Consider the following 115343-nt stretch of genomic DNA (forward strand, 5'->3'; position numbering starts at 1 on the left):
GGTGGGGCCCGCCCTTCGTCGGGCCGGAGGGGCAGCGGGAGTCGACGTACTTCCTCTCGACCAACCGCAACAAGGAGTCGATCACCCTCGACCTCAAGGACGAGGACGACCGTGACGTGCTGCTCGCCCTCGTCGACCGTGCCGACGTGCTCGTCGAGAACTTCCGCACCGGCGTGCTCGAGCGCCTCGGGCTCGGCATCGAGTCGCTCATGGAGCGCAACCCGCGCCTCGTGGTCCTGTCGATCACCGGCTTCGGCCACGACGGCCCCGAGGGCGGCCGCGCAGGCTACGACCAGATCGCCCAGGGCGAGGCGGGCCTGATGTCCCTGACCGGCTCGGGTCCCGAGGACCCCCAGCGAGTCGGGGTGCCGATCGCCGACCTGCTCTCGGGCATGTACGGCGCCTACGGCGTGGTGGCCGCGCTCAACGAGCGCCACCGGACCGGGGTCGGCACCGTGGTGCGCACCTCGCTGCTCGCCGCGGTCGTGGGGGTGCACGCCTTCCAGGGCACCCGGTGGACCGTCGCCGGTGAGGTGGGCCGGTCGGCCGGCAACCACCACCCCTCGATCGTCCCCTACGGCCTCTTCCACTGCCGCGACGGCTCGGTGCAGATCGCGGTCGGCAGCGAGGGCCTGTGGCTGCGGCTGTGCGCGGCGTTCGGGCTCGACCCGGCTGCCGAAGGCATGGCGACCAACGCCGAGCGCGTCGCCCACCGCGAGCGCGTCATCGCCGCCGTCGAGGCGGTCTTCGCCGAGTGGGACGCCGAGCCGCTGCTCACGCGCCTCGCGGAGGTCGGCATCCCGGCCGGCAAGGTGCGCACGCTCGACGAGGTGTACGCGTGGGACCAGACCGCGAGCCAGGGCCTGCTCGTGGACGTCGAGCACTCGACGCTCGGCCGCGTCACGCTGCCCGGGCCGCCGCTGCGCTTCTTCGCGGGCGACGGCACTGAGGTCACGCGCCGGGAGCACCAGGCGCCGCCGACCCTCGACGAGGACGGCGCAGCCATCCGGGCCTGGCTCAAGGAGCAGTGAGGCGGGGAGCTCATTCGCCGGCCACTACGTCAGTGAGTCAGATTGCGACTCACTGACGCAGTGGGCGGAAGCGGGCGGCGAACTCGCCGGGGGTCATCCCCGTCGCGGTGCGGAAGTCGCGGGTGAAGTGCGCCTGATCGGCATACCCGAGCTCGGCAGCGATGCCCGAGAGCGGGGTGCCCGCGTCACGCAGCCGGTCGGCGGCCTCCTGCAGCCGGCGACGGCGGATCAACCACTTCGGCCCGAGCCCGATCCGCTTGTGCAGCAGGCGTTGCAGGGTCCGCTCCGTCAGCCCGAACCGGGCGCACAGCTCGTCGACGCGCAGCAGGTCGGGGGAGCTCTCGACGTGCTCGACGATCGCGTTGACGAGCAGCCCCTCCTCGTCGGCCGGCAACAGCGCTCGCAGGGCGTCCTCGACCACCCCACGGGCCCGGGCCTGGGCGTGGGGTGAGTCCGGGTCGGGGGCCATCACGCGTCGGACCTGGTCCGTGACGGCAGACCCGTCCAGTGCGGGAAGGGCGGTCAGGTCGAGGTGGCGGTCGGTCATCCGGCGCACCGGCTGACCGGTCAGCAGGTGCCCCGCGGCGGGCTGGAACATCAGTCCCACGGCCCAACCGCGGCCGGTCAGCACGGTGTGCGAGAGCCCGGAGACCACGCCGTAGAAGCGGGCGTAGCTGTCGGAGACGACGAGCAGGCACACGGGGTACTGCAGAACCCGCTGCACCGAGTCGCGGCCCGGCGGCACGTCCCAGACGGGGATCCAGAATCGCCGCGCCAGGTCGGTGAGGTCGGGCGAGACCTGCGCACGGGCGATCGACCACGTGCGGTCGGTCGGGTCGAGCAGGTGCGCGCGCTCGATGTCGTCGCGCGCCGGCGCACGTCCCTGTCCCGGGAAGCTCGTCACCTGTCGGAAAGTATCAAGACCGGGTGACAGGGGCCTTCCTACCGTGAGGGCATGACCACCACCACGACCACAGACACCACCGACGTCCTCACCACCTACACCCGCCTCGCCGACGCGTTCGGCTCCGTCGTCGACCGCGTGCCGACCGACCGCTGGGCCGCGCCGAGCCCGTGCGAGGGCTGGAGCGCCCGCGACGTCGTGGCGCACGTCGTCTCGAGCCAGCGCACCTTCCTCGCCGACCACGGGATCGATGACACGACCGGGCACCACCTCGACGTCGACGACCCGGCCGTCGGCCCGGCGGACCCGACCACCGCCTGGCACGCCCACGACGAGCGGATGCGCGAGCTGCTCGCCGACCCGGCCGTCGCAGGCCTGGAGTACGACGGCGTCTTCGGCCGCACCACGGTGGGGCAGACCATCGTCGCGTTCCACGGCTTCGACCTCGTCGTGCACCGCTGGGACGTCGCCACCGCCGCCGGCCTCGACGAGCGCCTCACCGACGCGGAGCTCGAGACCCTCGAGCGCGCCGCCGACGGCTTCGGCGATCACCTCTACGACGACGGCGTCTGCACGGCGGCCCTCGCCGTCCCGGACGACGCCGACCGGCAGGCGCGCCTTCTCGCGCGTCTGGGCCGTCGCACCCCGTCGCGGGACTGAGTGCTCTCGGGGTGGGCGCTCACCGCACCCAGAGGTACTCGACCTCGGGACGCCCGGCGCCGGCATACCTCGAGCGCCGCTCGGCGAGCCGGGTCTCGCAGAGGTGCTCGGCGTAGCGCCGGGCCGTCACCCGACTGACGCCGAGGGCCTCGGCGAGCTCGGTCGCCGAGCGCCCGCCGTCGGCCTCACGCAGCAGCCGGGAGACCCGCGAGAGCAGCTCCTCACCCATGCCCTTGGGCAGCCGCGCCTCGACGGCGACCCGGGCGCCGGCGAAGACCTCGTCGACCTCGGCCTGCGTGCCCAGCTCGGTCCCGCCGCGAAGCTGGTCGCGGTACGCGCGGTAGGCGAGCAGCCGGTCGCGCAGGGTCGCGAAGACGAAGGGCTTGAGGAGGTACTGCACGATCCCGAGCGACACCGCGGCACGGACGATGTCGAGGTCGCGCGCCGACGTGACGGCGATGACGTCTGCCCGGTGACCGGCGGCCCGCATCGCCCGGACGACATCGAGCCCGTGCCGGTCGGGAAGGTTCATGTCGAGCAGGACGACGTCGATCTGCTTGTCCTGCAATGCCTTCAGGGCGGCTTGCGAGGTGCCGACCGTGGCCACCACCTCGAAGCCGTCGACGCGGCCGACGTATGCCGTGTGCGCCTCGGCCGCGACCGGCTCGTCCTCGACGACGAGGACCCGAAGCACCTCCGCGCCCGTCGGCTCAGCCACCGTGACCCACCTCGGCACTGCGGGGCACGGCGGGTCCGCGGCCGGCGCCGACGGGCAGCCGCACCGTGAAGGTGGCGCCCGGAGGCCCCGTCACCTCGAGGTCACCGCCGAGCCGCTCGACCGTCTGGGCGACGAGGGCCAGGCCGATGCCACGCCGTCCGGCGCTGCCCTGCTCCTTCGTCGACCAGCCCCGGCGGAAGGCGTCCTCGACCCCGCCCGGCGGCAGGCCGGGCCCGTCGTCGGAGACCTCGAGGACGGCATACGCCCCCTCGACGCGCGCGTCGAAGCTCACGTGCCGCTCGGGCCCGTGAGCCCCCGACGCCTCGCGTGCGCCGGCGACCGCGTCCAGGGCGTTGTCGATGAGGTTGCCGACGACGGTGACGAGGTCGCGGGTCGGGGCCACCCCACGGGGCCAGTGCGCGCCGGGCTCGATCTCGAAGGCGATGCCCCGCTCGTGCGCCTCGGCGGCCTTGCCGAGCAGCAGCGCGGTGAGGGCCGGCTCGTCGACCGCACCGACGACCCGGTCGGTGAGCAGCTGGGAGACCTGCAGCTCCTCCGTCGCGAAGTCGAGGGCCCGGTCGGTGTGGCCGAGCTCGATGAGGCTGACGATCGTGTGCAGGCGGTTGGCCGACTCGTGGGCCTGCGACCGCAGCGCCTCGGTGAGCCCTCGCGCCGAGTCGAGCTCACCGGTCAGGGCCTCGAGGTCGGTGCGGTCACGCAGCGTCGCCACGTGCCCGAGCAGCCGGCCCTCCCACCGGGCCGGGCCGCGGTTGAGCACGACGACGCGGGCGGACGTCACGTGCAGCTCGTCCTCGTGGACCGCGTCGTCGGTCAGCGCCGTCGCCAGGGCGGGGGAGAGGCCGAGGTCGGCGACGGGCCGCCCGACGGCGTCGGCAGGGAGCCCGAGCAGCCGGGTCGCCTCGTCGTTGGCGAGCCGCAGCCGGCCCTCGAGGTCGGTGATGACGAGCCCCTCGGACACGCCGTGGAGCACGGCGTCGTAGTACTCGTACATCTCGCGGAGCTGGCGCTCGCCGAGGCCGTGCGTCTGCCGGCGGATGCGCCGCGAGACCAGCGCCGTGCCGAGACCCGAGAGCAGGGCCGCGACGAGCCCGGCGAGCAGCAGCCCGGGCAGCTGCGCCTGCACCCGCTCGCCGACCGCCGCCTTGCGGATGCCGACGGAGACGAGCGCCACCACCGCGCCGCGGTCGGTGACCGGCACGACCACGCGTGAGGACGGCCCGAGCGTGCCGGTGTAGTCCTCCTCGACGACACCACCGGCCAGCGCAGCCTCGGTGTGCCCGATGAACCTCCTGCCGATCTGCGTCGGGTCGGGGTGGGTGTAGCGGATCGCCGAGCGGCTCATGACGACGACGAAGTCGGTGCCCGAGGCCTCACGCACCCGCTCCGCGTACGCCTGCAGCGCCCGCGACGGGTCGGGGCCCTCGACCGCGGCGACCACGCTCGGGGTCACGGCCACCGTCCGCGCCACGGCGAGCGCCCGCGCGATGGCCTGCTGGTCGCCGGCGCGCTGCGCCTGGCCGTAGGCGCCGACGAGGCCGGCCCCGACGACGAGCACGGCGACGATGACCTGCAGCGCGAACGTCTGGCCCGCGACGCTCCAGCGTCCCGGGGCGCCGAGCACCCGCCTCGCAGCCCCACGCGTACGGGAGAGGGAGCTCAACGGCACGGAACCGCCCGTGAGAACTCAATGAACACAAACGTGACCCTAGTCACCGTCGGCGGCAACCTCGTCACGTTCCCCGGTCCCGCGCTCCAGCGCTGTGGACCCAGCCAATGGAGGTCACCGTGAGTTCCACCGCCGACAGCGCCGTCGACGCCCAGCCGGGTGCGACGCCGAAGCGCGACCGCACCCATCTGCTCTACATCGCCGTCATCGTCGCGATGGTCGCCGGCATCCTCGTCGGCTGGGCCTTCCCCGACGTGGGCAAGAGCCTCAAGCCCCTCGGCACGGGCTTCGTCAACCTCATCAAGATGATGATCACGCCGATCATCTTCTGCACGATCGTGCTCGGCATCGGCTCGGTCCGTCGCGCCGCCCAGGTCGGCAAGGTCGGAGGCCTGGCCCTCGGCTACTTCATCGTCATGTCCACCGTGGCCCTCGGCGTCGGACTCGTCGTCGGCAACATCGTGCAGCCCGGCTCGGGTCTCAACCTCACCGACGCCGTCGCGAAGTCCGGACAGGCGCAGATCGGCGAGAAGTCCGAGGGGGCGGTCGACTTCGTCCTCGGCCTCATCCCCGACACCCTGGTGTCCTCCCTGACCTCCGGCTCGGTGCTCCAGGCGCTGCTCGTCGCGCTGCTCGTCGGCTTCGCGCTGCAGAAGATGGGCAAGGCCGGCGAGCCGATCCTCACCGGCATCAAGCACCTCGAGCGCCTCGTCTTCCGGCTCATGGCGATGATCATGTGGGTCGCGCCCATCGGCGCCTTCGGTGCGATGGCCGCCCTCGTCGGCGCGACCGGCATCGGCTCGCTCAAGAGCCTCGGCCTGCTCATGCTCGCCTTCTACCTGACCTGCGCGATCTTCGTCTTCGGCTTCCTCGGCGCCATCCTCAAGGTCGTCACCGGGATGAACGTCTTCTCGCTGCTGGGCTACCTCGGGCGTGAGTTCCTCCTCATCCTGTCGACGTCGTCGTCCGAGTCGGCCCTGCCGCGCCTCATCGCCAAGATGGAGCACCTCGGCGTCTCCCGCCCCGTGGTGGGTATCACCGTCCCGACCGGCTACTCGTTCAACCTCGACGGCACCGCCATCTACCTGACGATGGCGAGCCTGTTCATCGCCGAGGCCATGGACAAGCCCTTCAGCCTCGGCCAGCAGATCGGCCTGCTCGTCTTCATGGTCATCGCCAGCAAGGGCGCCGCCGGCGTCAGCGGCGCCGGCCTGGCGACCCTCGCCGGTGGCCTCCAGTCGCACCGCCCCGACCTGGTGCCCGGCGTCGGCTTCATCGTCGGCATCGACCGCCTGATGAGCGAGGCGCGTGCGCTGACGAACTTCGCCGGCAACGCGATCGCGACGGTCATCATCGGCACGTGGGTCGGCGAGATCGACCGCGACAAGGCTGCGCGGGTCCTCTCCGGCCAGGACCGCTTCGACGAGTCCAGCATGGTCGAGGCGGAGCACGGCGACCGGCCGGACGAGCTGCCGGTCGGCCCGACGAGCGGCGCCGCCGGCAACGACCCGGAGCTGGCCGGGGTGCGCTGACGCGCGCTGTCAGACCTACACCGCAGCTCTCGCGAAGGGCCACGAACCGCAACGGGGTTCGTGGCCCTTCGCCGTATGCCGTGCGCCCTTCCAGCAGGGACACAGCGCGCTCTCGTTTTGCGCTCGACTGCGTGTGTTCGGCACAGTGGATGTTTCCGCAACTTCTGAGTGACACGTAACGTGAGGAGACGGACGGCGCCTTCGTCGGGCGTCGTCCATGACGTATGAGTGAACTGACCAAGAGTCCCGACGACACGCTGCACCCGGCCCTCGAGCCACCACCGGTGAACCACGAGGACGCGCCGCCCTCCAGGGTCGACAAGGTCGTCTTCGGGGTCGCGGCCGCGGTGGCCATCGGCTTCGTCCTGTGGGGTGCGCTGAGCACCGACACCCTGAGCTCCAGCGCCTCGGCCGGCCTCGACTTCGTCGTGCACAACACCGGCTGGCTCTTCTCCCTCGCCGCGTCCGGCTTCGTCGTCTTCGTGGTCTGGCTGGCCGCCAGCAAGTACGGCAACATCCCGCTCGGCGGTGACGGCGAGACCCCTGAGTTCCGCACCTCGTCGTGGGTGGCGATGATGTTCTCCGCCGGCATGGGCATCGGCCTGATGTTCTACGGCGTCACCGAGCCGCTGACCCACTTCGTCAAGCCGCCGCCCGGCACAGGGGACCCGGGCAACGCCGCGGCCGTGCAGACCGCCATGGCGACCACGATGTTCCACTGGTCGCTGCACCCGTGGGCGATCTACGCCGTCGTCGGCCTCGCCGTCGCGTACGGCGTGTTCCGCAAGGGCCGCTCACTGCTCATCAGCTCCGCCTTCGCGCCGCTCTTCGGCGAGCGGCGCGCGAACGGCCCGGCCGGCCGGGTCATCGACATCTTCGCGATCTTCGCGACGCTCTTCGGCTCGGCGACCTCACTTGGCCTCGGCGCGCTGCAGATCGGGTCCGGCCTGCAGATCGTCACCGGCATCGGCAAGGTCGGCAACGCCGTCCTCATCGCGATCATCGTCGTGCTGACGATCTGCTTCATCCTCTCGGCCGTCTCCGGCGTCGCCAAGGGCATCCAGTGGCTCTCCAACATCAACATGGTGCTGGCGCTCGCCCTCGCCCTGTTCGTCTTCGTCGTGGGCCCGACCGTCTTCATCCTCAACCTCGTCCCGACGACGATCGGCTCCTACTTCAAGGACCTCGCGATGATGTCGGCCCGCACCGACGCCGCGGGCGGCGACGGCATGAAGGACTGGCTCGCCGGCTGGACGATCTTCTACTGGGCCTGGTGGGTCAGCTGGACGCCCTTCGTCGGCATGTTCATCGCCCGCATCTCGCGCGGCCGCACCATCCGCCAGTTCGTCTCCGGCGTGCTGCTCGTGCCGTCGGTCGTCTCGCTCATCTGGTTCGCGATCTTCGGCGGCGCCGGCATCTCGCAGCAGCAGGGCGGCACCGACCTCGCCGCCCAGTCGACCCCCGAGGGCTCGCTCTTCGCGATGCTCGGCAACCTGCCCTGGCCGACGGTGACGGCGGTCGTCGTCATGGTGCTCGTCGCGATCTTCTTCGTCTCGGGTGCCGACGCCGCGTCGGTCGTCATGGGCACGCTCTCGGAGAAGGGCACGCTCGAGCCGTCGCGCAAGACGGTGATCTTCTGGGGCGCCGCCACCGGCGCGGTCGCCGCGATCATGCTGCTCATCGGCGGTGAGGACGCCCTGTCGGGCCTACAGAACGTGACGATCGTCGCGGCCCTGCCCTTCCTGGTCATCATGATCGGCCTCGCCGTCGCGCTCGTGAAGGACCTCTCGCGCGACCCGCAGGTCGTCCGGAGGCAGTATGCCGTCGCGGCCGTCGAGCACGCCGTCGTCGCGGGCGTGAGCGAGCACGGCGACGACTTCTCGCTCACCGTCCAGGAGACCGCGCCGGGCGAAGGCGTCGGCGAGCTGGTCCCGACCGAGCCCGTCGAGGTGCGGGACGTCGAGTCGACGCACGAGAGCCCGAGCGTGGCCGACGTCGTCGACGAGGAGACCTCGAAGGTCGGCGGATCGATGCGACTCTGAGCGCACCCGGGCTGCAGTCGAGCGCCGCGTCATCCGCCCCGGCGGACGGCGCGGCGCTCGCTCGCTCTGGTGGGCCGGCAAGCGGCAGTGGACCCGATCCCGCTCCGGCCCGCCCACGAGGCAGGCTCGACTGGCCGACAAAGTTTTCAGGCTGGTGCGGCTACTCGCTGTAGACGACCCGGTAGGCGCGGCCGAGGTCGGCCTGCCCCATCAGCCCCTCGAGGCCGAACGGGCGTATGACTCCGCGAGGTCGAGCACCCGGCGGACGTACGTGTCAGAGGCGTTGTAGCCCAGCACGGCCTGCGTCCAGTCAGCGCCGTTGCGGAGGTCGCGTCCGCTCGAGCACAGGTGCCGTGCCGCACCCCATGCCGCATCGTCGATGTCGGACGGGTCTGCGACGCCGTCCGCGTCCGCGTCGGCGCCGAATAGTCGCCATGAGTCGGGAAGGAACTGCATCGGACCGGCGGCGTGCTCCCACGTGTCGTCACCGTGTACGCGTCGTCCGTCCGGGCTGGACGGGATCGCAGCCACCCCGCCTTCGCCGTCGAGCGCTGGGCCGACGATCGGGCGGGAGGTCCGCCCGTCCTTCAGCAGTCGAGTACCGGCGATCGTCCCGTGGGCGGACTCCACCTCACCGATGGCCGCCAGCGTCGCCCAGCCCACGTGGCACCGGGAGTGCTCTGAGGCTTCGAGGAGCGATGCCCTGCCGTAGGCACGCAGGGCCACGAGAGGGATCCCGGTGCGCTTGGCGGTGCGCGTTAACCACCCCGGGTCGGCCTCGACCACCAGCCCTTTGGCGGCCGCACCGTGATCCGCACCCTTCGACGGTGCCTCGGCTTTCCTGACGGCGGGCGCGGTCAGGGCGCTGGTGTCGACGATGGTGACCAGAGACCTCGACGCCGGCGCCTCCACGACACGGCCGCCACGGTGGCCAGCGAGCCAGGCTGTGAAGAGAAGCGCGAGGGGGAGGACCAGAACGGCTGCTTGACCCGAGCGGGAGCGAGGACGCTGTTGCGAACGTCTGGGCACCGTCAGCCGAACCGGCCGATGAGGTCGTCGCCGGTGCGCTGGTCCGGCACCGCCCGCTTGGTGCTCACGGCCGGACAGGACCGAACGTTCAACGAGGTGCTTCGCATACCGCCATCTTGGTGGACCAGTCGTCCTCGCTGCGCCGGGGTGGTCGGTGGTGCGGGAATCGCAGATGGCGCCGGGTCAGGACATCGCGCTGTGGATCGCGTCGCGGGTGCGGTCAACCAGGGAGGCGATGGGTCCGACCGCGTACTGGCCCGCTGTCGATCCTGCGGTCGAGGGGTGCGGGTGAGTCGGTGCGATCGACTCGGCGGCACGAAGATGGCTGCCCATCGTCCGGCGCTTGTCCTCATCGCATTCGGCGAGCACTGTCGGGAACTCCTCGGACTCCTCCGCGTGCGCGTGCTCGTCGACCGCCTTCTGGAAGTCGGCAAGCATCTGGTCGAAGTCCGGTGAGTCGACGTCCAGCTTCTCGAGGTTCTTGAGCACCTCGTTGGCCTTGGCCTCCTCCTGATTTCGCGCGTCCACGACGACCGGCGGTCTTGGCCGTCACCGGTCGCAGCACCATCTCCTCGGCCGTCTCGTGCACGGCGAGGAGTGCCCGTAGCTCGTCGAAGGCGTGCCGCTTGTGCTCGCCCTCGGCACTGGTCACATCGGCGAAGAGCTCGCGGATCCGGCCGTGCTGCTCCAGCAGCAACCGGACGACGTCTCCTTCCGGCAGCTCAGCAGCTTGTGCTCGATCCTTTGCGGCCTCACTCATGGCTGCTCCTCCTTGTCGGCAGTGGTTGATCGGTTCCCGGAGCCCGTACCCCCATCGGCGGGCCCGACACGGGTTGTGGAAACGCGACTGCCACATCCGAACGGCCACCCGAACCGCTGCGGACGGTGGCGCGGTGCCCGGACGAGTAGGGGTGGAGATCAGGAGCCTTGTTCAGCGAGCAGAACCTCGACCCAGGCCGCCATCCGCGTTTCAAGGCGGTCTGGAGTCAAGTCGGGCAGCCCGATGCCCAAGTAGTTCGGCGCCCACGTCCCGACCACGTCCACCGCTTGTGCCGCCGCCGGGAGATCCCACTCGTGCACCCGACCAGTCGACCACACCGACAACGGTGCCATGCCTCCAAAGAGTGTTGCCCGTCCAGAAGTCGTAATGGGAGAGGACCCGATCGGACAGGTCCAGCCGCGGGAAGGGGTCACAGGCCAAGCGGGCGACCTGACGAGTAGGGCTCCATCGCCGTGGTCGTCAGCAGCGGCCAGTAGGCGCGGTGCGAGCCCATCGAGTGCGGCAAGTCGCCCGTTCACAACCATCTCGTGTCGGCCCGCTGTGTCCCCAGGCGGGAAGCGGCGCAGGACGACGTCGCCGACGCCGTCGCCCGCCACCATGGTGCGGGCGTGTTCGCCGCCGGTCAGACAGCGCCGGAAGACGAGTGATGGGCGGTCCAGTAGGTGCGCAGCACGCTCGACGTCCCGGGCGCACTCGCTTCCAACCATGGGCGACATCTTCGCGTGTGAACCAACCCGCCATCCCGCACACCGCAAGGGGCGTGCGGTGGGGCCGGCTGGGTCGGCTAACCGACGGTGTCGGCAAGGGCGGGAGCGAGCTGGGGCCAGCGGAACTCGAATCCGGCAGAGGTGAGCCGTTCCGGCAAGACCCACCGACTCTTCAGCACCAGTTCGGATTCGTTGCGGAGGGCCCACATCGCAGGCTCCAACAGCCACCGCGGCGCGGGGAGGCCGAAGGGCATGCCTACCGCACGGCGCAACTCGGCCATCAAGGTGCGGTTGTCACTCGGGTTCGGCGATGTGAGGTTCACGGGGCCCTCGAGGTCCTCGCGCTGGTCGAGGAAGCGGATGGCGCCCAGGACGTCCTCGATGTGGATCCACGAGAACTTCTGGCGTCCGTGCGAGTGGTGGATCGGCACAGGGCCGCCAGTGGGCTCCTCACCGATGCCGCGGTAGCGACGGTGCTGGAACCACCACCCGTCGTACTGCGCCCCGCCAGCACCCAGCCGCGCCACCCGGGCGAGCATGTCGGAGGCCGGTCCGCCGAGGACGATGGCCATGCGCAGTGCCACGCGTCGGGTGCCGGGCAGGTCGCCGGCGAACAGTTCACGCTCCCAGCTGCGCGCCACGTCGACCGAGAACCCGGTGCCCAGCTCGCCGCCGGACTCGGTCTGGGGGCGATCGAGGGCGTAGCGGTAGATCGTCGCGGTGCTGGCATTGAGCCACAGCCGCGGCAGTCGTGCAGCGGTGGCAACCGCCTCGTGCAGCAGTCGCGTCGTGGCCACCCGCGAGCGCAGAATCTCGTCCCGATTCCTGTCGGTGTAGCGGCAACCCACGCTCATGCCCGCGAGATTCACCACGAGGTCTGAGCCGTCGACGAGGCGGGCGAGTGATCTGGGGTCGTTCCACCGACCCTCGGGACCAGTGCGTCCAACGCGTGCGACGTCGTACCCGCGAGCGGCGAGATCGTCGACGAGACGGTGCCCGATGAACCCGTTCCAGCCAGCTACGACCGCCCGCGCACCCCCGCTCACCGCGCCACGCTATCGGTGACCCAGGATCGTGCTGCTCGCAACACGCGTCCCGCGAGCCGGAAGACCTGGCCGCGGCGACGTGCGACACTCGCTCATGGTTGTCAGCCAGGACCAGGCCGACGTTCGGCCCGGCAAGCCACGGCGGCTCCGTCGGCTGTTCATCGCCACAGCCGGGAGCTTGGTGCTTGTCTCGGCGTTGGCCGCCTACGTGCTCGGGGTGTTCCACCGGAACGTCAGCCCTTACCAAGCCCTGGATGCGTACACGTCTGCCGTGGCGACGGGCGATCGGGATGCCTTGGAGGCGGCCGTCGTCGACGGTCCGCGACGCGGCACCCTCATCGACCGCCATGCGGGTAGGCCCATGACCCCGACGGGCGTTTCGATGGAGCAGATGCCCTCTGCGGTTTGGTGGAGCGTCGAGATCCGTTACGAGCTTCCTGGGGAGCCGTCTAACTCCGAGCACGTGCTCATCCATCCGCGTGATGACTCACCGGACCGGTTCATCGACTACGTCGTCGAACCAGCGCCCTGACATCCGTCGGAGCCTCTCCGAGACCAGAGACCAGCCTCAGGCCTGCACCTCGAGGTTCTGGTGCCAGGACTGCGTGCGGTAGTCGGTGACCCACCCCATCGCCGAGTAGAGGCCGTCGGCACCGGTCGGTGAGTCGGCGTCCACCTCGAGCCCGACGCGGTTGCGTCCCTGGCCGGCGGCCTCGGCGATGACACGGTTCAGCAGCGCCTTGGCCACGCCCCGACCGCGGGCCCGGCGGTGCACGCCGATGTAGTCAATGTAGCTGCCCTCGACGCCGTCGACGTCGGGCGGCAGCACCGTGGAGACGACCGCGCCGGCGGGCAGCTCGCCGTCGTCGGTCTGCACCGTGGCGAGCCACCAGTGGTCCCAGCGGTGGCCGGGGTCCTCCCGCAGGCGCATGACGAACTCCGGGAAGCTCTCGCGGTAGCTGCTGAAGTGGTCCTGGAACGACTCCTCGAGCACCCTGTGCACGGCCTGGAGGTCGGCAGCCACGGGCAGCCCGTCGTCGTGCTGCTCGACGGGGCGCACCGTGACGCCCTCGCGCGGGCCTGGCAGGCTCGTGGCCTCCTCGGGCGTGACCCGCCGGGTCATCTGCAGCCAGGTGCGCGTGCACTCGTACCCGGCAGCCGTGAGCCAGGCCTGCTGGCGCTGGTCGTCGGCGTAGGCGCCCGAGTCGAGCAGCGTCGAGCGCAATCCACGCATCGCGGCGATGTCGAGGGCGTACCGGCGCCCCGATGCGAACAGCGCAGTCGCCAGTGCCGTCGCATCCGCGTCGGGGAGCGTCGGCGCGACCGTCACCTCGAGGACGGTCCGCCCGGCCGCACGGTCGTGCACCGACAACCAGGCGACGAGTGCACCCGCGGGGTCGTGCACGAGGGCCTGCCGACGCGTCCACGACCCGACCCCGGCGAGCTGGCCGAGCACGGCGTCGGGGTCGACGCCCGAGGACCCCTTGGCGGCGCGCTGGTGCTCGGCGAGCAGCGCGGTCACCGCCGGTGTGTCGTTGGCGTCAGGGGCTCGCGCGATCCACGGGCGGGGCAGGTCGAGGGGCACCGGCAGCTCACGCATGCGCCCACTCTCCCATCCCAGCAGGCGCCGTACCGGCGGCGTCGGCGCACTGTCGGGACCGCGTGCGGGGTGCGGACCCGCAGCGTCACGATCCGCCCTCGCTCGACGGCGGATCGACCGGACGACGACCCCGGACCCTCGATGGCTACGTGCTGCGGCGGATCTCGTCGGAGCGGGCGGCTGCGCTCGGGGAAACGACGGAGTGGCGGGTGGGAGGGCGGCATACGGTGTCTCCCGTGAACGGACTGGTCATCGTCGAGGGGCTGCCCGGGTCGGGCAAGAGCACGACGGCCCACGGCATCGCTGCGTGGCTCGCCAGCCAGCAGGTGGACGTCGAGCACTGGCCGGAGGGCCGGGTCGACCACCCGGTGGACTTCGAGCAGGTGGCCGCCCTCGACCCCGGACCGCTGGAGAAGCTGGCCGCGGAGCTGGCGCTCGTCTCGGCCGACTCGGCGCGCGCCCTGCTGGGCGGGGCTGAGCAGCTCGGCGACCGGCTCGTGGTGCGCCAGCCGGTCCACGCCGCCCTGCCTGCCGACGTGGTCGACCAGCTGCGGGCCTATGACGCGTACGACGGCGACGTGACTGCCGAGGTGCACGCGCAGGTCCTGAAGGAGAGCTGGCGCCGCTTCGGGAGCAACCCTCCGGGAGCCACGGGCGCGCCGGTGCAGGTGTGGGAGTGCGTGCTCCTGCAGCACCCGGTGTGCGCGCTCGTCGCACGCGCCGACCTGCCCGTCGAGGCCCTCACTGCCCACGTGGTCGGGCTCGTCGACGCCGTCCGGGCCGTCTGACCGTGGCGCTGCACTCGGTCGAGGGCCTGCTCGACGCCGCCACCGACGCCGAGGTGCGGCGCGAGTGGGCCGTGCTCGCCGAGGTGCAGCTGCCGAGCCAGGCCGGCCATAAGGGGCCGACGAACGCCCCGCACGTGACGCTGTCAGCCGCCGGCCACGTGCCCGACGAGGCGGAGGACCGGCTCCACGGCGCGCTCCCAGGGATGCTGCCCGTCCCGGTGCGGCTCGGGCCGCTCGTCGTCATGGGCTCCCGACGCCACGTGCTCGCCCGGCTCGTCGTCCCGAGCGCCGCCCTGCTCGCGCTGCACCGGGCGGTGGCCGAGGCGATGACAGGAGCCTCTGACGTCTCGGAGCTGGTACGCGTCGACCGGTGGACCCCGCACGTCACCCTCGCGCACGGCCTCACCGCCGAGCAGGTCGGGCAGGCGCTCGCCGTCCTCGGGCCGCTGCGCGGCCTGGACGGCGCGATCGAGACGGTCCGACGCTGGGACCCCGGCGCTCGACGCACGTGGCCCGTCGGCGGCATACCTACGATGGGCCCATGAGCCTCGAACTCGGCCTCGACACCTTCGGCGACATCGCCGACGGCCCCGACGGCGCCCCGCTCCACCCCGCCACGGTGATCCGGGAGGTGCTCGCCGAGGGCGAGCTCGCCGACCGGCTCGGTCTCGACTTCTTCGGCATCGGCGAGCACCACCGCGACGACTACGCCGTCAGCGCCCCCGACGTCGTGCTGGCCGCGCTCGCCGGTCGCACCGAGCACATCCGGCTCGGCACGTCCGTCACCGTCCTGTCGAGCGACGACCCCATCCGCGTCTTCCAGCGCTTCTCGACCCTCGCCGCCGTCAGCCACGGACGCGCCGAGATCACCGTCGGGCGAGGCTCGTTCATCGAGTCGTTCCCGCTCTTCGGCCTCGACCTCGCCGACTACGAGACGCTCTTCGAGGAGAAGCTCGACCTGCTCGCGGCCGTCGTCGCGGAGCAGCCGTTCCGCTGGGAGGGCTCGATCCGCCCGCCGGTGCAGGTCGAGAAGGTCATGCCGTCGACGGAGTCCGGCCGGCTGCCCGTCTGGGTGGGCGTCGGCGGCACCCCGCAGTCGGTGGTGCGCGCGGCGCACTACGGCTTCCCCGTCGTCATCGCCATCATCGGCGGCTCCGCTCGTCAGTTCGCGCCGCTGGCCGACCTCTACCGCCGGGCGCTGTCCGAGATGGGCAAGCCCGAGCTGCCGGTCGGCGTGCACTCGCCGGGCTACGTCGCCGCGACCGACGAGCAGGCCCGTGAGGAGTTCATGCCGCACTTCCTGCCGTACATGAACAAGCTCGGCCGCGAGCGACGCTGGGCGCCGATGGGGAAGGAGCAGGCGCTGCAGCAGCTCGGCCCCGGCGGCGCCGTCTACTGCGGCTCGCCCGACACCGTCGCGGCCAAGATCGTCGACACCGTGCAGGTGCTCGGCCTCTCCCGCTTCCAGCTGAAGTACTCCTTCGGCACCCTCCCGCACGACCAGCGGATGGAATGCATCCGCCTCTACGCCGAGGAGGTCGTCCCGCGCGTCCGCGCGAAGCTCGACGAGGGCTGACGTGCGAATCCTGCTGCTGGGCATGGGTTCCCGCGGTGACGTGCAGCCGCTCGTCGCGCTCGGGCAACGCCTCCGGCGGCTTGGGTATGCCGTGTCGCTCGCCGCGCCTGCCGACCTCGCTCACGTCGTGGCGGGCAGCGGCGTCGACTTCGAGGCGCTGTCGTTCGACCTCGAAGGGCCCTTGCGCGAGGGGGAGGGCCGCGAGGCGCTGCGAGGGTCGGCGTGGACGCAGGTGCAGGAGGCGCGGCTCATGCGACAGGTCATGGCCACGACCGCGGGGGCCCTTGCGAGCGACGTCTCGGTCCTGGTCGAGGAGGCGGACGTCGTGGTGTCGGGCGCCCTGACCTTCGACCTCGTCGACGCGCTGCTCACGGACGGACGCGGGCGGCCCACCAAGCCGCACCTCTACGCCGTGTTCGCCCCCGTCTGGCCGAGCGCCCACGGCGACTCCGTCGCGCTGGCGCTCCAGCCGCGGGCCACCTCCCCGGTGAACCTCGCGTGGAGCAGCCTCGCCGGTCGGGTGGCCTTCGACCTCTTCCGGCCCGCCGGCGACCTGGTGCGGTTGCGAAAAGGCCTGCCACGACGGCACTTCCGCGGCTACGCCGGCGCCGCCGAGCGGACGCCGACGCTGTTGGCGGCCAGCCCGTGCGTCGTCCCACCGGCACCCGACTGGCCGCCGGCGCTGCGCCAGACCGGCTACTGGGTCCGCGACGAGGTCGCCGAGGGGCCGCTGGACCCAGACCTCCAGGCGTTCCTCGCGGACGGCCCACCGCCCGTCCACGTCGGCTTCGGCTCGATGCCGACGCCGGACCCCCGCGGGGTCGTGCGCGACGTCGCGACAGTGCTCCGGCGACTGGGCGCGCGCGGCGTCGTCAGCGAGGGTCTCGCCGGGCTGTCGGTGGACCTGCTGCCGGCCTCCGAGCGCGCCCACCTCCTCGGGATCCGGCACGCGCCGCACGACCGGCTCTTCCCGCGCTGCTCCGTGGTCGTCCACCACGGCGGGTCCGGCACGACCGCTGCGGCCGTGCGGGCCGGGGTGCCACAGGTCGTCGTCCCGCATGCCGCCGACCAGCCCTACTGGGGCCGGCGGATGGCCGACCTCGGCGTCGCCGCCGCGCCGATCGCCCGCAAGGACCTGACGGCCACCCGGCTCGAGCAGGCGCTCGAGGTGGCGCTGTCCCCGGGAGCCCGCGAGGCGGCATACGCCCTCCGTGAGCGGGTCCGAGCCGAGGACGGCGCCGGCGACGCCGCCCGGCTGGTGGACGACTACCTGCGGGCGACGACCTAGATCGTCGCGGCGAGCTCGGTGGCCTGGCGGATGGCGCGCTTGGCGTCGAGCTCGGCGGCGACGTCCGCGCCGCCGACCACGTGGACCTTCACGCCCCGGGCTGCGAGCTCGGGGCCCAGCGTGTTGACCGACTCCTGCCCGGTGCAGACGACGATGGTGTCGACATCGAGCACCTGCGCGTCTGTCCGGTCCTCGCCGTGCGTGATGTGCAGGCCGGCGTCGTCGATGCGCTCGTAGTTGACCCCGACGTGGTGGTGGACCCCCTTGGCCTTCAGAGCCGCCCGGTGCACCCAGCCGGTCGTCTTGCCCAGGCCCCTGCCGATCGGTGTGCTCTTGCGCTGGAGAAGGTGCACCTCCCGCGGCGACGGCGACGGCTGCGGCTCGACGAGGCCGCCCCGCGATGCGTCTGGGGCGCCGACGCCCCACTCGGCCATCCACTGCTCGACCGTCAGCGGCGACTCGACGTGAGTGAGCAGCTCCGAGACGTCGACCCCGATCCCGCCCGCGCCCATCACGGCCACGCGCGCGCCGAGGGGCGCCTCACCGCGGATCGCGGCGGCATACGTCATCACCTTGGGGTGGTCGATGCCCGGCACATCGGGGACACGCGGCTCGACCCCGGTGGCGACGACGACCTCGTCGAAGTCGGTCAAGTCGTCGAGCGCGGCCCGGCGGCCGAGGTGCACCTTGACGCCGGTCAGCTCGAGCCGCCGACGGTAGTAGCGGATGGTCTCGGCGAACTCCTCCTTGCCGGGGATGCGCATGGCGAGCGCGAACTGGCCGCCGAGGTCGTCGCCGGCCTCGAAGAGCTCGACGCGGTGGCCACGCTCGGCCAGCGAGGTGGCCGCAGCCAGGCCCGTGGGGCCCCCGCCGACGACGGCGACGTGCTTGGAGCGGCGGGTCGGGGCGAGAACGAGCGTCGTCTCGCGGACGGCCCGCGGGTTGACGAGGCAGGTCGCCGTCTTCCTGGCGAAGGTGTGGTCGAGGCAGGCCTGGTTGCACGCGATGCAGGTGTTGATCTCGTCGGCGCGGTCGCCGGCCGCCTTGGCCACCCAGTCCGGGTCGGCGAGGAAGGGGCGCGCCATCGACACGAGGTCGGCGCTGCCGTCGGCGATGACCCGCTCGGCGAGGTCGGGCATGGAGATGCGGTTGGACGTGATGACCGGGATCCCGACCTCGGGACGTAGCTTCGCGGTCACGCGCGTGAAGGCGCCACGTGGCACCGACGTGACGATCGTGGGCACTCGTGCCTCGTGCCAGCCGACGCCGGTGTTGAGGATCGTCGCGCCGGCGGCCTCGACCTCGTGCGCCAGCGCCACGACCTCCTCCCACGACTGCCCCTCCGGCACGAGGTCCAGCATCGACAGGCGGTAGACGACGACGAAGTCAGGGCCGGCCGTCTCGCGCACGGCACGGACCACCTCGACGGCGAGGCGACGGCGGTTCTCGGGCGAGCCGCCCCACTCGTCGGTGCGCTGGTTGGTGCGCGGCGCGAGGAACTGGTTGATGAGGTAGCCCTCGGAGCCCATGATCTCGACGCCGTCGTAGCCCGCCTCCCGAGCGAGGCGGGCGCAGCGTGCGTAAGCGGCGATGGTCCTCCGGATGCCGCGCTCGCCGAGCGCGCGGGGGGCGAAGGGGGAGATCGGAGACTTGAGGGCCGACGCCGACACGGCGAGTGGGTGGTAGGCGTAGCGGCCGGCGTGCAGGATCTGCAGCGCGATCGTCCCGCCCTCGCGGTGGACGGCGTTCGTGATGACGCGGTGCCGGCGCGCCTGACGCTCGGTGACGAGGACCGAGCCGCCCGGATAGAGGGCGCCGGCGAGGTCGGGCGCGAAGCCGCCGGTGACGATGAGCCCCACACCCCCGCGGGCGCGCTCGGCGTAGTAGGTGGCGAGCCGGTCGAAGTCGTGGGCCCGGTCCTCGAGACCGGTGTGCATCGAGCCCATGACGACGCGGTTGCGCAGCGTCGTGAAGCCGAGGTCGAGCGGTGCGAGCAGGGAGGGGTATGCCGTCGTCACCCGGCCGAGGGTAGCCGCTGGTTACCGCTCGGTAGCCGCCCGCGCGGCGAGGGTCACAGTGGGTGAGAATGGCGAGGTGAGTGATCTCGAGCACCTGGACGTCCTCGTCGTCGGAGCCGGCCTGTCCGGCGTCGGCGCCGGGTACCGCCTGTCGACGATGAGCCCGACCCGCAGCTGGGCGATCCTCGAGGCGCGCGACTCGATCGGCGGCACGTGGGACCTCTTCCGCTATCCCGGGGTGCGGTCCGACTCCGACATGATGACGCTCGGCTTCCCCTTCGAGCCGTGGACCGACCCCGATGCCATCGCCGACGGGCCGAAGATCCTCGACTACCTCCGGGCGACGGCGGACAAGTACGGCATCACCGAGCGGATCCGCTTCGGCCACAAGGTGGTCGCGGCCGACTGGTCGAGCGACGACGCGCGCTGGACGGTGACGGTCGAGCGCGAGGGTGTACGCGAGCAGCTGACCTGCTCGTTCCTCTACCTGTGCAGCGGCTACTACGACTACGAGCGGCCGCACGACCCGCAGCTGCCCGGCATCGCCGAGTTCGAGGGCCAGGTCGTCCACCCCCAGTTCTGGCCCGAGGACCTCGACGTCGCCGGCAAGAAGGTCGTCGTCATCGGCTCGGGCGCAACGGCCGTCACGCTCGTGCCGGCGCTCGCCGACCGCGGCGCCGACGTGACGATGCTCCAGCGCACCCCGACGTGGATCGCCTCGCTGCCGCGCCAGGACCGCGCGCGGGACGTGCTGCAGAAAGTGCTGCCGGGCGGCGTCGCCGGCACGGCGGCCCGCTACAAGAACGTGCTCGGCCAGATGGGCTCCTACCAGTTGAGCCGCCGCCGGCCCGCGGTGATGCGGTCGCTGCTCGCCAAGGGCGCCGCGAGGTCCCTCGGCTCGACGGACCTCGTCGCCGACCACTTCACGCCCACCTACGACCCGTGGGACCAGCGCCTGTGCATCGTGCCCGACGGCGACCTCTTCGCGGCCGTACGCTCTGGCCGGGCCCACGTCGTCACCGACACGATCGAGACGTTCGGGCCACACGGCATACGGCTGCACTCGGGTCGCGAGCTCGACGCGGACGTCGTGGTGACCGCGACGGGCCTGCGCATCAAGCTCGCCGGCGGCATCGCGTTGAGTGTCGACGGGGAGGCCCGACCGACCGGTGACCTCACCGTCTACCGCGGGCTGATGTTCGCGGACGTGCCCAACCTCGCCGTGTGCGTGGGCTACGTCAACGCGTCGTGGACGCTGCGCGCCGACCTCGCGAGCCGCTACGTGTGCCGGCTGCTGAACCACATGGAGCAGCACGCCTGGCGCGTGGCGACGCCTCGTGCGCCCGGCGGGATGGAGGGCCGGCCGCTGCTCCCGCTCTCCTCCGGCTATGTGCAGCGGGCAGCCGCCGAGCTGCCACAGCAGGGTGACGGCGCGCCGTGGCTGATGCGGCAGAACTACCTGCTCGACCGGCGCGACATGCTGCGTGGCGACGTGACCGAGGCCATGTCGTTCGCCCGCTGAGCCGATGCGAGTGCTGCCGGTCGTCGGGGCCGCCCGCGGGGGCGGCGTCATGGCGCGGGCCGGCGCGCGAGCCAAGGCGCGAGCCGTCTGCCGCGCCGGGCTGGTGGCGCTGGTGGTGGCCGGAGCCACCGCCGGGTGCACCGGCGCCGTCGCACGGACCTCGCCACCCACCTCGGCGCAGCCGCCCGCCACGGTCGCTGACACGCGAGCAGGCACCCCCGGGCCGCAGATGACACCCGTGGACGCGGCGAAGTGCTCGACGACGACGGTGCGCGGCCCCGGCTCCGGACCGCTGCAGGTGGACGGCCGCTGGCGGCCGGACCCCGACGCGCTCCCCGACGAGACCGTCACGGTGACGCGAGGACCCGACGCCGACACCTGCCCGGGCGAGCTTCCACCGCAGCCCTTCTGCTCGCAGGCGATCCCCTGGACGGGCCTGTCCGTCGACGCACTCGTCCACGCCTCGGGCATGGAGCGGTGGGTCAGCTCCTCGGTCCCCGGGCCCGATGGGCGCCGTCCCGGCGCGCCGCCCGATCCGAGGCGGGTGCCGCGGACCCTGACCTACACCGTGATGACGCCGCCGCCCGGAGGTCGGCTGGCGATCGGCCCGGCCCTCGTCGCGGGCGCGGCCGCCTGTGCGGACACCACCGAGAGCCGGGCCGGCAGCGGGACCCGGCTGCGCGGCACCGTCGTCGACCGCTGGGCACCCGCCACCGACGGCGCGCCCAGGGCGGCCGGCTTCCTCGCCGTCGTCGGTCCCGACGGGGTGGGTTGGGCCCTGCTCGGCGGCCCCCCGTGGTCCGGGCGTGACGTCGACTCGGCACAGGCTGCCCTCGAGACCGCCCTGGCTCGGTCACGCGGCCGCTCCCAGCCCTGAGGCGGATGTGAGGCGTGTGCGCTGCGTCCGCCGAGTGGGTACGAGCCAGCTATGAGCGACTCGAACACACCTTCGAACCAGCAGGCCCCGAACACCGGTGACGACGTCATCGGCGGCACCGCCGGCGACAGCACCATCAAGGACCCCGAGGACTGGGTCACCGGCGACGAGGCGATGACCGGCGCCCAGCGCAGCTACCTCGAGACGCTGGCCCGCGAGGCCGGCGAGACGCTCCCGGCCGACCTGACCAAGGCGCAGGCATCCGAGCACATCGACCGGCTCCAGGCCCAGACCGGCCGCGGCGTCAGCGAAGGACGCACGGAGGGCCACGGCAGCGAGGTCTGACGGCCGGCGACTGCCGTGGCAGGCTGCCGCCCATGCACCTCGGCGCGGACATCGGCGGCACCAAGCTCCTGCTGCGGGCGGTCGCCGCGGACGGCGCCGTCCTCTCGCAGAGGAGGGTCAGCACGGGTGCGGACTGCCCCAGCGCCCACCTCGACGACGCCATCGACGAGCTCGTGGACTCGGTGGGGCAGCCGGCGAGCCTGGGCGTCGCCTGTCCGGGACTGATCGGCAGCGACGGGACCGTCGTCCTCTGCGACGTCCTTCCGCAGCTCGTGGGGTGGCGTCCGCGGGCGCTCCGCCGCATCACGTCGGCGGTGGTCGTCAACGACATCCGTGCGGCTCTGCTGACCGTCGCGGCGCGACAACCGCGCGGGGATGTCGCGGTCGTCGTCTCGGGCACGGGCATCGCCGCAGGGTTCACGCACTCCGGACGGGTCCACGCCGGCGCCGACGGGTGGGCAGGCGAGCTGGGGAGCGTCCCCGTGCCGGATGGTGACGAGGTGACGACCCTGGACGCGCTCGCATCCGGTGCGTCGATCGTCGCGCAGCTCGGTGTCCCCGCCGCCGAGGTGGCCGAGCGGCTGTCCGTGGCCGACCCCGTGGCAGCGGCCGTCGTGGGCCGCGCCGGGCGGGCGTTCGGTCGGGGCCTCGCCACCCTCGTCAACCTCGTCAACCCCCGCGCCGTCGTCCTCGCGGGCGGCACGCTGGCCTATCCGGGCTACGTCGACGCGGCGCTCGAGGAGGCGGCCCGTCACACGCTCGCCCCTCACTGGGAGGCGTGCACCGTGACGGTCGACGAGGACCCGGGCACCCTCGTGGTCCGGGGCGCCGTCGAGGCCGGCCGGTCGGCGGCAGGCGGGACGGGGCCACAGAGCCGGCAGCGGGCAGGGGGCTGACTCCCCGCTCAGCGTGGCCCGACCTCGATGCGGTCGGACACCCGGCCGCCGGCCACGAGTTCGTGCAACCGGGTCACGGTCCGGTCGCGCACGGTCCACGGGTCGATGGTGTTGACGTAGATCTTCGTGCCGCCCTCGAAGCCGGCGGGCGTCGAGACCCGCCACTTCAGCAGGGCGCGCAGCGGGATCGGCAGGTCGAGCGACGGCGGTCCGTGGTGCCACTCCTCGTTCGTCGGCACCTCGGTGCCCGTCGCCGCGTGGCAGGCGTGCAGCAGGTCGGAGAAGTCCCGCAGCTCGTCGTCGGAGAGCTCCCACGGCAGGGCCGTCGTGTTGGAGGTGTGCACGGCGAGAGTCGGGTACTGGTGCCCCACCCCGGCGAAGGCGACCGCCGTCGGCGTCCGCGCCACCACGAGGCCTCTGGCCTCGGCGAACTCGCCACCCCAGCGGGTGAACAGCTCCGGCTCCTGCCGCAGCCGTGCCGCCTCGCGCTCGACGTCGGTGCCGAGCTCGTCGATGGCGACCAGCTGCTTGTGCAGGTGCTCGAAGGAGGCCCCCGCGGGCCGCAGCCAGTTCTGGAACGCCGACACGTAGCGCGCGTGCGGGTTGCCGCGGTAGAGGTCACGCACCGCGTTGACCGTGAACCGCGTGTACTCGCAGTGCTCCTCGGGTGTGAGCGTGCCCGACCCGGCGTTCTGCGAGTCGTCCGTCGCGCCGTCGACGAAGTGCCGCCGCGCGACGACGACCTGGTGGTTGCCGGCGAAGAGGGCCACCGACTCACGCTCGAGGTCGTCCTCGTCGAACGGCTCGGCGTGGGCGCCGACCATGCCTCTGGCGCGCATCCGGGTGCGCGCGAGCGCAGTCACGTGCTCGCGGCCAAGGGGCGTGGACAGGTACGCCGTCCGGTGCGCCTGCGACTCCGGCGTCGGGTCGAAGCCGTGCGCGAGGTGCCAGTAGTCGTAGCTGAGGATCTCGAAGAGGTTGGGGAAGAGGCGGAACTCCGGCGTCGTGTCGTCCAGCTGCTCGGCGAGCAGGCCACGCAGCTCCCTCCACCTCGGGCGCTGCTTCGCGTCCTCGGTGGCACTGTCGGCGGCACCGTCCGCGGCGACACCGCTCGGGCACTCCCGGACGACGCGGGCGATCTCGGGGGTCGTCTCGAGCATCCGTCCCCAGCAGAAGGGGCAGTAGCGGTCGTGGTCCGCGGGGTCGAGGGGGAGCGGGCTGGGCCGGGTCACGGCGAGGGGGCGTGCTGCCCGACCGGGGAGGGTCCACACCTTGGTGCCGCTGATCGGGTTGACCTGCTTGACGGTGCCGTCGGGAAGTCGCACGAGGGGGTCGAGCACGCCCTCAGCCTAGGTCGCCGGCGCGTGCGGCGAGGTGGGCTAGCGTCGGGACGTGCCCGACGACGCCACCGACGCCCTGCCCTTCCGCGACACCTCGCTCCCCGTCGAGCAGCGCCTCGACGACCTGCTCGGGCGGATGACGCTGCAGGAGAAGGTCGGCCAGATGCTCCAGCTCGACGCGCGTGGCGACCTTCCCGACATCGTCCACGGCAAGCTGGCCGGCTCGATCCTGCACACCTCGCCGGAGCGGATGCACGAGGCGATCGCCCTGGCGCAGCAGACCCGCCTGCGCATCCCGCTGCTGACCGCCGACGACTGCATCCACGGCCACTCCTTCTGGCCGGGGGCGACGATCTTCCCCACCCAGCTGGCCATGGCCTGCTCGTGGGACCCCGAGCTCGTCGAGCGGGCCGCCCGCGTCACCGCCGTCGAGGTCGCCGCGACCGGCGTGCACTGGACGTTCTCGCCGGTTCTCTGCATCACCCGCGACCTGCGCTGGGGCCGGGTCGGCGAGACCTTCGGCGAGGACCCCCAGCTCATCGGCGAGCTCGGCGCCGCGATGGTCCGTGGCTACCAGGGCGACGGCCTGACCGACCCGACGGCGATCCTCGCCTGCGCCAAGCACTTCGCCGGCTACTCGGAGACGCAGGGCGGCCGCGACGCGAGCGAGGCCGACCTGTCCCGCCGCAAGCTGACCTCGTGGTTCCTGCCGCCGTTCGAGCGGGCGGTCCAGGAGGGCTGTCGCACCTTCATGCTCGGCTACCAGGCCATCGACGGAATCCCGGTGACCGCGAACGGCTGGCTGCTCGACGAGGTGCTCAAGGGCGAGTGGGGCTTCACCGGGACGCTGGTCACCGACTGGGACAACGTCGGCCGCATGGTCTGGGAGCAGAAGGTCTGCGCCGACGACGTCGAGGCCGCGACCGTCGCCGTCCGCGCCGGCAACGACCTCGTCATGACGACACCCGCCTTCTTCGAGGCCGCGCAGGAGGCCGTCGCCCGCGGCCTGCTCGACGAGGGCCAGATCGACGAGGCGGCCCGCGGGGTGCTGCGCCTCAAGCTCGAGCTCGGCCTCTTCGAGAACCCCCGCCCGCCGGACCTCGAGCGCCAGCGCCTCGTCATCGGCTCCGCCGAGCATGCCGCCGTGAACCTCGAGGTGACCCGGCGCTCCCTGGTCCTGCTGACCAACGACGGCTCCCTGCCGTATGCCGTGGGCGACGTCCCGCGCACGGTGGCCGTCCTCGGCCCCAACGCCGACGACCCCCAGGCCAACCTCGGTGACTGGGCCGGCGCGTCCGGCCAGGTCGACTGGATGCCGGACGGTCACCCGCGCGAGACCGTCGAGGCGGTGCTCGACGGCTTCCGCGCCGTCGTCCCCGACACGTGGACCGTCACCCACGCCCGGGGCGCGGAGATCGAGACCCTCGTGCCCGACCCGGAAGGGCCGCTCCTCCCCGACGGCCAGCCCCGCCCGCCCGTCTCCGCGGCCGCACCGGTCGACCCCGAGCAGCTCGCCGAGGCCGTCGCCGCCGCCCGCGCCGCCGACCTCGCCGTCGTCGTCCTCGGCGACACTGTGGCCCTCACCGGCGAGGGCTGCTCGACAGCCACCCTCGACCTCCAGGGCGGCCAGGTCGCCCTGCTCGACGCCGTCGTTGACGCGCTGGAGGGCACCGACATCCCGGTCGTCCTCGTGCTGCTCCACTCCAAGCCCAACGTCCTGCCGCCGAGCGCCCTGCGCGCTGCCGCGATCATCGAGGCCTTCAGCCCCGGCATGCGCGGCGGTCGCGCCGTCGCCGAGCTCGTCCTCGGCCACATCGAGCCGGCCGGACGGCTGCCGATCTCGGTGCCGCGGCACGTCGGCCAGCAGCCGACCTACTACAACCAGGTCCGCGGCCAGCACGGCCACCGCTACGCCGACCTCACCCAGGAGCCGCAGTTCGTCTTCGGCGACGGCCTGACCTACACGACCGTCGAGTGGTCCGACCTCACGTTGGAGGCCACCGAGCTGACCGCCGGTGACGTCGTGCGCGCGGAGGTGACGCTGACCAACACAGGCGAGCGGACGGCATACGAGGTCGTGCAGGCGTACGTCACCGACCTCGTCACGAGCGTCACGTGGGCGGCCAAGGAGCTCAAGGCTTTCCGCCGGGTGACCGTGCCGGCGGGGGAGTCGGTCACGACGATCGTCGAGGTGCCCGCATCGGCCTGCTCGATCGTCGACGCCGCCGGGCGCCGCGTCGTCGAGCCCGGCGAGTTCGAGCTCGCCGTGGGACGCAGCTCACGCGACTCGGACCTGCTCCGTGCGCGCTTCACCATCACCCCGGGACCCGCCGCGAACTAGGGTCGGAGCATGAGAGCAGCCCGCATCACGAGCCTTGAGGGACCCTCCGCCGTCACCGTCGAGGACGTCCCGGAGCCGACGCTCGAGGCCGGTGACGTCCTCGTCGACGTGCACGAGGCCGGCGTCAGCTTCCCCGACGTGCTCATGACGCGCGGGCTCTACCAGATGCGCCCGAACCTGCCGTTCGTGCCGGGTGCCGAGTGCGCGGGCGTGGTGCGGGAGGCCGGCGAGGACACGGGCTTCCGCCCGGGAGACCGCGTGGCCGCCTTCCCGGTGCTCGGGGCCTTCGCCGAGACGGTCGCGGTGCCGGCGGCGATGGTCTTCCCGCTGCCCGACGACGTGCCGTTCGAGCTCGGCGCGGCCCTGCCGATGAACTACCTGACCGTCCACTTCGCCCTGACCCGTCGTGGGCAGCTCGAGCGCGGCGAGGACGTCCTCGTGCACGGAGCCGCCGGCGGCATCGGCACCGCTGCCATCCAGCTGGCCCGCGCCATGGACGCCCGCGTCATCGCCGTCGTCTCCTCCGAGGACAAGATCGAGACCGCCCGGGCCGCCGGCGCGCACCACATCCTGCTCGCCGACGGCTTCCTCGAGGGCGTCAAGGAGCTGACGCAGGGCCGCGGCGTCGACCTGGTCGTCGACCCGGTCGGCGGCGACCGCTTCACCGACAGCCTGCGCTCCCTGGCGCCCGAAGGCCGCCTGCTCGTCATCGGCTTCACCGCGGGCCAGATCCCCGAGGTCAAGGTCAACCGGCTGCTCCTCAACAACCTCAGCGTCATCGGGGTCGGCTGGGGCGCCTTCTGGACGCCCGACCCGACCTACCTGCGCACCCAGTGGGAGGCGATCCTGCCGCTGGTCACCTCCGGCCAGCTGGCGCCGCCGATCAGCACGCGCCACCCGCTCGACGACGTCGTCGGCGCGCTCGCGGAGATCGACGAGCGCCGCGCCCACGGCAAGGTCACGCTCACCGTCCGCGGCTAGGTTGGGCCGTATGCCGTCACCCCTGCAGCGCGCCCGCGCCTCCACCCGCGCCTCCGCCCCGACGTCCCCCCGCCGCGTCCTCGTCACCGGCGGTGCCTCCGGTCTCGGCCTCGCCCTCGTGCGCGCCTTCGTCGCCCGGGGCGACGAGGTGCTCGCGACCGACGTCCACGCGGACCGGCCGGACGCGCTCCCGGAGGCGGCGGCATACCTGCCTCTCGACGTGCGCAGCGACGACGCCTGGGCGGCTGCGCTCGCCCATGTGCGTGAGACGTGGGGCGGGCTCGACCTGCTCGTCAACAACGCCGGCGTCGCCGCGGGCGGACGCATCGACGTCGCGACGATGGACGAGTGGCGCTGGATCGTCGACATCAACCTGCTCGGCGTCGTCCGCGGCTGCCGCACCTTCACGCCCCTGCTCAAGGAGCAGCGCAGCGGCCACATCGTCAACACGGCCTCGCTCGCGGGGCTCGTGCACGCCCCGGGCATGGCGGCCTACAACACCGTCAAGGCGGGCGTCGTGGCCCTCAGCGAGACGCTGTCGCACGAGCTCGCCCCGCACCACATCGACGTCTCGGTCGTCTGCCCGTCGTTCTTCCGCACCAACCTCGGCGCGTCGTTCCAGGGCGCCGACACCGAGATGGAGGCGGCCGGCAAGAAGATGGTGAGCGGCTCGAAGCGCTCCGTCGAGGAGGTCGCCGCCATCGTCGTGCGCGGCATCGACGCTCGCCGCGACATCATCCTCACCGACCGCGACGGGCACCTCGCCTGGCGCGCCAAGCGGTTCGCGCGGCCGCTCTACACGGCCGCGATGCGCCGGGCGGCGCGGCGCGCCGCCCGGACGCCGGTCAGCTGGCCCTGACGCTCAGCGGGCGCCGGACCCGGCCGTCGGGTTTGACACGACGCCCGCGGCACCCGGAGGGTGGACGCGCTCGAAACCAACGGGCCTGCACGACGCGACGCCTCGGGCGTCAACCGGAGGACCTTGATGACAGCCGCCGACCCGGCGCCGAACCCCCGCGAGCTCATCCTCGAGCTCGTGGAGCTGCAGGACCGCATCGACGAGGTGCGCGGCGCCGATCCCGAGGCGGTCGGTTCGCTCGAGCCGGCCGACGCGCCTCAGTCCCCGGAGCTGGCCGAGCTCGTCGAGCGCGAGGAGGAGGTCATCGCCGAGCTGCGGGACTACCGCGAGACGCAGCTCAGGCTCCCGACACCGCCGTCTCCATGAGCTCGCGCAGGTGGGCCGGGATGGGCGTCGGACGGCGGCTCTGCGCGTCGATCTCGACGTGCACCCAGTGGCCGAGGGCCTTGATGGCCGGGTCGGGCCGGGCGACGCGCTCCGGGTCGACGAAGAGCCCGAGCTGGTAGGTGACGCTGCTCGTCCCGAGCCGCGCCACCCGGATGCCGACGACGAGCGGCGTCGGGAAGGCCACCTCGGCGTAGAACGCGCACGACGACTCCGCCACCACGCCCTGCGTCGGGTCCGTCATCGGGTCGATGGTCAGGTGCTCGGCCTGCCACCCGTTGATCGCCGAGTCGAACAGCTCGTAGTAGACGGCGTTGTTGAGGTGGCCGTACATGTCGTTGTCGGACCACCGGGTCGTCACCGGCCGGTGCACCGGGAAGTCGGTCAGCGTCAGGGTGCGAGGGTCGGGCGCGGTGGTCATCGCCCCATCCTGCCGGAGTCTGTGGACGAGGCCCGGTGGTGTCGGCGGCCGAACGTAGAGTGCTCGGGTGGCGTGGAGCGTGGGGCGAGCGACGTGGGTGGGTGAGGTCACCGACCCCGACATCGCGCAGCAGGTCGGCTCGCGCACCTTCGACCGGGGGATCGCGTATGCCGCCGAGCGCCGGGTGCGCTCCCTCGCGACCCGCCCCGACGGGATGATGCTGCTCGGCACCATCCAGGGCAGCGGCACCGACACCTACCAGACGATCATCGAGGCACGCCCGCACCCGAAGGGCCGGTCGCACCTATGGAGCGGGCGCTGCAGCTGCCCGGTCGGCGCGGACTGCAAGCACGTGGTGGCGCTCATGCTCACCGCCCGCGACGTGGCGCAGGGGCGCATCGTGGAGCCTTCGCCCGCTGACGAGGGCGCGGACACCGTCCCGGCGGTGCCCGACGCCGCGGCCTCCGCGGTCGTGCCGCCGCACTGGTCCGACGTGTTCGGCCACGTGCGCCCCAGGCCGGTGGACGCGCACGTGGCGCAGCGGCCGGAGCCGCGGGGCGACCTCATGCCGGCGGGCCTCTTCGTCGACACCGTCTACCGCGACCAGCGCGGGCGACGCGGGCTGCCGGAGCTGAGCTACGGCCTGCGCCCCACGCGGTGGACCCGCGCCGGCACGTGGCACCGCACGTTGTCCTGGCACGACGCGCTGCCGCAGTGGCGGCCCGGCATCCGCTTCCTCCCCGAGCACGAGCGGATCATGGGGCGCCTGCACGACGTGGCGCGGCAGGGCTCGGGCAGCACCACCTACTTCTCCGCGACCCCGCCGCTCGCCCTCGACGCGAGCCCCGAGGTCTGGCCGCTGCTGCGCGAGGCGCGGGACGCCGGCATCGAGATCCTGCCCGGTGAGGGCGTCACCGGGCCGGTCCACGTCGCCGACGACAGCGCCTCCCTCGTGCTGCTCGTCAAGCGCGCCGGCGACGGCAGCGGTGACCTCGACCTCGACCTCGAGCTGGAGGGGCTGCCGGACGAGATCGCCCGCGGGGCGGCCGGGGAGTGGCTGCACCTCGGTGACCCCGTCCACGCCGTCGCCGTCGACGGCGACGACGGGTCCCTGACCTTCGTGCCGCTCCAGCAGGAGCTCGACCTCGGGCCGGACGCCCTCACCTCGGCGCTCGCGGGGCTGCGCGTCCCTGCCGACGAGCGCGGCCGCTTCCTGCGGTCGGTGGTGCCCGGCCTCCGCCAGCGTCTGCGGGTTCGCTCCGAGGTGCCGCTCCCGGCACCCGAGCTGCCCGAGGACGCCCCTGCCGAGGTGGTGACGGTGCACGTGCGGGTCGTCAGCGACGTCCCGGGCGAGCTGCGCATCGACCTCGGCCACGCGTACGACGGGGTGCCCCGACCCTTCACGACGGCGCGCTTCGGCACGGTGGGAGGCCGCGACCGCGACGCCGAGTCCGCGGCCGTGGAGGCGGCGACGTCGCTGCGGTCGGTCCCGGGCGCGCTGCGCGGCGACATCGCGGGCCACCCCTACCTCGTGCCGCGCGTGGTGCTCACGGGCCTCGACGCGGCCCGCTTCGTCGCTGACACCCTGCCGCTGCTCGAGGCCGACGAGCACGTCACGGTCGAGGTGGCCGACGACCTCCCCTCCTACGAGGAGGTCACCTCCGCGCCCGTCGTCCGGCTCGGTGCGACTGAGGGCCAGCACCGCGAGGCCGGAGTGGAGGTGGACGACGCCGAGCGCAGCGACTGGTTCGACCTGCACGTTTCCGTCGAGGTCGACGGCGAGGAGGTGCCCTTCGAGCCGCTCTTCGGTGCCCTGGCCCGCGGCGACGACATCATGCTGCTCGAGTCGGGCGCGTTCTTCCGCCTCGACCGGCCCGAGCTGCGCCGTCTGCGTGACCTCATCGAGGAGGCCCGCGAGATCGCCGACCCCGAGACCGGCGCGCTGCGCCTCAGCGCCCACCACGCCGACCTGTGGGACGAGCTCGTCGCGCTCGGCGTCGTCGACGAGCAGAGCGCGCGGTGGGCCGCCAACGTCGAGGCGCTCGGCTCGCTCGAGGCGGGACCGCTGGCCGAGCCGCCGCCCGAGCTCCGCGCGACCCTGCGCCCCTACCAGCTCGACGGCTACCGCTGGCTCGCGCGGCTCTGGGACGCCCGGCTCGGCGGGATCCTCGCCGACGACATGGGCCTCGGCAAGACGCTGCAGGTCATCGCGGCGCTGGCCCGCGCCCACGACCGCGGCGAGCTGGGAGAGGGCGGCCCCGACTCGCGCGGCCCGGTCCTCGTCGTGGCACCGACGAGTGTCGTCGGCACGTGGATGGGCGAGCTGGACACCTTCGCGCCGCATCTGTCCGCGGTCGCCGTCACCGCGACCGAGCGCAAGCGCGGGACGCCACTGGCCGAGCTCGTCGCCGACGCCGAGGTGGTCATCACCTCGTATGCCGTCCTGCGCCTCGACGACACCGCCTTCCACGACGTGCGGTGGGGTGGTGTCGTGCTCGACGAGGCGCAGTTCGTCAAGAACCGCCAGGCCAAGACGCACGTGGCGGTGCGGCGGCTCGGGGCACCCTTCACCATCGCCGTCACGGGCACACCGCTCGAGAACTCGCTCATGGACCTGTGGTCGCTGCTCTCGCTCACGGCGCCCGGGCTCTACCCGCGGCCCGACGTGTTCACCAAGAGCTACCGCAAGCCCATCGAGTCCGGTGAGCGGCCCGAGCTGCTCGACCTGCTCCGCCGGCGCATCCGGCCGCTGATGCTCCGGCGCACCAAGGAGCAGGTGGCGGTCGACCTTCCGCCCAAGCAGATCCAGGTCCTGGCGCTCGACCCGCACCCGGTGCACCGGCACATCTACGACCAGCACCTCCAGCGCGAGCGGCAGCGGGTCCTCGGCCTGCTCGACGACCCCGAGGCCAACCGCGTCGCGATCCTCGCGGCCCTGACCCGGCTGCGGCAGCTCGCGCTCGACCCGGTGCTCGTCGACGAGGCCCACGGCGGCAAGGCGACGGCCGCGAAGATCGACTTCCTCGTCGACCAGCTGCGCGAGCTCGCGGCCGAGGGCCACCGTGCCCTCGTGTTCAGCCAGTTCACCGGCTTCCTGCGCATCGTCGAGACCGCGCTGACGCGCGCGGGGATCGACACGGCATACCTCGACGGGTCCACGACCGACCGGCAGTCGGTCGTGCGCGGCTTCCGCGAGGGCGACGCCGTCGCGTTCCTCATCAGCCTCAAGGCCGGTGGCTTCGGGCTGACCCTGACCGAGGCCGACTACGTCTATGTCCTCGACCCGTGGTGGAACCCGGCTGCCGAGGCGCAGGCCATCGACCGCGCGCACCGCATCGGGCAGAGCCGTCCGGTCACCGTCTACCGCCTCGTGTCGGCCGGCACCATCGAGGAGAAGGTCGTGGCCCTGCAGGAGCGCAAGCGCGACCTGTTCCAGCGGGTCGTCGACGAGGGCGGCTCGCTCTCCGGTGCCATCACCGCCGACGACGTGCGCGACCTGCTGACGCTCAGCTGAAGGTCCGAGCGGCCCTGGGCGGGCGCAGGTTTGACCTCAACCCTGCTTGAAGCAGGAGGCTGTCGGAAGTGGGTACGTCCCACATGGCCCGCTCACGGACACCTCTGTCTGCGCCGCGACGGTGCGGCATAGAGTGGCAAGGGCCTATTGGTCTCCAGAAAGGAACGACACGTGGCTTACACGCTTCCCGAGCTCGACTACGACTACGCCGCCCTCGAGCCGCACATCAGCGCTCGCATCATGGAGCTGCACCACAGCAAGCACCACAAGGCCTACGTCGACGGCGCCAACGCCGCCGTCGCCAAGCTGGAGGAGCTGCGTGAGTCCGGCGACTACGCGGCGCTCAACGGTGTGGAGAAGAACCTCGCGTTCCACCTCGGTGGTCACACCAACCACTCGGTGTTCTGGAAGAACATGAGCCCTGACGGTGGTGGCCAGCCCGAGGGTGAGGTCAAGGCCGCGATCGACGAGTACTTCGGCGGTTTCGAGAAGTTCCAGGCGCACTTCAACGCCAACGCGAACGCGATCCAGGGCTCCGGCTGGTCCATCTGGGCCTGGGACACCATCGCCGAGCGGCCGCACATCATGCAGCTGTTCGACCAGCAGGGCAACATCCCCGTCGGCCAGATCCCGCTGCTGCAGCTCGACATGTGGGAGCACGCCTTCTACCTGCAGTACGAGAACGTCAAGGCCGACTACGTCAAGGCCTGGTGGAACGTCGTCAACTGGCAGGACGTCGCGCAGCGCCTCGAGCGCGCCAAGGCCACGAAGGGCCTCATCCTCCCCGCCTGACCAGGCAACGAGCGCAAGGCGGTCACCCCTCTCGGGGTGGCCGCCTTCCTCGTCAGCTCGGTCTGGCCAGGCGGTCGACGACGCCGAGGAGCAGGGCCTCCCGGAGCTCCGGCGGGAGCGCGTCGAGCAGGGCGTTGACGGGTGCCATCCGCTCGGGCAGCACCACGTCGCCGTCGCCGCCGGCGAGGCCCGCCGCCGCGAGCAACCCGGCGAACGTCGCCTCGTCGAGCGTCGCGGGGTCGATGGTCGAGGCCATCGCCACCAGCTCGGCGGCAGGGACGGCCGGCCCAAGCGCGCGAGCGGCTGCGGTGGCGTCGGCCAGGTCCGAGGCGATGCGGTCCGAGGAGGCCGCGGTCGCGGCGCTGAACGTGAAGTGCAACGTGGCGGGCAGGTCGCGGAAGCGCATCTGCGGCTGGACGAACCATCCGCGCTCGAGCATCTCGTCGCTGATGGTGAAGACGTCGCACGAGCCGTCCGTGACGAGTGACAGCAGCGTGGAGTCCGGCGCGGCCGCGAGTGACAGGCCGGGTATGCCGTCCACCGCCCTCGCGAGGTCGAGCGTCGCCGTGCGGGCGTCCTCGGCGAGCGAGGCGTAGCGCTCGGCGCCGATGTGGTGCACGACGGCCCAGGCGGCGGCGACGGGGCCGCCGGACTTCGTCGACTGCGCGGTGGTGTTGAGCATCGTGTAGCCCGGCCAGCGGGCCGAGGCGAACAGGTGCGTGCGGCGCAGCTCGGCGGAGGCATGGAGCAGGACGGACACGCCCTTGGGGGTGTAGGCGTACTTGTGCAGGTCGAGCGACATGCTCGTGATGCCCTCGACGGCGAAGGTCCATGCTGGCTGGTCCGGCTCCGACTCCCGCAGGTGGGGCAGGACCCACCCGCCGATGCAGGCGTCGACGTGGCAGCGGACACCGGCTGCTACTGCGGCCGCGGCGATCGGCTCGACCGGGTCGATGACGCCGTGTGCGTATGACGGGGCGGACGCGACGACGAGGACGGTGCGGTTGTCGATGGCCGCAGCCATGGCGTCCGGATCGGCGCGCTTGGTGAGGGGGTCGACGTCGACGAGCACGGGCTCGACTCGGAGCCAGTGCGCGGCCTTGTGGAAGGCGGCGTGCGCGGTCGTCGGCAGGACCATGCGGGGCTGGGCGATGTCCGGCCGGGCGTCCCGTGCCGCGAGCACGGCAAGCAGGATCGACTCGGTCCCTCCTGAGGTGACCACACCGGCGAATCCCGCTGGCGCGTCGACGAGTCGGCCCGCCATGCCCACGAGATCGTTCTCCATCTGGAGCAGTGACGGGAAGGCGGTGGGGTCCAGGCCGTTCGTCGACGCGAAGGCCGCCAGCGCCTCGCGGCCGATGGCGTCGGCCGAGGCCAGGCCCGAGTCGTAGACGTAGGCGAGTGTCCGGCCGCCGTGCGTGGGCAGGTCCCGGGCGCGCATCGCCTGAAGAGCCGCCCGGATGTCGTCATGCTCCATGGCGGCCTCCGTCGGCAGGTCGGTGGTCATCGCGCCGTTTCCCCCTTCTCGGGTCGATGTATCGGGGAGTCACCGGTGTCCTCGGAATACATCGAACCGGGGGAGGGGAAGTGGCGCAGGACCAAGAGAGAGACCCCGACGAGGACGGCCGGGACCAGCGAGAAGCCGAGGGCGATCGCCGTCACCGCCGAGTCCGGTTGTGCGACAGTCGGACCCGAGGAGGAAACGTAGCCGCCGAGCGCCAGCACGCCGGCATACAGTGCGGGGCCCAGCGCGAGGCCGAGGGTCTCGCCGGCCGTCCACACGCCGGTGTAGAGGCCCACGCGCGTCCGGGTCTCGGCGCTCCGGCTCGCGACGTCGGCCAGCATCGCCAGCGGAAACATCTGCGCCCCGGCGTAGCCGATGCCGACGAGTGCCACGCAGCCGTAGACGGCGGCGTCGGGCAGGGTGCGCAGCAGCACGAGCAGCAGGGCCCCACCCCCGAGGAGCACCGAGGCGGCGACGTAGCCGGCCTTCTTGCCGCGCGCCGTGCCGACGCGCTGCCACAGCGGCATCACCACGAGTGCGGGCGCGACGAAGCAGACGAAGAGCAGGCTCGAGGAGATCGGGGTGCCGATGACCCAGCGGGCGACGTAGTCGACGCCGGCCAGCATCGCCCCTGTGGCCAGCGCCTGCAGCACGAAAGTCGAGAGCAGCAGGCGGAAGCGCCTGTCGGAGCGGATGACTCGCAGCTGGTCGGCGAACGAGGCGCTCGCCGTGACCCCCACCCGCACCGGCGCCGAGCGGGTGGTGTGCCAGGCACCGAAGGCGCCGACGGCGATGAGCGCGGCGACGAAGAAGCCGACCGCGCGGTAGCCCCAGTCGGGTCCGAACGCATCGCGGATCGCCGGCGACAGGCCACCGCTGACGAGGATGGCGAGGGCGAGGATCGCGACCCGCCACGTCATGAGGCGGGTGCGCTCGTCGTAGTCGTCGGTGATCTCGGCGGGCATCGCGACGTACGGCACCTGGAAGAAGCTGTATGCCGTCGCGCACGCGAGGTACGCCACCGCCACCCAGCCCGCTGCGAGCCACTGCGGCGCGCTCGGTCCGAGGAAGAGCAGCGCGAACGCCGCCGCGAGCAGCAGGCCAGCCCGGATGAGGAACGGCCGGCGACGTCCCGCCGGGTTGGTGGAGGCGTCGCTGATGCGGCCGGCGACGGGGTTGAGGACGACGTCCCAGGCCTTCGGGGCGAAGACGATGACGCCGGCAGCCGCGGCCGGCACGCCGAGGTGGTCGGTCAGGTAGGGCAGGAGCAGCAGCCCGGGGACCGTGCCGAAGGAGCCGGTGGCGACGGAGCCGAGGCCGTAGCCGCGGCGCACCGCCACCGGCAGGGGCCGGCTCGCGGCCGGCGTCGTCGCCGAGGTCATGCCCGCACCCTAGCCAGCGGATGGGGCCTGGGCCTGTGGAGAAGTGACGCAAAGTGCCCACTCGACGTGGGGGGAGGCGTTGGCTCGGGGGCGAGCCTGTGGAGAAGTGACGCAAAGTGCCCACTCGACGTGAGGAGCCGGGGGGGCGGGGTGGTGCGTCAGCGGTCGCGGCGGGCGGAGCCGGCGGCGGTGACGGCGAAGGAGGACGGGGCGGTGAAGCCGTGGTCGGCGAAGGACGCGTCGATGGCCGTCGACACCTCGTCGACCGACTCGGACCGCACGATGGCGATGCACGAGCCGCCGAAGCCGCCGCCGGTCATCCGCGCTCCGAGCGCGCCGTGCTGCCGCGCGGTCTCGGTGGCGACGTCCAGCTCCTCGCACGAGATCTCGTAGTCGTCGCGCATCGAGACGTGCGAGGCGTCGAAGAGCCGGCCCACCTCCTCGAGGTCGCCGCTGCGCAGCGCCGCGACGGCCTGCTCGACGCGGTCGATCTCGGTGACGATGTGCTTGACCCGTCGCTGCAGCTCGTCGGTGGGCAGCTTCTCGAGGGTGGCGTCCAGCTCGGACGGGTCCACCTCGCGGAGCTGGTCGACGCCGAGGATCCGGCACGCCTCCTGGCAGGAGTCGCGGCGCGAGCCGTACTGCCCGTCGACGAGCTCGTGGTGGGCGTGCGTGTCGGTGACGAGGAGCGCGTAGCCGGCCGAGGCGAGGTCGAAGGGCACCTGCTCGGTCTGCCAGCTGCGGCAGTCGAGCAGCAGCGCCGTCGCGTCGTCGGACAGCAGCGCCGCCGACTGGTCCATGCCGCCGGTGGGGGCGCCGGCGATCTCGTTCTCGGCGCGGATGCACACCTGCGCCAGTCGCGCGCGCGACCCGGCGTCCTCGAGCAGGCCGAGGCCGGCGAGGTCGCTGACGGCAGCGGCGACGGAGCACTCGAGCGCGGCCGAGCTCGACAGCCCGGCCCCGACGGGCACCGTGGAGTCGACGAGCACGTCGAGCCCCGGCACGTCGTGGCCCTCCTCCCGCAGCGCCCAGAGCACACCGGCGACGTAGGAGCCCCAGCCTCCGGGCTGCTCCGGCGAGACCTCGTCCAGGACAACCTCGACGACGCCGTCCTGCTGCGCGGAAGCCATGCGCAGGATCCCGTCGTCGCGATGGGACACGCCGGCATACGTGCGGTGCGGCAGCGCGATCGGCAGGCAGAGGCCGCCGTTGTAGTCGGTGTGCTCGCCGATGAGGTTGACACGGCCGGGCGCCGACCAGACGCCCTCCGGCTCGTGGCCGAAGGTTTCGGCGAAAGCGGCACGGACGCTCTCGACGACCTGCTCAGCGGTGCGCTCGCTCACGGCGCCACCTCCCGCAGTCGCGCTGCGGCCCGCTCCGGGGCCACGTCGTTGATCCAGCCGCCGACGCCCGACTCGGACCCGGCGAGGAACTTCAGACGGCCGGGACCGCGCAGCACCGACATGAGCTGCAGGTGCAGCCGCGACACGTCGCGGCCGGTCTTGGCCGGCGCCTGCTGCCAGGCGGCGATGTAGGGCAGCTTCACGGGAGAACCGTCCTCGGCGACGTAGTAGCGGTCGAGACGCCCGAGCAGGTCGCGGTAGACCACGGCCAGCTCGTCGCGCTCGTCGTCGTCGAGGGCCACGAGGTCGGGCACGTCGCGGTGGGGGGCCAGGTGCACCTCCAGCGGCCAGCGGGCCGCGAAGGGGACGTATGCCGTCCAGTGCGTCCCCGAGACGACGACCCTCGAGCCGTCGGCCTGCTCGGCGGCCAGGATGTCAGCTCCCAGGAGGCGTCCGGTCCGCTCGGCGTGGCGGCGCGCGGCCTCGAGCAGCGACTTCGTGCGGTCCGGCAGGTAGGGGTAGGCGTAGATCTGCCCGTGCGGGTGCGGCAGGGTCACCCCGATCTCCTTGCCGCGGTTCTCGAACGCGAAGACGTGCTCGACCTCCGGCAGGGCGCCGAGGGCCTGCGTGCGCTGGGCCCACGTGTCGATGACGGTGCGGACCCGCCCGACGGGCAGGTCCTTGAACGACGACTCGTGGTCGCTCGTGAAGCAGACCACCTCGCAGCGGCCGACCGCGGGACGCTTGCCGAAGATGCCCGACGGGTCGGGCTCGTCGGCGCCGACGGAGGTGACGGCATACGACGGGAAGCGGTTCTCGAAGACGACGACCTGGTAGTCCCGCTCCGGGATCTCGGACGGGACCGAGCCGACTCCGGCGGGGCAGAGCGGGCACTCGTCCTTCGGCGGCATGAAGGTGCGGTGCTGCCGGTGCGCGGCGACGGCGACCCAGTCGTCGACGAGCGCGTCGTGGCGCAGCTCCCCGGACTGGACGCGCGGCTCGACCGGGCGCTGGTCCTCGGCGGTGCGCTCCGGGGTGCCCGGCTCGTCGACGTAGATGATCTCGCGGCCGTCGGCCAGGTGCCTGGTCGTGAAGCGCGCTGCCGTGCGCGCGGGGGTGGGCGGCGATTCGGGCAGGGTCATCAGGTCTCCGCGATCTCTAGGGAGCCCACCGTCTCGCGCACGGCCTCGCGCGCGCGGTCGGGGAGGGCGGTGTCGGTGACGAACAGGTCCACGTCGGCGAGGTCGGCGAAGGTGCTGAGCCCCACGGTGCCCCACTTGGAGGAGTCGGCGAGGACGCACACCCGCCGGGCCGAGGCGATGAGCGCGCGGTTGGTCTCGGACTCGACGAGGTTGGGGGTCGTCAGGCCCGCCTGCCCGTCCACGCCGTGCGCGCCGAGGAAGAGGATGTCGACGTGGAGGGAGCGCAGCGCCGAGACGGCCACCGGGCCGACGAGCGCGTCCGAGGGCGTGCGCACCCCGCCGGTCAGCACGACGGTCTGCCCGGGGGTCCCCGACTCGTGGAGCAGCTGGGCGACCGGGATGGAGTTCGTGACGATGGTGAGGTCGGGCACGTCCCGGACGGCGCGGGCCAGCTCGTAGGTGGTCGTGCCGGCGGAGATCCCGATGGAGCTGCCGGCCTCGACGTGGCGAGCGGCCGCACGCGCGATGGCCTGCTTCTGGGCGAGCTGGAGCAGCGACTTGGCGGTGAAGCCCGGCTCGTCGCTGCTGCGGCTGCCGTCGAGGGCCAGGGCGCCCCCGTGCACGCGCTCGAGCAGGCCGTCGCTCGACAGCCGCTCGATGTCGCGGCGGATCGTCATGTCGGAGACGCCGAGGCGCTCGACCAGGTCGGAGACCTTGACGGCGCCGGACTCCTGGACGAGCTCGAGGATGACGGAGCGCCGCTGGCTGGCGAGCATCCTCAGTCCTCCCGAACGACGGCCACGCCCCCCGGGGCGAGGCGGACGGTGCCGTCGACGGGGGCGTCCGCGACGAGGTCGTACCCATTCGCCTGGACCGTCTGCGGGTCGTGCGTGTGGTTGAGCAGGAAGAGCCACGACCCGGCGTCGGTGCGGCGGCGGGTCGTCTCGACGCCGCGCGGCAGGCCGGGAACGGTCGGCTCGACACCGGCGCCGGCCAGGACGTCGTCGAGCAGCGCGCCGAGGGTGGCGTCGTCGGGCAGGGTGCTGACGTACCAGGCGCAGCCACCGCCGCCCGGGAGGTCGCGGCGCGTGACGGCGGGGCGCCCGGTGAGCGGGCCCGACGCATACGTGCTCAGCACCTCCGTGCCCGGAAGCGCGGTGACGTCCTCGCTCCACCACGTGCCCGTGCCGCCCGACAACGCGACGGTGTCGTGGCGCCCGAGCGGGAAGAACTCCTCGACGCGCACGCCGAGCAGGTCGCGGAAGGCGCCGGGGTAGCCGCCGAGGCGCACGTGGTCGTCCTCGTCGCTGATGCCGGAGAAGTACGTGACGAGCACATGGGCGCCCGCCTCGGCAGCCGCCGCGACGGCGCGCGCGTGCTCGTCGGTGACGAGGTAGAGCTGCGGGACGACGACGAGGGCGTATGCCGTGAGGTCGGCCGAGGGGTGCACGACGTCCGCCGTGACCCCGCGGTCCTGCAGCAGCCGGTGGACGGCGTGCGCGGCCTCGAGGGCGTCGAGCTCGGAGCTCGGCATGCACGGGCCCTCGGCGGCCCAGATGGCCTGGTAGTCGTGGAGGATCGCGACGCGGGACTCGACGCGGCTGCCGACGAGCTCGCCGAGCCGGCCGGCGATGCGGCCGAGCTCCTCGACCTCGCGGAAGCGGGCGCTGTCGGGGCCGGCGTGCGGCACGACGGCGCTGTGGAACTTCTCGGAGCCGGCGCGGGACTGGCGCCACTGGAACCAGCCGATGGTGTCGGCTCCGCGGGCCACGTGCGCGAGGGCGTCGCGGATGGTCTGGCCGAAGTCCTTGGCGTGGTTGGTCGGCTGCCAGTTGACCGCGCTCGTCGAGTGCTCCATCAGCATCCACGGCGCGCCGCCGGCCAGGCCCCGGGTCAGGTCGCCGCTGTAGGCGAGCTCGGCGCGCGGGTGCTTCAGGGTGTCGACGATGTAGTGGTCGGTGCTGACGACGTCGACGGTCGGGGTCCACTGCGAGTAGTCGAGGTGGCGGAAGCCCGTGAGGGTCATGAAGTTCGTCGTGAACGGGACGCCGGGGGAGAGCTCGTCGAGGATCGCCCGCTCGTCTCGCATGAAGTCGAGGAGGGCGTCGGAGCTGAAGCGCTTGTAGTCGAGGACGTGGGTCGGGTTGTTGAACGTCGTCGAGCGGCGCGGCGGGAGGATCTGCGTCCAGTCGGTGTAGCGCTGGCTCCAGAAGGCCGTGCCCCACGCGTCGTTGAGGCGGTCGAGGGTGGCGTAGCGGCGCTGCAGCCAGGTGCGGAAGTGGCGGGCGCACTCGTCGCAGTAGCAGGGCAGGTTGTGGCACGCGTACTCGTTGGACACGTGCCACATCGCGACCGCGGGGTGCTCGTGGTAGCGGGTGGCCATCTGCCGGGTCAGGGCGTGGGCGTACTCGCGGAAGACGGGCGTGGTGGGGCACCAGGCCTGGCGGCTGCCCGGCCAGAGGGTGTGGCCGTCGACATCGACGGGCAGGATCTCGGGGTGCGCGGCCGAGAGCCACGGCGGCGGGGTGGCGTTGGCGGTGGCGAGGTCGACGGCGATCCCGCCCGCGTGCAGCTTGTCCATGATCGAGTCGAGCCACTCGAACTCGTACTCGCCCTTCGCCGGCTCGAGCCAGCTCCACGAGAAGATGCCGAGGCTGACGAAGGAGATGTTGGCCCGCTGCATGAGCTCGACGTCCTCGTCCCAGACGGAGCGGGGCCACTGCTCCGGGTTGTAGTCGCCACCGAGTGCCAGGGTCTTCGTCGGCCATGCGCGCATGGGAGACAGGGTGTCGCCTCGATCGGCGCGGTGTCAACAATTCCGAACACTCGAACACCGCGGTCGTCGGCGGGGGCGCTGAACGCTCTGTCTCGGAGGGGTGCGCCGGAATCGATAGGCAAGCGAATCTCATTGCAACGGTGTAAAACTCGGCAACTAGTGCGGGTGTTGGTCTCGGTTCGGTCGCGACTGTCCGTGGGGATGGACAGAAGTATTGACAGCGCCATGTCCGCCGGACATTCTCTGTCCATTGTTGGAGGTTTCTGGTGGCGACTGTTCGACTCTGTCGCCTTTTCCGACAACACACCCGGCTCAGCGTCAAAGGAGACCCTGCAATGACCCACCCCCTCGGCCCCGCTTCTCGGGCCCGCCGCCGCGTCCCGCGGTGGACCGCGCTGCTCGTGGCGCCCCTTCTCCTCGCGGCCGCCTGCTCCAGCTCCGGCGGCTCGTCCTCGGGCAGCACCGAGGCGGGCGGCCAGTCCGGCACGGCCTCCGCCTGCGCCCCCACCGGGGGCAAGGTCTCGCTCCAGTTCTGGACGTGGGTCCCGGGCATGGACCAGGTCGTCGCCAAGTGGAACGCCGCCAACCCAGACATCCAGGTGACGGTGAAGAACACCCCTGCGGGCAACGCCGGCACCTACCAGAACATGTTCAACGCGCTGAAGGCCGGGACCGCTCCCGACCTTGGCCAGGTCGAGTACGACACCCTCTCGAGCTTCCGGCTGCAGAACGGCCTGAAGGACATCAGTGGCTGCCCCGGCGTCTCGGACGCCAAGTCGAAGTTCGTCGACTGGTCGTGGGCGCAGGCCCAGGTCGGCGGACCGGGCGTCTACGCCATCCCGCAGGACACCGGCCCCATGGCGCTCTTCTACCGCAAGGACATCTTCGACGCCAACGGCATCGCCGTGCCAAAGACCTGGGACGAGTACGCAGCCGCCGCAACGAAGCTCAAGGCCAAGGGCATCTACATCACCCACTTCCCGCAGCAGGACGCGAACTGGTTCGACGGCCTGCTGTGGCAGGCGGGCGCCAAGATCTTCGACACCTCGAACGGCCAGGTGAAGGTCTCCCTGACGGACCCCAAGGCCAAGCAGGTCGCCGACTACTGGCAGAAGCTCATAGACCAGAAGCTCGTCGCCACGAACCTGCAGGGCTTCTCGCCCGACCTCTACAAGGCCTGGAATGACGGCAAGGTGGCCAGTTGGGTCTCCGCGGCCTGGGGCTACTCGACGATCCGCGACAACGCCAAGGCGACGTCCGGCAAGTGGGCGGTGGCCTACATGCCGCAGTGGAACGCCGGCGAGAAGGCGGCCGGCAACTGGGGCGGCTCGACGACGGCTGTCATGGCGTCGAGCAAGCACCCGGCCGAGGCCGCGAAGTTCGCCCTCTGGCTCAACACCGACCCGGCCGCGCTGGCGCTCGAGAACGAGAAGGGCGGTCTCTACCCGGCCGACAAGGCGGGCCTCGAGATGCCGGCACTGTCGCAGGGTGTCCCGTTCTACGGCGGCCAGAAGATCTTCGACACCTTCAAGGAGGCGTCGGCGAACGTCAACACCGACTTCACGTGGGGCCCGATCATGACCGACACCAACCGGTTCCTCAGTGACGGGTTCACCAAGGCCCTCAACGGCCAGGGCACGCTGGGTCAGGCTCTCGAGTCCGCCCAGACGCAGACCGAGGCGGCCCTCAAGGCGCAGGGCATCCCCGTCGCCCCGTGACGACCTCCCGTGCGCGGCGCGAACACGCGCCGCGCACGGGGTCGCACCTGCCCGCGGCGTGACCGACGCGCCCACCTGGAGGAGCCATGGCAGTACCCCTTGACCCGGCTGCGTCCGGCGTCCGGCCGGCAGCCCGCAGCGGCGCCGCGGAGTCGGCGCCCCCGACGACCGAGCGCGTGAGGCGACGGAGACCCTGGCTGTGGTTCCTGCTGCCCTTCCTCGTCCCGTTCGTCCTCTTCTACCTCGTCCCGATCGCCTACGCGATCTACCAGAGCCTGTTCAAGATCGAGCGCACCGGCGGGATCTTCGGCCAGACCCAGCAGGTCTTCGCCGGCCTCGAGCAGTACGCCAACGTCCTCAGCGACGACACCTTCCGCGCGGGCGTGCTCCGCGTGCTGGTCTTCGGGATCGTCCAGGTCCCGATCATGCTGACGATCGCGCTCGTGACGGCGCTGATCCTCGACTCGGCCGTCGCGCGCCTCAAGCGCTTCTTCCGCATCGCCTTCTTCGTGCCCTACGGCATCCCGGGCGTCATCGCGGCACTGATGTGGGCCTTCCTCTACAGCCCCCAGCTCTCGCCGATCGTGGCGGCGCTCAACCAGGTCAGCACCGCACCGGACTTCCTCGGCAGCAACCTCATCCTGTGGTCCATCGCCAACGTGACGACCTGGACCTACACCGGCTACAACATGCTCATCATCTTCGCGGCGCTGCAGGCCCTGCCCCAGGAGATCTTCGAGGCGAGCCGCATCGACGGCGCAGGCGGCATCCGCACCGCCTTCTCGATCAAGATCCCGCTCGTCTTCCCCGCCCTCGTGCTGACCACCGTCTTCTCGATCATCGGCACGCTCCAGCTCTTCACCGAGCCGGTCGTTTTCCAGACCATCTCGACGAACGTGACGAGCGGCTACACCCCGAACATGCAGGCGTATGCCGTCGCGGCCTCGAACAACTACTCGTTCTCCGCGGCGCTGTCGGTCGTCCTCGCCGTCGCGACCTTCATCCTGTCCTTCGGCTTCCTGCGGTTCACCCAACGACGAGGAGCGGCCCTGTGAGCACCGCGACCGAGGCCGCCCGGCGCGGCCGCAAGGCGCCCGCCGCGGCGACGTCCAAGCGAGGGTCCCGCGAGGTCTCGCGCACGGCAGTGGTCATCGCGATGGTCTTCCTCGTCGTCCTGGCCGTCTACTTCCTCCTGCCGGTCTACTGGCTCGTCGTCAACTCGACGAAGTCGCAGAGCGACCTCGTCACGACGAACGGCTTCTGGTTCTCCGGCTGGGCCCTGTGGGACAACCTCAGTGCCCTCTTCACCCGCGACGACGGCGTCTTCCTGCGCTGGATCCTCAACTCCGTGCTCTACGCCGGGGTCGGCGCGGGCGTCGGGACACTGCTGGCGGCCATGGCCGGCTACGCACTGGCGAAGTACACCTTCCGCGGACGCGAGCTGATCTTCTCGGTCGTGCTCGGCGGCGTGCTCGTCCCGGCAACCGCCCTGGCGCTGCCGCTCTTCCTGCTCTTCGCCAAGGTGTCCCAGACCGACACCATGTGGTCGGTGTTCCTGCCGAGCATCGTCAGCCCCTTCGGGGTCTACCTCTCGCGCATCTTCGCGGCCTCGGCCGTGCCCGACGAGATCATCGAGGCGGCGCGCATCGACGGGGCGGGGGAGCGGCGGATCTTCTTCGGGATCGCCTCGCGCCTCATGGCGCCGGCGCTCGTGACGATCTTCCTCTTCCAGTTCATCGCGATCTGGAACAACTTCCTGCTGCCGCGCATCATGCTCAACGACGCGAAGCTCTACCCGCTGACCTACGGCCTCTTCTACTGGCAGTCGCAGATCTCGCGCGACCCGCAGCTGCAGACCCTGGTCATCGCCGGCTCGCTCGTCTCGGTGATCCCGCTCATCGTCGTCTTCCTCAGCCTGCAGCGCTTCTGGCAGGCCGGCCTGGCGGCGGGCTCGGTCAAGTGACATCCCGGCGGGGCCGCCGGCCCGCTCAGCCCAGGTGCCGGCGGTAGGCGGCGGGCGGCATACCGACGTCCTGTACGAAGCGGGCGTAGAACCGGCTCGTCGAGCCGAAGCCGGCGCGCAGCGCGATCTCGCTCGTCGTGGCGTCGGTGGAGATGAGCAGGCGCTGCGCCTCGGCGGTGCGGCACTGGGCGAGGTAGTCGCCGATCGTGACTCCGAGGTGCCTGCGGAAGGTCGCGGCGGCGGTGCTCGGGTGCAGGTGCGCCACCGCCGCGACGTCGGCCACGGAGAGGGGGTCCCGGTAGTGCGAGGAGACGAACGAGGCCATGGCGGTCGCCGCGGCGGCCGGCCCGGACGGCGTGGGCCGCAGCCCCTCGGGCGGTCGCGCGGTTGGCGCCGCCCTGGTCAGGAACGCCTCCACCTCGAGCCGCGCGGCCCTCGTCAGCGTGGGGCTGGCGCCGATCTCGCGGCTCCACGTCCGCATGGAGCCCTCCATGGCGGCCGGCGCGGCGAGGGTGAGCAGGCGCCCGCGCAGCAGCTCGGCGGCGAACGTCGACGGCAGGCCGTGCCACGCGAGGACGTCGACGAGCGGCACGGTCAGCCACGCCACCGACACGTCCTCTCCCGCGCCGCCGGGATCCGTGTCGGCCAGTCGGTGTGGCAGGCCCGCCCAGAAGACCCCGCACTCGTGGGCGCCGATGCCGTATGCCGTGCCGCCGTGGTCGAGCACCGCCGCGCCTCCCAGCGGCAGGACCACCTCGACGTCGTCGTGCCGGTGGGCGCGCGCCATGACCGGGACGCTGCTGAGGCCGCACGCGAAGCCGAACCGCTCCTCCAGCGGCGAGGTGGCTCGGATCCGGGAAGAAGGAGCGCTCATGGCGGAAGTATGCCGGGATCCCCGCTCCTAGGGTCGATGCATGACGACTGAAACCGCCCCCACACAGAGTCGCCGCGACGTGCTCTCGCCGTGGTCGCTGTCCTACGAGCAGGTCCGCTTCTTCGACGAGCACGGCTACCTCGTGCTGCCCGGCCGCATCCGGCCCGAGCTGCTCGAGCGCCTCCAGCGTGCGTCGGAGCGCTGGATGGCCGACGGGCTCGACCCGAACCGCCCCCGCCCCGGCGACTGGCTCTTCGCCCGGCGACCCGCGGGCGAGGTGATGTACCGCGTCGACTACCTCCACGACAAGGGTGAGGCCGCCTCGCTGGAGCTGCTCGGCTCACCGGAGGTGCTGGGCATCGCCGAGAGCCTCGCCGGACCGGACTTCGTGCCGACCTACGAGTCGATGGTCTTCAAGTCCGCCGGCGACGGCGCCCCCATCCCGTGGCACCAGGACGCCGTCCACTCGCGCCGGCACCGCATCTTCAACGTCGACGTCTACCTCGACGCCTCGCTCAGCGGCCAGGGCGCGCTGCACGTCGTGCCGGGCTCGCAGCGCGAGCGCACCGACGCGTGCGCGGTGGCCGAGCAGCACGGCTGGCAGCTGCCCGGCGCCATCGAGGTCGAGCTGCAGCCGGGCGACGTGCTCGTCCACGACGACATGATCGTGCACGGCTCGCCGCCGGCCGTCGGCAACGCCCTGCGCCGCACCGTCTACCTTGAGTTCCGTTCTGCGCACAGCATCTACGAGGACGGGCCGTGGTCGCGGGAGTGGGTCGACTCCCGGCTGCGGCTCGTGCCGCTGGCACTCGCCGAGCATGCCCGACGGTGGCCCGCCGACGAGCGGTTCGAGTGGCACATCGATGCGGCTCTGCGTCCACAGTCCCGGGGCGACGCGGAGCAGGAGCTGCGCATCGTCCACGAGGTCCACACCCCCGGCGAGTGGTGCAGTGCCGGGACCGCGTAGGACAATCGCGGGGCATCCAGCCTGCCGTCCCACCCCACCCCGACCAGCCCGATCCCCAGCAACCGAAGAGGCGAGTGCGCCGTGCCGATGACCCCCCGCCCCCAAGCCGACCCGGCCGGTGCCCCACCGCTCGTCGTCGAGGCCGCCGGCACCGCCCTCGTGCTCGCGCCACGCCCCGACGGCGCCGGCCTCCCCGAGGTCGTGCACTGGGGTCCGGCGCTGGCGGGGGGCCCGAGCACGTATGCCGCCCTGGCCGCCGTGACGACGCCGCCCGCGCCGCCGAGCGCCCTCGACGAGGCGTGGCCGCTGACCGTGCTGCCGGGCGAGGCGGACGGCTGGTCGGGCACCCCCGGCTGGGCCGGCCACCGTGGCGGCGGCGCGGGCGCTGTCCGGTGGCAGGACGCCGTGTGCTCGGCCGAGGGCACGACGCTCGTGACGCGCGCGAGCTCGGCTGACGGCATACGGCTCGAGCTGCGGCACTCGCTCGACGAGCACGGGGTGCTGCGGGTGGACGCGGCGGTCACCAACGATGGCCACGAGGCCGCACCCCTCGACGTGTCGGCGCTCCGGGCGATCCTGCCGCTGCCGGTGCGCGCCGACGAGGTGCTCGACCTCACCGGACGCTGGTGCCGCGAGCGCTCGCCGCAGCGCAGCAGCCTCGACCACGGCACCCACTTGCGTGCCAGCCGGCGCGGTCGGACCGGCCACGACGCGACCCTGCTGCTCATGGCCGGGACACACGGATTCGGCTGGCGCACAGGCGAGGTCTGGGCCGTGCACACCGCGTGGAGCGGCAACCACGAGCATCTCGTCGAGGCGCTGCCGGAGGGTGCCGGCCGTCACCACGCCGTCATCGGCGGCGGCGAGCTGCTCGCGCCCGGCGAGGTGCGCCTCGCGCCGAGGGAGACGTATGCCGCCCCGACGGTCGTCTTCGTCCACTCCACCGACGGGCTCGACGGGCTCTCACGCCGCCTCCACCGGAGCCTCCGCGCGCGCCCGGGGCACCCGTCGCGGCCGCGCCCCGTTGTGCTCAACACGTGGGAGGCCGTCTACTTCGAGACCGACCTCGACCATCTGAAAGCATTGGCGGACAAGGCCGCTCGCATCGGTGTCGAGCGCTTCGTCCTCGACGACGGCTGGTTCGGCAGTCGTCGGCACGACCGCGCGGGCCTGGGGGACTGGGGCGTCTCCTCGGACGTGTGGCCGCAAGGGCTGGCGCCGCTCGTCGACCACGTCAAGGGCCTCGGGCTCGAGTTCGGGCTGTGGTTCGAGCCCGAGATGGTCAACGAGGACAGCGACCTCGTGCGTGCCCACCCGGAGTGGGTGCTGCGCCCGGCCGCCGGCTCACCGCGGGAGTGGCGGTTCCAGCAGCTGCTCGACCTGACCCACGACGACGCACGCGAGCAGCTGCTCGAGCGGATCAGCGGGCTGGTCGGCGAGTACGGCATCGACTACATCAAGTGGGACCACAACCGCGACCTGCTCGAGGCGGTGCACACGGTCGACGGCGTTAAGGGTCGACGGGTCGACGCGCCGGCTGTGCACGCCCACACCCTCGCCTTCTACCGGCTGCTCGACGACCTGCGGGCGCGTCACCCGCAGCTCGAGATCGAGTCGTGCAGCAGCGGCGGCGGCCGGGTCGACCTCGGGGTACTCGAGCGCACCGACCGGATCTGGACGAGCGACTGCAACGACGCCCTCGAGCGGGCCAGCATCCAGCGCTGGACGAGCCTGCTCGTGCCACCGGAGCTCATGGGCACCCACGTCGGACCGGCGACCGCGCACACGACGCACCGCACGGTCGACCTCGGCTTCCGGATGCTGATGGCGCTGCAGGGTCACGCCGGCCTCGAGTGGGACATCACGACGTGCTCGGCCGACGAGCTGGAGGCACTGACGCGCTGGACCGGCCTGGCGCGCGAGCTGCGGCCGCTGCTGCACACCGGCGACCTCGTGCGCTCCGAGAGCCCGGACGGCACCGTCCTGGTGACCGGCACCGTCGACGCGGAGCGCGGCCACGCGGCCTACACGGTCGCGCGGCTCGTCACGGGGCGGGACGCCGTGACCGGCTCACTTCCGCTGCCGGGCCTCGACCCCGACCGGTCGTATGCCGTCCGGGTGCGTCCCGAGGCCGGGCTGCCCGCCGTCGTGCAGCACACCCCGCCACCGTGGTGGGAGGCCGCGCTGTCGGAGGAGGGCCTCGTCGTGCCTGGTTCGGTGCTGACCGCGGTCGGCCTGCCGGTGCCCGTCCTCGCCCCCGCCCAGGGCTACCTCCTCGACCTCCACGCCCTCTAACCGTCGAAAGGCCAAAGTCTGCGGGTCCCTGAACGTCGAGAGGCCAAAGTTCGCGGGTTCGTGCAGGTCGAGTGGACAACGATGCGTCGCGAAGTCTGGCCTCTCGACTGCGGCCCATCCGCAAACATTGGCCTCTCGACGGTTCGGGCGGGTCAGGTCGGGTGGCAGTCGCGGCAGGTGCCGAGGAGGGCGGCGTGGCCGGTGTCGAGCTCGAACCCGAGCTGCTCACGCAACGTCGCCCGCGCCTCGTCGAAGACCTCGGCCGGCACGTCGAACACGCGGCCGCACTCGTGGCACTGGACGTGCGCGTGCTCGTGCTGGTGCTCGCGCCGGTACCCGCCCTCGTACTCCTCCAGCGTCGCCGGCTCCGTCAGGTGGTAGACGGTGGCGGAGCCGCCGAGGTGAACGTGCGAGAGGACGCCGGTGTCCACGAGTGAGGTGAGCGTCCGGTAGACGGTCGCCCGGTGCACGGCCGGTTCGAGATCGGCGACCCGGGCCCCGATCTGCTCGGCGCTCAGGTGCTCGTCCGCACGGTCGGCGGCGTCGACGACGCGGAGGACGGCATACCTGGCCGTCGTCACCCGCTCGCCGGCCTCGCGCAGCCGCGTGACGGCGCCGGCGACGCGGGCGCTCTCGGGTCGGCCGGGGTCAGAGGGGTCCACGCACCCATTATCGGCAGTGGCAGACTCTCCCCGTGCGTGCCCTCACCAAGCTGTCCGCAGGCCCCGGCCTCACCCTCGTCGACCGTCCGGAGCCGAAGTGCGGCCCCGCGGACGTCAAGATCCGCGTGATGCGTGCCGGCATCTGCGGCACCGACCTGCACCTCGCCGGCTGGGACGACTGGGCGGAGTCCACCGTGACCCCGCCGCTCGTCATCGGCCACGAGTTCTACGGCGAGGTCGTCGAGGTCGGTGAGGACGTCACCGAGGTCAAGGTCGGCGACCGCGCCTCCGGTGAGGGCCACATCGTCTGTGGCACGTGCCGCAACTGCCGCGCCGGCCGCCGCCACCTGTGCATCCGCACCCAGGGCATCGGCGTCAACCGCGACGGCGCCTTCGCCGACTTCGTCGTCATCCCGGCCACCAACGTCTGGGTGCAGCCGGAGGACCTCGACCCCGACCTCGGCGCCGTCTTCGACCCGCTCGGCAACGCCACGCACACCGCGCTGCAGTGGCCGATGGTCGGCGAGGATGTCGTCATCACCGGAGCCGGCCCGATCGGCGTCATGGCGGCCGCGATCGCCCGGCACGCCGGCGCCCGCTACGTCGTGGTCACCGACGCCAGCGACTACCGGCTCGCGCTCGCCGAGCACGCCGGCGCCGACCTGACGATCAACGTGACGCGCGAGAGCCTCGCCGACGCGCAGGCCCACCTCGGCATGAAGGAGGGCTTCGACATCGGCCTGGAGATGTCGGGCGCCGCCCCCGCCGTCACCGACATGATCACGAACATGAACCACGGCGGCCGCATCGCCCTGCTCGGCCTGCCGCACCAGTCCTACGAGCTCGACTGGGGCAAGGTCATCACGCACATGATCACGCTCAAGGGCATCTACGGCCGCGAGATGTACGACACCTGGTACGCCATGTCCCAGATGATCGCGACTTCCGAGCGCTTCCGCTCCGCCGTCACGCAGGTCATCACCCACCGCTTCCCGGCCGAGCAGTGGGAGGAGGCCTTCGACACCGCCCGCTCGGGCCAGTGCGGGAAGGTCGTCCTCGACTGGAGCTGAGAGGCTTTCGTATGCCGTCCGCTGCCGACCGCGACGCCCGTCCCCGCCCGCTCGTCCTCCTCCACGGCCTGGGCCAGTCGCCGATCGCCTGGCAGGACTTCGTCTCGGCCTACGGTGCGGGTCGCCCGATGAGCGCGCCGTGGATGCGGGGGCTCAAGCCGAAGGACCCGGTCGGCTTCGACCTCGGCGCGGCAGCGGCCGGGGTGGCGGACGAGCTCGAGCTGCAGGGCGTCAAGCAGGCTGACTTCGTCGGGGTCTCGGTCGGGGCCAGCGTGGCCCTGCGTCTTGCCGTCGAGCGGCCCGAGCTGGTCGGTCGCCTCGTCCTCGGTGGCGCGCTCGTGCGCCCGTCAAAGGGGGCGCTGCGGATGCAGAAGATCGCGATGCGGCTCGTGCCCGAGGGCAAGCTGGTCGACGCCGGCGTCTCGCGCCCGCGGATGCTCGCCGTGCTCGACGCGCTCAAGGGCTTCGACGGGACGGAGTCGCTGCGCACCGTCACGGCGCCGGTCCTGCTCGTCGCCGGCTCGAAGGACAAAGCGGGTGTCGTTGCGGCGCAACAGCTCTCACAACAGCTGCCCAACGCGCGCCTGCAGGTCCTCGACGGCGCGGGTCCGCTCCTCAACACCGAGTCGGCGCGCGAGCTGGCCGACCTCACGCACGCCTTCCTCGACACGCCGGACGCATGACGCAGCAACCCGGCGACAACACGGTCGACCCGGTCGACCCGGCCAAGGCGGGCGGCCCGGTCAACGCCAACGACCTCGTCGCGTTCGCCGTCGAGGTGCTTGCCGTCGTGCTCCTCGCCGTCTGGGGCGCCCACCTCGGCACCACGACCCTCGAGCACGTCCTCGCCGGCATCCTCGTGCCGGCCATCGCGGCCGTCCTCTGGGGCCTGTTCGCGGCGCCGCGGGCTCGCAGCCGGGTGCCGGCCCTCGTGGTGGCCACCAAGGTGCTCGTCCTCGGCACGGCGATCGTCGCGGCCTGGTCGCTCCTGTCGCCCGTCTGGGCCGGTGTCGTGACCGTGGTCGTCGTGGTCAACACGCTGCTGATGTGGGTCGGGCCCTTCGCCCACCCGCTCGGCCGGGACTGAGCCGTCTCGGGACGCTGCCTGCGCACCTCGGCGCCGCCCCGTAGGTTCGGACGGTGAGCACCCTCCTGCTGGTCCTCGTCGTCACCGTCGGCGTCATCGTGCTCACCCCGGTGGCGGACCGGATCCGGGTGCCGCAGCCGGTGCTCCTGACCATCTTCGGGCTCGCGATCGCCTTCGTCGTGCCGGAGAACCCGCTCTCCTTCGATCCCTCGCTGATCCTCCCGGTCGTCCTGCCGCCCCTGCTCTTCGCAGCCACGCAGCGCACCACCGTCACCGAGTTCCGCGAGCACGCGGGCGCGGTGTTCACGCTCGCGGTGGGCCTGACCCTGGCCACGATCGCGGTCGTGGCCGTCGTGTCGCACGCCGCTGGGCTGCCGTGGTCGGTGGCGTGGGTGCTCGGCGCCATCGTGTCGCCGCCGGACCCGGTGGCCGCCACAGCCGTCGCGCGTCGACTGCGCCTGCCCCACCGCCTGGTGACCATCCTCGAGGGCGAGGGCATGTTCAACGACGCGACGGCGCTCGTCGCCTACAAGGTCGCGATCATCGCCGCGGTCACGGGCGGCATCACCGGCGGGCAGGTCGCGGTCGAGCTCGTCGAGGCGGTCGTCCTCGGCGTGCTGGCCGGGGTCGTCCTCGGCTTCGTGACGCGCCTCGTGCTCGCGAGGATCCACGACGCGTACGCGGAGACGACCGTGACGGTGCTCGTGCCGTTCGTCGCCTACGTCGGTGCCGAGCACGTCAACGGCTCGGGCGTCCTCGCCGTGCTGGCGCTCGGCCTCTACCTGCGCACCTACGGCCACGACGCCACCACCTCCGGGGGCTGGCTGCTCGGCCGCGCCGTGTGGGACTACGCGGACTTCCTGATCACCAGCCTCGTCTTCACGCTGCTCGGTTTCGAGCTCGTCGCGGTGATCCGCTCGACGGGCACCGGGACCGACACGGCCTGGCTGGCGCTGCTGGTCGTGGGGACGCTCATCGTCTTCCGCGCCGTCTGGATCTATCCCGCCGCCTGGCTCAGCCGGCTGCGGGCCCGGCGCCGCGACCTGCCCGTGCCGACAGGGTGGCGGGAGTCGACGGTGGTCGCGTGGGCGGGGATGCGCGGAGTGGTCACCGTCGCCACGGCGGTCGCGCTGCCGGAGGTCGTCGCCTCGGGGGAGGCACTGCCCGACCGGGCCCAGCTCGTGACGGTCGCGCTCGTCGTCGTCCTCGTGACCCTGGTGCTCCAGGGCCTCACCCTGACGCCGCTGACGAAGCGCCTTCGCGTCGGCAGCGACGTCGACGACTCCGCCGAGGTCGCGCGGCTGCGCCTGCGCGCCAGCCGGGCCGCCCTCGAGCAGATCCGCGGCGAGGCCGCGACCCTCGACGAGGACGTGCGCGCCGCGGCGCTCGCGCAGTACGAGGGCTACGTGACCGCGCAGCAGAGCCTGCACCGGGCGCGGGCGGGCGACGACGAGGCGAGCGACCGGCGCGCCGACGAGCTCGAGACGGTGCTGCGCCGGGCGAGCGACGTCGAGCGGCAGCTGGTCCTCGAGGCGCGTCGCCGCGGTGAGGTCTCGGCCGGCAGCGCCGACGAGGTCCTCCGCGACATCGAGAACCGGGCCCTGCGCGACTTCGACTGAATGCCGCTGCCGCGTGGCACAGTCGGACCATGGGACGACTCGTCTACACGACCATCTGCTCCCTCGACGGCTACGTCAACGACACGAGCGGCGGCTTCGACTGGGCAGCCCCGGACGCGGAGGTGCACGCCTTCGTCAACGACCTCGAGCGTGACGTCGGCACCTACCTCTGCGGGCGCCGCCTCTACGAGACGATGGTCTTCTGGGAGACCGCCCCCACCGACGGGTCGGGAGACGAGGTGGCGCAGGACTACGCGCGCATCTGGAAGGCCGCCGACAAGGTCGTCTACTCGCGCACGCTCGACTCGGTGACCAGCGCCCGCACCCGGCTCGAGCGCGACTTCGACCCGATGGCCGTGGCCCGCCTCGTGGCCTCCTCCGACCGCGACGTCAGCGTCGGCGGCCCGACGCTCGCCGCGCACGCGCTGCGCGCCGGCCTCGTCGACGAGCTGCGGCTGCTCACGGTCCCCGCGGTCGTGGGTGGCGGCACGCGGGCGCTGCCGGGCGGCATACGCCTCGACCTGAATCTCGTGGACGCCCGCCGTTTCGCCGGGGGCACGACGTACGCGAGGTATGCCGTCAGGCGCCCCACCGCGTCCACCGGGTGACCGCGACGCGCAGGAACGGTCCCGCCGGCGGCCGGTCGGCGTACTGCGGGTACTTGGCCGCCAGCGCAGCCAGGGCCTCCTCGCTGCCGGGTTCACCGGCGTGGACGACGGAGGCCGTGCCGTCGGCGCGCACCCACCACAGCCGCGACCAGTCGTCGTCGTAGTGGTCGACGAGGAGCGTGACGTCGGGGTGCGCCTCGACGTTGGCCAGCCGCTGCAGCGCCCGCGTCGACTTCGGCTTGTCGTCGACGGCGCTCCACACGACGTCGCCGTCATCCCGGGCGTCACGCACCACGGCGAAGACGACCGGCACCAGGTGCGGCCGTCCGTCGGGCCGGACCGTCGCGAGGCGTGCCACGCGCGCCGCCCGGAAACGGAGCGAGGCGTCGGCGTCCACGCCCCGACCCTACTCAGGCGGTGACGGTGATCTCGTGGATCTCGTCGGCCGGGTGTCCGGTGCGCTCGTGGATGCGGCGCACGGCGTCCGCGCTCGGCCCCTCCGACAGGCAGAAGACGTGCCCGGTCCTGGGGTCTGCCCAGGCCTGCTTGAACTTCACGCCCTCGTCGTCCTGGATGTCGAGGTCGGCCTGGTGCGCCTCCATCAGCGCCTCCGACGTGACGCCCGGCATGTTGGTGTGCACGTCCATGAACTCTGGCATGGTCCCCTCGCTCACTGCTCGGTCCCCTGACAGGTTGATCCGAGCCACGCTACGCCGGCGCCCGCTGGGCGGCAGGCGATTCGGCAATCCGCGGTGCAGAGGGCGGCCCGTGGTTGCATGAGGTCATGCCCACCCACGACATGCAGCTGGTCCGCACGCCCGACGGCCGTGACCTCGAGGTCCTCGTCACCGGACCCGAGGACGGCCTGCCGCTCGTCTTCCACCACGGCACACCCCAGGCCGCCGTGCCGTTCGGCATCCTCGAGCGCCCGGCGGCCGAGCGCGGGCTGCGGACCATCTCCTACTCGCGCCCCGGCTACGGCCGGTCCACCCCACGGACCGACGCCGACACGACGGCCACCGTTGCCGACGACGCCGCCGACACCGCGGTCGTGCTCGATGCGCTGGGCCTCGACTCCTTCGTCACCCTGGGCTGGTCCGGCGGCGGCCCGCGAGCGCTCGCCTGCGCCGCGACCCTCCCCGGCCGGTGCCTCGCGGCGACCTCCGGCGTCGGCATCGCCCCGCCCGGTGCCGAGGGCCTCGACCCGACGGCCGGCATGGGCCCCGAGAACATCGCCGAGTACGGCGCGGTGGCGCAGGGCAGCGAAGCCCTGACGGCCTACTTGGAGGAGCACGGCACTCCGCTCTTCTCCGCGACGGCGGACGACATCACCCGCGAGCTCGGCGGGCTCCTGCCGCCGGTGGACGTGGCAGCGATGACGGGCGAGCTGGCCGACTACCTCGCCGCGGCGTCACGGCACGCCGGGGCCCAGGGAATCGTCGGGTGGCGCGACGACGACCTGACCCACACACGTCCGTGGGGGTTCGACCTCGATGACATGAAGGTGCCGACCGCGATCTGGCAGGGCACCGAGGACCTCATGGTGCCCTTCGCCCACGCCCAGTGGCTCGCCGCCCACGTCGCCGGCGCACGCGCCCACCTCGTCGAGGGAGAGGGGCACGTCTCGCTGCTCATGCGGATGGGCGACGTCCTCGACGACCTGCTGTCCCTGGCCGGGCGCTAGCCACCCGTCGGGGAGCCGGCCCGGCGGCATACGCTGGGTGCCGCCAGCCGCCCCGCCACCCGGCCCACACGCGCGAAGGACGAACCATGTACGGATCGGTCAAGGACGAGATCGCCGCCACCCTGCAGGAGATCCGCGACGCCGGCCTCTACAAGAACGAGCGCGAGCTGACCTCGCCGCAGTCGGCGCACGTCACGACGCTCAAGGCGGAGGCGCTGAACTTCTGCGCCAACAACTACCTGGGCCTGGCCGACGACCCGGGCGTCATCGAGGCCTCGAAGAAGGCGCTCGACGAGTGGGGCTTCGGCATGGCCTCGGTGCGCTTCATCTGCGGCACCCAGACCCTGCACACCTCGCTCGAGCACAAGATCAGCGAGTTCCTCGGCACCGAGGCGACGATCCTCTACTCGTCGTGCTTCGACGCCAACGGCGGGGTCTTCGAGGTGCTCTTCGGCGCCGAGGACGCGATCATCAGCGACGAGCTCAACCACGCCTCGATCATCGACGGCATCCGGCTGTCCAAGGCGATGCGCTACCGCTACAAGAACGCCGACATGAGCGACCTGCATGCCCAGCTCGTGGCGGCCCGCGACGCCGGTGCCAAGCGCACGGTCGTGGTCACCGACGGCGTCTTCTCGATGGACGGGTCGTACGCCCCGCTCGACCGGATCTGCAACCTGGCCGACGAGTTCGGCGCGCTCGTCTTCGTGGACGACTCCCACGCCGTCGGGTTCGTCGGCAACGGCGGCCGGGGCACGCCCGAGCTCTTCGGGGTCATGGACCGCGTCGACATCCTCACCGGCACGCTGGGCAAGGCGCTCGGCGGCGCCTCCGGCGGCTACGTGTCGAGCCACCAGGAGATCGTCGACCTGCTGCGCCAGCGGTCGCGGCCCTACCTGTTCAGCAACTCGGTCGCGCCCTCGGTGGTGGCCGGCTCGATGGCCGCGCTCGAGCTCGTCGAGAGCTCGGCCGAGAAGCGCGAGGCCCTCAAGGCCAACACCGCGCTCTTCCACTCGCTCATGACCGACGCCGGCTTCGAGCTGCTGCCCGGCACGCACCCGATCCGCCCGGTCATGTTCCCCGGCGAGGACGGCGCCCGCCGCGCCGCCGAGATCGCCGACCACATGCTCGGCAACGGCGTCTACGTGATCGCCTTCAGCTTCCCGGTCGTGCCCCGTGGCAAGGCCCGCATCCGCGTGCAGCTCTCGGCCGCGCACTCCGAGGCCGACGTACGCGCGTGCGTCGACGCGTTCGTCGCCGCCCGGGACGCCGTCGGCTGAGGCTCAGAGCGGCGCGCCGGCCGGAGCAGGAGTGCACCGCCGACCCAGGAGTGCGCGTTGCAGCGCGCACTCCTGGGCCGCACGCGCACTCCTGGGGCGAAGCCGCACCCCTGACGGTCAGCCGGCGGGGAGGTCGCGCAGCCAGGGCCGGGTCAGGTCGAAGCGCCGGCCCGAGATCTCCTCGACCTCGATCGCCACGACGACCGACTTCGGGGTGTCGACCCACGGACGCACGGGCAGCCGCTCGACGACGTAGGCCGCCTGCCCCTCGAGCGTTCGGGCGTGTCCGCGGACGATGACGCTCGTCGCGCGCTCCTGGGTGATCTCGTCGACCTCGAAGGCGACGTCGGTGTTGGCGGTCACCCCGAAGAGCTTGCTGCCCTCGGCGGTCATGAAGACGAGGCGCTCGCCGTCGACGGCGTAGTTGATCGGCACGATGTGCACCTCGCCCACGAGGTGGAAGCCCAGGCGGCCGAACTCGTGCTCGCGCAGGAAACCCCAGGCTTCGTCTGGGTGCAGGACGTGGACCGGGTCGCGGTCGGACATGGTGACCTCCTCGAGCATTCGTCGGGCTCCCGCCCTCCTACTACCAATGGTAGTAAGGGCGGCATCGGGCCGGGAGGGGACGACGGCGAGTCCCGCGTCACAGGCCCTCGTGCGATTGACTGTGCCCCATGGACTTCTACAGCTCCTGGGCCCAGGGCTTCGCCCGCGTCGCCGCGTGCACCGTGCCGATCGTCGCCGTCGACCCCGAGCGCAACGCCGACGCCGTCCTGGCCCAGGTGCGCGAGCTCGACGAGGAGGGCGTGGGCCTCGCGCTCTTCCCGGAGCTGTGCCTCTCCGGCTACGCCATCGACGACCTCTTCCTGCAGGACCCGCTCCTCGACGCCGTCGACGACGCCCTGGCCCGCCTCGCCGAGGCGACCGCCGACCTGCGGCCGGTCGTCGTCGTGGGGGCGCCGCTCGAGAAGGGCAACCGCGTCTACAACTGCGCCGTCGTCATCCACCGCGGCCGCATCCTCGGGGTGGCTCCCAAGTCCTACCTGCCGACCTACCGCGAGTTCTACGAGCGGCGCCACTTCGCGCCCGGTGACGACCAGCGCGGCCAGACCATCGACGTCGCCGGCGACCGGGTGCCGTTCGGACCCGACCTGCTCTTCCGCGCCACCGACGTGCCCGGCTTCGTGCTCCATGTCGAGGTCTGCGAGGACTTCTGGGTGCCCGTCCCGCCGAGCGCCGAGGCGGCGCTCGCCGGCGCGACCGTCCTGACCAACCTGTCCGGCTCGCCCATCACCGTCGCCCGGGCCGAGGACCGGCACCTCCTCGCCCGGAGCGCGTCCGCGCGCTGCGTCGCCGCCTACCTGTATGCCGCGGCAGGTGAGGGCGAGAGCTCGACCGACCTGTCGTGGGACGGCATGACGATGGTCTACGAGAACGGCGCGCTGCTCGCCGAGAGCGAGCGCTTCCCCGACGGCGCCCGCGCCTCGGTCGTCGACATCGACCTCGACCTGCTGCGCCAGGAGCGCAAGCGCATGGGCACCTTCGACGACAACCGTCGCACCCACGCCGTCCGCGCCGACGGCTTCCGCACCGTCGAGCTCGAGCTCGACCCGCCCACCGGCGACCTCGGCCTGCTGCGCAAGGTCGACCGCTTCCCGTTCGTCCCCGACGACGAGAGCCGCCTCGCGCTCGACTGCTACGAGGCGTACAACATCCAGGTCTCCGGTCTCGAGCAGCGGCTGCGGGCCATCGGTCAGCCGAAGATCGTCATCGGTGTGAGCGGCGGTCTCGACAGCACGCACGCCCTCATCGTCGCGGCCAAGGCGATGGACCGGCTCGACCGCCCCCGCAGCGACATCCTCGCCTTCACGATGCCGGGCTTCGCCACGAGCCACCACACGAAGACCAACGCGATCGCCCTGATGGAGGCGCTCGACGTCACGTGGGAGGAGCTCGACATCCGCCCGGCCGCCACGCAGATGCTCCAGGCGATGGGCCACCCGTTCGGGCGCGGGGAGAAGGTCTACGACGTCACCTTCGAGAACGTCCAGGCCGGCCTGCGCTACGACTACCTCTTCCGCATCGCCAACCAGCGCGGCGGCATCGTCCTCGGCACCGGCGACCTCTCCGAGCTGGCGCTCGGCTGGTGCACCTACGGCGTCGGCGACCAGATGAGCCACTACGGCATCAACACCGGGGTGCCCAAGACGCTGATGCAGCACCTCATCCGCTGGGTCGTCTCGTCCGGCCAGTTCGAGGAGCCCGTCAACGAGACGCTGACCTCGATCCTCGGCACGGAGATCTCCCCGGAGCTGGTCCCCGTCGAGGAGGGCGACACCCCGCAGAGCACTCAGGCCAAGATCGGCCCGTACGCCCTGCAGGACTTCACGCTCTTCCACGTGCTGCGCCGGGGCTACCGCCCGTCGAAGATCGCCTACCTCGCGTGGAACGCGTGGCGGGACAGCGAGGCGGGCGACTGGCCCGCGGGCTACCCGCTGGCAGAGCGGACGGCATACGACCTCCCCGAGATCCGGCACTGGCTCGAGGTGTTCGTGCGGCGCTTCTTCGCCAACCAGTTCAAGCGCTCCGCGCTGCCCAACGGACCGAAGGTCGTCGCGGGCGGCTCGCTCTCGCCCCGTGGTGACTGGCGCATGCCGTCCGACGCGACCCCCGTGACGTGGCTGAGTGAGCTGGAGGCCAACGTCCCCGAGGAGTGAGCCGCGCTGCCGGCCGCGGTGTCATGGTTCAGCTCGTGAGGACCACCTTCAGGGCGCCGGTGTCCGCGGCCTGTGCGAAGGCGTCGTAGGCCTTCATGAAGTCGGCCATCGCGAAACGGTGGGTCACGAACCGGGCCAGGTCCACCTGGTGGGTGGCGAGCAGCCGGAGCAGCGTCGGCGTGGAGTAGGTGTCGACGAGCCCAGTCGTGATGGTGACGTTCTTGATCCAGAGGTCCTCGAGGTGCAGCGAGGCCGGACCGCCGTGCACGCCGACGTTGGCGACCCGCCCTCCCGGGCGGACGAGCTCGGCGCACTGCTCGAACGTCGCCGCCACCCCGACCGCCTCGACCGTGACGTCGGCACCCAGGCCTTCGGTGAGGCTGCGCACGACCTCGAGGGCGTCCTCGCGGGAGGGGTTCACCGTGATGTCGGCGCCGAACTGCTTGGCGGCTTCCAGTCGGGCATCGGCCAGGTCGATGGCCACGACGTGGGACGGACTGAAGAGCTTGGCACCCATGATGGCGGAGAGCCCGACCGGGCCGGCGCCCACCACCGCTACGACGTCACCGGGGGAGACCCGGCCGTTCAGCACACCGACCTCGTAGCCCGTGGGCCCGATGTCGGCGAGCATGAGTACTTCCTCGTCAGTCACACCTTCCGGCACGGCATACGTCGAGGTGTCCGCGAAAGGAACCCGCACGTACTCCGCCTGCGTGCCGTCGATCTTGTGGCCGAGGATCCAGCCGCCACCGCCGATGCACTGGCCGTAGCTGCCATCCCGGCAGTAGCGGCAGGCACCGCACGCGGTGATGCACGAGACGAGCACGTGGTCGCCGGGCCGGACGTTCTTGACGCCGGGTCCGACCGACTCGACGGTGCCGACCGCCTCGTGGCCGAGGATCCGACCGTCGGTCACCGCGGCCACGTCGCCCTTGAGGATGTGCAGGTCCGTGCCGCAGATGGTGACCGTGTCGACCTTGACGACGGCGTCCGTGTCGTCCTCGACGACGGGCTTGGGCACCTCCTCCCACGACTTGCGGCCCGGGCCGTGGTAGACCACCGCGTGCATCGAGGACCCGTTCCCGGCCATGGTGCTCAGCTGATCTCTACGTGCGTCGTCTTGGCCTCGCCGGCCTTGGGCATCGTCACGACGAGCACCCCGTCGGAGAGGGTGGCCGCGACCGCCTTCTCGTCGACCGCGACCGGCAGGATCGCCTCGTAGGCGAAGGAGCCCGACGTACGCGTGGTGTGCCGCAGGGTGCCCTTGCCCTCCTTCTCGGTCGTCTTCGTGCCGCGCACGCTGAGCCGGCGGCCGGAGAACTCGATGGTGATGTCCTTCTTGTCGACGCCGGGCACGTCGAGCTCGAGCGTGAACGCGTCGTCGGTCTCGCGCAGCTCGCCACCGGGCGCGAAGTCGCTGCTGCCCATGACCGGGGACCACATCTGCTCGAAGAAGTCCTGCATCCGGCCGGCCCACGGCGCCAGCTCGCTCCACGGGGACAGCTCCTCGCGCCGCTGCACGGAACGACGCTCGGGGGCCTGCGCGCCAGTGTTCGTGGTCATGTGCTCCTCCTCCTGGTGTCGGCCGCAACGCCTGTGCGGCACCTCATCCAGTGGACGCCGGGCCCGTCGGGGCCAGACAGGGCCGTTGGTCCCTACCTGCCGGGACCAACGCGCGGGACCGTGAAGCCATGGCCGAGATGGCAGTTCAGGGCAGCGCCCGCGACCAGCAGATCGAGCACGTCCCGGCTCTGCCGCCGCTCGTCGGCGACTACGCGACACGGCGGCGGGCCTTCAGCTGGGAGGCCGCGCGCGAGTGGCTCGAGGGCGACGCCGAGGGCCACCTCAACATGGCGCACGAGGCCGTCGACCGGCATGCCCACGGTCCCCTCGCCGACACCGTCGCGATCCGCTTCCTCGACCGGGCCGCGCCGACGACCGAGCTGACCTACCGGCAGCTGGGTGAGCGCAGCGACGTCGTCGCGACCGCCCTGCGACAGCTGGGAGTCCGGCCCGGGGACCGGGTCTGCACGCTGCTGCCGCGCTCGCCCGAGCTCTACCTCACCGTCCTCGGCACCCTCAAGGCCGGCGCCGTCTACTGCCCGCTCTTCCCCGCCTTCGGGCCCGAGCCCGTCGCACAGCGGCTGCGGCTCGGACGCGTGCGCGTGCTCGTCACCGACGCGCTGTCCTACGCGCGCAAGGTCGCCCCGCAGCGAGACTCACTGCCGGACCTGCAGCACGTGCTCCTCATCGACGCCGGTCGACCCGGCGCCCCTGACGCTCTCGAGGGCACGACGGCGTGGTCGGCGGCGCTGGCAGCCGGCGAGGCGGCATACGACCCGGCGACGTTCGCCGTCGCGCCCACCCACGCCGACGACCCGGCGCTGCTGCACTTCACGAGCGGCACGACCGGCCGGCCCAAGGGCGCCGTGCACGTGCACGAGGCGATCCTCGCCCACCACGTCACCGCGGAGTTCGCGCTCGACCTGCGACCCGGCGACGTCTACTGGTGCACCGCCGACCCCGGCTGGGTCACCGGCACCTCCTACGGCGTCCTCGGGCCGCTCAGCTGCGGCGTCACGATCGTCACCGACGCCGCCGACTTCGACGCGCGGCGGTGGTACCGGATCCTGCAGGACGAGCGGGTGACGGTCTTCTACACCGCCCCGACCGCGCTGCGGATGCTGATGCGTGCCGGGGCCCAGTTGGCGCGCGAGCACTCCTTCCCGGCGCTGCGCCACGTCGTCAGCGTCGGCGAGCCGCTCAATCCCGAGGCCGTCGTGTGGGGGCTCGAGGCGTTCGGCCTGCCCGTCCACGACACGTGGTGGCAGACCGAGACCGGCGCCATCATGGTGAGCAACTTCCCGGGTATGCCGGTGCGCCCGGGCTCGATGGGACGACCCGTCCCCGGGGTCGACGTCGCCGTCCTCGCGCAGGGGCCCGACGGGCGCGCCGAGGTGGTCGAGGGCCGGGTGCGGGTGCTCGGGCCGGGGGAGGTCGGGGAGCTCGCGCTGCGCCCCGGCTGGCCCTCGATGTTCCGCGCCTACCTCGATGACCCCGACCGCTACGCCAAGGCGTTCGCCGACGGGTGGTACCTCAGCGGTGACCTGGCCAGGATCGACGCGGACGGCTACGTGTGGTTCGTCGGGCGCGCCGACGACGTCATCAAGTCCGCCGGGCACCTCATCGGGCCCTTCGAGGTCGAGAGCGCCCTGATGGAGCACCCCGCCGTCGCCGAGGCCGGTGTCATCGGCAAGCCCGACCCGCTCGCCGGTGAGGTCGTCAAGGCCTTCGTCACGCTCAAGGTCGGCTACGAGCCGAGCCCGGCGCTCGCCCGCGAGCTCGTCGCCTTCGGCCGGCACCGGCTCGGCTCGGTCGCGCCGCGCGAGATCGCCTTCGACCAGGCGCTCCCGCACACCCGCAGCGGCAAGGTGATGCGCCGGCTGCTCCGGGCCCGCGAGCTCGGCCTGCCGGAGGGCGACCTCTCCACCGTCGAGACTACGGAGACCAGCGCGGAGCGGTCGTCATGACCCGCGAGCTGTTCCTCGAGCTCTACACGGCGCTGCTGCGCGAGATGCTGCGGATCCGCCGCTTCGAGGAGAAGTGCGCCGAGCTCTACAGCCTGAGCCGGATCCGTGGCTTCCTGCACCTGTGCATCGGCGAGGAGGCGGTCGCGGTCGGGGTCGTCGGTGCGCTCTCGGAGGCGGACGCGATCGTCTCGACCTACCGCGAGCACGGCCACGCGCTCGCGCGCGGGGTGCCGATGGAGTCGGTGATGGCCGAGATGTTCGGGCGCGCGACCGGCTGCAGCGGTGGCCGTGGCGGCTCGATGCACCTCTTCGACGTCTCGCGCCGCTTCTACGGCGGCAACGCCATCGTGGCCGGTGGCCTGCCCGTCGCCGTGGGGCTCGGCCTCGCCGACCACCTGACGGGCGACTCCGCCGTCACCGCCTGCCTCTTCGGCGACGGAGCCTTCGCCGAGGGCGAGTTCCACGAGAGCGCCAATCTCGCGGCGCTCTGGCACCTGCCGGTCCTCTTCTGCTGCGAGAACAACCGCTACGCGATGGGCACCGCCCTGGCCCGGGAGCACGCCGTCACCGACCTCACGACCCGCGCGGCGGCATACGGCATGGTCGCGTGGTCGGTCGACGGGATGGATGTCCTCGCGGTCCGCGAGGCGACCGAGCGGGCGCTGGCCTACGTGCGCGCCAGCGGGCGGCCGTGCTTCCTCGAGCTGCAGACCTACCGCTTCCGCGCGCACTCGATGTACGACCCTGACCGCTACCGAGAGAAGGCGGAGGTCGAGCGCTGGAAGGAGCGCGACCCCATCCCGGCGCTCCGGGCCCGGCTCCTGGCCGAGGGGCTCATGACCGCCACCGACCTCGACCGGTGGCAGGAGCAGGTGGAGCAGGAGGTCGAGGCCGAGATCGCCGCGGCCATCGCCTCGGCCGACGCCGCCCCGCTCGAGCCGGTCGAGGACCTGACCCGCTACGTGACCACGCGCGAGGACGAACCGGGCAGGATCGAGGCGATCTCGTGAACAGGCCCACGACGACGAGGGAGCGGCCGGCGCCGGCACCCGAGGCGCAGCCGCCCAGTGAGGTCACGACGACCTACCGCGAGGCGCTGCGAGAGGCTCACCGGGAGGCGCTCGCCGGCGACCCGCGGGTCTTCCTGATGGGCGAGGACGTCGGCCGCTACGGCGGCTCCTTCGCGGTCAGCCTCGGGCTGCTCGAGGAGTTCGGCGAGGAGCGGGTGCGCGACGCGCCCCTGTCGGAGGCCGGCTTCACCGGTGCCGGCATCGGGGCGGCGCTGCGGGGCCTGCGGCCGATCGTCGAGATCATGACGGTCAACTTCAGCCTGCTCGCGCTCGACCAGATCCTCGACAACGCGGCGACCCTGCGGCACATGTCGGGCGGCCAGCTGTCGGTGCCGCTCGTCATCCGGATGACCACCGGGGCGGGGCGCCAGCTCGCGGCGCAGCACTCGCACAGCCTGGAGGGCTGGTATGCCGCGATCCCCGGTGTGCGCGTGCTGGCCCCCGCCACGCTCGAGGACGCGCGCGGCATGCTCGCGCCGGCCCTAGCCGACCCCGACCCGGTCCTGATCTTCGAGCACGGCTCGCTCTACAACCTCTCGGGCACGCTGCCCGCCGAGCCGGCGCCCGTGGACATCTCGAGCGCCGCCGTCCGCCGGAGCGGCACCGACGTCACCGTCATCGCGTATGCCGGTGGGCTCGGCAAGGCGCTCGCCGCCGCGGACACGCTGTGGGGAGAGGGGATCTCGGCCGAGGTCGTCGATTTGAGGGTGCTGCGCCCGCTCGACGACGCGACGGTCCTCGACTCGGTCCGGCGCACGCACCGCGTCGTCGTCGTGGACGAGGCCTGGCGCAGCGGCAGCCTCGCCGCCGAGGTGTCGGCGCGGATCACCGAGCAGGCCTTCTACGACCTCGACGCACCGGTCGAGCGGGTCTGCGGCGTCGAGGTGCCGGTGCCCTACGCCCACCACCTCGAGGAGGCGGCGCTGCCGCAGGCAGCCGACATCGCGGACGCAGCCCGGCGAGCGGTGGGCCGCCGTGGCTGAGTTCCGGATGCCCTCGCTCGGCGCCGACATGGAGTCGGGCAAGCTCGTCGAGTGGCTCGTCAAGGTCGGCGACCCGGTGCACCGCGGCGACATCGTCGCGGTCGTCGAGACGCCGAAGTCGACCGTCGAGGTGGAGTGCTTCGACTCCGGGACGGTGCAGGAGCTGCTCGTCGAGGAGGGCCAGAAGGTACCGGTCGGCACGCCGCTTGCAACGCTCGGGGCAGGAGCGGGTGCAGCAGCCGAACCTGCGGTGACGTCCGAACCGATGACCGCCGAGCCGGTGGCACCCGAGCCGGTGGCACCCGAGCCGGTGGCGGCCGAGCCGACGGTGGCGTCGGCCCCACCCCTGGTCGGGCACCCGAACGGCGGGGCAGCCCCGACCCGAGTGAGGGTCTCGCCCCTGGCGCGCCGGATCGCGGAGGAGGAGGGCATCGACCTCGCCACCGTCAGAGGGACGGGACTCGGCGGCGTGGTCCGGGCCGAGGACGTGCGCCGGGCCACACGGCATACGCACCCGGCGGTGGTGCGGGAGGCGGAGCAGGCGACCGCCCCGCGCGCCACGCAACCGCCCGCCGTGTCCCCGGTCGCCGAGCGCCCTGCGGCCGACATGCGCAGCAGCATCGCGGCCCTGATGACGGTGTCCAACCGGGAGATCCCGCACTACCACCTCACGCACACCGTCGACCTCGACCGCGCCATCCGGTGGATGAAGGAGCGCAACCGCGAGCTGGAGATGTCCGAGCGCCTCGTGCCGGCGGCACTGCTGCTCGCGGCGGCCGCCCGGGCGGTGCGCGCCGTGCCCGAGCTCAACGGCCACTGGGCCGACGGCGGCTTCCGGCCGGCGACGGATGTCGACCTCGGCCTCATCCTGTCGCTGCGCAGCGGCGGCCTGCTCGTGCCCGTCATCGCGGGGGCCGACCGCCTCTCCGTCGAGGAGATGATGGCCCGCACGAAGGAGCTGACGCGTCGGGCGCGAGCGGGCCGGCTGCGCGGCTCGGACCTGGCCCAGCCGAGCATCTCGGTGAGCAACCTCGGCGACCAGGGGGTCGAGAGCGTGCTCGGCGTCATCTACCCGCCGCAGGTCGCACTCGTCGGCTTCGGCGCCGTCGTCGACAGGCCGTGGGCCGTGGACGGGCTGCTCGGCGTCCGTCCGGTCGTCACCGTGACTCTCGCCGGGGACCACCGGGCCACCGACGGCTCGACCGGGTCGCGGCTGCTCAAGACCATCGACCGGCTGCTGCAGGCGCCAGAGGAGCTCTGAGAGGAATGACCGAGATGACCGAGAGCCCGAGGGCGATGCTCCAGGCCGTCCTGCGCGAGATCGTGCCGGACGCGAGCCTCGAGGGGCTGGGCGGCAGCACCGACCTGCGCGAGACCTTCGAGCTGGACTCCCTCGACTTCGTCGAGCTCGTCGAGCGGCTCGGCAAGCGCGCCGGCTTCCGCATCGAGGACGACGACGCAGACCAGCTGCGCACCATCGACTCCGCGACCGCGTTCCTGGCCCGCGGCTCGGCAGCAGCGAGCCGCTGAGTCCCTGAGCCGCGCAGCCCGTCGGCCGCTGAGCCGTCAGACCGCGGCTCGGCTCAGCGGGCGCCGACCTGCGTCAGGGCCTTGCGCAGCAGCTCGACGAGGGCCTCGAGCTGGAGGGTGTCGCCGGCCGTGACGTCCTCGTCGCTGCCGTCGAGGGCTCGCGCGGCCAGGCCCTGCTTGGCGTCGATGAGCTCGGCGATCTTCGAGTCGATGGTGCCCGAGGCGAGGATGCGCCAAGCGGTCACCGGCTCGTCCTGGCCGATGCGGTGCACCCGGTCGATGGCCTGCTGCTGCTCGGCGGCAGTCCACGACAGCTCCGCGAGCACGACGTTGGAGGCCGCGTGCAGGTTGAGGCCGACACCGGCCGCGGTCAGGGAGCAGACGGCGACGGCCACCTCCGGGTCCTTCTGGAACGCGTCGATGGCCTCCTGCCGCTGCTTCGAGGTCTGCTCGCCGCGCACCGACACGGTGCGCAGCCCGGCCGAGGCGAGCACGCTCTCGGCGGCGTCCATGACGTCGATGTGCTTGGCGAAGAAGACCACCTTGCCGACCGAGTGCGACAGCTGGGCGGCGTAGTCGGCTGCCAGCGTCGCCTTGGCCTGGCCGATGCGGCGCACGAGGGAGAAGACGTTGTCGCCGCCCTTGTCGGGCGAGGCCGACCGCAGCTCGGCGGCAGCCACGCGCCGCATGAGACCGGTGTCGGGCTCGCCGTCCTCCTCGTGGCCCTCGCCAGAGGCGAGCAGGGCCCGGTAGCGCTCGGCAAGGCGGCGTCCGAGCGCGCGCTCGGCCTCGCGGATCGAGCGGCCCAGGTCGTCGTCGAGCTCGACGGTGATGTCGGCGATCCGCTTGTCGGGCAGGTCCTTGGCGACGTCGACCTTGCGGCGGCGCACCATCCCCATGTCGATGACAGCCCGCCTGGCCTCGGGGTAGAAGGCGCGGTCGGCGGGGGTGTAGCCCGTCTCGTCGAGACGGCGCACGATCTCGGCCGACGGCTTGCCGTCCTTGACCCAGCCGAGGAAGCGCCAGATCGCGTCGAAGTCCTTGACGTCGTTGATCAGCGGCGTCCCGGTCAGGGCGATGAGCAGCGGGTTGCCCCCGGGCGTGCCCTCGCGGAGGCGGTCGGCGAGGGCGAGCACCTCCTGGGACCGCTGCGACGTGAGGTTCTTGATGAAGTGCGCCTCGTCGACCACCATCGAGCGGAAGCCGAAGCTGGAGAGCCAGCCGAAGTGCCGGTCGAGGATCTCGTAGTTGACGACGAAGACGTCGGCGAAGGCGTCGACGTCGTTGCCGTCGCCGTGGATGACGGTGACGCGGCGCTGCGGCGTCCACCGCTGGACCTCGCGGGCCCAGTTGATCTTCACGACGTTGGGCACGACGGCGAGCATCGGGTAGGCGTTCGCGATGGAAGCGGCCATGACCGACTGCGCGGTCTTGCCGAGGCCCGGCTCGTCGGCGAGCAGGAACGTGCGGTGCCCCTCCTGCACGCTCTGCAGGAACCGAGACTGGTGGACCATGAGCTGAGACCCCGGCGGCGAGAACCGGTCGATCTCCGGCTTCGGCGGCAGCTCCATCGAGGCCGACTCGCCGCCGGCCCCCTGCTCGAAGGCGCGGTAGAGCGGGCTCAGCAGGTCCCAGCCGGCGAGGCGGCCGGGGAGGTACTCGTCGCGACTGCGCGTCAGGTCGGGGGTGATGAACGGGTTGGCGAGGGCCCGGGAGGGCACGGACTGCGGCAGGACCTGCCGCGCGGCGATCTGCGGCGGGACGACCGGCCGGGCCGGCTCGGGCGCCGTGATGACGAGGTCCTCCTCGGCGAGCTCGGCTCCCGACTCGAGGAGCCAGTCGCGGCGCATCTGCTGGGCAGCAGGACCGGGCTTCGCGTTCGCGTCGAGCAGGGTGAGCAGGCTGGTGTCGCGGGCGGCGACCTGGGCCAGGATCGTGGCGATCCCGTCGAGGCGCTTGAGCAGGTCGGCCCGGGTGGCGGAGGTGAGCGAGGCGTCCTCGCGGACGCGGGAGCGCTCCGAGCGCATCAGCAGCGCCACGACGAGGAACTTGGTGCGGTTCGTCGGGCTCGCCTTGCCCTTGCTCGAGACACGGGCCTCCACCTCGCGGACCCGGCGCGCGAGCACGGGGATGAGCGGCGCGGGGTCGTCCTTGCGAGGGCTCGCCTTGCGCTGCCGCGAGGCCTGTCCCTGTCTCTGGTCCTGCTTGTTGTCCAGACCGTCGGTCGGACGGCGGCGGACGCGCGTTGCCATGTTCCTCCTGATGACGCGGCGGACGTGGAGCGGGGCTTCCCACGACGAGCCCGTGAGCTGGTGATCCAGTGGCACGCTGGCTCGGTGTGGCGGCGGACTCCGCTCGAGTCCCGGTGGACGCGCCATCGCGCGCCCCGTGTCCCGTGCGCCGGACCGGCGGGTGCGCCTGAAGAAGGGCGGTGGGACACCACGACTCTACAGCCCGCGGGAGGCAGGTCGGGCCGTATGCCGTGTGGGCCCACCGGGCGCGCCGCCGGGCCGTGGGGCCGGCTCAGCCCAGGTGGACGCCCACGAGGTCCCCGATGGCGTAGGTGACGCCCATCGCCAGCAGGCCGCCGCCGACGTTGCGCAGGACGGCGCGCGGCACCGGGCTGCGCCCGAGGCGGGCGCTGACCCAGCCGGTCAGGACCAGCGCCGCGGCGACGCTGACGACCGTGACGAGGATGCGCGTCGAGGCGGGGCTGAAGGTGATGGTGAGCAGCGGCAGGACCGCCCCGACGACGAACGCGAGCATCGAGGCGCCGGCGGCGTGCCACGGGTTCGTCAGGTCGTCGGGGTCGATGCCGAGCTCGGCCTCGGCGTGCGCGCCGAGGGCGTCGTGGGCGGTCAGCTCGCGGGCCACCTCGGCGGCGAGCTCGCGGCGCATGCCCTTGGCCTCGTAGATCCGGGTCAGCTCCTCGAGCTCGCCCTCGGGGTCCTCGCGCAGCTCCCGCGTCTCGAGCTCGATGAGTGCGCGCTCGGAGTCGCGCTGGGTGCTGACGGAGACGTACTCACCGGTCGCCATCGACATGGCTCCGGCCGACAGGGCCGCGATGCCGGCCAGCACGATGGCGCCCTTGTCGCTCGTCGCGCTCGCGAAGCCGACGACGACGCCCGCCGTCGAGACGATGCCGTCGTTGGCCCCGAGTACCCCGGCCCGCAGCCAGTTGAGTCGGCTGCCCACCCCTGCACCGTGCGGCTCCTCGGCGGGTTCGGTGCCGAGCGACGGGCTGGGGTCGCCTGAGGCGCGGACCTCGGTCATGGCTGTGCTCCGATCGACATCTGGGGGATGGTCCGATCGTCGCACCCCCCTCATCGGCTGTCACCAAAGGTGAGGCTGTCCTGAGCAGGCGCGTCCCCCCGGCCCCGACGAAAACGGGGCGTCGTATGCGGGCGGCAGCCCCCGGCATACGCAAGGATCGTCACATGTCCGACGTTCGGGGCGTGCGCGGCAGCCAGCCAGGAGAGGACGATCTCTTCCGGTGGATGGTCGCTGCCTCGCCCGACGGGCTGTGGGTCTTCGACGAGCACGGGCGCACGACCTTCGCGAACGGTCGCATGGCCCGGATGCTCGGCCGAGACCCGGACGACATGGTGGGCTTCTCGGTGTTCGAGGCCGTCGACGACGTCGGCAAGCTGCAGTTCCGCCAGCACCTCGACGACCTCGCGACCGAGGGCACGCCGGGCGACAACCTCGAGTGCAGCCTCCTCGACTCCCGCGGCAACCGGTTCTGGGCCCTGGTGTCGCACACCCCGCTCGTCGACGAGGCGGGGGTCCGGCGGGGGTGGATGCACCGGGTCAGCGAGCACAGCGCGCAACGCCGGCTGCTCGACCAGCTCGCCGAGGCCCAGGCGATCGCGCACGTCGGCAGCTGGGAGTGGGACGTCGTCAACGACGAGGTGTCGTGGTCCGCCGAGCTCTCCCGCATCTACGGACTCGCCCCCACGGAGGCCATGCCGACCGTCGAGGCGTTCATCGGCCGGATCCATCCCGACGACCGGCCCGAGGTGACCCGCACCATCCGGGCGGCGCTCGACTCGGAGGACTCGTTCGAGTTCGAGGCGAGGCTGGTGCGGGCCGACGGCGAGACGCGGTGGATCCGGGGCCGGGGCCGCGTGACGCGCGACCCCGACGGGCGCCCGGTGCGCATGGGCGGCACGACCCAGGACATCACGCAGCGCAAGGACGCGGAGGTGGCGCTCGCGATGGTGACCGCCATGGCGACGGCCGCCAACGAGGCGGCCACCCTCGACGAGGCGCTGCCCGTGGTGCTCGAGCAGATCGCCCGGCACACCACGTGGCGACCCGTCCTCGCGTGCCTCGGTGTCGACAGCGGGCTGGGCGAGCCGATGCTGCCGCCCGAGGGTGTCGAGACCAGCCTCCTGCCGGTCGAGACGGGAATGGCACTCGCCACCCGGGCCGCACGGGATCGGGCCGTCGTCGTCGAGCCGTCGTCCGACGGGACCTTGATCCTGGCGGTCCCGGTCGTGGCCCACGACCGGGTGGCCTGCGTCGTCGTCCTCGACATGCGGACGGCTTCGCCGCCCGGCGAGTCGGACGTGGCGGCGATCGACCAGATCACGACCCTCTTCGCCCGGGTCGCCGACCGTGAGCGCACCGCCGAGCACCTTGCGCAGGCGCGCGACGCCGCCGAGGAGGCCTCCCGGGCCAAGTCGCAGTTCCTGGCCACGATGAGCCACGAGATCCGCACCCCGCTCAACGGCGTCATCGGCCTGGCCGAGCTGCTCGGCCGCACCGAGCTGAGCGCCCACCAGCGGCGCCTCTCCGACGGCATCGACCAGGCCGGACGCGTCCTGCTCGCGCTCGTCAACGACATCCTCGACCTGTCGAAGATCGAGGCGGGCCGGCTCGAGCTCGAGTCGGTCGACTTCGACCCGACCGCGGTGCTCGAGGGCAGCGTCGGCCTGCTCGCCGAGCGGTCCCGCGCCAAGTCGCTCGACCTGTCGGTGACCCACGGCCCGGACGTGCCCGCGCTCGTCTCCGGCGACCCGGTGCGCTTCGGCCAAGTGGTCGCCAACCTCACCGCCAACGCCGTGAAGTTCACCGACTCCGGCAGCGTCGTCGTGCACCTCGAAATCGAGCGAGGCGCAACCGAGGAAGACTCGAGCTCGGGCCCCGTCCTGCGGGTCGAGGTGCGCGACACCGGCACGGGCATCACCCCGGAGGTGCGCTCGCGGCTCTTCCGCTCCTTCACGCAGGGCGACTCGTCGACCACGCGTCAGTACGGCGGCACCGGCCTGGGCCTGGCGATCAGCCGGCAGATCGTCACCGCCCTCGGCGGCCGCATCGGCGTGGAGAGCGAGCCGGGGCAGGGCGCCACCTTCTGGTTCACCGCTGCCTTCGAGCCGGCCACGACCGTCGTGCCCGGGCGCGGGGCAGCCTACGCGGCATCCGTCTCCGGGCTGCGCGCCCTCGTCGTGGGGGCGGGCTCCACCCACCGGGAGCGACTCGAGGAGCAGCTGGCCGCGTGGTCCGTGCAGGTCACGACCGCCGCCACCGGCGTCGAGGGCCTCGTCCAGCTCGACCGGGCGCACGGCAGCGGCCGACCGCTCGACGTCGTGCTGCTCGACGACCCCGACACGGGCGACGCGGCCCTGCAGGTCGCGCGGATGATCCGCTCCGACGAGCGCTTCGAGGGCGTACGCGTGGTGCTCGTCTGCGCGAAGCTGCCGCCTCCCGACGCGTCCTTGCTGACCGGCGCCGGTGTCGACGCCGTGCTGACCGCGCCTGTCATGCCGTCGGGACTCTTCGACGCGATGTCCGACGTGGCGGGTCGCCACCTGGCATCCCGCGGACCCGCCGGTGCTGGTGACGGGCGTGCCGATGGCCCTGGGCCGGCGGGCGGTGAGCGGGTCGTGGTGGGTGTGGCGCCACTGGCCGCGACTCGGACCGACGGCGCGCTGGGGACGGTCCTCGTCGTGGAGGACAACGAGGTCAACCAGCTCGTGGCGCAGGGCGTTCTCGAGAGCCTCGGCTACACGGTGCGCCTTGCGGCGAACGGGCTCGAGGGAGTCGCTGCCTACCGCGGCCACGGCGCCGACGTGGTGGCGGTGCTCATGGACTGCCAGATGCCGCGCATGGACGGCTACGCCGCGACCCGGGCCATCCGGGCGCACGAGCCGCCGGGGCGCAGGGTCCCGGTCATCGCGATGACCGCCTCGGCGATCGCGGGGGAGCGGGAGCGCTGCCTGCAGGCCGGGATGGACGACTTCCTCACCAAGCCCATCGACGTGGCCCTGCTCGCCTCGACGCTCCAGCGCTGGGTCCCGTCCGGTGCGGTCGCGAGCCCGGCTGCGACGGACGGCGGCCGGTCGGTGGAGGGCGGCTCGGACGGCAAGGCAGGGCCGGACGGCGGCGCAGAGGTGGACAAGGCGGTGGACACGGCGGTGGACACGGAGGTGGTCTCCGAGGCGGGTCCGGAGGTCGATCCCGAGGTGCTCGACGCGGCGCGGCTCGCCGAGCTGCGGGACCTCGAGCCGGGCGACCCGTCCATGCTGCTGCGGTTCATCGACCGCTTCGGGTCCGGGGCGCGCCAGCGGCTGGACGACCTGAGGGCCGCCCACCGCGCGGGTGATGCCGAGAGCCAGGGGCGGGTCGCGCACGGCCTGAAGGGGTCGGCGTCCAACCTCGGGGCGGTGACCCTGGCCGCGGTGTGCAAACAGGTCGAGGACCTCGGCAGCGACGGGCGTCTGGCCGACGACGCGCTCATGGACCGGGTGGCCGCCGAGGTGGATCGGGCCACGCAGGCGCTGGAGGCCTACGGGGCAGCGCTCCGGTAATCCTGACGCCTTCCGATGCTTGGAGTCCGGGGGTGCGATCAGGTGGTGCGCACGCCGCCGGACGAGCTCGAGCCGCCTCCCGACCCGCCTTGGCCACCCGAGCTGCCGGAGTCGCCTCCGGCGCCGCCCTGCCCGAGGCCGTCGTGGTCGGGGTCGAAGCCCTGGCCGTCTCGCCCCAGCTGCTGGAGCTGCTGGAGCAGCTGCTGCGGGGTGAGCTGGCCCAGCTGGTTGGGGTCGAGACCGCCCAGGCCCGACCCCGAGTCGCCGCCGCCCTGCAGGTTCGGCAGCTGCTGCGGCAGCGTGCCCTGCTGGTTCTGCTGACCCTGCTGGTTCTGCTGACCGAGGCCGCCCGGGAAGCCGTTCGGGTTCTGCTGGCCGCCCTGGAAGCGGAAGCCGTGGTGCCCGCCGAGACCGCCGAAGCCACCCCGACCCCCGAAGCCGCCGTCGTCGCCGACTGCGCCCTGCCGCATGGCAGCCGCGGCCCCGACCGCCCCCACGGTCGCCAGCGCCAGGGCGGTGGCGGCGACCAAGGCGGTCCTGCGCCCACTCCAGCGTCGGCCGTGTCCCCCGGCCGCGCTGGGAGCGGGGGTGGACGCGGAGGCCGGCGCGGCGGCATACGCGTACGGCGCCGCCGGCGGTGCCACGGGCGGCTCGTCGGTGTGGGAGGCCCAGGCGGAGGGCAGCAGCTGGGTGTCGCCCGTGCGTGCGCCGCTTGGCGCGGCGGGGTCGAACTGCGGGAGCCCGGACCTCGGCCGCTGGGTCGGGCCCAGGGGCTCCTGGGGCAGGGACTCGTTGCTCATGCAGTCACGCTCGGACCCGTGCCTGTGCACGCGCTGTGGCACAGCCGTCGGCGTGCTGGGACTGTGGCGATGACTACACAGGATTCGCACAGGAAGCCACTGGCGGCGGCACAGGGCGTCGGGTTTCACTGGGACCATGAGCGAGAAGACCAAGCCGGCAACAGCGCGACTGCAGCGACTCGACGGCTCCCCGGTGCGGGTGCTCGTGGTCGACGACGAGGCCAACCTCACCGAGCTGCTCGGGATGGCCCTGCGCTACGAGGGCTGGGAGGTCCGGTCTGCCGGCACCGGGATGGAGGCCGTCCGGGTCGCTCGCGAGTTCGACCCCGACGCGGTCGTCCTCGACATGATGCTCCCCGACTTCGACGGGCTCGAAGTGCTGCGGCGGATGCGCGCCGACAACAGCAACGTGCCGGTCCTCTTCCTCACCGCCAAGGACGCCGTCGAGGACCGCGTCTCGGGGCTGACGGCCGGCGGCGACGACTACGTCACCAAGCCCTTCTCGCTCGAGGAGGTCGTGGCCCGCGTCCGCGCCCTGATGCGCCGCACCACTGTCGCGGTCTCGTCCTCTGACTCGATGCTCGTCGTCGGCGACCTGACGCTCGACGAGGACAGCCACGAGGTGATGCGCGGCGGCGAGGAGATCCGCCTGACCGCGACGGAGTTCGAGCTGCTCCGCTACCTGATGCGCAACCCGAAGCGGGTGCTGTCCAAGGCGCAGATCCTCGACCGCGTCTGGAACTACGACTTCGGCGGCCAGGCCAACGTCGTCGAGCTCTACATCTCCTACCTGCGCAAGAAGATCGACGCCGGCCGCGAGCCGATGATCCACACCATGCGAGGGGCGGGGTATGTCCTCAAGCCGGCCGTCTGACGCTTCCGTCGACCGTCCGGACCCTGCCGACCTGCCCGAGGACGACGGCTCCAGCGCCGCCAACCTCTTCCGCGACGGGGTCGGGTTGAGTGACGACCCTGACGTCCTCGACGAGCCGGCGCCGTATGCCGTGTCGCCGGCCAGCGGGTCATCCGCACCGGGCGCGTCCCCCGGGACCGCAAGGCATTCGCTGCGCGAGCGGTGGACGGCTGCGCGGGAGCGGGTGAGGCCCTGGTCGGCGTGGCCGCTGCGCGCCAAGCTCGTCGCCTCGATGCTCGCCCTCTTCACCGTGCTGAGCCTGGCCACCGGCGTGTCGACCATCGTGGCCCTCGACCGCTACCTCGTCGGTCAGGTCGATGACCAGCTGCGGCAGACCCTCTCGCCGCCGCGACCCGACGGCGACGGGCGGTTCCGCCCGCCCAGCTCCGACGACCACGGACGCGGCCCGGGCAGCGAGGGGCTGATCGCCGTCATCGACCCGGTCGCCCAGGGCGTGGCGACGACCTCGGGCAACCAGACGGCCGCCCTGAGCACGACCCAGCTCGCCCAGCTGCAGGGCGCCGGCATCGGCTCGGACCCCACGACGATCGACCTCGGCGGCAACGTCGGCGAGTACCGCGTCATGGCGGCCCGCGCCCCGGTGCAGGTCAACGGCATACCGACCATCGGCACCGTCGTCGTGGGCCTGCCCACCGGACCGCTGAACCACACGATCTCGCGCATGATCCTCGTCGCCATCTCGGCGGTGGTCGCCGGCATCGTGCTCGTGGCGGTCCTCGGCACGTGGCTGGTGCGCCGCAACCTCGAGCCGCTGCGTCGCCTGGCGACCACGGCCACCAAGGTCTCGCAGACACCGCTCGCCTCTGGCTCGGTGGCCATCGCCGAGCGGGTCGACCCCGCCGACACCGACCGGCGCACCGAGGTGGGCCAGGTCGGCGCCGCCTTCAACGAGATGCTCGACCACGTCGACGAGGCACTCAACGCCCGGCACCAGAGCGAGCAGCGGGTGCGCCAGTTCGTCGCCGACGCCTCCCACGAGCTGCGCACGCCCCTCGCGTCGATCAAGGGGTATGCCGAGCTGTCCCGTCGCGAGCCGAACGCCGTGCCGGCGACGGTGACCCATGCGATGGGCCGCATCGAGTCCGAGGCCGACCGGATGGGCTCGCTCGTCGAGGACCTGCTCCTGCTCGCCCGCCTGGACGCCGGCCGCCCCCTCGAGGAGGCTCCGGTCGACATGTCGATGCTCGTCATCAACGCCGTCAGCGATGCCCACGCAGCCTCGCCGGGCCACCACTGGGACCTCGACCTGCCGCCCGAGCCGGTGGAGGTGAAGGGGGACGGCCCGCGCCTGCACCAAGTGGTCACCAACTTGCTGGCCAACGCGCGCACGCACACCCCCGACGGCACCCGGGTCACGACCTCCGTGCGGCCGGAGGGTGACTGGGTACGCGTAGCCGTCCACGACGACGGCCCCGGCGTCCCGGAGTCGCTGCAGCCGAACGTCTTCGAGCGGTTCGCGCGCGGCGACGACGCCCGCAACCGGGCCAAGGGCAGCACCGGTCTGGGCCTGTCGATCGTCGCGGCCGTCAGCAAGGCGCATGGGGGCCGGGTCGAGCTCGACAGCCGGCCGGGCGACACCACCTTCTCGCTGTTGCTGCCTGCCGCCTCCTGACGCGCGTAGTGCTCATTCCCGGACCAAAGTCATGTCATAGGGAGGGCACAGAGGCGCGCTCGACCGTTGGGACATGGACACGATGACCCTCACCTCCCCGGGCGCGGCGGCCGACCCCCGCTCCTCGACCCAGCAGCCGCCCCGCGCCCGCGCGGGTCGTCGGACGTTCGTCCGGCGCCTGTGGCGCGGGCCCACGGCGGACCCGTCGTGGGCGCGCCCGGCGCTCCTCGGCCTGCTGCTCGCCACCCTGGCCCTCTACACGTGGAACCTCACGGCGAGCGGCTACGCCAACTCCTTCTACTCCGCAGCGGCCCAGGCCGGCAGCCAGAGCTGGAAGGCGTTCTTCTTCGGCAGCTCCGACGCCGCCAACTCGATCACCGTCGACAAGCCGCCGGCCTCCCTCTGGGTGATGGCCCTGTCGGTGCGGCTCCTCGGCCTCAGCTCCTTCGCCATCCTGCTCCCGCAGGCCCTGATGGGGGTCGCGACGGTCGGTGTCGTCTACACGAGCGTCAAGCGCCACTTCGGCGCCGCGGCCGGCCTCATCGCCGGCGCGGTCCTCGCGCTGACCCCGGTGGCGGCGCTGATGTTCACCTTCAACAACCCGGACGCGCTGCTGACGCTGCTCATGGCGCTCGGCGCGTGGGCCACGATGAAGGCGATCGAGCAGGCCTCGCCGAAGTGGATGGTGATCGTCGGAGTCTTCATCGGGCTCGGCTTCCTCACCAAGACCCTGCAGGTGCTGCTCGTCGTGCCGTTCTTCGGGCTCGCCTATCTCGTCGCGGCGCCCACCACGCTGCGCAAGCGGATCGTCCACTCCCTGCTGGCGGTCGGCGCCATGGTGCTCTCAGCGGGCTGGTGGGTCGCGATCGTCGAGCTCATCCCGGCCTCGGCCCGCCCCTACATCGGCGGCAGCCAGACCAACTCCTTCCTCGAGCTGACCTTCGGCTACAACGGCTTCGGCCGCCTCAGCGGCGACGAGACCGGCTCGGTCGGAGGCGCGGGCGGCCCGGGTGGGGCCGGTGGCGCGGGCGGCCAGTGGGGCTCGACCGGGCTCTTCCGGATGTTCTCCTCAACCGTCGGCGGCCAGGTGTCGTGGCTGATCCCGAGCGCCCTGATCCTGCTCGCCGCCGGCCTGTGGCTGCGCGGTCGCCGCCCCCGCACCGACCTGCGCCGTGCGGCCTACCTCGTCTGGGGCGGCTGGCTCGTCGTCACGATGCTCGTCTTCTCCTTCATGGCCGGCATCTTCCACGAGTACTACACCGTGGCCCTCGCGCCTGCGATCGGCGCCCTCGTCGGCATGGGTGCGGTCGAGGCGTGGGAGCGCCGCTCGAGCGCCGTCGCGACGGTCGCGCTGGCGGCCGCGACTGCAGCGGCCGCCGTCTGGGCCTTCGTCCTCCTCTCGCGCACCACGGCCTACGGCGACTGGCTGCGCATCTCGGTGCTCGCCGTCGGGGTGGCCGCGGCGCTGCCGCTGCTCCTCGTCCGGTGGCTGCACCTGCGGGCCGTGCCGGTCGTGCTCGCCGGCGCGCTCGTCGCGGGGCTCGCAGGACCTGCCGCGTATGCCGTGTCGACCACCGCCCAGGGCCACAGCGGGTCGATCGTGACGGCCGGCCCCGCCGGCTCCAGCCGCGGGCCCGGTGGTGGGCCAGGTGGCGGCTTCCGCGGTGGCGCGCCCTTCGGTGGCCAGGGGCCGCAGGGGCAGACCGGTCAGCAGGGCGCGCCCCAGGGTGGCTTCCCGGGTGGGTTCCAGGGCGGCGCGCCGGGCGGCTTCCGGGGTGGCCGGCAAGGAGGCGGCGTGGGCGGCCTGCTCGACGCGTCGACCCCGAGCACCGCCGTCGTGGCAGCCCTGTCGACCGACGCGCAGAAGTACACGTGGGTCGCCGCAGCGGTCGGCTCCCAGACCGCGGCCGGGCTGCAGCTCGGCACACAGCTCCCGGTGATGGCCGTCGGTGGGTTCAACGGCTCCGACCCGAGCCCCACGCTCGACCAGTTCAAGCAGTACGTCGCGAACGGCCAGATCCACTACTTCGCCGCGGGCGGCAGGGGATTCGGCAACCAGAACGGCGGCAGCAGCTCCTCGTCCGAGATCAGCTCGTGGGTGCAGGCGAACTTCACCCCGGTGACGATCGGCGGGTCCACCTTCTACGACCTGACCCAACCCCTCCAGTGACGACCGTGCCCAGCAGCACTCCGGCACCCACCGTGGGCCGACTCTCCCAGCAGCTCGTCCGCTTCGCCGGCGTCGGAGTGCTCTCCACCGCCCTGCACCTCGGCCTCTTCGCGGCCGTGGTGCGGGGCGGTGCCCCCTCGCAGCTCGCCAACGGGGTCGCGCTCGTCATCGCGACCGTCGTCAACACGGCCCTCAACCGGGCGTGGACCTTCGGTGTGACGGGGCGCCGCCGGCTCGTGGCACACCACGGCCAGGCGCTCGTCGTCTTCGCGATCACGTATGCCGCCACGACCGTCGCGCTCGCCGTCCTCGGGGCGCTCGTGCCCGGTGCCGGCACCCTGGCGCAGACGTGCGTCGTCGCCGTGGCCAACGTGCTGTCGACCGCACTGCGCTTCGTCGCGATGCGCCGCTGGATCTTCCGGACCCCGGCCTCTGGCGGGCCGACCGCAGCGGCGCCCGGCGGACCCACGGACCGCCACGAGCCGGCATACGCGATCGAGGGCGTGCTCGAGAGCCCGGAGGGCGACGGCTGACGGCGGTCCGACGGTTCGCGCGAGCGTTCAGTCGCTGTCGAGGGGAGCGGCGCAGGCCTCCCACCAGGGGTCCTGGTGGGAGGCGACGACCTCGTCGACGTCGTTGCCGCTCAGCTCGATCCGCGCGCCGACGCGCGGGCAGACCAGGCGGACGCCGCGGGCTGCCGCCGCGCGTCGCGCCCAGCGGATCGGCTCGCTCCACCAGTGCGTGGCGAGGTTGAAGGTAGCCCAGTGGATCGGCAGCAGCACGGAGTCGGTGCCGCCCCGGTTGACCTCGAGGTGGGCGTCGATCGCCTGCTGCGGGTCGAGGTGGATGTCGGGCCAGTGCACGCTGTAGGCGCCGATCGGGATGATCGTGAGGTCGAAGGGCCCGAGGTCGGTGCCGATGGCGGTGTAGCGGTGGGTCGGACCGGAGTCACCGCCGAAGAAGACGGAGTGGCGCGGCCCGTGGAAGGTCCAGGCGGCCCAGAGCGACTGGTTGCGCACGAAGCCACGGCCCGAGAAGTGCCGGGCCTCGGTGCAGGTCAGGCGGATGCCGGAGATCTCGGTCTCCTCGCGCCAGTCCAGGCTGGTGATGCGCCCGGCCGGCACGCCCCAGGCGCGCAGGTGCTCGTCGACGCCGAGCGGCACGACGTAGTGCGGCCGGTGGGTCCGCTCGAGCTGCCGGATCGAGGGCTCGTCGAGGTGGTCGTAGTGGTCGTGGCTGATCACGACGGCGTCGAGCCGCGGGATCTCGGCGATGCGGCCGGGGACCGGGTGCAGGCGCTTGGGGCCGGCGATCGCCGACGGCGAGGCGCGGTTGCCGAAGACGGGGTCGAGCAGGAACCGGCGCCCGTCGATCTCGAGCACGCTCGTGGCGTGGCCGTACCACGTCACGGCGAGGTCGGCCGGCTCGTGCGGGTGCCGGGGCGTCACGACCGGGACGGTGCCGCGCGGCCGGCCTCGGCCGAACTCGCGCAGCATCGTCATCGCCATGCTGCCGGGCGGTCCCTCGGCCTCCGACGTCCCCACGACGTGGGTCGGCTCGTGCGAGCGGAACTCGCCGTCGCGGTAGTTGGGCGAGGCGGTCACGCGCGAGCGCACGGCCGAGGGGGTGGCGCCCATCCGGCGCAGGATCGGGAGCTGCACGGGCTTCTCCTGGTTCGGTCGGTGGCGGCGGGGTCGCGATGCCGCCACGGGTGGCGGCGGCCGCGGGCCCCTGTCATCTTCGCTCAGTCGCGGTCCTCGGCGGCTGCGCACTCCTCCCACCACGGCTCGGCGTGCGCTGCCGCGACGGCCTGCGCGTCGCCGCCGCCGAGGTCCACGCGCTGCCCGACGCGAGGGAACGCCACGGGGACCCGCGCCTCGGCAGCGGCACGGCGCACCCGGCGTACGGGCTCGGCCCACCAGTGCATCGACAGGTTGAAGGTGGCCCAGTGGACGGGCACGAGGAGCGACTCGCCCGCGGCGGTCGGGGTCGTACGTGTCGTCTCGGTGCGCTCGCCCTCCTCGTAGGTGCCGCCGGGGGTATCGATGCGCTGGTCACCCTCGAGGAAGTCGTCGGCGACGCCGGCCTCGTCCTCGGTGAGGGCGTACATCTCGTCGCCGATCCGGTTGACGTCCCGGTGGGCCGCGACGGCCTGCTCGGGGTCCATGTGGATGTCGGGCCAGAAGGGGTCGTAGGCGCCGACCGGCATCAGCGTCAGGTCGAAGGGGCCGAGGTCGGCGCCGATGGCGGCGAACCGCTTCGACGTGCCGGAGTCGCCGGGGAAGTAGGCGCTGTGGCGCGGGCCGCGCAGCGCCCACCCCGCCCAGAGCGTCTGGCTGTCGACGAGCCCGCGCCCGGAGTTGTGCCGGGCCTCGGTGCAGGTGATGCGGATACCGGCCACCTCGGTCTCGCCGCGCCAGTCGAGCGCGGTGATGCGCTCGGCCGGGACGCCCCAGGCGAGCAGGTGGGCGTTGACGCCGAGCGGCACGACGTAGTGCGGCCGGTGGGTCTCCTCGAGCCGGACGATCGAGGGCTGGTCCAGGTGGTCGTAGTGGTCGTGGCTGATGAGCACGGCGTCGATGGTGGGGATGTCGGCGATCGCGCCCGGGACGGGATGCATGCGCCGGGGGCCGACGTGGCGGATCGGCGAGACGCGCTCGCTGAAGACGGGGTCGAAGAGGAAACGCGCCCCGTCGATCTCGACGACGCTGGTCGCGTGGCCGTACCAGGTGACGGCGAGCTCACCGGGTCGCTCCGGTGGCTCGGCAGGCACGACCGGCACCGTGCCCACGGGCGCACCCCGCTCGCCGACGCGTACCGCGGCGACGAGAGCGCTCGTCTGGGCCCGGAGGCGTGGGCGCAGGGAGGGCTCCTCGCCCTCGAAGCGGCGGTTGGTGAAGTTGGGGGAGTCCTTGACGAACGGCAGGATCGCGGCCGGCGAGGCACCCATCCGGTTCATGACGCGGATGAACTGCCGTGAGCGGCTGCGGGAGGAGACCTTCTCGATGACGGACGAGAGGGTCCGCACGCTCGGTCGGTCTGAGGTTCCGAGGCTGCGCATCGGGGACCTTTCGGTTTGAGGGGTGAGCCGAACGTACCCGCTCGCGCGCCGGCAGGGGAGCCGTCACTTTGATGGCGCAATGGTGTTGACGTGACATCACTATGGTGTCACGATGATGCGCATGGACATCACCGAGTACGTCGACGCACTGCGTCGAGACCTCGCCCAGGCGGCCAGGGCGATGGGACCGGAGACCGAGCAGGCCGCAGAGCGCATCGGCTTCGCGCTCGACTCGTCGGCCCGCCTGGCCCTGATGGACGCGCTATCGCACGCTGCTGCGGAGATCACCAACGAGCTGGACGGTGCCTCCGTCGAGGTGCGGCTCCAGGGCCGCGAGCCCGTCTTCGTCGTCGTCGGGGCCGGCCCCGCCGCCCTCGTCGACGACACCCAGGCAGTCCGCACCGATGACACCACCGTGATGTCAGCCGACGAGGAAGGCGCCGAGACCTCACGGATCACGCTCCGCCTGCCCGAGGCGCTCAAGACGCGGGCCGAGGAGCTGGCCGCCGGGCGCGGACAGTCGCTCAACACGTGGATCGTCGGCGCGGTGCGTGCCGCCACGCAGTCCCTCCCGGGTGTCCCACCGATGCCCGGCTTCCCGCCCATGCCGCCCGGTCCCGGCTTCGGCCCGGGGGCGCCGGGGCGCAACCGCTCCTCGAACAAGCGCGTGCAGGGCTGGGTCCGCTGACCCGGCCGACAGACCTCAGGCCACCACCCACCGAAGGGGACATCCCATGAGCACCAACCTCGAATCACGGTTCGACACCACCGGACCCGTCAACCTCAAGGTCGAGGTCATCGTCGGCGACGTGACGCTCACCGCCGGCGACTCGACCACCACCACCATCCGGCTCCAGCCGCACGGCAAGAACGGCGCCGAGCTGGCCGAGAAGTTCACCGTCGAGGCCCACGGCAACGACGTCGTGGTCCTCGCACCCAAGATCCGCGACAGCTTCTTCGGCCTCGGCACCAAGGGCTCGGTCGACGTCGAGGTCGAGCTGCCCTCCGGCAGCGCCGTCGACGTGCGGACCGGCGCCGGCGACGTCACGGCCTCGGGCCTGCTGGGCGACGTGCGCACCACGACCGGCTCCGGCGACCTCACCTTCCACGAGGTCGGCACGGCACAGCTGAAGTCGGGCTCGGGTGACATCACCCTGCAGTCGGCTCGGGGAGAGGCCTCCCTCAAGACCGGCTCCGGCGACGTCTCCGTCGGCGCGGCAGGCGGGCGCCTCGACCTCGTGTCCGGCAGCGGCGACATCTCGCTGCGCCGCTCCGATGCGGCCGTCAAGGCCAAGACCGGCTCGGGCGACCTCTTCATCGGTGCCTCGACCGGCGACCTCGAGCTCGTGACCGGCACGGGCGACGTGGAGCTCAAGGCCGTGCACGGCGGACAGGTGCGCACCAAGACCGGCACGGGCGACGTGACGATCGCGGTGGCGGCCGGCGTCGCGGCCTACCTCGACCTCAACACCGTGACTGGCGACGTCGACATCGACCTCGAGCAGACCGCGGGCCCGGGGGACGCCGAGGCCCAGGCCATGCTGTCGGTCCACTCCGGCAGCGGCGACATCCGGGTCAAGCGGGCGCAGGTGAGCCTCGCATGAGCACCGGCACCGTCACCACCGGCGTCAGCCTCACGCCGCAGGAGGCGCTCGCCCGCGACCTGATCGTGCAGCGTGTCGCCGCCCGCCACCACGCCCCGCGGCCGCGAGGCCGCTCGCGCCGACACCTGCGCGCAGCGCTGCTGCTGCGCCGGCTCGCCGAACGGCTCGACCCGCCGACCGAGCGCAGCGCGGAGCTGTCCGTGGCACAGGCGCGGATCGCCTCGGTGCACGCCCTGCCGGCTCCCCGCACCGGTGGTCCGCGGCCCTGGTCGGCCGCGCCCCGCCGAGCCCCGCACCGGCACAGCTGAGCCCGGACGCCGCCTCCGCGTCGTCCGTCCTCGCTGGAGCCCGCCGACACCGTCGGCGGGCTCCGTCGGTGCACCGCGGTCGTACGCCGATAGCCCCGTGCGACCATCGGGGGATGTACGTGCCCGGCTTCAACGCCATGGTCGACGCCGACGTCGTCGCCTTCCTCGGACGTCGCGCGGCCGGTCACCTGGTCACGGTCGGGCCGGACGGCATACCCGATGCGACGCTCCTGCCGGTCCTGGTCGACGGCGGCCACGACGGCAGGCCGGTCCGCCTGCTCGGGCATCTCGCCCGAGCCAACCCGCACTGGACCCGCATCCCTGCCGGCGCCCCAGGGCTCGTCGTCGTCACCGGCGCGGACGCGTACGTCTCGCCGTCGTGGTATGCCAGCAAGGCCACGCACGGTCGCGTGGTGCCGACGTGGAACTACTCCGAGGTGCAGCTGCGCGGCGCGGTCACCGTGCACGACGACCCGGACTGGGTCCTCGACGTCGTCACCCGCCTCACCGAGCGACACGAGGCGACCCGCGAGAGCCCGTGGGGCGTCGGCGACGCACCGGAGGCGTACGTCCGCGGGCAGCTGAGGGGCATCGTCGGCATCGAGCTGCTCGTCGACTCGGTCGAGGGCAAGGCGAAGCTCAGCCAGAACCGCTCGGAGGCCGACCGCGCCGGCGTCGTCGCCGGCCTTCGGGGCGAGGCCGACGCCGCCTCGCACCAGGTCGCGGGCGACATGGTGCATTCGTCCTCACCGGCACCCCATCCCTGAGCCACAGAGCCGGCACAGCCGCCGACGCGACGGTGAGGACATGAAGACGACACCTCGCCCCGAGCCCACCGGTCCTGCTTCTCCCACCCGCCGCTCGGCGCTGCGACGTGGCCTCGGGGCCGCGGGCGCGGCCGTCGCCGTCGCGTTCGTCGGGACGGCGGCGCTCGGTGCCGGGCAGGCGCACGCCGCCGGCGTCGCCGGAGGACTGACGCCCCTGCCCGCCTCCGCACCGTCGGCGCCGCATCCGCATCGGCACCACGCGACCCATCCGGCGAACCTGCCTGCGGCGACCTCGACGGCCTACCGCTACTCGTTCCGCGACGGGCAGCTCATCCGGCTCTGAGGCAGGCTGTCGGGGCGCGCTTCAGCGCGACTGCCCCAGCCAGGCGTGCACGAGCGGCACGACCGACGCGCCCTCGCCGCTGGCGGCCGCGACGCGCTTCATCGACCCGGCGCGGATGTCGCCCACGGCGAAGATGCCGGGGACGGTCGTCTCGAGGCTCTCGGGCGGCAGCTGGTCGCGCCACCGCTCCGGCGGCACGTCCCGTCCGGTGACGACGAAGCCGCGGGGGTCGCGAGCCACCTCGTCGGGCAGCCAGTCGCAGTGCGGCTCGGCGCCGATGAGCACGAACAGCCCGCGACACTCACGGCGCTCCTCGCTGCCGGTCGTCGTGTCACGCACGACGACCCACCCGAGCCGGCCTTCCTCGTCGGGACCGCCCTCGACGACCTCTCCGCAGCCCTGGACCGTGATGCGCGGGTTGTGCTCGATCTCCGCGACGAGGTAGCGCGACATCGTCTCGGCGAGCGTCGCCCGTCGCACGAGGATCGTCACCGTCCGGGCGAAGCGGGCGAGGTGGATCGCGGCCTGCCCGGCGGAGTTGCCGCCACCGACCACCATGACGTCCGAGCCCTCGAGCTCCCGGGCCGCGGTCATCGCGCTGCCGTAGTGCACCCCGAGGCCGACGAGGGCCTCGATCCCAGGGGCGCCGAGGCGGCGGTACTTCACCCCGGCGGCCACCACGACCGCACGGGCGCGCACCTCGCCGCCGTCGGTGCGCAGCACCAGCGGCCCCGGCGGGCCGTCCTCGCCCGCCTCCCGATCCAGGGAGGTGACCGGCCAGCCGGTGAAGAACTTCGTGCCGAAGCGGACCGCCTGGTTGCGCGCCCGCTGGGCCAGACGCATACCGGAGATCCCGCGGGGGAAGCCGAGGTAGTTGCGGATCATCGACGACGTCCCGGCCTGCCCGCCGATGGCCTCGGCCTCGAGCACGACGGTCGACAGGCCCTCGGAGGAGGCGTAGACCGCGGCCGCCAGACCGGCCGGGCCGGCGCCCACGATGGCCACGTCGACCACCTGGTCGACGACGACGTCGGCCGGGCGGCCGTAGATGCGGGTGGCGACGTCGCGGACGCTCTGCGCCGGGGCGACGCGTTCGCCGAGGTCCATGACGAGCGGGTAGGCGGGCTCGCCGGCGTCCGCGTCACCGCGGTCGGCGACGTAGCGCTCGAGGACGTGCCGGCCCTTCTCGCTCTCGGGGGCGTAGACGCGGTTGGGCATGCCCATCCGGTCGAGGTAGTCGCGGATGCCGAGGGTCAGGGCGTCCTCGACGGGGGAGACGATGGCGACCGCCACGACCTCCGGCTCCGCGACGGTCGAGCCCCAGTCGGAGAGCAGCTCGCAGATCGCCGTGTGGAACTCCTCGTCGCGCGGGCCGCGCGGTGCGAGGAGGTACGCGTCGTACTTGCCCTTGGCCATCCCGCCCCGTAGCCGGTCGGCGTCCTCGCGGAACGCCGACACGTGCGCCGCGATGACCCGCCTCGCCGTCGGCACGCTCGCGCGCCACCAGTGGAAGGCCTCGAGCACCTCGGCGTCGGGCAGCCGCGACTCGGTGACGAACATCGCCACCTGCCCGCCCTCCGCGACGAGGCCCTTGGCGGCCTGCTTCGCCTCGCGGGCCGACGTCGCCGTGACGAGCTCGTAGTCGCGGACGTAGCGGGAGAACTCGTCGAGCAGCTGCTCGCAGCGGGTCTCGGAGACGAGGATGATCGCCGGCTTCACCCAGACGATCCTAGGAGCGCGAGCCCTCCTGGCGTATGCCGTCTCGCGAGTTCGCGGCCTCGGGCCGTTCGCGCAGGGTGAGCCACAGGCGGTGGGCGGTGATGACCGCCAGTGCCCAGGCGAGGCCGATGAGCCAGCCGGCGATGACGTCGGTGAGCCAGTGGTGTCCGAGGAAGACGCGCGACAGGCCCATCGCCAGCACGAAGAGCGTGCCGAGCGTGACAGCGAGCGTGCGCTGCCAGGCGGCCGTCGTCTCGATGAGGACGAGGTAGACGATGATCGTCGTCAGCACCGTCGCATTGAGCGTGTGACCGCTCGGGAAGGACGGGGACGACTCGAGCGGCGGCACGGCCAGCGAGGCCGGCGGCCGCGCCCGGTCGACGAAGTTCTTGCCGACGATCGTCATGGTGAGCGACCCGGCCGCGGCGATGAGGGTGAGCACGAGGGGGGTCCAGCGGCGCCGCCGCCAGGTGATGATCGCGACCGTGACGAGCGCGAGGATCGGCATGCCGACCGGGCCACCGACGTCGGTGAAGGCGGTGACCGCCGAGTCGAGACCGGGGGACCGGAGGCTGATTGCCGTGTCGAGGGCGGGGTGGTCGACCACGGTGATCCCGTCGCGTCCGACCACGGCCTCGTAGACCGTCTCGACGCCCTCGACCAGCCCGACCATGACGCCCAGGGCGATCGCTGCGAAGACGAGGAAGGCGACGTGTGCCGACGACCACGACGCCACCTTCCGCGCTGCCGGGCGCGAGCTGTCGGCCACCCGGGCGAAGAGGGCGACGAGCCACTGCCCGAAGCGGGTGTGCCAGTGCGTGAGGTCGCGGGCGCCGATGGTGTCGTCGGGCGTCCGCGAGCGGGTGAGGGGCATGACCCATCCTTACCCCCGGGGCAGCGCAGCAGGACGGGGAGCCGCGCCGCGAGCCGGATAACGCGTTGAGCAACCGGCCGGGCGGCGCCTAGCGTCTCGAGCATGACGTCCCAGCTCGCCGCCCTCTGCCACCGGGCCGACGACCCCGAGGCCCTGGCCGGGTACTGGGGTGGGCTCCTTCGTCGTGAGGTCGCGGGTGACGGGCGCACGGTCCTGCCGAACGAGGACGTCGAGTGCCCCATCCGCTTCGAGTCGGGACACACGGCGCGGACGGGACCGAACCAGGTCCACCTGCACCTGACGAGCGAGTCACCGTCGGACCAACAGGCCACCGTGGCACGGGCGCTCGAGCTCGGTGGCCGGCACCTCGACGTCGGGCAGCGGCCCGAGGAGGGCCATGTCGTCCTGGCCGACCCCGAGGGCAACGAGTTCTGCGTCATCGAGGCGGGGAATGCCTACCTGGCCGGGTGCGGCTTCCTCGGCGAGCTGGCCTGCGACGGCACCCAGGAGGTCGGCTACTTCTGGAGCGCGGCGCTGGGCTGGCCGCTCGTGTGGGACCAGGACCAGGAGACGGCCATCCAGTCTCCGGAGGGCGGCGCCAAGATCGCCTGGGGCGGACCGCCGCTCAATCCCGGGAACGAGGTCAACCGGATGTACCTCGCGCTGGCCACCTCCGGCGAGGAGGAGCTCTCCGCCGAGGTCGAGCGACTGGTCGCCCTGGGCGCGACCCGCCTGGACCCCGCGCAGACCGACCACCGTGCCGTCAGGCTCGCCGACCCCGACGGCAACGAGTTCGTCCTGGCCGTGGCTCGCTGAGCCGGCCACCCGGCATACGGTCACCGGTGGCCGGCAACCCGGCATACGGCTCAGCCGCCGAAGTCCTGGGTCCAGTAGTAGCGGTAGGGGCCACCCACGGCATAGCCGACGCCGATGGCCGTGAAGCGGCAGTTCAGGATGTTGGCTCGGTGGCCCGGGCTCTTCATCCAGGCGTCCATGACCGCCTTGGCGGACGGCTGGCCGGCCGCGATGTTCTCGCCGAGCCGCGTGCCCGGGTAGCCCTGGGCCCGGATCCGCTGCACGAAGGTGCGCCCGTCGAGGCTCGTGTGCGAGAAGTAGCGGCGCTTCGCCATGTCCGTGGAGTGCGCCTGCGCCGCGCGCGACAGCCGCGCATCGGTGACGAGCGCGCGGCATCCCACCTTGGCCCGCTGGGCGTTGACGAGCTGGACGACCTGCTGCTGCACGGTTGGCGTCGCGGCCTCGGCGGGGGTGGGCGCCGCGACCGGGCCGAGCCCGAGGGTCGCCGCGGCGGCGAGCACGAGTGCGACGCGCTTGCGGGTTGGGCTCGGTGTCATGGTTCCTCCGTGCAGCGAGGGCGTATGCCGTGCCGCCACGGTAGGACGACCACGCCCCCGATGCCGGCGAAACGGACAAAACGTCGAGTGACGAGCGAGCGTCAGCCGTGCTCCGCCCGGTGCGCTGACCGCCACTGCGTGTACTCGTCGACCTGCTCCACCGCATCCCACGCCTGCTTGAAGACCTGCGCGGCCTCCGCCTTCTCGGCGTCCTCGGGGCCGCGGGGCAGCTCTGCCCTGCCGTGCGCGCCGCTTCGTCCGCGCTGCTCCTCCGGCACCGGGCCGTCGTACTTGCGGCCACCGGGGTGGTTGGCGTAGCGACGGGCCCGTGTGTAGCCCATCTGCAGGAACTTGCGCGCCATGTCAGCGCCGACGAGGTCTCCGGTGGCCAGGTAGCCGTCGAACTTCGCGCGGATCGCGGCAGCACTCTCGCGGGCGACCTCGGGGGTGCGGAAGCGCCACAGCGGCAGCAGCTCGTCCTTGTAGGGCTGCACCCGCAGCACTCCCTGCTCGCCCCGGCCGACGCGGTAGAGCTCGGGGTTGGATCGCAGGTCGAGCGACTCCAGGTCGAGTCCGGCATACGGGTCCGGTGTCATGCGCCCATCCTGTCCACGCGCGCCGGAAGGCTGTCGGTCAGGTGTCCTAGGGTTCCCGGCATGACCGTCGTCGGCGCTGATGGGCTCGCCCGCCCCACGTGGGCGTCCGTGGACCCGCTCCTCATGCACTACTACGACACCGAGTGGGGCATGCCGATCCGCGACGAGCGCGGGCTCTACGAGCGGATCTGCCTCGAGGGCTTCCAGTCCGGCCTGTCGTGGGCCACGATCCTGCGCAAGCGCCCCGCCTTCCGCGCGGCCTTCGCCGACTTCGACCCAGACGTCGTCGCCGGCTACACCGAGACCGACGTCGAGCGGCTGCTCGGCGACGCGGGCATCATCCGCCACCGCGGCAAGATCCAGGCCACCATCACCAACGCGCGCGCCACGATCGCGCTGCGCGAGGAGGGCGGTCTGGTCGACTTCGTCTGGAGCTTCCAGCCCGCCGACACCCCGCGCCCGCGCGACCACTCGGAGGTTCCGACGGTCTCCGAGGAGAGCAAGGCACTGTCGAGAGCCTTGCGCCAGAAGGGCTTCGCCTTCGTCGGTCCCACGACGATGTATGCGCTGATGGAGGCCGTGGGCATCGTCGACACGCACCTGGTCGGCAGCCACCGGCGCGGCAGCTCCGGCGTCTGGCGGGCCTAGCCGAGGATCGCGCGCGCCGCGTTGTGGCCGGGGATCGCGCTGACCCCGCCCCCGCGCCGTGCCCCCGCTCCCGCGAGCAGCACGGTGTCGTATGCCGTCTCGACGCCCCAGGTGCCCACCTCGGAGTCGCGCTCGGCCCACGGCCACTGCAGCGAGCGGTGGAAGATGTTGCCTCCCGGCAGGCCGACGGCCTGCTCGAGGTCGACCGGGCTCTTGACCTCGATGCACGGCTTGCCGTCGGCGTCGCGGGCCAGCACCGACTCGATCGGCTCGCCGAGCACCGAGTCGAGGGAGCGCAGGGTCGCCTCGAGCGCCTCCTGCGTCGCCCGCTCGTTGTCGGCGCGGAAGAGCCGGGCCGGCAGGTGCAGGCCGAAGAGCGTCAGCGTCTGGGCGTCGGTCGCGGCGAGGTCGGCACCGAGGATGGAGCGGTCCGACAGGGTGTGGCAGTAGATCTCGCACGGCGGCAGGTCCGGGATGCGCCCAGCCCGCGCTGCGGCATACGTCTGCTCGAGCTGGGCGTAGCCCTCGTTGATGTGGAAGGTGCCGGCGAACGCGGCGGCCGGGTCGACGGACGCGTCGCGCAGCCGGGGGAGCCGCGTCAGCAGCATGTTGACCTTGAGCTGAGCGCCCTCCACGTCTCTCTCGGTGTCGACGGGCTCGGCACCCGCCGCCGCCAGCAGCCGGTTAAGCACGGTCGGGGCGCAGCCCCCGACGAGCGTGCCGCCCGTCGCGGTGCCGGTGCCCGCGGCGCCGCCGGACCAGTGGACCTCCCCGGTGGACGGGTCCACCGACGTGACCTCCGCCCCGGTGAGGATCGTCGCACCGGCCGAGACCGCCGCAGCCGCAAGCGAGTCGGTGAGCGCACCCATGCCGCCGACGGGCACGTCCCAGTCGCCGGTGCCGCCGCCGATGAGGTGGTAGAGGAAGCAGACGTTCTGGCGCAGGTCGCTCTCGGCGAGCGAGGCGAAGGTGCCGATGAGGGCGTCGGTGGCGATGATGCCGCGCAGGGTGTCATCGCTCGTCACCGACTCGATGAGCCCACCCAGCGGCCGGCTCGTCAGGGCGTCGAAGAGGTCCTCGTCGCCGGAGAGGGATCGCACCTCGTCGCGCGAACGCAGCGGCTCGAGGACTGTCGGGAAGACCCGGCCGGCCAGGGAGGTCATGCGGCCGTAGAAGTCGGTCCAGCCGGCATACGCCTCGTCGCCACCGGTGAGGGCGCGGAAGGCTGCCCGCGTCGCGGCCTCGTCGGCGTTGTCGACGAGCAGGCCGCGCGACGGGTCGGCGGGCACCGGTGTGTAGGAGGAGAAGCGCCGGCGGATGAGGCGCAGGTCGAGGTCGAGGTCGGTCAGCACCTGCCGGGGCAGCAGCGACACGAGGTAGGAGTACCGCGACAGGCGTGCGTCGACGCCGGCGAAGGCGCGGGCCGACACCGCGGCGCCCCCGACGTGGTCGAGCCGCTCGAGGACGAGCACGTTGCGGCCCGCGCGAGCGAGGTAGGCGGCCGCGGTCAGCCCGTTGTGCCCAGCCCCGATGATGATGTCGTCGTAGCGCACGGGGCCACCCTAGGTGACCGTCGGAAAGTGCCCACTCGATGTCGGTAAGTGCCCACTCGATGTCGGAAAGTGCCACTCGACGTCGCGATGTCCGGCATGCACCGTCGAGTGGGCACTTTGCGACAGCCCTCGTCACCGCTCAGCGGTGGGCGGCCTCGCGCCGCTCGGCGTCCTGGCGGGCCGACCAGACCCTGTCGGCCGCGTCGATGCTCGCCCGGCTGCTCAGGTCCACGCCGGCCCGAGCGGCCGCCGCACGCATCGCCGGGCTGTGCAGGTCGGGAGCCACGAAGCGCTCGGGAGTGATCGACCGGTCCACGGCGGCGTACCTGCTCGCGTCGCGGGCGAGGGAGTCTGCCGACGCGACCGCCTTCGCCTCGGCCTGCGTCGCGGTGAGCGTCGCGGTGAGCCCGAAGGCGGGCTTGGTCACGGCGGCATACCCGTCGCGATGCCCCGCGATGTTGGGGTGGTAGCTCTCGCTGACAGGGCTCGACAGGCCGTTGAGCCACTCGACGCTGTCGCAGACGGCGTGCCCGATGAACGTCGAGGTCGGGTTCACGAACGTGAAGCCGGCGTTCGCGGCGGCCGTCGCCGTCTTGGAGTTGAGCAGGTCGGCGGTGGCGTTGAGGCGCGACTCCTCGGTGGGCGAGAACCAGGTCAGTGCGTTGCAGTCCTCGCCGTTGAAGATCCGCGGGTAGCCCACCACCACGACGCGGGCATTCGGCGCCTTGGCCTTGATGGAGGAGTAGAGCGTCGCGAGCCGGCCCGGGATCGTGCTGGTGATGAGGCTCTGGGCCTTGTCGACCGCGCCGTTGCAGTTGCTCGCCCAGCTCGGCTGCGCGCACGTCGTCAGCACGCTCGAGAAGCCGGCGTCGTTGCCGCCCACCGAGATCGTGACGTATGCCGTCGCGGTCGACAGTGCCGACAACTGGGTGCTCGTGACGTCGGCGACGGTCGCGCCGGAGCAGGCGCGGAAGGTGAGGCTGAGCCCCAGCGCCGATGCGTCGAGGGAGGGGTAGGCGTAGACGGAGCGCTGGCAGGACGTGCCGTCGCTGAGGTAGGTGCGGGTGCCGGTGCCCGAGGAGTAGGAGTCGCCGAGGGCGACGTAGCTCGCGCCGGCCGCGACGGCGGGGGAGCCGAGGGCGAGGGCAGCGCCGAGTCCGGCGACGACGGAGAGGCCGGCCCCGAGGGCACGGCGACGGGACGGGGCGGGATCGGGCGTGTGGGACCTGCTCTTCACGACGCACTCCTTCGTGGGTGGAAGACGGTGGGTGACGAACGACGCTTCGGGCACGAGTCCCGATTCGGACATTAGGGGCGCGGCGCTCCGCCCGCGAGCCGAACCGTCATGGGTGCTCGCAACGCCCACCCCTTCCTGTCAGGCTGACGGCAGGACAGGCAATGCCACGGGCACCGTGGCGACAGGAGGACGACCGTGGGATTTCCCGAGAACGTGCTGGCCGGGGGAGAGCGGGTCGAGCGGGACCTGCACCCGCACTGGCTCACCGTCGTCGCGCCGACGTTGTTCGGCCTGCTGCTGGCCGCCGCGTGCATCGCGGTCGCCGTCGTGACACCGGACGACGAGACCGGCAACTGGATCCAGTGGGTGGCCGTCGCGGTCCTCGTCATCGTCGCGATCCCCGCCGTCGCCGTGCCCTACCTGCGCTGGCGGACGACCCACTACGTGATCACCAGCCACCGGGTGATGGTGCGCCGCGGCATCCTGACCAAGACCGGCAAGGACATCACGCTCTCGAAGATCACCGACGTCAGCTTCGAGCAGAGCCTGCTCGACCGGATGATCGGCTCGGGGTCGCTGCACCTGGAGTCCGCCGGCGACAGCCCTGACGAGGACCTCGCCAACATCCCGCACAGCAACGAGGTGCAGCAGCTCGTCAACCGGCTGATCGACGAGGACGACCTGCGCCGACGCAGTCACGGCCGGTTCGCCGACGACGTCGAGGACTCGGATGACGCGGAGGAGCTCCTCGCTCCGAGGGCGCCCGACCGGCCCGTGCTCGCCGAGGAGCGGCGCCGGCACCGGCGGTCGGACGACGGGGGCGAGCGCGGGCTCTGAGGAGACCCGTCGAGTCACCTGCCCGGCGTGGGCGGCGTGTGGCATCGTCGGCACATGACCTCCACTGTCGACGAAGCCGGTGCCACAGCGTCCACTGCGTCCTACCGGGCAGCCCGTGACCAGCTCCTCGCCCTGCGCGGTGACCACGCCCGCGCGGTCGAGGAGTTCGCCTGGCCCGAGCTCGGCGACCGGTGGAACTGGGGCATCGACTGGTTCGACGCCGTGGCCCGGGGCAACGACCGCGCTTGCCTGAGCATCGTCGAGCAGGACGAATCGTCGCGCTCCTACTCCTGGGAGGAGATGGCACGTCGCTCGGACCAGGTGGCGGCCCACCTCGCGAGCCTCGGAGTCCGGCGTGGTGACTCGGTGGTGCTGATGCTCGGCAACCAGGTGGAGCTCTGGGAGTCGATGCTCGCCGTCATCAAGCTCGGCGCCGTCGTCATGCCGACGACGACCGCCGTCGGACCCGGCGACCTCGTCGACCGGATGGAGCGCGGCGCCGCCCGCGCCGTCATCACGAACGCCTCCGAGGTGCACAAGTTCGAGGACGTGCCGGGCGACTACGTGCGTATCGCCGTCGGTGGAGCCGACCCGGCAGGCACGGCCACGGACGGCTGGGAGCGCCACGAGACGGCATACGCGATCGACGCAAAACCGACCGAGCACCCGGGCACGGGACCCGGCGACCGGATGCTCCTCTACTTCACCTCCGGCACCACGAGCCGGCCCAAGCTCGTCGAGCACACCCAGCGCTCCTACCCCGTCGGCCACCTCTCGACGATGTACTGGATCGGCCTGCAGCCCGGTGACGTCCACCTCAACGTGAGCAGCCCCGGGTGGGCCAAGCACGCGTGGTCCTCGTTCTTCGCGCCGTGGGCCGCGGAGGCGACGGTCTTCGTCTACAACTACAGCCGCTTCGAGCCGGCCGCGCTGCTGCGGGTTCTGCACACCCACGAGGTCACCTCGATCTGCGCGCCGCCGACCGTGTGGCGCATGCTCATCAACAGCGACCTGTCCGCCGGCCCCGGCTCGCTGCGTGAGGTCATCGGCGCCGGCGAGCCGCTCAACCCGGAGGTCATCGCGCAGGTGCAGAAGGCATGGGGCCTGACGATCCGCGACGGCTACGGCCAGACCGAGATGACGGCGTGCGTGGGCAACACGCCGGGCTCGACCGTCAAGCCCGGCTCGATGGGTCGTCCGCTGCCCGGCTGCCCGGTCGTCGTCGTCGACCCGATCACCAACGAGCGCGTCGAGCCCAACGCGGACGGTGACCACGAGGGCGAGATCTGCCTCGACCTCTCGCAGCGCCCGGTGCCGCTCATGACCGGCTACCAGGGCGACGAGCAGCGCAACGCCGACGCCATGGCCGGCGGTTTCTACCACACGGGTGACGTGGCCTCCGTCGACGCCGACGGCTACATCTCCTTCGTCGGACGCACCGACGACGTGTTCAAGGCCAGCGACTACAAGATCAGCCCGTTCGAGGTCGAGTCGATCCTCATCGAGCACCCGGCCGTCGCCGAGGCCGCGGTCGTGCCGGCCCCCGACCCGGTGCGCCTGGCGATCCCGAAGGCCTACATCGCCCTGGCACCCGGGCACGAGCCCGGTGAGGACACGGCGCGCTCGATCCTCGCCCACGCCCGCGAGAAGCTCGCCCCGTGGCAGCGGGTGCGGCGCATCGAGTTCTACGAGCTGCCCAAGACGATCTCGGGCAAGATCCGCCGTGTGGAGCTGCGAGGGCGCGAGACCGAGCTCGACGCCACCGGCGCGGGCCGCCCCGAGAACGAGTGGCGCGACGACCAGTTCCCCGAGCTCAAGGGGTGACGCGCGAACTCAAGGGGTGACGCGCGAACTCAAGGGGTGACGCGCGGGATCAGGGGATGACGCGCGGGCGCACCGCCACGGTCGAGGTCGTCGGCGAGGGAGTCGCAGGGGTGGCGCCGCCACCCGTCGACGTGGGGCTGCTTCCGGGCGGCGGGGGCGCCGGCAGGGTGCGCAGCGTCGTCTCCTCGACGGCCCCGCACGTGCGCTTCGGCGGCGCGGTCTCGCCGGGCTGCGCCGTCGACCGGTCGGGCTGGTAGGGGTCGATGCGGGCGCCGCTGATGACCTCGACCTTGTCGTAGGCAGGCCGTCCCTCGAGCAGGTTGCGGAAGGTGTAGCGGGTCAGCGAGTTGAGCTCGCACGCGTTGCCGAACGCGAGGATGTCGAACGCGTACGGCTGGCCGTTGAGCTCCTCGCCCGGGCCCTCGGCGTAGTGGGCGACCACGCCGCCGCCGGTGAAGGTGCCCACCTGGATGTGGTTCCCGTCGAGCTTCGGGGTGTGCATGTGTCCGTTGACGAGGATGCGGCCCTTGTCGATGCCCTGGGCCGCATACGGCTCGTGCGCGACGACGACGTCGGGCTCCGGCTGGTCGGCCATCGTCGCGTTGTAGCGGTCGACGGCCGGCTTCTCCTTGGCGACCGGATCCTGGTTGTCGTCGCCGAAGTAGCGGGGGTCGTTGAAGCCGGTGATGCTCAACCCGTGGAACGACAGCTCCCGCAGCGCGCCCTGGGCGTCCTCCAGGAGCACGACGTTGGGGATGCGGCCGAGCCGGGCCACGAGGGCGCGATCGGTGGGGGAGGACTGGTCGTGGTTGCCGCTGACGAAGATGTAGGGCACGCCGAGGCCCTCGATGGAGCGGAAGATGCCGGCGGCCTCGGCCTCCTGCACCCGCCCGAAGTTGATGAGGTCGCCGCTGTCGATGACCGCGTCGATGTCCTCCTCGGCGATGATCGTGCGCATCAGTGCGTACTGGTTGGCGCCGTGGATGTCGGAGACGAGCAGGATGCGCGCCGACACCGGCTCGTTGACCGAGCCCTGGACGTACTTCTGCTGCAGCGCCTGGGTGACGGCGAGCAGGTTGCGGAAGTACGGCGTGACCTGGGCCGCGCGCGCCTCGACGTCGGCGAGCAGGCCGGCGTTGCGCTGCACGACACCGAGCACGCCGCTCGTCTTGTACTCGGCGAAGCGGCTCGGCTGGTACGTCAGGGCGATGCCGCCGAACGTGCCGGCCGTCGCGACCACCATGGCCGAGGCGACGAACGCGACGTGGTGGCGCCGGGTGGTGCGCTGGCGCATGTAGTGCGAGGCGAGCGCGAGCAGCACGGCGATGACCAGCGCCCCGAGCAGGAAGCGCACGCCGACCCCCACGGCCGCGTCGGTGATGGCTCCCGAGAGCTCGTCGGACGAGGGCTGCAGCGAGCGGATGTCGACGTTGGGGCGGGTGAAGAGGTTGGTGATCTCCTCGCGCACCGCGACCTGCACGTCGAGCCCGGGAGCGAGGAGCGGGGAGGCGAACGCGACGTCGACGTCGCCGATGATGGTCGGCGCGTGGAGCACCGGGGTGTGCCGCGGGATCGGGTCGAGGCGCAGCACGGCGCGGTACTGCGACGTCTGCGCGACCGTCGGGGCGAGGTTGGTCGCGGCCACCCCGCCGAGGTAGCAGGCGACGAGGATCGCCAGCCACTTGAGCACGTACGAGGCAACACGCAGCCAGCGGTGGTCACCGGTCAGCAGCTCCCGCACGCGTGGCACCGCCTCACCCTAACCGGACCGTGAGGCGCCACCCGGGTGGCACCGTGCGTTCACCTGCGCCTGATGCCATGGGGGTGGTCAGTTCCGCAGCAACGACGCAGTGAGGAGGGGCGATGGGGTCGGCTCACCGCCGCAGGACCGTCGTTGTGACGTCGCTGACCGCGTATGCCGTCCTGCTCGTCCTCGGGCCGCGCGTGCTCGGCGGGTGGGCCGGGGCGGTGATCCTCGTGGCGAGCTACGGGGTCGGCTTCGTGTGCCTCCTGCTGCTGGTCGCCCCGTGGGCGGTCCGGGGTCGGCACCGGCGGTCCCACCGCACCTCGCCACATGGCGGCGTGCGGCGGTCATGAAGCCGGCCGCGCCGCACCAGACGGCCACGTGGCGAGTTGCCGCGGTGGCTCAGGTGCGGGCGGCCGTCGCGGGTGGTGGCCGCAGGGTCAGAGGTACTGGCCCGTCGGTCCACTCTCGCCCGGGTGGTGCTCGCCGGGCTGCATCCCGGGCGGAGTGCCGTAGGAGGCACCGGGGCCGGGCGGCAGGGCACGCATCTGCTGCAGCTGCTGCTGGGCGGCCATCTGCTGCGCCACGAGGGCGGTCTGGATGCCGTGGAAGAGGCCCTCGAGCCAGCCGACGAGCTGGGCCTGGGCGATGCGCAGCTCGGCGTCGCTCGGCGACTCGTCACGGAACGGCAGCGCGATCCGGTCGAGCTCGGCGACCAGCTCGGGGGCCAGGCCGTCCTTGAGCTCCTCGAGCGAGCGGTGGTGCACGTCGGCGAGGCGGCGGCGGCCGGCCTCGTCGAGCGGGGCGTTGCGCACCTCCTCGAGCAGCTGCTTGATCATCGAGCCGATGCGCATGACCTTGGCCGGCTCCTCGACGAGGTCGGCGGGGTTCGTCCGCTCGCGCGGCTCGCGGTGCTCCGGCTCGCCACTCGCGCGCTCCACGTCGCCTGCCCCGGCGCCGTCCGACCCTGAGTCGTGGTTGGACTTCGAGACGCCCATCCCGTCCTGGGTCACGACGACGATGCGCGGCTCGTCGCGCGTCGAGTCGGTGCTGCCCTGTCCCTGTCGGCTCGCGTCGTCACTCATGGTCCCCATCCTGCCCCACCTGCTGTCCCGAGGGATCGGGGCCCGTGGGTCCCCCCGTCGGGTCGCACGGGCCCCGAGATCAGGGGTACGCCGGTGGCCGGCTCACGTGGCCCGCCGCGTCACCATGGGCGCGCGACGGATGGACACCCACGCGAGGGCGCCCGCCACGAGGGGGATGAGCAGCACCGGTAGCAGGATCTGCAGCCATGGGACCGGGATGCTCTCGGGCTGGATGCGCACCCCGTCCTCGGTGACGCGGGAGAGCACGACACGCGCCAGTCCGTAGCCGGGCGCCAGGCCCACCAGGAGGCCGATGACGGCGCCGAGCATCCCGAGGTAGAGCGCTTGTGAGCCGGCCAGGGCTCGACGGGTCCGCCTCGTCGCGCCGACCGCCGCGAGCGTGCCGAGCAGTGGGGCGTTCTCGGTCTGGCTCAGCGCGGTGGCGATGAGGGTCGCCACGAGGATGATGAGGCCGATGACGCCGAAGACGACGATGAGAGCCAGGGTGTCGTCACGCTGGTAGCCGCGTTCGACGGTGAAGCTCGCGTTTCGTTGGCTCGCGACGACAGCGTCGTTGAGCTGCGCCTCGAGGTCGGGCGGGATGCGACCGTCGGTGCGGGCGATGAGGCTGGTAGGCGTCACCGGCAGGCCGAGGCGCGTTGCGCTGTCGGTCGTGATGAGTCCGGCGGGGCTGCCGTTGAAGGTGAGCACGAGGCGGTTCCAGCGGTCCCGAGGAACGTGGACGACGGGAAGCCGGAGCGTCTGGACGTCGGACGCGCGCGGCGGGGCGGCCCTGTCGGACTCACCCGGCCGCTGGCGCCACAGTGCGAAGGTTGCGACGCCTCCCTTCTCGTCGAGGGGCACCGGGCGTATCGACTCGACGTCACGCGGCAGCTGCCCGTGCGGATCCGGCAGGGGGACATCGGCCACGTCGGCTGGGTCGACGACCGCGATGGCGCCTCGACGCATCGCTGCACTCTGCTCGTCGGTGAGCCCGACGAAGCGAGTCAGCTGTCTCAGGTCGACGGCCTGCAGACTGGCTCCTGAGAAGTTGCGGCCGAAGCTCGATGCCGTCGAGCAGCGGGTGTCGGGGTCCGTGGGCAGGTCGCCACCCACGGGTTGAGGCGCGACGTCGGCCAGCGTGCAGCCGGGGCGCATGGCGGCGAGCATGACCGCGCCCTGCTGCTGCGTGTAGTCGACGAGGTCGTTGGCGACGAGTGCGTGGACGCCGGGTGCCGTGTTCTCGACGGTCCGGGCGAGCTCAGGGAGGCGCTGCGGCGAGGTGGCGCCCTGGATGACGGCCTCTCCTTCCAGCACGACGGGGACGTGGTCGCGAGCCTGGCGCACGGTGTCGGCCTGCAGACCGATGCACACGACAGTGAGGGCCGAGGCGCCGGCCATGATGGCGGCGACTGTCGGAGTCGCTCGGCCGCGTTGCCGGCCCGCCTCACGAGCGGCCATCCGCACCGGCAGCGGAAGACGGTGAGCCGTTCTGGCGACGAGGGACAGCACGAGCGGCACGGTGAGCAGTGACCCGACCACGATGGCCACGGATCCGCCCAGGAAGAGGACGAACTCGTAGTCGGGACGGTTGTATGCAGCCCAGGTCACCGCCGTGGCGCCGACCAGTGCGACGAGGACACCCGCCAGCGGCACCCTGCGGCGCAGCCGGGCGGAGACGCCCTGGCCCCGGAGGACGGAGATCACGTCGAGCCGTCCGAGCCCCCGGCTGGGGATGACGGCCGCGACGACCGAGCTGATGGTCGCCGCCATCGCGACGAGGCCGATGGCCGCCCAGGGAACCTCGATGGGTCCGAAGAGGAGGTCGGGCCGAACCAGTCGGGTGACGACCACGGTGGCGACCCCTCCGACGATGCCCAGGAGCGCGCCGACGGCGGCTGACAGGACACCGAGCACCAGCGCCTGCGCGAGCACGGTGCGGCGAAGCTGCCGGGCCGTGGCGCCGTTGGACGCCGCGAGCGCGAGGGTGCGTCGCTGACGCGCAGCGCTGACCGCGAAGGCAGGGCCGGCGAGCAGCGTCGTGAGCAGTACCAGGCCCAGCGCTGCCGCGGACACCACGAGCAGAGTCGTGTTGGGACCGCCCTGATCCTCTTGGTGCCTGGTCACCGTGTCCGGGTGCTCGGCGACGTACCTGCTGAACCCGCCGATGCCGTACGTGTTGAGACGCTCGATCTCTCCCCACCTGATGGGGTCGCTCCGATCGACGAGCCACTCGCGTCCCGAGGCTGACCGCAACGGTGCCGTGACGAGGTCGACCGGCTGGAAGTACTGGCTGCCCTGCGTGTCGTAGCCGCGACCGATGCCGACGACGGTCGCGGCGGTCTCCGGGGCCTCCTGCATCGAGTCGGTGAGCTGGATGCCGAGCGTTCCGGAGGCAGGGAGGCCGTGCTCGAGCCCCTGCACCGTGACCATCACCTCGCCCGGGCCCGTGGGCCAGCGGCCCGACTCGAGGGTCACCCTCGGTGCCAGTGACGCGGGGTCGCTGAGCTCGGCTCCCAGCACCGATCCTGACTGGTAGTGGTCACCGACGCGGATGCTCGCGGGCGCGCTCGTCACTTCGGTGAGCCGCGCCCCGAGCAACCGGGCCAGGGACGCCTTCTCGTCACCCGCGATGAGCCCCGGCACGGGCTTCGACGCTGGAGGCTCGCCGTCCCAGCTCGTCTGGGTCATCGGGTCGAGGAGCTGGCGCAGCTGCGTCGGCTGGGGCTCGAGCACGAAACCCTGACTCTGACCCAGCTGGAAGGGCAGCCGCTCACCAGCGTCGAGGTCGTCGGTGAACCACAGTGTCGTTGCGGCGGTCAGCAGCAGGACGGGCAGCCCGACCATGACGACGATGAGCAGGCTGCGTCCGCGGTGTCGACGCACGTCGCGCCGTGCCATCCGCAGCGAGACGCGCCAGCTGCCGCGCCAGCTCTCGAACCGGGACGGTGACGAGCTGGTGGTGTGGCGGCCCACCTCAGCGGGCCTCTGCGAGAAGGGAGTCCGCGGTCGGGGCGGCGCCCGTCTCGTCGACGATCACGCCGTCGCGCAGGAACACGACCCGGTCGGCCCAGGCCGCGTGCCGGGCCTCGTGCGTGACGAGCAGCCCGGCCGCGCCGGCGTCGCAGCGCTGGCGCAGCAGCTTGAGCACGCCCTCGCCGGTGTGCGAGTCGAGCGCACCGGTCGGTTCGTCGGCGAGCACGAGGCTGCGCTCGCCGACGAGGGCGCGGGCGATGGCGACGCGCTGCTGCTGGCCGCCGGACATCTGGTCTGGGTAGCGGTCGGCGAGCTCGCGCAGGCGCAGCTGGTCGAGCGCGTCGAGGGCCTGCGAGCGGGCGCGCCGCACCGACCAGCCGTCCAGCTCGAGCGGCAGGCCGATGTTCTCGGCCGCGGTGAGGCTGGGGATGAGGTTGAGGTCCTGGAAGACGAAGCCGACCGACCGGCGCCGCAGCGCCGCAAGCCCCTTCGGGTCGAGCGAGGAGACGTCGACGCCCTGCACGACGACCCGGCCGCTCGTCGCGCGGTCGAGACCGCCGGCGAGGTTGAGCAGGCTCGACTTGCCTGACCCGGACGGTCCCATGACGGCCACGAGCTCGCCGCGGGCCACGCTGAGGGAGGCGTGGCTCAGGGCCACCACCTCCGTCTCGCCGGCCCCGTGCACCCGCGAGACGTCGTCGAGGAGCAGGACGGGGGCCTCGGCGCTCATCGGGCCGACCCCTTCGCGACGGCAGCTGGCGCGGTGACGTCGTCGGACCCCGCCTCGTCCGGGACCGCGGATGGCCTGCGGAGCGTGGCTGCCGGCATACGGCTCAGGGTCGACTCGACGTGGTCGAGCCACCGCACCTCCGACTCGGCGGCGAAGAGGAGGTTCTCGAGGACGAGCAGCCAGGCGAGGTCGTTGGCGTCCGGGTCGTCGGTCGCACGGCTCTTGAGCCGGGTGAGGTCCCGCAGGTGGCGCAGCGTCGCGGTCCGCTGCGTCTGCACGACGCGGTGGACGTCGATGCCGGGCGACGTGACCGCGAGGGCGAGCTTGATCACGAGCTCGTCGCGCGGGGTCGAGTCACGGTCGACCGGCGTCAGCCACCACGACGCGATCTCGTCGCATCCCGCAGCGGTGAGGCGGTAGGCGATGCGACCCTCGTCGTCAGCGCCGCCGACCGGCTCGACGAGGCCGTCGCGCTCGAGCCGCGACAGCGTCGTGTAGACCTGCCCGACGTTGAGCGGCCACGTGCCGCCGGTGCGTGCCTCGAACTCGCTGCGCAACCGGGCGCCGTACATCGGCTCCTCGGCGAGCAGAGCGAGCAGTCCCTGTCTGACCGACATGGTGGCTCCCCTGAATACTCGGTATGTCGTGTGGTGCCGTGACGGTATACCGAGTATTCAGGGGAGGGCAAGCACCCCTGCGTCAGTGCGCGCCGGCCGTGGCGAACCACGGGTGGTGCAGGTCGTGGTAGCTGACGTCCTGCATCGACGACGACATCTCCTGCATCATCTGCTGCGCCTCGGGCGGCGGCGCCTGGCGCTCACCCTCACGAGCCGCGTCCTCGGTCGTGAAGGCCATGGTCTGGGTGAAGAAGCCGTCCGGGTCGATGGCGATCGTGCCGCCGATGATCTCCGGGCGCACCTGGCGCAGCAGGTCCATCGGCTGCTCCATGGCGTGCTTGAACCGGTCGGCGTCACTGAGCCGACCCTGGATGACCTGGACGAAGCCGGCGTCGTCCCGGCCGCCGTCGAGCATCATCATCACGTCGTCGCAGTCGTGGAAGGTGACCTCGCCGTCGAAGCAGCGGGACGCCTCCTCCCACCACGCGCCCTGCTCCGGGCGCTGCGAGTTCGCCTCCGCGGACTCGCGCGAGTCGAAGCGGACCACCCCGACGAACTCGCCGTCGTCGGTGATGCCGTAGGTGCCGCCGAGGAAGCCGGGTGCGCCCGGCTCGAGCTCTTCACGCCACCGGTCCATCTGCCGGTGGAGGGCGTGGGCGTCGGTGCACCGACCCTGGATGACCTGGATGAACACGTCGAACCTCCGTTGCCGTGAGGCCCCTCCGGACCGAAGAGGCCCATCGCGCAACGGTATTGCTGTCGGCCCCACGTGTCAGCGGACGAGTCCGACACTGCCGGAAACCTCCCGCCCGCCGGCAGTCGGCACGTCAGGTGGTGAGGAGGATCTTCCCGATGTGGCCGGACTCCTCCATCTCGCGGTGCGCGTCGGCGGCCTTCTCCAGCGGGTGGCGGGAGTGGATGACGGGCCGCACGCTGCCGTCCTCGATGAGCGGCCAGACGTGCTCGCGCACCGCCGCGACGATGGCGGCCTTCTCGGCCACGGGCCGCGCCCGCAGCGAGGTCGCGATGACGGCGGCGCGCTTGGTCAGCAGCTGGCCCATGTCGAGCTCGCCCGTGCGGCCGCCCATCAGGCCGATGGTCACGAGGCGCCCGCTCGTGGCCAGCGCGTCGACGTTGCGTGCGAGGTACTTGGCGCCCATGTTGTCGAGGATGACGTCGGCGCCGTGGCCCTTGGTCAGCTCGCGCACCCGCTCGACGAAGTCCTCCTCGCGGTAGTTCACGAGCATCTCGGCGCCGAGCTCACGGCACACGTCGAGCTTGGCCTGGCTGCCGGCGGTGACGGCCACGTGGGCACCGACCGCCTTGCCGAGCTGGATCGCCATGGTGCCGATGCCCGAGCTGCCGCCGTGCACCAGGAGCACCTGGCCCGGCTGGATGTTGGCGACCATGAAGACGTTGGACCACACGGTGCACGCGACCTCCGGCAGGCCCGCGGCGTCGACGAGCGAGACACCGCTCGGGATCGGGAGCAGCTGCTCGGCGGGCACCGCGACGCGCTCGGCGTAGCCGCCGCCGTCGAGCAGGGCGCACACCTCGTCGCCGACCTGCCACCCCTCGACCCCTTCACCGAGAGCCGCGATGCGGCCGCTCACCTCGAGGCCCGGGTACTCCGACGCGCCCGGGGGCGGTGGGTAGTGGCCGAGGCGCTGCATCACGTCGGCACGGTTGACCCCCGCGGCCACCACGTCGACGAGGACCTGCCCGGCCTGCACCTGCGGGTCGGGCACCTCCGCCAGGACGAGGCTGTCGGCGTCTCCGGGCTGGGGGATCGTGATGGCGCGCATGGACCGAGCCTATGACGGCCGATCTCGGGCGGGCTGTGGGTATCCGCCCCGCTCCGGGCGCCCGGGCTGCCAAGGTATGGGCATGAGCGGTACAGGGGACCCGCGAGGAGCCGGCGCGCCCGGGGGTGGTCGCCGTGCGGTCACCTCCGCCGACCTGCCGCACCTCGACTTCGTCCAAGAGCTGTTCCTTCCCGTGGCGCGGGCGCGCGCCTACGTCGGGGCGGACACCGATGCGTGGCTGAGGCTGCTCGCCCGCGAGCTCCGGGTCGAGGCGGAGCAGGCGGTCCGCGACGCCGCCCCTGACCTCCCGGCACCCGTCGGGCAGCCGTATGCCGCCACGCCGGCGTGGACGGGCACCGCACCCGCTGCTCCGCCGACCTCGACCCCGCCGACGTCCCTGCCGGTGACATCGGCGGCACCGGCAACCCCGGCGCCGCCCGCCGTGGCGACCCCGGGGACCCCGCCCCTCGTGGCTGCCCCGGGGACACCGCCCGTCGTGGCGGCGCGGTACGAAGAGCACCGGGCCAAGCCCCCGGCTCCCTCGGCGCTCCAGCTGTGGTGGGACCGCACCCGGGAGGCCGTGGGCTCCGACCTGGCCGTCCACGGACTCGCCTACCTCGGCGTCCTGCTCTTCTTCGTCGGGGCCTTCGGCCTCGTCGCCTTCGCCTTCGGCGACGTGGCGCCGTCGATGCGCCCCCTCGCCGAGGCCGTGATCGCCGCGGCCCCCTTCGCCGCCGGAGTGCTGCTCCGGCGTCGCGACGCCCTGGTCGTGGGCCGGGCGCTCGAGGTCGCCGGCGGACTGCTCCTGCCGGTCATGGTCGTGACGAGCTTCGTCGACGGTGTCGGCGTGCCTCCCGACCTGGACGGCGCCCCGCTCGTCGTCGTCCTCACCATCCTCGTCCTCGCACTGGCGGCCGGCTACGCCGCCTGGTCGCGACGTGTGCCCGACAGCGCCCTGCGGTTCCTCGTGGCACCGCTGCTCTGGCTCGCCGTGGGGCTGGCGACAATGGGCGTGGGACGGGCCGTCCCGCAGGGTCGCGACGTGGCCGTCCCCAGCGCCTGGCAGGCCGCCGCGATGAGCATCGCCCTCGCCGTCACGGTCGTCGCGGCCCGATCCGTGCCGTCGGGCAGCCGGCGTGCGGAGGCGGTGCTCCGGCCGGCGCTGCCCGGGCTCGTGCTGCTGGCGGTCCTCGACGGGCTGACCTGGCTCGCGGGCGGGGCGCCGGTGGGGTCCGTGCTCGCCGCAGGGGTGGCGGTCCTCGTCGCGCTCGAAGGGCTCGCGCCGCGACTGCACGGCTCGCTCGCCTTCGCCCCACCGCTGTGGTGGACCGTCGTCTGGGCCGTGTGCGTCACCGCCTACCCGGGCGACCTCGGCTCGACCGGGTGGGTCACGGCGGTCGCCGGTCTCGGCTACGTCGGCATCCTCGAGGCCGCGGACGCCGGTCGCCGGGCCTCGCCCGCCCGGCTGCTCCCTGCGCTGGGCCTCGGCCTGGCGCTGCTCGCCACCTGGGTCGACCCGCGCTGGTCGGTGATCTCCTTCGCGCTCGCCTCGCTCTGGTCGGCATTCCGGCGCGGTCACCCGTACGCCGCTGCCGGCGCCGGCAGCGCGCTCGACGCGGCCGCCGTCCTGATGCCCCTGGGGCTCGCGGCCTCCGCCGCTCTCGTGTGGGACGGCCCGAGCGGACTGCTGGTGATGGGCGCGCTGATGCTGCTCCTCGCGGTGCCGGCCGAGCGCGGCTGGCTCACGCGTGGCCCGCACGACGCGTACTGGCGCGGGTGGTACCTCGGCGCGACGACCCTCTCATCGGTTTTCGTCCTGGCCTGGTGGGCCGACCTGACGGGCAGCGACCGCACGTCCGCCTGGTTGCTGGTGGGCGCCGCCGTGGCGGTCGCCGGGGCCGGACTCGTGGGGCCGTTCGCTCGCGGCGTGCGTCCGGCTGCGGTTCTGGTGCCTGCCGTGCTCGCGTGGCTGACCGCGTGCACGGCACTGGGACTGTCGTCCACCGTCGGGGTGGTCGTGCCGGCGCTCGTCGCCCTGCTGCTCGTCGTGGCCGTGCACTGGCCGTCGGTGCAGCTCGGGGCCCGGATGCCAGTGGCCACCAGGGCCGGTCTCGGGCTGGCGGCCCTCGTCGTCGGTTCGCTTCTCTGCCTGCTCGCCCTGCCCACGCGGTGGGGGCTCGTCGTCGGGGTCGCCGCCTCGACCGCCGGCTGGGGCCTGACCGGCTGGTCCGACGCCGTGGGGCGTTCGGCCGTGGGCTCGGCCCTGCGCCGGACCGCCCCGCTCCTCGGGTGGCTGCCGCTCGGCCTCCTCGCGGCAGGCATCCCCGCCGTGCTCTTGCTCACCGCCGACCGCGCCGGCCTCCTCGCGCTCGCCGACCCGTGGTCGAGCGCACTGCTCACCGCGGTCGCCGTCGCGTATGCCGTCGCGACCCGGGCACGCCTGCCCGAGCGTGTGTCCGTGGCCGCGGCCTGGAGCGCCTACGGGCTCGCCCTGGTCGCACCGGTGGTGGCCTCGACCGTCACGCCGGGGGTGGCTCCCGTGGTCGCTCGGGTGGGGGCCTCGGTGCTGGCGACGCAGAACAGGGTGCCCACGGCGGTGGCGCTGGTCGGGATCGTGCTCGCCGTGGCCGGGCTGAGCGCCGAACGGCGGCCGCTGGTGATGACCTGGACCGCGTGGCTGGCGCCCGCGCCGGCCGTCCTGCTGCTCGCGCAGCAGCTGTCGCCGTGGTTCGCCGGCCAGCCCCTTGGCCTCCAGGGGGCGATGGTGCTCGTCGCCGTCGGCTCGGTTCTCCTCGTGGGAGCCGCAGGGGCCGACCTGCGGGGCCGCGACTGGCAGCCACGGCTCTCGCCCAGCATCCGCGCCCTGCTCGCGCCCGCCACGGTGGGTGCAGCGGAGGTCGCGGCCGCCGTGGTGCTCGCAGCGGTCGAGCGCACCGCTGTCGAGGGCGCCCTCGCGGGCTGGGTGACGGTCACGGCCGCGGTCGCGCTGCTGGTCACGGCGGTGCTGGCCCGCGTCGGTGCGCTGGCCGGTGTCGCGGTGGTCGTGGCCTGGCTCGGCGCCGTCGAGCTCGCCACGGTCCAGCTCGAGGGCCGGCCGTGGATCGTCGCCGCCGCCGCAGCCGGCCTCCTCGCTGCGGCGCAGGTCCTCTCCTGGCGCAGCCCGGCGCCCGCAGGTGTCCGCTGGTGGGCGCGCTGGGACCTGGCCGCGCTCCTCGCGGCCGTGCCCGTGGCCCTCACCGGTGCCGTGCTCGGGGCCACCACCGCAGGGGCCGCCGGCGACCTCACGCTCGTTGCGGTCGGGGCCGAGTGCGCCGTGGTCGCAGCACGACTGCGCCGCATCCCGCTGGTGCCGCAGGCGCTCGTCACCGTCGGCGCCGCCCTCGTGCTGCTCGGGGCCGACCGGGCCGGGCCCGGCTGGTTCGCGCTCGCGCTGCTCGTCCTCTCGGTGGCGCTCACCACCATGGCTGCCGCCGCCGCCCCTCCGGCACGCCAGGTGCTCCGGGCGGCCGCGGTCCTCGGTGCCGGCTGGGCGTGGCTCTCGGCACTCGGCTGGTTGGACTGGTCCGCGCAACGGGAGGTCGACCTCACGGCCCTGGCGGCGGCGGTCCTCGCCTCGGGTGCAGTGGTGCTGGCCCTCATTCGTCGCACGGATCGGGAGTGGATTCTCGTGTGGGGCACGGTCGCCGCGCTCGCCGAGGCGGTCACGGCTCTGGACGTGCTCGTGCTCGGCAGACCGGCAGGAGCGCACGCCGGCTGGGCGCTGGCCGGCGGCCTCCTCGTCGTCGGCGCCGCGAGCATGGTGACGGCGGGCGTCGTGTCCGCGACCACCGTCGGGGTGTCCCGGCAGCGGGCGGTCGCCACGGCATACGTCGTCGGTGCCGTCGCGGCAGCGCTGGTGGCCGCGGACCTGGGGCCGCAGGCCCGGGTGTGGGTGCTCTCGTCGATCGGGGTGCTGTGCGCGCTCGTCCTGCTCGCTCGAGGGCGCGCACGCCGAGTTGAGGCTGCCGAGACGTGGCAGGCGTCGCTCCTCGTGCTGGGCTGGGGCACGACGCTGCTCGCTCTCGTCGTCGCGGTGGGGTATCCCGCGACGCCCCTGCTCGCCGCTGCGCTGGCCGTGGCCGGCATCGAGGCGGCCGCGACCGGAGTCGCGCGACGGCTGCTCTGGCCGCAGCTGCTCGCGCCGGCGCTCGCGAGCGCGGCGTGGGTGGTCCTCGCGCTCGGCTCCCTCGGCGGCGACCCCCAGTGGGTCGTCGCGCCCGTCGGGATCGCCGTCCTCGTCGCGGTAGGGCTGTGGCGACGCGACCAGCGGCTGCGGGGCGCGGACACGGCGAGCCGGGCGATCGTCCTGCTGGAGCGGGGCGGCATCATCCTGCTCGTCGGTCCCTCCCTCGCCGCCGCCCTGACGACGCAGACGGGCTACGCCTTCGTCGCGCTCGTGCTCGGCTGTCTCGTCTGCTGCTCCGCCGCCGTCACGCGCGTGCGCCGCCGGCTCTCCGCCGGTGTGGTCGTGGTCGGGCTTTCCCTCATCGCGCTCGTCGGCGTGCCGCTCGTCGACCTGCTGCCGAGCTGGAGCGGCGCGATGCTGTGGGCGCTCATCGGCGGCCTGGGCCTCGTGGCCGTCCTCGCCGCGGCGCTCGTCGAGCGCGGCAAGGTGGCGGTCCGCTCGGGGGTGGCCCGCCTGGAGCGGCTGACCGCCGGCTGGGAGTGACTCAGCTACAGGGCCGCCGACTGCGCCGTCACCGAGACGCCGCCGGGGGAGGCGGGGTCGGGGACGACGTGCCAGACCCGCCCGGCGCCGACGACCGTGCCGTCGGCGGCGAGCCGGGTCCCCTCGTCGATGGCGACCGCGCGCGGGGCCAGGCCGCCCGCGACCACGGCGAGCGCCCGCGACACGTTGCCCCACTGGGCGGCGTGGACGTCGACGGCGCCCGGGACGAGACCGAGGCCAGTCACCACGGTCACAGGGTCGAGCTCCTCGTTGCTGTCCTCCGGGCACACCGGGACACCGTCGATGCGCCAGCCGCCGATGACGGCGTGGGACCCCGCGATGGCAGCGCCGGCCGAGAACCCGGCATACGGCATACCGGCGCTGACGAGGCCGCGGATGCGCGGGTAGGCGCCCACGAGCGACGCGTGGTACTCCGGCGTCGGGCCGCCGCCGACGAAGAGCCCGTCGACGCCCTCGAGCGCCGCGGGGTCGAAGGGCGTGCGCTCGGCGACGCGTTCGACGACCAGGTCGTGGCCGCCGACGAGGCCGAGGGTGCGGACGTACCTCTCGTGGTAGTCGAGGGACTCCGGGTCGGTGCCCACCACCACGAGAAGGATGCGGGGGGTGCTGCCGGCGCGCCGGGCCGCCGCCGCGACGAAGTCGCCGTAGAGCGTGGGTGCGAGGGCGTCGTCCCAGCCGCCACCGACGAGGTGCAGGTCCATGAGCGGCACCCTAGGGAAGGCGGGCGTCCCCGGCCGCTCATTTTCCCCGCGGCGGGGTCGGACTCGGGCTCAGGCGGCGGGCGACGTCCCCGGCGGCCGAGCGGGCCCGCGTGACGAGGTCGGCGACGTGCTCGGGGCTCGCGTCGGCGGTGCGCAGGGTCAGCGCGACGGCGGCCAGTGGCCGGCCTGCGCGGTCGAGGACCGGCACGGCCACCGACGACAGGTCGGTCGTGACGCTGCCCTCCTCACGGGCGTGCCCGTCGGCGCGGGTGCGCGCCAGCAGGCTGCGCAGCTCGGCGAGCGAGCTGGGACCGGACCCGTTGCGCTGCACGAACGACGCGCGGTCGGGGTAGAGGGCGCGGACCTGCGGCGCGGGCAGCGCCGAGAGCATCGCGAGGCCGCTGGCCGTCAGGTGCGCAGGCAGGCGCACGCCGACGTCGGTGACGAGCATCGGCTGGCCCGGAGCGCGCTCCTCGAGCAGGTAGATGACGTCGCGGCCGTCGAGGGTGGCGAAGTGGGCGTTGCGGCCGCACTGGTCGACGAGCCGTCGCATCGGCGCACGGGCGACCCGGGCCAGCGGCGCCTGCCGCTGGTAGGCCGAGCCGAGCTCGTAGGCCGCCTGGCCGAGGCCGAAGCGCCGCTCCTCGACGTAGTGGGTGACGTAGCCGCGGCTGTGCAGGACCTTGAGGAGGTGGTAGACCGAGCTGCGGGGCAGGCCGAGGTCGCGCGCGATGGAGGCGGCGGGCACCGGCTCGGCGTGACGGGACAGGTGCTCGAGCACGTCGAGGGCGTTGGCGGCGGCGGGGGCGTTGGACACGGCGACCCACCTCCTGAGCGATCGGCGTCGTCTCGCATGCGAGACAATTGTCCCTCATCGGGCGGCGACGCGCCAGCCCCGCCGCGGTTCCATGGGAGCCATGAACGAACTCGCCATGGACAGGGTCGGTGCGACCACCGCATCCGCTGCGGTCGGTGCAGCCCCCGCAGCCGTCACGGTCGGCACCGGGCCGCTCACCATCGCCGACGTCGTCGCCGTCGCCCGCCACGGTGCGCGCGTCGAGCTGTCCGCCGAGGCGGAGTCGGAGATCGCCCGCAGCCGGGCCGTCGTCGAGGCCCTCGCCGACGACCCGATCCCCCACTACGGCGTCTCGACCGGCTTCGGCGCCCTCGCCACCCGCCACATCCCCACCGACCTGCGGGCCCAGCTGCAGCGCTCGCTCGTGCGCTCCCATGCCGCGGGGACCGGGCCGGAGGTGGAGCGCGAGGTCGTGCGTGCCCTCATGCTGCTGCGCCTGTCGACGCTGGCGACGGGCCGCACCGGCGTGCGCCTCGAGACCGCGAGGGCGTATGCCGACCTGCTGAGTGCCGGCATCACCCCGGTCGTGCACGAGTTCGGTTCGCTCGGCTGCTCGGGCGACCTCGCGCCGCTCGCCCACTGCGCGCTCGCCGTCATGGGGGAGGGGCCGGTGCGCCTGGCCGACGGCACGCTGACCGACGCGGCGACTGCCCTGCGCGACAACAGGATCGAGCCCGTCGTCCTCGCCGAGAAGGAGGGCCTGGCCCTCATCAACGGCACCGACGGCATGCTCGGCATGCTCTGCCTCGCCGTGCACGACCTGCGCCACCTGCTCAAGGTCGCCGACGTGTCCGCCGCGATGAGCGTCGAGGGCCTGCTCGGCACCGACGACGTCTTCGCCGCCGACCTGCACGCCCTGCGCCCGCATCCGGGACAGGCGGCGTCGGCCGCGAACATCGTTGCGGTCATGGCGAACTCGCCGATCCGCGAGTCGCACCGCACCGAGGAGTGCACCCGGGTCCAGGACGCCTACTCCCTGCGCTGCGCGCCCCAGGTGCACGGCGGTGCGCGGGACACGGTGGAGTACGCGGCCCGCGTCGCCGAGGTCGAGCTCGCCTCTGCCGTCGACAACCCGGTCGTGACGCCCGACGGTCGCGTCGAGTCGAACGGCAACTTCCACGGCGCACCCGTCGCCTACGTGCTCGACTTCCTCGCCATCGTCGCGGCCGACGTCGCGTCGATGGCCGAGCGGCGCACCGACCGCTTCCTCGACCAGGCCCGCAGCCACGGCCTGCCGCCGTTCCTGGCCGATGACCCCGGCGTGGACTCGGGCCTGATGATCGCGCAGTACACGCAGGCCGCGATGGTCTCGGAGCTGAAGCGCCTCGCCGTGCCGGCTTCCGTCGACTCGATCCCGAGCTCGGCGATGCAGGAGGACCACGTGTCTATGGGCTGGTCGGGCGCCCGCAAGCTGCGCCGGTCGGTGGACGCCCTGGGCAGGGTGCTCGCCATCGAGCTGCTGACAGCAGCACGCGGCATCCGGCTCCGGGCGCCGCTCGAGCCTGCGCCGGCCACCGGCGCGGTGCTGCAGGCGCTCGACGGGCACGGCGACGCCGCCCCCGGCCCCGACCGGTTCCTCGCCCCCGACATCGAGGGCGCCTGCGCGGCCGTGACGACCGGCGACGTGCTCGCCGCCGTCGAGTCCGTCACCGGCCCCCTCCGCTAGCCCGCGAACCCCCAACCGTCGAAAGGCCACGTCTGGCCCCTCCTCAACCGTCGAAAGGCCACGAATGGCCCCTCCTCGACCGTCGAGAGGCCATTCGTGGCCCGCGCCACGAAGACGAAGCACACGGCATACCCAAGGATTTCCCGCTCGAAGGAGAGTGACATGGAAGGTGCACGACCCGTCCGCGCGGCTCGCGGCACGCAGCTGACCGCGCAGTCGTGGGCCACCGAGGCCCCGCTGCGGATGCTCATGAACAACCTCGACCCCGAGGTGGCCGAGCGGCCCGACGACCTCGTCGTCTACGGCGGCACCGGGCGCGCGGCGCGCGACTGGAAGTCCTTCGACGCCATGGTGCGCACGCTGACGACGCTCAAGCAGGACGAGACGATGCTCGTGCAGAGCGGCCGCCCGGTCGGCGTCATGCAGACGCACGAGTGGGCGCCGCGCGTGCTCATCGCCAACTCCAACCTCGTCGGCGACTGGGCGACGTGGCCGGAGTTCCGCCGGCTCGAGCACCTCGGGCTGACGATGTACGGCCAGATGACCGCCGGGTCATGGATCTACATCGGCACGCAGGGCATCGTGCAGGGCACCTACGAGACGTTCGCGGCCGTCGCCGAGAAGCGCTTCGGCGGCACGCTCGCCGGGACGCTCACCCTGACCGGTGGCTGCGGCGGGATGGGCGGTGCGCAGCCGCTCGCCGTCACCCTCAACGACGGTGCGTGCCTCATCGTCGACGTCGACCCCGCCCGCCTGCACCGCCGCGTCGAGCACCGCTATCTCGACGAGGTCGCCGACAACCTCGACGAGGCGATCGAGAAGGCCCTCGCCGCCAAGCGCGAGCGGCGCGGCTGGTCGGTCGGCGTCGTCGGCAACGCGGCCGAGGTGTTCCCCGAGCTGCTGCGCCGCGGCGTCGAGATCGACATCGTCACCGACCAGACCTCGGCCCACGACCCGCTGTCCTACCTGCCCGAGGGCGTCGACCTCGCCGACTGGCACGAGTACGCCGAGAAGAAGCCAGAGGACTTCACCGACCGCGCCCGCGCCTCGATGGCCAAGCACGTCAAGGCGATGGTCGAGTTCCAGGACGCCGGCGCCGAAGTGTTCGACTACGGCAACTCGATCCGCGACGAGGCGCGCCTCGGTGGCTACGACCGCGCGTTCAACTTTCCCGGCTTCGTGCCCGCCTACATCCGGCCGCTCTTCTGCGAGGGCAAGGGCCCGTTCCGCTGGGCGGCGCTCTCCGGCGACCCGCGCGACATCGCCGCGACCGACAAGGCCGTGCTCGACCTCTTCCCCGACAACGACCGGCTGCACAAGTGGATCCGCGGCGCCCAGGAGCGAATCGCCTTCCAGGGCCTGCCTGCTCGCATCTGCTGGCTCGGCTACGGCGAGCGCGACAAGGCCGGCCTCGCGTTCAACGAGCTGGTCCGCACCGGCGAGGTCAGCGCCCCGATCGTCATCGGCCGCGATCACCTCGACTCCGGTTCGGTGGCCAGCCCCTACCGCGAGACCGAGTCGATGGCCGACGGCTCGGACGCCATCGCCGACTGGCCGCTGCTCAACGCCCTCGTCAACACGAGCTCGGGCGCGAGCTGGGTCTCGATCCACCACGGCGGCGGCGTCGGCATCGGCCGCAGCCTGCACGCCGGTCAGGTCTCCCTCGCCGACGGCACGGACCTCGCGGCCCAGAAGCTCGCGCGCGTCCTGACCAACGACCCCGGGATGGGCGTCATCCGCCACGTCGACGCCGGCTACGACATCGCCGACCGGGTCGCGCACGAGCGCGGCGTCCGCATCCCCATGCAGGAGGGCTGAGGGCGTATGCCGTCCGCCTCCGGGTCGATGTGTTCCGGGGTCACGCGTGACCCCGGAACACATCGAACCGTGGTCCGTCAGC

At 72.7% G+C, this 115343-nt stretch carries 99 protein-coding genes and 1 pseudogene (1 of these 100 running past the window's edge); 55 read left to right on the plus strand and 45 right to left on the minus strand.

Annotation, left to right across the window (positions count from 1 at the left end; all coding sequences use genetic code 11):
* A protein-coding gene (locus tag AB0316_RS03445) for a CoA transferase (protein ID WP_366270483.1) crosses the window boundary here: on the plus strand, positions 1-1031 show its 3' portion. It extends 145 nt beyond the left edge of the window; the window shows 1031 of its 1176 coding nt (coding positions 146-1176); the start codon falls outside the window, past its left edge; the stop codon is at positions 1029-1031.
* A 49-nt stretch (positions 1032-1080) separates the two neighbouring features.
* Here the strand turns inward: AB0316_RS03445 and AB0316_RS03450 are convergent, their stop codons facing one another.
* A complete protein-coding gene (locus tag AB0316_RS03450; protein WP_366270485.1) occupies positions 1081-1935 on the minus strand; it encodes a helix-turn-helix domain-containing protein in 855 nt (284 codons plus the stop codon).
* 51 nt (positions 1936-1986) lie between these two features.
* On the opposite strand from AB0316_RS03450, the gene AB0316_RS03455 reads away from it, so the two are divergent.
* Entirely contained in the window at positions 1987-2595 is a 609-nt protein-coding gene (locus AB0316_RS03455) for a TIGR03086 family metal-binding protein (protein ID WP_366270487.1), read from the plus strand.
* A gap of 19 nt (positions 2596-2614) precedes the next feature.
* Here the strand turns inward: AB0316_RS03455 and AB0316_RS03460 are convergent, their stop codons facing one another.
* Both AB0316_RS03460 and AB0316_RS03465 read right to left on the minus strand, forming a co-directional pair.
* Positions 2615-3313, minus strand: a complete 699-nt coding sequence (locus tag AB0316_RS03460; protein ID WP_366270489.1) for a response regulator — start codon at positions 3311-3313, stop codon at positions 2615-2617.
* Positions 3306-5000 carry a sensor histidine kinase gene (locus tag AB0316_RS03465; protein WP_366270491.1) on the minus strand — a complete coding sequence of 565 codons (1695 nt, stop codon included), beginning with the start codon at positions 4998-5000 and terminating at the stop codon, positions 3306-3308. Before AB0316_RS03465 ends, AB0316_RS03460 begins: the two co-directional genes overlap by 8 nt.
* A gap of 119 nt (positions 5001-5119) precedes the next feature.
* Here AB0316_RS03465 and AB0316_RS03470 point away from each other — a divergent pair, with 119 nt between their 5' ends.
* Together AB0316_RS03470 and AB0316_RS03475 are read left to right on the plus strand one after the other, a co-directional pair.
* Positions 5120-6532 (plus strand): cation:dicarboxylase symporter family transporter, encoded by a 1413-nt coding sequence (locus AB0316_RS03470; RefSeq protein ID WP_366270493.1) that lies wholly within the window; start codon positions 5120-5122, stop codon positions 6530-6532.
* Positions 6533-6756: 224 nt separating this feature from the next.
* Entirely contained in the window at positions 6757-8574 is a 1818-nt protein-coding gene (locus AB0316_RS03475) for a BCCT family transporter (RefSeq protein WP_366270495.1), read from the plus strand.
* A gap of 210 nt (positions 8575-8784) precedes the next feature.
* Here AB0316_RS03475 and AB0316_RS03480 read toward each other — a convergent pair whose 3' ends face one another.
* The 5 genes and pseudogenes from AB0316_RS03480 to AB0316_RS03500 form a co-directional block, all read right to left on the minus strand.
* The gene (locus AB0316_RS03480) at positions 8785-9486 is read right to left on the minus strand and encodes a murein transglycosylase (RefSeq protein ID WP_366270497.1); all 702 of its coding nucleotides are present in this window, start codon (positions 9484-9486) and stop codon (positions 8785-8787) included.
* A 300-nt stretch (positions 9487-9786) separates the two neighbouring features.
* Positions 9787-10131: a hypothetical protein gene (locus tag AB0316_RS03485; protein ID WP_366271310.1), complete on the minus strand. Its 345-nt coding sequence runs from the start codon at positions 10129-10131 to the stop codon at positions 9787-9789.
* A gap of 1 nt (position 10132) precedes the next feature.
* Positions 10133-10459, minus strand: a pseudogene (locus tag AB0316_RS03490) (hemerythrin domain-containing protein); the annotation flags it as partial.
* Positions 10460-10573: 114 nt separating this feature from the next.
* Complete coding sequence (locus AB0316_RS03495; protein ID WP_366270499.1) at positions 10574-10804, minus strand: phosphotransferase; 231 nt, start codon at positions 10802-10804, stop codon at positions 10574-10576.
* 364 nt (positions 10805-11168) lie between these two features.
* Positions 11169-12137, minus strand: coding sequence for a DUF1731 domain-containing protein (locus tag AB0316_RS03500; RefSeq protein ID WP_366270501.1), 969 nt, complete (start codon positions 12135-12137; stop codon positions 11169-11171).
* Between the two features lie 94 nt (positions 12138-12231).
* Between AB0316_RS03500 and AB0316_RS03505 the strand changes: the two genes are divergently transcribed.
* Positions 12232-12669: a hypothetical protein gene (locus AB0316_RS03505; RefSeq protein WP_366270503.1), complete on the plus strand. Its 438-nt coding sequence runs from the start codon at positions 12232-12234 to the stop codon at positions 12667-12669.
* A 36-nt stretch (positions 12670-12705) separates the two neighbouring features.
* Here AB0316_RS03505 and AB0316_RS03510 read toward each other — a convergent pair whose 3' ends face one another.
* Positions 12706-13737 (minus strand): GNAT family N-acetyltransferase, encoded by a 1032-nt coding sequence (locus tag AB0316_RS03510; protein WP_366270505.1) that lies wholly within the window; start codon positions 13735-13737, stop codon positions 12706-12708.
* 236 nt (positions 13738-13973) lie between these two features.
* Between AB0316_RS03510 and AB0316_RS03515 the strand changes: the two genes are divergently transcribed.
* The 4 genes from AB0316_RS03515 to AB0316_RS03530 are packed head-to-tail and all read left to right on the plus strand — an operon-like array spanning position 13974 to position 17389.
* Positions 13974-14525, plus strand: coding sequence for a hypothetical protein (locus tag AB0316_RS03515; protein WP_366270507.1), 552 nt, complete (start codon positions 13974-13976; stop codon positions 14523-14525).
* 2 nt (positions 14526-14527) lie between these two features.
* Entirely contained in the window at positions 14528-15070 is a 543-nt protein-coding gene (locus tag AB0316_RS03520) for a 2'-5' RNA ligase family protein (RefSeq protein ID WP_366270509.1), read from the plus strand.
* Complete coding sequence (locus AB0316_RS03525; protein ID WP_366270511.1) at positions 15067-16101, plus strand: LLM class flavin-dependent oxidoreductase; 1035 nt, start codon at positions 15067-15069, stop codon at positions 16099-16101. The genes AB0316_RS03520 and AB0316_RS03525 overlap by 4 nt, the downstream gene beginning before the upstream one ends.
* A 1-nt stretch (position 16102) precedes the next feature.
* Positions 16103-17389, plus strand: coding sequence for a glycosyltransferase (locus AB0316_RS03530; RefSeq protein ID WP_366270513.1), 1287 nt, complete (start codon positions 16103-16105; stop codon positions 17387-17389).
* On the opposite strand, the gene AB0316_RS03535 is transcribed toward AB0316_RS03530, so the two are convergent.
* Positions 17386-19407, minus strand: a complete 2022-nt coding sequence (locus AB0316_RS03535) for an NADPH-dependent 2,4-dienoyl-CoA reductase (protein WP_366270515.1) — start codon at positions 19405-19407, stop codon at positions 17386-17388. The two genes, AB0316_RS03530 and AB0316_RS03535, sit on opposite strands and share 4 nt — an antisense overlap.
* Before the next feature lie 76 nt (positions 19408-19483).
* On the opposite strand from AB0316_RS03535, the gene AB0316_RS03540 reads away from it, so the two are divergent.
* The 4 genes from AB0316_RS03540 to AB0316_RS03555 are packed head-to-tail and all read left to right on the plus strand — an operon-like array spanning position 19484 to position 23047.
* Positions 19484-20929 carry an NAD(P)/FAD-dependent oxidoreductase gene (locus AB0316_RS03540; protein WP_366270517.1) on the plus strand — a complete coding sequence of 482 codons (1446 nt, stop codon included), beginning with the start codon at positions 19484-19486 and terminating at the stop codon, positions 20927-20929.
* Between the two features lie 4 nt (positions 20930-20933).
* A complete protein-coding gene (locus AB0316_RS03545) occupies positions 20934-21806 on the plus strand; it encodes a hypothetical protein (RefSeq protein WP_366270519.1) in 873 nt (290 codons plus the stop codon).
* Between the two features lie 51 nt (positions 21807-21857).
* Complete coding sequence (locus tag AB0316_RS03550; protein WP_366270521.1) at positions 21858-22151, plus strand: DUF3072 domain-containing protein; 294 nt, start codon at positions 21858-21860, stop codon at positions 22149-22151.
* A 32-nt stretch (positions 22152-22183) separates the two neighbouring features.
* A complete protein-coding gene (locus tag AB0316_RS03555) occupies positions 22184-23047 on the plus strand; it encodes an ROK family protein (protein ID WP_366270522.1) in 864 nt (287 codons plus the stop codon).
* A gap of 8 nt (positions 23048-23055) precedes the next feature.
* Here AB0316_RS03555 and AB0316_RS03560 read toward each other — a convergent pair whose 3' ends face one another.
* The gene (locus AB0316_RS03560) at positions 23056-24387 is read right to left on the minus strand and encodes a DUF4921 family protein (RefSeq protein ID WP_366270523.1); all 1332 of its coding nucleotides are present in this window, start codon (positions 24385-24387) and stop codon (positions 23056-23058) included.
* 52 nt (positions 24388-24439) lie between these two features.
* On the opposite strand from AB0316_RS03560, the gene AB0316_RS03565 reads away from it, so the two are divergent.
* The 4 genes from AB0316_RS03565 (at position 24440) to AB0316_RS03580 (ending at position 28934) form a co-directional block, all read left to right on the plus strand.
* Positions 24440-26728 (plus strand): glycoside hydrolase family 3 N-terminal domain-containing protein, encoded by a 2289-nt coding sequence (locus AB0316_RS03565; RefSeq protein ID WP_366270524.1) that lies wholly within the window; start codon positions 24440-24442, stop codon positions 26726-26728.
* A gap of 9 nt (positions 26729-26737) precedes the next feature.
* Positions 26738-27709 carry an NADPH:quinone oxidoreductase family protein gene (locus tag AB0316_RS03570; RefSeq protein WP_366270525.1) on the plus strand — a complete coding sequence of 324 codons (972 nt, stop codon included), beginning with the start codon at positions 26738-26740 and terminating at the stop codon, positions 27707-27709.
* 10 nt (positions 27710-27719) lie between these two features.
* A complete protein-coding gene (locus tag AB0316_RS03575; RefSeq protein WP_366270526.1) occupies positions 27720-28568 on the plus strand; it encodes an SDR family NAD(P)-dependent oxidoreductase in 849 nt (282 codons plus the stop codon).
* A 126-nt stretch (positions 28569-28694) separates the two neighbouring features.
* Positions 28695-28934, plus strand: a complete 240-nt coding sequence (locus AB0316_RS03580) for a hypothetical protein (RefSeq protein WP_366270528.1) — start codon at positions 28695-28697, stop codon at positions 28932-28934.
* Here the strand turns inward: AB0316_RS03580 and AB0316_RS03585 are convergent.
* Positions 28906-29373, minus strand: coding sequence for a thioesterase family protein (locus AB0316_RS03585; RefSeq protein WP_366270530.1), 468 nt, complete (start codon positions 29371-29373; stop codon positions 28906-28908). The genes AB0316_RS03580 and AB0316_RS03585 overlap by 29 nt on opposite strands.
* Positions 29374-29440: 67 nt before the next feature.
* Here AB0316_RS03585 and AB0316_RS03590 point away from each other — a divergent pair, with 67 nt between their 5' ends.
* Together AB0316_RS03590 and AB0316_RS03595 are read left to right on the plus strand one after the other, a co-directional pair.
* Positions 29441-32887 (plus strand): DEAD/DEAH box helicase, encoded by a 3447-nt coding sequence (locus AB0316_RS03590; protein ID WP_366270531.1) that lies wholly within the window; start codon positions 29441-29443, stop codon positions 32885-32887.
* A 171-nt stretch (positions 32888-33058) separates the two neighbouring features.
* Positions 33059-33679 (plus strand): superoxide dismutase, encoded by a 621-nt coding sequence (locus tag AB0316_RS03595; protein ID WP_142180848.1) that lies wholly within the window; start codon positions 33059-33061, stop codon positions 33677-33679.
* A 52-nt stretch (positions 33680-33731) separates the two neighbouring features.
* Here AB0316_RS03595 and AB0316_RS03600 read toward each other — a convergent pair whose 3' ends face one another.
* The 6 genes from AB0316_RS03600 to AB0316_RS03625 form a co-directional block, all read right to left on the minus strand.
* Positions 33732-35186, minus strand: a complete 1455-nt coding sequence (locus AB0316_RS03600) for an aminotransferase class V-fold PLP-dependent enzyme (protein ID WP_366270533.1) — start codon at positions 35184-35186, stop codon at positions 33732-33734.
* Positions 35183-36565 carry an MFS transporter gene (locus tag AB0316_RS03605; protein WP_366270534.1) on the minus strand — a complete coding sequence of 461 codons (1383 nt, stop codon included), beginning with the start codon at positions 36563-36565 and terminating at the stop codon, positions 35183-35185. The genes AB0316_RS03600 and AB0316_RS03605 overlap by 4 nt, the downstream gene beginning before the upstream one ends.
* 158 nt (positions 36566-36723) lie before the next feature.
* Positions 36724-37908: a galactokinase gene (galK, locus tag AB0316_RS03610; RefSeq protein ID WP_366270535.1), complete on the minus strand. Its 1185-nt coding sequence runs from the start codon at positions 37906-37908 to the stop codon at positions 36724-36726.
* Positions 37905-39050: a galactose-1-phosphate uridylyltransferase gene (gene galT, locus AB0316_RS03615; protein WP_366270537.1), complete on the minus strand. Its 1146-nt coding sequence runs from the start codon at positions 39048-39050 to the stop codon at positions 37905-37907. The genes galK and galT overlap by 4 nt, the downstream gene beginning before the upstream one ends.
* Complete coding sequence (locus tag AB0316_RS03620) at positions 39050-39826, minus strand: DeoR/GlpR family DNA-binding transcription regulator (protein ID WP_366270538.1); 777 nt, start codon at positions 39824-39826, stop codon at positions 39050-39052. Before AB0316_RS03620 ends, galT begins: the two co-directional genes overlap by 1 nt.
* A gap of 2 nt (positions 39827-39828) precedes the next feature.
* Entirely contained in the window at positions 39829-41826 is a 1998-nt protein-coding gene (locus AB0316_RS03625; RefSeq protein ID WP_366270539.1) for a beta-galactosidase, read from the minus strand.
* Between the two features lie 335 nt (positions 41827-42161).
* Between AB0316_RS03625 and AB0316_RS03630 the strand changes: the two genes are divergently transcribed.
* The 3 genes from AB0316_RS03630 (at position 42162) to AB0316_RS03640 (ending at position 45507) form a co-directional block, all read left to right on the plus strand.
* Complete coding sequence (locus AB0316_RS03630; protein ID WP_366270541.1) at positions 42162-43544, plus strand: sugar ABC transporter substrate-binding protein; 1383 nt, start codon at positions 42162-42164, stop codon at positions 43542-43544.
* 86 nt (positions 43545-43630) lie between these two features.
* The gene (locus tag AB0316_RS03635) at positions 43631-44599 is read left to right on the plus strand and encodes a sugar ABC transporter permease (protein ID WP_366270543.1); all 969 of its coding nucleotides are present in this window, start codon (positions 43631-43633) and stop codon (positions 44597-44599) included.
* Positions 44596-45507 (plus strand): carbohydrate ABC transporter permease, encoded by a 912-nt coding sequence (locus tag AB0316_RS03640; RefSeq protein WP_366270545.1) that lies wholly within the window; start codon positions 44596-44598, stop codon positions 45505-45507. The genes AB0316_RS03635 and AB0316_RS03640 overlap by 4 nt, the downstream gene beginning before the upstream one ends.
* Positions 45508-45532: 25 nt before the next feature.
* Here AB0316_RS03640 and AB0316_RS03645 read toward each other — a convergent pair whose 3' ends face one another.
* The gene (locus tag AB0316_RS03645) at positions 45533-46381 is read right to left on the minus strand and encodes a helix-turn-helix domain-containing protein (protein WP_366270546.1); all 849 of its coding nucleotides are present in this window, start codon (positions 46379-46381) and stop codon (positions 45533-45535) included.
* 40 nt (positions 46382-46421) lie between these two features.
* On the opposite strand from AB0316_RS03645, the gene AB0316_RS03650 reads away from it, so the two are divergent.
* On the plus strand, positions 46422-47348 hold the full coding sequence (locus AB0316_RS03650) for a phytanoyl-CoA dioxygenase family protein (RefSeq protein WP_366270547.1): 927 nt from the start codon (positions 46422-46424) through the stop codon (positions 47346-47348).
* A gap of 87 nt (positions 47349-47435) precedes the next feature.
* Positions 47436-49643, plus strand: a complete 2208-nt coding sequence (locus AB0316_RS03655) for an alpha-galactosidase (protein ID WP_366271287.1) — start codon at positions 47436-47438, stop codon at positions 49641-49643.
* A 152-nt stretch (positions 49644-49795) separates the two neighbouring features.
* Here AB0316_RS03655 and AB0316_RS03660 read toward each other — a convergent pair whose 3' ends face one another.
* Positions 49796-50305, minus strand: coding sequence for a Fur family transcriptional regulator (locus AB0316_RS03660; protein ID WP_366270549.1), 510 nt, complete (start codon positions 50303-50305; stop codon positions 49796-49798).
* A gap of 32 nt (positions 50306-50337) precedes the next feature.
* Here AB0316_RS03660 and tdh point away from each other — a divergent pair, with 32 nt between their 5' ends.
* From tdh to AB0316_RS03685, 5 genes are read left to right on the plus strand one after another with little or no spacing between them, the layout of a single operon-like run.
* Positions 50338-51375, plus strand: a complete 1038-nt coding sequence (tdh, locus tag AB0316_RS03665) for an L-threonine 3-dehydrogenase (RefSeq protein WP_366270550.1) — start codon at positions 50338-50340, stop codon at positions 51373-51375.
* Between the two features lie 11 nt (positions 51376-51386).
* Positions 51387-52058: an alpha/beta hydrolase gene (locus AB0316_RS03670; RefSeq protein ID WP_366270551.1), complete on the plus strand. Its 672-nt coding sequence runs from the start codon at positions 51387-51389 to the stop codon at positions 52056-52058.
* Positions 52055-52462: a YrdB family protein gene (locus AB0316_RS03675; protein WP_366270553.1), complete on the plus strand. Its 408-nt coding sequence runs from the start codon at positions 52055-52057 to the stop codon at positions 52460-52462. The genes AB0316_RS03670 and AB0316_RS03675 overlap by 4 nt, the downstream gene beginning before the upstream one ends.
* Positions 52463-52515: 53 nt before the next feature.
* Positions 52516-54081 (plus strand): Na+/H+ antiporter, encoded by a 1566-nt coding sequence (locus AB0316_RS03680; protein ID WP_366270554.1) that lies wholly within the window; start codon positions 52516-52518, stop codon positions 54079-54081.
* Between the two features lie 29 nt (positions 54082-54110).
* Positions 54111-54689 carry a dihydrofolate reductase family protein gene (locus tag AB0316_RS03685; RefSeq protein ID WP_366270556.1) on the plus strand — a complete coding sequence of 193 codons (579 nt, stop codon included), beginning with the start codon at positions 54111-54113 and terminating at the stop codon, positions 54687-54689.
* On the opposite strand, the gene AB0316_RS03690 is transcribed toward AB0316_RS03685, so the two are convergent.
* On the minus strand, positions 54661-55086 hold the full coding sequence (locus tag AB0316_RS03690; protein WP_366270558.1) for a TIGR03668 family PPOX class F420-dependent oxidoreductase: 426 nt from the start codon (positions 55084-55086) through the stop codon (positions 54661-54663). The two genes, AB0316_RS03685 and AB0316_RS03690, sit on opposite strands and share 29 nt — an antisense overlap.
* A 13-nt stretch (positions 55087-55099) precedes the next feature.
* Positions 55100-55348, minus strand: coding sequence for an SCO4226 family nickel-binding protein (locus tag AB0316_RS03695; protein ID WP_366270559.1), 249 nt, complete (start codon positions 55346-55348; stop codon positions 55100-55102).
* 125 nt (positions 55349-55473) lie between these two features.
* Between AB0316_RS03695 and AB0316_RS03700 the strand changes: the two genes are divergently transcribed.
* On the plus strand, positions 55474-56373 hold the full coding sequence (locus tag AB0316_RS03700; RefSeq protein ID WP_366270561.1) for an alpha/beta fold hydrolase: 900 nt from the start codon (positions 55474-55476) through the stop codon (positions 56371-56373).
* An 86-nt stretch (positions 56374-56459) separates the two neighbouring features.
* A complete protein-coding gene (locus tag AB0316_RS03705; RefSeq protein ID WP_366270562.1) occupies positions 56460-57653 on the plus strand; it encodes a glycine C-acetyltransferase in 1194 nt (397 codons plus the stop codon).
* 117 nt (positions 57654-57770) lie between these two features.
* On the opposite strand, the gene AB0316_RS03710 is transcribed toward AB0316_RS03705, so the two are convergent.
* Positions 57771-58199: a pyridoxamine 5'-phosphate oxidase family protein gene (locus AB0316_RS03710; RefSeq protein WP_366270563.1), complete on the minus strand. Its 429-nt coding sequence runs from the start codon at positions 58197-58199 to the stop codon at positions 57771-57773.
* 128 nt (positions 58200-58327) lie between these two features.
* Between AB0316_RS03710 and AB0316_RS03715 the strand changes: the two genes are divergently transcribed.
* Entirely contained in the window at positions 58328-60370 is a 2043-nt protein-coding gene (locus tag AB0316_RS03715; protein ID WP_366270565.1) for an NAD(+) synthase, read from the plus strand.
* Positions 60371-60398: 28 nt separating this feature from the next.
* On the opposite strand, the gene AB0316_RS03720 is transcribed toward AB0316_RS03715, so the two are convergent.
* Together AB0316_RS03720 and AB0316_RS03725 are read right to left on the minus strand one after the other, a co-directional pair.
* Positions 60399-61460, minus strand: coding sequence for a zinc-dependent alcohol dehydrogenase family protein (locus tag AB0316_RS03720; RefSeq protein WP_366270566.1), 1062 nt, complete (start codon positions 61458-61460; stop codon positions 60399-60401).
* Positions 61461-61465: 5 nt separating this feature from the next.
* On the minus strand, positions 61466-61933 hold the full coding sequence (locus AB0316_RS03725; RefSeq protein ID WP_366270569.1) for an Hsp20/alpha crystallin family protein: 468 nt from the start codon (positions 61931-61933) through the stop codon (positions 61466-61468).
* Positions 61934-62061: 128 nt separating this feature from the next.
* On the opposite strand from AB0316_RS03725, the gene acsA reads away from it, so the two are divergent.
* The 5 genes from acsA to AB0316_RS03750 are packed head-to-tail and all read left to right on the plus strand — an operon-like array spanning position 62062 to position 67483.
* The gene (gene acsA / locus AB0316_RS03730) at positions 62062-63900 is read left to right on the plus strand and encodes an acetate--CoA ligase (protein ID WP_366270571.1); all 1839 of its coding nucleotides are present in this window, start codon (positions 62062-62064) and stop codon (positions 63898-63900) included.
* Positions 63897-64910, plus strand: coding sequence for a pyruvate dehydrogenase (acetyl-transferring) E1 component subunit alpha (pdhA, locus tag AB0316_RS03735; RefSeq protein WP_366270572.1), 1014 nt, complete (start codon positions 63897-63899; stop codon positions 64908-64910). The genes acsA and pdhA overlap by 4 nt, the downstream gene beginning before the upstream one ends.
* Positions 64907-65953, plus strand: coding sequence for an alpha-ketoacid dehydrogenase subunit beta (locus AB0316_RS03740; RefSeq protein ID WP_366270574.1), 1047 nt, complete (start codon positions 64907-64909; stop codon positions 65951-65953). The genes pdhA and AB0316_RS03740 overlap by 4 nt, the downstream gene beginning before the upstream one ends.
* A complete protein-coding gene (locus AB0316_RS03745; protein WP_366270576.1) occupies positions 65946-67214 on the plus strand; it encodes a dihydrolipoamide acetyltransferase family protein in 1269 nt (422 codons plus the stop codon). Before AB0316_RS03740 ends, AB0316_RS03745 begins: the two co-directional genes overlap by 8 nt.
* Before the next feature lie 5 nt (positions 67215-67219).
* Positions 67220-67483, plus strand: coding sequence for an acyl carrier protein (locus AB0316_RS03750; RefSeq protein WP_366270578.1), 264 nt, complete (start codon positions 67220-67222; stop codon positions 67481-67483).
* 53 nt (positions 67484-67536) lie between these two features.
* Here AB0316_RS03750 and AB0316_RS03755 read toward each other — a convergent pair whose 3' ends face one another.
* Entirely contained in the window at positions 67537-69735 is a 2199-nt protein-coding gene (locus AB0316_RS03755; protein WP_366270579.1) for a DEAD/DEAH box helicase, read from the minus strand.
* Between the two features lie 271 nt (positions 69736-70006).
* The gene (locus AB0316_RS03760; protein ID WP_366270580.1) at positions 70007-70756 is read right to left on the minus strand and encodes a VIT family protein; all 750 of its coding nucleotides are present in this window, start codon (positions 70754-70756) and stop codon (positions 70007-70009) included.
* Between the two features lie 164 nt (positions 70757-70920).
* On the opposite strand from AB0316_RS03760, the gene AB0316_RS03765 reads away from it, so the two are divergent.
* Positions 70921-74295 (plus strand): response regulator, encoded by a 3375-nt coding sequence (locus AB0316_RS03765; RefSeq protein ID WP_366270581.1) that lies wholly within the window; start codon positions 70921-70923, stop codon positions 74293-74295.
* Between the two features lie 38 nt (positions 74296-74333).
* Here the strand turns inward: AB0316_RS03765 and AB0316_RS03770 are convergent, their stop codons facing one another.
* Positions 74334-75095: a hypothetical protein gene (locus AB0316_RS03770; RefSeq protein ID WP_366270583.1), complete on the minus strand. Its 762-nt coding sequence runs from the start codon at positions 75093-75095 to the stop codon at positions 74334-74336.
* 136 nt (positions 75096-75231) lie between these two features.
* On the opposite strand from AB0316_RS03770, the gene AB0316_RS03775 reads away from it, so the two are divergent.
* From AB0316_RS03775 to AB0316_RS03790, 4 genes are all read left to right on the plus strand, one after another.
* The gene (locus tag AB0316_RS03775; RefSeq protein ID WP_366270584.1) at positions 75232-75969 is read left to right on the plus strand and encodes a response regulator transcription factor; all 738 of its coding nucleotides are present in this window, start codon (positions 75232-75234) and stop codon (positions 75967-75969) included.
* A complete protein-coding gene (locus tag AB0316_RS03780; protein WP_366270585.1) occupies positions 75947-77641 on the plus strand; it encodes a HAMP domain-containing sensor histidine kinase in 1695 nt (564 codons plus the stop codon). The genes AB0316_RS03775 and AB0316_RS03780 overlap by 23 nt, the downstream gene beginning before the upstream one ends.
* Positions 77642-77714: 73 nt before the next feature.
* Positions 77715-79811, plus strand: a complete 2097-nt coding sequence (locus tag AB0316_RS03785; protein ID WP_366270586.1) for a glycosyltransferase family 39 protein — start codon at positions 77715-77717, stop codon at positions 79809-79811.
* Between the two features lie 5 nt (positions 79812-79816).
* Positions 79817-80344, plus strand: coding sequence for a GtrA family protein (locus AB0316_RS03790; RefSeq protein ID WP_366270588.1), 528 nt, complete (start codon positions 79817-79819; stop codon positions 80342-80344).
* Positions 80345-80371: 27 nt separating this feature from the next.
* Here the strand turns inward: AB0316_RS03790 and AB0316_RS03795 are convergent, their stop codons facing one another.
* Positions 80372-81472, minus strand: coding sequence for an MBL fold metallo-hydrolase (locus AB0316_RS03795; RefSeq protein WP_366270589.1), 1101 nt, complete (start codon positions 81470-81472; stop codon positions 80372-80374).
* Between the two features lie 83 nt (positions 81473-81555).
* Entirely contained in the window at positions 81556-82839 is a 1284-nt protein-coding gene (locus AB0316_RS03800) for an MBL fold metallo-hydrolase (protein ID WP_366270591.1), read from the minus strand.
* Between the two features lie 154 nt (positions 82840-82993).
* On the opposite strand from AB0316_RS03800, the gene AB0316_RS03805 reads away from it, so the two are divergent.
* The 5 genes from AB0316_RS03805 (at position 82994) to AB0316_RS03825 (ending at position 85894) form a co-directional block, all read left to right on the plus strand.
* Positions 82994-83560 carry a toxin-antitoxin system HicB family antitoxin gene (locus AB0316_RS03805; RefSeq protein ID WP_366270593.1) on the plus strand — a complete coding sequence of 189 codons (567 nt, stop codon included), beginning with the start codon at positions 82994-82996 and terminating at the stop codon, positions 83558-83560.
* A 46-nt stretch (positions 83561-83606) separates the two neighbouring features.
* A complete protein-coding gene (locus AB0316_RS03810) occupies positions 83607-84476 on the plus strand; it encodes a DUF4097 family beta strand repeat-containing protein (RefSeq protein ID WP_366270594.1) in 870 nt (289 codons plus the stop codon).
* The gene (locus tag AB0316_RS03815; protein ID WP_366270596.1) at positions 84473-84784 is read left to right on the plus strand and encodes a hypothetical protein; all 312 of its coding nucleotides are present in this window, start codon (positions 84473-84475) and stop codon (positions 84782-84784) included. Before AB0316_RS03810 ends, AB0316_RS03815 begins: the two co-directional genes overlap by 4 nt.
* 113 nt (positions 84785-84897) lie before the next feature.
* The gene (locus AB0316_RS03820) at positions 84898-85551 is read left to right on the plus strand and encodes an FMN-binding negative transcriptional regulator (protein WP_366270597.1); all 654 of its coding nucleotides are present in this window, start codon (positions 84898-84900) and stop codon (positions 85549-85551) included.
* Positions 85552-85591: 40 nt separating this feature from the next.
* On the plus strand, positions 85592-85894 hold the full coding sequence (locus AB0316_RS03825; RefSeq protein ID WP_366270599.1) for a hypothetical protein: 303 nt from the start codon (positions 85592-85594) through the stop codon (positions 85892-85894).
* Positions 85895-85915: 21 nt separating this feature from the next.
* Here AB0316_RS03825 and AB0316_RS03830 read toward each other — a convergent pair whose 3' ends face one another.
* Complete coding sequence (locus tag AB0316_RS03830; RefSeq protein WP_366270601.1) at positions 85916-87613, minus strand: FAD-dependent oxidoreductase; 1698 nt, start codon at positions 87611-87613, stop codon at positions 85916-85918.
* Between the two features lie 10 nt (positions 87614-87623).
* On the minus strand, positions 87624-88487 hold the full coding sequence (locus tag AB0316_RS03835; RefSeq protein WP_366270602.1) for a phosphatase PAP2 family protein: 864 nt from the start codon (positions 88485-88487) through the stop codon (positions 87624-87626).
* Positions 88488-88589: 102 nt separating this feature from the next.
* Between AB0316_RS03835 and AB0316_RS03840 the strand changes: the two genes are divergently transcribed.
* A complete protein-coding gene (locus AB0316_RS03840) occupies positions 88590-89303 on the plus strand; it encodes a VOC family protein (protein ID WP_366270603.1) in 714 nt (237 codons plus the stop codon).
* Between the two features lie 50 nt (positions 89304-89353).
* On the opposite strand, the gene AB0316_RS03845 is transcribed toward AB0316_RS03840, so the two are convergent.
* Together AB0316_RS03845 and AB0316_RS03850 are read right to left on the minus strand one after the other, a co-directional pair.
* On the minus strand, positions 89354-89839 hold the full coding sequence (locus tag AB0316_RS03845) for a CAP domain-containing protein (protein WP_366270605.1): 486 nt from the start codon (positions 89837-89839) through the stop codon (positions 89354-89356).
* A 101-nt stretch (positions 89840-89940) separates the two neighbouring features.
* Positions 89941-90435, minus strand: coding sequence for a DUF4385 domain-containing protein (locus AB0316_RS03850; protein ID WP_366270607.1), 495 nt, complete (start codon positions 90433-90435; stop codon positions 89941-89943).
* A gap of 60 nt (positions 90436-90495) precedes the next feature.
* On the opposite strand from AB0316_RS03850, the gene AB0316_RS03855 reads away from it, so the two are divergent.
* A complete protein-coding gene (locus AB0316_RS03855; RefSeq protein ID WP_366270609.1) occupies positions 90496-91083 on the plus strand; it encodes a DNA-3-methyladenine glycosylase I in 588 nt (195 codons plus the stop codon).
* On the opposite strand, the gene AB0316_RS03860 is transcribed toward AB0316_RS03855, so the two are convergent.
* Positions 91080-92636, minus strand: coding sequence for an NAD(P)/FAD-dependent oxidoreductase (locus AB0316_RS03860; RefSeq protein WP_366270610.1), 1557 nt, complete (start codon positions 92634-92636; stop codon positions 91080-91082). The two genes, AB0316_RS03855 and AB0316_RS03860, sit on opposite strands and share 4 nt — an antisense overlap.
* A 139-nt stretch (positions 92637-92775) precedes the next feature.
* Complete coding sequence (locus AB0316_RS03865) at positions 92776-93873, minus strand: SGNH/GDSL hydrolase family protein (RefSeq protein ID WP_366270612.1); 1098 nt, start codon at positions 93871-93873, stop codon at positions 92776-92778.
* Between the two features lie 195 nt (positions 93874-94068).
* Here AB0316_RS03865 and AB0316_RS03870 point away from each other — a divergent pair, with 195 nt between their 5' ends.
* Together AB0316_RS03870 and AB0316_RS03875 are read left to right on the plus strand one after the other, a co-directional pair.
* Positions 94069-94710, plus strand: a complete 642-nt coding sequence (locus tag AB0316_RS03870) for a PH domain-containing protein (protein ID WP_366270613.1) — start codon at positions 94069-94071, stop codon at positions 94708-94710.
* Positions 94711-94764: 54 nt separating this feature from the next.
* A complete protein-coding gene (locus tag AB0316_RS03875) occupies positions 94765-96534 on the plus strand; it encodes an AMP-binding protein (protein WP_366270614.1) in 1770 nt (589 codons plus the stop codon).
* Positions 96535-96583: 49 nt separating this feature from the next.
* On the opposite strand, the gene AB0316_RS03880 is transcribed toward AB0316_RS03875, so the two are convergent.
* The gene (locus tag AB0316_RS03880; RefSeq protein ID WP_366270616.1) at positions 96584-98284 is read right to left on the minus strand and encodes a metallophosphoesterase; all 1701 of its coding nucleotides are present in this window, start codon (positions 98282-98284) and stop codon (positions 96584-96586) included.
* A 146-nt stretch (positions 98285-98430) separates the two neighbouring features.
* On the opposite strand from AB0316_RS03880, the gene AB0316_RS03885 reads away from it, so the two are divergent.
* Positions 98431-98631, plus strand: coding sequence for a hypothetical protein (locus AB0316_RS03885; protein WP_366270618.1), 201 nt, complete (start codon positions 98431-98433; stop codon positions 98629-98631).
* A gap of 87 nt (positions 98632-98718) precedes the next feature.
* On the opposite strand, the gene AB0316_RS03890 is transcribed toward AB0316_RS03885, so the two are convergent.
* The 6 genes from AB0316_RS03890 to AB0316_RS03915 form a co-directional block, all read right to left on the minus strand.
* Positions 98719-99363, minus strand: a complete 645-nt coding sequence (locus AB0316_RS03890) for a bacterial proteasome activator family protein (protein WP_366270619.1) — start codon at positions 99361-99363, stop codon at positions 98719-98721.
* A gap of 102 nt (positions 99364-99465) precedes the next feature.
* Complete coding sequence (locus AB0316_RS03895; protein WP_366270620.1) at positions 99466-102339, minus strand: FtsX-like permease family protein; 2874 nt, start codon at positions 102337-102339, stop codon at positions 99466-99468.
* A gap of 1 nt (position 102340) precedes the next feature.
* On the minus strand, positions 102341-103069 hold the full coding sequence (locus AB0316_RS03900; protein WP_366270621.1) for an ABC transporter ATP-binding protein: 729 nt from the start codon (positions 103067-103069) through the stop codon (positions 102341-102343).
* Positions 103066-103686, minus strand: a complete 621-nt coding sequence (locus AB0316_RS03905; RefSeq protein WP_366270623.1) for a PadR family transcriptional regulator — start codon at positions 103684-103686, stop codon at positions 103066-103068. Before AB0316_RS03905 ends, AB0316_RS03900 begins: the two co-directional genes overlap by 4 nt.
* 82 nt (positions 103687-103768) lie before the next feature.
* On the minus strand, positions 103769-104380 hold the full coding sequence (locus AB0316_RS03910) for a hypothetical protein (RefSeq protein ID WP_366270624.1): 612 nt from the start codon (positions 104378-104380) through the stop codon (positions 103769-103771).
* A 133-nt stretch (positions 104381-104513) separates the two neighbouring features.
* Positions 104514-105491 carry an NAD(P)H-quinone oxidoreductase gene (locus AB0316_RS03915; RefSeq protein WP_366270625.1) on the minus strand — a complete coding sequence of 326 codons (978 nt, stop codon included), beginning with the start codon at positions 105489-105491 and terminating at the stop codon, positions 104514-104516.
* Between the two features lie 82 nt (positions 105492-105573).
* Between AB0316_RS03915 and AB0316_RS03920 the strand changes: the two genes are divergently transcribed.
* Complete coding sequence (locus tag AB0316_RS03920; RefSeq protein WP_366270626.1) at positions 105574-110199, plus strand: hypothetical protein; 4626 nt, start codon at positions 105574-105576, stop codon at positions 110197-110199.
* 5 nt (positions 110200-110204) lie between these two features.
* Here AB0316_RS03920 and AB0316_RS03925 read toward each other — a convergent pair whose 3' ends face one another.
* Positions 110205-110921, minus strand: a complete 717-nt coding sequence (locus AB0316_RS03925) for a Type 1 glutamine amidotransferase-like domain-containing protein (RefSeq protein ID WP_366270627.1) — start codon at positions 110919-110921, stop codon at positions 110205-110207.
* Between the two features lie 37 nt (positions 110922-110958).
* Entirely contained in the window at positions 110959-111738 is a 780-nt protein-coding gene (locus AB0316_RS03930; protein ID WP_366270629.1) for an IclR family transcriptional regulator, read from the minus strand.
* A gap of 115 nt (positions 111739-111853) precedes the next feature.
* On the opposite strand from AB0316_RS03930, the gene hutH reads away from it, so the two are divergent.
* Entirely contained in the window at positions 111854-113443 is a 1590-nt protein-coding gene (gene hutH / locus AB0316_RS03935; RefSeq protein WP_366271289.1) for a histidine ammonia-lyase, read from the plus strand.
* 162 nt (positions 113444-113605) lie between these two features.
* Complete coding sequence (hutU, locus tag AB0316_RS03940; RefSeq protein ID WP_366270631.1) at positions 113606-115261, plus strand: urocanate hydratase; 1656 nt, start codon at positions 113606-113608, stop codon at positions 115259-115261.
* Positions 115262-115343: the final 82 nt, after the last annotated feature.

Source organism: Terrabacter sp. NPDC080008, from assembly GCF_040702505.1.
Classification (GTDB): domain Bacteria; phylum Actinomycetota; class Actinomycetes; order Actinomycetales; family Dermatophilaceae; genus Terrabacter.

Excerpts from the sequence above, each read along its gene's own strand:
- AB0316_RS03915 (WP_366270625.1), bottom strand. The coding sequence starts at position 105,491 with ATGCGCGCCATCACGATCCCCCAGCCCGGAGACGCCGACAGCCTCGTC.
- AB0316_RS03525 (WP_366270511.1), top strand. The coding sequence starts at position 15,067 with ATGAGCCTCGAACTCGGCCTCGACACCTTCGGCGACATCGCCGACGGC.
- AB0316_RS03875 (WP_366270614.1), top strand. The coding sequence starts at position 94,765 with ATGACCTCCACTGTCGACGAAGCCGGTGCCACAGCGTCCACTGCGTCC.
- hutU (WP_366270631.1), top strand. The coding sequence starts at position 113,606 with ATGGAAGGTGCACGACCCGTCCGCGCGGCTCGCGGCACGCAGCTGACC.
- AB0316_RS03815 (WP_366270596.1), top strand. The coding sequence starts at position 84,473 with ATGAGCACCGGCACCGTCACCACCGGCGTCAGCCTCACGCCGCAGGAG.
- AB0316_RS03835 (WP_366270602.1), bottom strand. The coding sequence starts at position 88,487 with ATGCCCCTCACCCGCTCGCGGACGCCCGACGACACCATCGGCGCCCGC.
- AB0316_RS03715 (WP_366270565.1), top strand. The coding sequence starts at position 58,328 with ATGGACTTCTACAGCTCCTGGGCCCAGGGCTTCGCCCGCGTCGCCGCG.
- AB0316_RS03575 (WP_366270526.1), top strand. The coding sequence starts at position 27,720 with ATGCCGTCACCCCTGCAGCGCGCCCGCGCCTCCACCCGCGCCTCCGCC.
- AB0316_RS03695 (WP_366270559.1), bottom strand. The coding sequence starts at position 55,348 with ATGCCAGAGTTCATGGACGTGCACACCAACATGCCGGGCGTCACGTCG.
- AB0316_RS03900 (WP_366270621.1), bottom strand. The coding sequence starts at position 103,069 with ATGAGCGCCGAGGCCCCCGTCCTGCTCCTCGACGACGTCTCGCGGGTG.
- AB0316_RS03750 (WP_366270578.1), top strand. The coding sequence starts at position 67,220 with ATGACCGAGATGACCGAGAGCCCGAGGGCGATGCTCCAGGCCGTCCTG.
- AB0316_RS03770 (WP_366270583.1), bottom strand. The coding sequence starts at position 75,095 with ATGAGCAACGAGTCCCTGCCCCAGGAGCCCCTGGGCCCGACCCAGCGG.
- AB0316_RS03580 (WP_366270528.1), top strand. The coding sequence starts at position 28,695 with ATGACAGCCGCCGACCCGGCGCCGAACCCCCGCGAGCTCATCCTCGAG.
- AB0316_RS03585 (WP_366270530.1), bottom strand. The coding sequence starts at position 29,373 with ATGACCACCGCGCCCGACCCTCGCACCCTGACGCTGACCGACTTCCCG.
- AB0316_RS03755 (WP_366270579.1), bottom strand. The coding sequence starts at position 69,735 with ATGGCAACGCGCGTCCGCCGCCGTCCGACCGACGGTCTGGACAACAAG.
- AB0316_RS03855 (WP_366270609.1), top strand. The coding sequence starts at position 90,496 with ATGACCGTCGTCGGCGCTGATGGGCTCGCCCGCCCCACGTGGGCGTCC.
- AB0316_RS03700 (WP_366270561.1), top strand. The coding sequence starts at position 55,474 with ATGCCCACCCACGACATGCAGCTGGTCCGCACGCCCGACGGCCGTGAC.
- AB0316_RS03720 (WP_366270566.1), bottom strand. The coding sequence starts at position 61,460 with ATGGCCGGGAACGGGTCCTCGATGCACGCGGTGGTCTACCACGGCCCG.
- AB0316_RS03850 (WP_366270607.1), bottom strand. The coding sequence starts at position 90,435 with ATGACACCGGACCCGTATGCCGGACTCGACCTGGAGTCGCTCGACCTG.
- AB0316_RS03455 (WP_366270487.1), top strand. The coding sequence starts at position 1,987 with ATGACCACCACCACGACCACAGACACCACCGACGTCCTCACCACCTAC.
- AB0316_RS03645 (WP_366270546.1), bottom strand. The coding sequence starts at position 46,381 with ATGAGCGCTCCTTCTTCCCGGATCCGAGCCACCTCGCCGCTGGAGGAG.
- AB0316_RS03630 (WP_366270541.1), top strand. The coding sequence starts at position 42,162 with ATGACCCACCCCCTCGGCCCCGCTTCTCGGGCCCGCCGCCGCGTCCCG.
- AB0316_RS03675 (WP_366270553.1), top strand. The coding sequence starts at position 52,055 with ATGACGCAGCAACCCGGCGACAACACGGTCGACCCGGTCGACCCGGCC.
- AB0316_RS03555 (WP_366270522.1), top strand. The coding sequence starts at position 22,184 with ATGCACCTCGGCGCGGACATCGGCGGCACCAAGCTCCTGCTGCGGGCG.
- AB0316_RS03670 (WP_366270551.1), top strand. The coding sequence starts at position 51,387 with ATGCCGTCCGCTGCCGACCGCGACGCCCGTCCCCGCCCGCTCGTCCTC.
- AB0316_RS03510 (WP_366270505.1), bottom strand. The coding sequence starts at position 13,737 with ATGCGTGAGCTGCCGGTGCCCCTCGACCTGCCCCGCCCGTGGATCGCG.
- AB0316_RS03820 (WP_366270597.1), top strand. The coding sequence starts at position 84,898 with ATGTACGTGCCCGGCTTCAACGCCATGGTCGACGCCGACGTCGTCGCC.
- AB0316_RS03655 (WP_366271287.1), top strand. The coding sequence starts at position 47,436 with ATGACCCCCCGCCCCCAAGCCGACCCGGCCGGTGCCCCACCGCTCGTC.
- AB0316_RS03920 (WP_366270626.1), top strand. The coding sequence starts at position 105,574 with ATGAGCGGTACAGGGGACCCGCGAGGAGCCGGCGCGCCCGGGGGTGGT.
- AB0316_RS03650 (WP_366270547.1), top strand. The coding sequence starts at position 46,422 with ATGACGACTGAAACCGCCCCCACACAGAGTCGCCGCGACGTGCTCTCG.
- AB0316_RS03905 (WP_366270623.1), bottom strand. The coding sequence starts at position 103,686 with ATGTCGGTCAGACAGGGACTGCTCGCTCTGCTCGCCGAGGAGCCGATG.
- AB0316_RS03475 (WP_366270495.1), top strand. The coding sequence starts at position 6,757 with ATGAGTGAACTGACCAAGAGTCCCGACGACACGCTGCACCCGGCCCTC.
- AB0316_RS03710 (WP_366270563.1), bottom strand. The coding sequence starts at position 58,199 with ATGTCCGACCGCGACCCGGTCCACGTCCTGCACCCAGACGAAGCCTGG.
- AB0316_RS03825 (WP_366270599.1), top strand. The coding sequence starts at position 85,592 with ATGAAGACGACACCTCGCCCCGAGCCCACCGGTCCTGCTTCTCCCACC.
- AB0316_RS03890 (WP_366270619.1), bottom strand. The coding sequence starts at position 99,363 with ATGAGTGACGACGCGAGCCGACAGGGACAGGGCAGCACCGACTCGACG.
- AB0316_RS03780 (WP_366270585.1), top strand. The coding sequence starts at position 75,947 with ATGTCCTCAAGCCGGCCGTCTGACGCTTCCGTCGACCGTCCGGACCCT.
- AB0316_RS03760 (WP_366270580.1), bottom strand. The coding sequence starts at position 70,756 with ATGACCGAGGTCCGCGCCTCAGGCGACCCCAGCCCGTCGCTCGGCACC.
- AB0316_RS03805 (WP_366270593.1), top strand. The coding sequence starts at position 82,994 with ATGGACATCACCGAGTACGTCGACGCACTGCGTCGAGACCTCGCCCAG.
- AB0316_RS03725 (WP_366270569.1), bottom strand. The coding sequence starts at position 61,933 with ATGACCACGAACACTGGCGCGCAGGCCCCCGAGCGTCGTTCCGTGCAG.
- AB0316_RS03765 (WP_366270581.1), top strand. The coding sequence starts at position 70,921 with ATGTCCGACGTTCGGGGCGTGCGCGGCAGCCAGCCAGGAGAGGACGAT.
- AB0316_RS03545 (WP_366270519.1), top strand. The coding sequence starts at position 20,934 with ATGCGAGTGCTGCCGGTCGTCGGGGCCGCCCGCGGGGGCGGCGTCATG.
- AB0316_RS03810 (WP_366270594.1), top strand. The coding sequence starts at position 83,607 with ATGAGCACCAACCTCGAATCACGGTTCGACACCACCGGACCCGTCAAC.
- AB0316_RS03840 (WP_366270603.1), top strand. The coding sequence starts at position 88,590 with ATGACGTCCCAGCTCGCCGCCCTCTGCCACCGGGCCGACGACCCCGAG.
- AB0316_RS03705 (WP_366270562.1), top strand. The coding sequence starts at position 56,460 with ATGTACGGATCGGTCAAGGACGAGATCGCCGCCACCCTGCAGGAGATC.
- AB0316_RS03570 (WP_366270525.1), top strand. The coding sequence starts at position 26,738 with ATGAGAGCAGCCCGCATCACGAGCCTTGAGGGACCCTCCGCCGTCACC.
- AB0316_RS03775 (WP_366270584.1), top strand. The coding sequence starts at position 75,232 with ATGAGCGAGAAGACCAAGCCGGCAACAGCGCGACTGCAGCGACTCGAC.
- galT (WP_366270537.1), bottom strand. The coding sequence starts at position 39,050 with ATGACCCTGCCCGAATCGCCGCCCACCCCCGCGCGCACGGCAGCGCGC.
- hutH (WP_366271289.1), top strand. The coding sequence starts at position 111,854 with ATGGACAGGGTCGGTGCGACCACCGCATCCGCTGCGGTCGGTGCAGCC.
- AB0316_RS03505 (WP_366270503.1), top strand. The coding sequence starts at position 12,232 with ATGGTTGTCAGCCAGGACCAGGCCGACGTTCGGCCCGGCAAGCCACGG.
- AB0316_RS03685 (WP_366270556.1), top strand. The coding sequence starts at position 54,111 with ATGGGACGACTCGTCTACACGACCATCTGCTCCCTCGACGGCTACGTC.
- AB0316_RS03600 (WP_366270533.1), bottom strand. The coding sequence starts at position 35,186 with ATGACCACCGACCTGCCGACGGAGGCCGCCATGGAGCATGACGACATC.
- AB0316_RS03625 (WP_366270539.1), bottom strand. The coding sequence starts at position 41,826 with ATGCGCGCATGGCCGACGAAGACCCTGGCACTCGGTGGCGACTACAAC.
- acsA (WP_366270571.1), top strand. The coding sequence starts at position 62,062 with ATGGCCGAGATGGCAGTTCAGGGCAGCGCCCGCGACCAGCAGATCGAG.
- AB0316_RS03925 (WP_366270627.1), bottom strand. The coding sequence starts at position 110,921 with ATGGACCTGCACCTCGTCGGTGGCGGCTGGGACGACGCCCTCGCACCC.
- AB0316_RS03635 (WP_366270543.1), top strand. The coding sequence starts at position 43,631 with ATGGCAGTACCCCTTGACCCGGCTGCGTCCGGCGTCCGGCCGGCAGCC.
- AB0316_RS03845 (WP_366270605.1), bottom strand. The coding sequence starts at position 89,839 with ATGACACCGAGCCCAACCCGCAAGCGCGTCGCACTCGTGCTCGCCGCC.
- AB0316_RS03620 (WP_366270538.1), bottom strand. The coding sequence starts at position 39,826 with ATGCTCGCCAGCCAGCGGCGCTCCGTCATCCTCGAGCTCGTCCAGGAG.
- AB0316_RS03785 (WP_366270586.1), top strand. The coding sequence starts at position 77,715 with ATGGACACGATGACCCTCACCTCCCCGGGCGCGGCGGCCGACCCCCGC.
- pdhA (WP_366270572.1), top strand. The coding sequence starts at position 63,897 with ATGACCCGCGAGCTGTTCCTCGAGCTCTACACGGCGCTGCTGCGCGAG.
- AB0316_RS03605 (WP_366270534.1), bottom strand. The coding sequence starts at position 36,565 with ATGACCTCGGCGACGACGCCGGCCGCGAGCCGGCCCCTGCCGGTGGCG.
- AB0316_RS03550 (WP_366270521.1), top strand. The coding sequence starts at position 21,858 with ATGAGCGACTCGAACACACCTTCGAACCAGCAGGCCCCGAACACCGGT.